We start from the raw sequence: 115,343 nt of genomic DNA, 5'->3' as shown, positions 1-115,343 counted from the left end.
TATGGACCAGACCAGAAAGATATTACAATTATTGGATTGGAGCCACACCCGGAAGATAAGAAAAATGGCGCATACGACCGAATTTCACTGTCGGATTTGTAGAATAAAACTGAATATGGAACTTAACACGAGCAGTTAGTCTATGAAAAATAGGTTAGCTGCTTTTTTCATGCAGAAAAGGAGGTGCGGTGTATGGGATATGCACGTAAAGATGTAGAGAAAACAAAGAAAATAGCAAAGAAATTCGTCCGTTATCAGGAAGGGGCAGAGCTTTACAGCATTGGGCTGACGAAATTCCAGGAGCTGGCGAAAGAAGCCAAAGCAGTGTATAAGATTGACAAGGTTGCCCTTGTAAACTGTGAGATATTTGAAAAGTATCTGGAGACATTCCGGATTGCGTAGGGAAGAAAAAATTGTGGAAGGACGAAAAACAGGGATTGACTTTTCGTCATACGAAAACTATAATGAAGATGTGGAGGAATAAGAACAGATATGGCGAAGACAGGAAGACCAAAGTCGGAAAATGTAAAAAAGAAAGTATTGAGTATCCGGGTGGAAGATTCTATGTATAAGCGTATCTGCGATTATGCCGGAAAGCACAAAATGACTGTGACAGAAGTTGTCCTGCAGGGACTGGAAAGAATTTTGAACAGACCTGAATAACATGAAGTCCTTCCTTTATTGAAGGAGGATTTTATATGGCACAGACAAGAAAAGATCTGCGAGGCAGAGTCTTGCGGAAAGGTGAATCACAGAGACGTTCCGATGAGAGGTATGTATATACTTATACAGATCCCCTTGGAAGACGTAAGTATGTTTATGCACAAGACCTTGTAACGCTTCGAGAAAAAGAAGCACAGCTCATGAAAGACCAGATGGACGGTCTGGATATTTATGTTGCCGGAAAGGCTACAGTAAATTTTGTATTTGACCGCTACATGAGTCTCAAAAACAATCTGAAACCAACGACCAAGAGTAATTATCTTTATATGTATGACCGATTTATCCGGGATACATTTGGAAAGCGGAATATAGCAGAGATTAAGTATTCTGATGTGGTGCAGTTCTATAATCATTTGACCAAGAAGCAGGAACTGAAGATTAACACATTGGAAACCATTCATACGTTATTGCATCCAACTTTTCAACTGGCTGTAAGGGATGACATTATCAGAAAAAATCCTACGGATGGAGTCATGGCAGAATTAAAGAAAAACTTAGGCATGAAGACCGGTGTGAGACATGCACTGACAATTCCACAGCAGAGAGCATTTATGGAATATATTGCTGCGCATCCGATTTATTTTCACTGGTGGCCGATTTTTACGATTTTTCTTGGAACCGGGTGCCGGATTGGAGAAGTTTTAGGGCTTCGATGGGAAGACATTGATTACGAGAAGCGGATTATCAGCATCAATCATAATCTGACGTATTATCCGGTAGGAGAAGACCGGGCATCGGAAAATCACATTTCGACGCCGAAAACAGAAGCCGGAATGCGTACGATTCCCATGTTGGATACAGTGAAAGATGCTTTTGAAATGATCTGGGAAGAGCAGAAAGAAAATGGCTGGACAGATGCAGAGATTGACGGAATGACAGGCTTTGTTTTCTGTAACCGTTATGGAAATATAATGAATGCCCAGTCAGTCAATCGAGCAATCAAGAGAATCTCATCTGCTTATAACGCAACAGAAGAAATAGAGGCAAAAAAAGAGCATCGGGAGCCGGTGCTGTTGCCGGATTTTTCAGCGCACAGCTTGAGACACACATTTTGCACAAGGCTTTGTGAAAGAGAAACAAACCTGAAAATAATCCAGTCGATCATGGGGCATAAGGATATTCAGACCACTATGGATATCTATGCAGAAGCGACAGAGGAGAAAAAACAGGAAACATTTGAACATTTGGCTGCAACAATGGATGTATTTTAAGAAGGGCTTATGAACCCTTTCATCTGACAACAGAAATAACCAAATGACATCAAATTGACAACAGATATGATTTGACAATGATTCATCATGAATGGTGATGAAGAGAAGACAATTTAATAGAAATAGCACAGCGAAGCATCACGAAGGGTAATGAAGAAAAATCAAAAAAATTCCCGACGATGAAGACTTTGGATAAATAAAGCCAGTAAAATCAAGGGTTTGCGGACTTTGAAGCCGTAAGGTACGACAAAAGTACGACAAATTAAACTCTCTTAACGGGTGAAAATAAGCGATAATAAAATAAACTCGTGTCAGTTCAACTGAATATTTTGTACGATAAGGACATTTTTCTAAGAGCGATTTTAGGGAAGTGTCCTTTTTGTTATGGTCATAAATTAAAAAATAATTTAGTTGGAGGAAACGAAGATGGCAGACACAGCGACAAGAGCAAACAAAAGAGATTCGCACACGATTATTTTCAAGAACAGGGAACACGAAAAATTTTATAAGGAGTATCTGCAGAAGTGCAGATACCAGGACGTATACCACAGGGCACTAGTGTATTGCCTTGGAATTGACAGGGATACAAGAGATCATGTGAAACAGATATACGATTTTAAGTCGGGAAATGTGAAGCCAGAGTGCTTACGGGATGGATGGCAGACCAGCGGCAGCGTGAAGATTGTGCGGATGGCATTTAATCTGTACTGCAACGGTACGCCGAGTGTCTATAGTTATGACGATTCGGATGCTGATGGGCAGTTACATGAAATGAGTTGCTACACTGTGGAAGAGTTATTCTGCTGCGGTTACGCAAGGTACTTTTGGGAGGCAATCAAAATCCGTTATCCAGAGTATTGCTTTTATGTGGATTGGGAGGATATGTATGCTGAAAATTAGGATGCAGGGGACAGTTCAGGATATCCAATGGTTTAAGGGACTTCTGGAACGGCATAAGGAAATAAAGGTAAAATCAGTTTCAGAACCATTTGCGAACAAGGGGACAAAAAGATATTTTCGCGTTTATGCAGAGATAGAGAACGAAGTAGAAAAAGAGAAACAGCAGAGGGAGGGTGTGGCAGATGCAGAAAATCCAGTTTGAATATTTCCGGGGCATGGAAGCGGAACAATACCATTTTTACCGCGTACCGAAGGTACTATTTACAGCAGAATGCTTCAAGTCACTCTCTTGCGAGGCAAAGGTTTTATACGGTCTGATGCTGGACCGTATGAGCCTGAGCGTCAAGAACCGCTGGTTTGACGAAGAGGATCGGGTATATATTATTTTCACTGTGGAGGAAATCATGGAACTGCTTGGCTGTGCAAGGCAGAAGGCAAGCCGGAACATTGCAGAGCTTGATACGGAAAAAGGGATCGGGCTAATTGAGAAGAAACGGCTGGGGCTTGGAAAACCGAACGTGATTTATGTAAAAAACTTTATGATTATGGACTGTCCGGAGCCGGAGAAAAAAGAAAAACAGCCGGAAAACGCCGAAAATACGCAGAAGTATGAAAATCAAACTTCAAGAAGTTCCAAAATCATACTCTAATAAGACTGATATTAACAAGACTGAATATAGTGAGACTGATTACAGTGATACAGAGTTTAACGAGACTGATCTGAGTGAGACTGAGAAAATCTTATCCAATCCAATCTTATCTGCAGAAGTGGAAGGACATTCGGATGGGATGGATGCGATAGGGAAAATGGATGCTTACCGGGAATTGATCCGGGAGCGTATTGAGTACCCATGCCACAAGAGCAAAGAGGTGGACGAACTTGTGGAGTTGGTCGTGGAAGTCCTGATGATGCCAGATGACAGCACCTTGCGGATTGCCGGGGTAGAAAAACCTGTGACGCTTGTTAAGAGCCACTTTATCAAGCTGGATTATTCGCACATCGAGTATGTGCTGTTCAGTCTGCAGAAAAATACGGCAAAGGTGGGGAATATCAAGGCTTATCTGCTGACAACGCTTTATAACGCCACAATGACGATGAACCATTACTATCAGGCGGAAGTGAACCATGACCTGTATGGAGGTGGCTGATATGATGGTGTATGAATTTACAAAAAGAGTGATTGTCCCGGTTGTGGCAGCAATATTTCTGGCGGCGTTATTTTATCCGTTGTGCGTGGAAAATAGCGTTTGCGATTATCTAAAATTGTGGGTACTTATGGGGATTCCGTTTGGCGTACACCGGATGTTTGTGTGGGTAATCCCGAAAGGGTTTGACCTCGGCGGTACAGTAGGTATACTGGTAATAAATCTGCTAATTGGCGGTGTGATCGGTGGTATGATTTTAGCATGGAGGTTGGTTATGGCAGCCGTTTATCTGGTGCGGTATGTGTGTATGGGTATCTTTCGGTTAGTCGGGAAGAGTAAGAAAATATTTTCAGAATGATTGTTTTAGTAATGGCAGAAAGAATAAAAAGTGAATAGATATTCCTAAAAAGCAGCGAAACTCTCCGGTTTGGCTGTTTTTTCGTTGCCAAGCATCCGGAGGAAGTTGCTGGTGGGTTCTGGAGGTGGAAAACAAAAGTTAAAAAAGGCTGGTTTTGCGGCATATGGCGAAAAGCTACGGAGAATATCGCAGGGAAGGAGACATTGCATTGGGTAGTCGAGTGGTTTCGCAAGGGTTAATGGAGACAGGGGAACGCATAAGGAAACGCAGGCAGGAACTTCGTTGGTCGCAGGAATATTTTGCGGAAAAAGCCGGGATCAGCGTTAATACGGTAATCCGCATTGAAGGTGGTCAGTCTGCAACATCTATTGAGGTGTTTGAAAAAATCGCGGAAGCATTAAAGACTGACGTAAACACACTGCTTGGGAAAACAGCGGCGGTACCGCCGGAAGAAAAACAGCTTTATCATATGGCTTGCCGTATACGTCGGCTGGATAAAAACGGACAGGAGATCGTGATGCGGACAATGGACGTTTTGATTGACGAGATCAGGAGAAACTCGAAATTCTAGTGAAAATTACATAGGCAGGAGGTATTGGAGTGGGAAATCGTGTCGTTTCAAAGCGTTTGATGGAAATAGGAGAACGGATAAGAGAACGTAGGCAGACGCTCCGCTGGTCGCAGGAAAAACTGGCAGAGATGGCGGATGTCAGCCTGAACACAGTGAGCCGAATAGAGGGCGGGCAGAGCGATATGTCCATTGAGGTATTCCGGCGGCTTGCACAGGCATTGGGAACGAGCGCCAGTGAACTGGTGGGGGATATGGAAGTCATGGAAGGGGATGGGCATATACAGAGAATGTCGGCAAGAGTGCGGAGATTGCAGCAGAAGGATAGGGAGGTTGTGTTCCGGACAGTGGACGCATTGGTAGATGCACTTTCAGATGATATATCGGAGAAAGCATAAAAAGTATCATTCATTATCAAACAGAAATGTATTATTGGCTGAAAGAAAATTGGGACAAAGGGAAATTTAAAGATAGCGGTTGAAAATTCGATTGTCATCATTTATAATCGCTTTAACACGTTAATTCATAAAAATAAAATTGGAGGGATAAAAATGGGACTGACATATTACCTCAAAGGAGATTACCTGTTTCCGAATCTGACAATAGAAAGCAGTGAAAATTCCATAGGGAAATACGGGATGCTACGCAGGACATTTCTAAAAGAAAACCGAAGCAACTGGTATCAGAGTATGATGCTGACTGGAAAACTGGACAGGCATCTTCTGGAGATTGAGAAAACGGCACAGGAAAGGATGGAGATTTTAATGGAGAAACTGCTGCAGAAGTATCCGGCACTGGATAAGGAAGCAGATCCGCTTGCGTGGACGGCGCATATGAATATGCTGACGGCGATGGCAGAAGAATGCGTGATGAATAATCTGGCGTACAGATAATGAAAAGCAGCTTTAAAATTTCATAAAATAATAAAAAAATATGGTGGTTGACGTCCGGAAAAATCTGATTTAGAATAAAATTAAAGAAAAGGCAGTAAAGCAAATATATGGTTTATTGTCTTTTCAGCATATACTATTATAAGCCATTTGGAGAAGGAGGTGCGATTATGGCTACATCGAGTATTTTTGCAAAAGTTCGTATTGACGATCCGAAGCAGGCGGAAGCCTTTATAGATGCGCTGGCAGCTTCAGAGAATAAGCCTAAGAGAAAGCCGTCTGCACCAGTAAAACCGCCGTTGACAGATTATGATGCGATCCGGCGGCTGATGGCAAAGGGAGAAGCAGGCAAATGAGACAGTTCGATACGATAAATATTTTAGATATGTTGGGAGCAATCGGAGAGACAGAACTAAAAAAGTGTCTTTCCGATTTTCCTGTCCGATCAATCCGGAAATTGAACAATTCGTAGTAAATAATGCAATCGAGTTTGCAAGGAAGAAATTGTCTGTTACATATTTTGTGGTAAATGAACATGGTAAGATAGCGGCAGTTTTTACACTGGCCCATAAAGCGGTTGAGATTGGCAGCGCAAATCTGTCCAATTCTAAGCGGAAGAAAATAAGCAGATATGCAATACTGGATTTGGAATCAGACAGCTATACGGTATCCGCCTTTCTGATCGCGCAGTTTGGAAAAAATTATGCTGTGGATGAAGGAAAGGGAATCAATGGAAATGAATTGATGGATCTGACATTTGAAATTCTGGAAAAGGTTCAGCACGATATTGGCGGGGGAATCGTATTTCTGGAATGTGAGGATAAGGTAAAGCTATTGAATTTCTACCAGAGTGAAAAGAATGGATTTATGCCATTTAACGAAAGATATTCTGTAAATGACCATACAAAGTATATCCAGCTATTTAATTTCTTTTAGCATTCAAGTGAAAAACCAGAAAGTCAGTAATGGGGCCTTCTGGTTTTTCTTTGTAAAGCGTCGGAAGATAATACTATATTTTGCGTATCTGTTGGAAATCCCCTGCCATTTTTAGAACTTCTTATTTCATCCTAAAAATATCAGAAAGTCCCTGCCCGATTGCTTTCCGCATTTCCAGTGAATGGATGCCGCCAGTATTAAAGTGGCGGGCAATCTGATTCAGGTTATTCCCAATCTTTCCAAATTCAAAAATCAGTTTCTTCAGTTCCGGCAGATCTGCCACAAGTTCATATTTTGCAATGACTTTTCCTTTCATTAATTGGCGGCGTATATATTCTGAGAGCGACAGTTCGACTCGTCGGGCATTCTCAGATATAATTTCATATTGAACATCTGTAAGCCGGAGATTGATGTGGTGCGTGTAAGTTATTTCTGGTTCTTTTTTCGGTCTTGCCATAAAATTTCATATTTCCTTTCCGTAAAATTGTATTCATATATGAGCCGATTGGAAGGACGATATGGATAACAGTGGAAAGCATTTTTAACAAAATCATGAGATTTTCGTGATAGGTAGAATCACGCTGCAACTGTTTTTGAACAGGAGCCAATTTTGCATATTTGAAAAATACGCGTTGCCCGAGGGTATGGGGCGCTGGACATCCGGTGGATGTCCGCTTAGCGCGGACCGAAGCGGAGCGTAGACCAAAATCCCCATCAAGATTGTCGGCATGCAGAAATCCCCGAATGGGGTTTCTGTAATACGCGGCGAATCTTGCTCTTTGAATTGTGACCATATAACATGTTTGATTTTATAATTATTTCCTTTTCAAAAATAAGCGCAAAGAAACTACAGCAGAGTTTCCTTGCGCGAAGTGTTATATAGATTTTGACAGGTATCAGGACTTTGGAAGTTGGCTTGTATATTGCTTTATTTTAATAATGACAAATACAGCCACTACCAGTTCTGTAATGGGCATAGCGAACCAGATCGCGTCTGCTCCTGCGACAGCGGGAAGCAGATAAATGAGACATCCGCTGATCACTGCGCCTCTTGCCACTGATACAAGGAAAGAAGTGCGTGGTTTCATCAGCGCCTGGAAATAGTAGGTCGAAAAAATGTTAAGCGGCAGCAGGAGAAAGCTGATGGCATAACTGCGGATGATTCCCGGAGCAATCGCAAGTATTTCGTCTGTCGGAGTCATAAAAATGCGGACGAAGAGGTTGGGAGCAAGTTCGGCAAGCGCTGTCCAGATCAAACCAAATACGGCAGCCGTTCCCAATGCGTATTTTAAAATCTGACTGATCCTTTCCCCTTTTCCCGCACCGAAGTTGGCCGAAATAATCGGCTGGGAAGCCTGCCCGATACTGTAAGCGCAGCACTGGACAAAGGTGCTGATGTTGATGATGATACCATAAACGGATAAAGCATTTGTGCCCAGATACTTCAAAATCTGCCGGTTAAAGAGCATAGTCAGAATCCCCATTGCCACGTCAATAAAAAATGTGGAAAAACCGGTCACACTGATCGTTTTCAGTTTGGAAAGCAGCTTTGTCGGCTTTACCAGTCGCAGGGTATTCTTTTTGCTTCGGAAATGGGTCAGCATCATCAACAGAGAAAATACGGAACCCATAGCGGTGGCAAGTCCGGCGCCCATGATTCCCATGTCCAGAATGAACACAAAGAAATAGTCGCCGAATACGTTGAAGATTCCGCCAAACAGCACTGCCTTTGTCGCAAGCCCGGGATTGCCATCGTTGCGCAAAAAGGCAGCCATTAACTGCGTGAACAGAAAACTTGGCACTACAAATTTTACCGGGAACAGATAGCTTCTGGATAATGGAAGCAAAGTTTCCTTTGCACCGAATAATTTTAATAAGTTCGTATCAAAGAACAGGATTCCAATCCAGGCGATAACCGCTAAAAATACAACGCCGATTACAGCGGCGGTAAAGTATTCGTTGGATTCTTTTTGGTTGTCCTTTGACCTGCCCCGCAGGGTGGAAAAAAGTACGGAACCGCCGATTCCCATCAGGAGCCCCAGACTGTATATGATATTCCAGATGGGAGCAACAACGGCAAGCGCCGCCGTACCGTTCGGTCCTTGGTACTGACCGACCATCGCCATATCGACGACGCCATAAATGGATGAGATCAGCGCGCTGCCGAAGGCTGCTGTCAGATACTTAAAATACATAGGCTTGATTTTACTTGTGAGAAAATCCATATTGCGTCCTCCTTAAAATAAAATTACTCAGAACAACTTAGAAAAGGTCCACCGGACCTTTTCACGTATGCTTGGCAACAAAAAAGCTGGATAAAGTCTTACAGGCATTGCAGCCTGTTGCCTTATCCAGCCTATCACTTCTGAAGAATGATATGCCCTCCGAGCAAGCGCCTTCATCATACAGTATGGAATCGGATTTGTCAATCTGAAAATTTCAAAAAATTTTTGAAAAACACATTGACTTTTATCCGTACTCGGATTATAATTTCATCCGACTTCGGATAAAGGAGGCGAAACATGGAAGTATCAACGGTTTTTGTGTTGGCAACATTTAACCGACTTCATAAAAAAATGAATGTGCTGTATCACGACTATGCTAAATCAGTAGGATTATCGGATGCGGCTTTCTGGCTTTTATACTCTTTGTATGAGCATGGTCAGTCCTGTACTCAGAAAGATTTGTGCAGTGCGTGGTTTTATGCGCCGCAGACAATCAACACAGCATTAAAAAATCTGGAAGAACAGGGATTTATTAAACTGGAACTTGCCCCTAAGAGCCGTAAGAACAAGCAGATATTTTTTACAGATAAGGGAAAAACCCTTATTGATGAAAAAATTGTTCCATTGGTTCATGCGGAAGAACGGTCATTTGACAGGCTGGAAGAGCAGGAACGAAGCCAGTTATTAGCGCTTACCCAAAAGCATATTGAAATTGTGGAGGAAGAAATAAGAAAAATAAATAGCACGTCATCGGAGGACGGATCATCGCAATGATTGGCAGTCGAGCGGAAGATGTCGGGTGCGCCCGGTTATTGAAAAATAACCGGGCATTTTTATGTTGTCATGCATCCGAAAGGAGCTGTCGGCGGCAGATCCTGTAGGTTTCGGGAAAGGAGGTTATCTATGAACCATGATATAGACGCCATGCTGAAAAATCTGAATTGCCGGGATAAAGAGATTGATGCGATGTATTATAAAATCGCAGTAAATCTAAATTTATCAGAAAGCGCGTTCTGGATTTTATATATGCTGACGTCTGCGGGACAGGAATGCTCACAGCAGGAAATCAGTCAAAAATTGTCTATTTCAAGACAGACTGTAAATTCTGCGATCTGCAGTCTGATCCAAAGGGGCTATATATTTTTAGAGCGTTCTTCCATTTCAACGCGCAGGAAAAATATACGGATGACAGACAAAGGGGAATTTTTTGTCAGACAATATATTATTCCCTTGCAGGACGCAGAGTATCGGGCATTTTTAAAAATGAAAGAATCCGATCAGGAGAGGTATGTTGCTTTGACGCAAATATTTACGATGAATTTGCAGATAGAAATGGAAAAGTATTTAGGGTTGTGTAAAGAACGAAAATCAGACGATTGATTTATTTAATGAAAGATCAGAAAGGCAGGTAGCATTATGAAAATTATTACAATAAGCAGAGAATTTGGCAGCGGCGGGCGTGAACTTGGAAAACGGCTTGCGGATAGGATGAATATTCCCTGTTATGACCATGAGATTATTGACATGGTTGCGGAAAAGCATGGTTTTGACAAAAATTATGTTGCACATATTTCGGAGAAGGACATTCGTAATTTTTATCAGTCTACGATAGGACACCGCTTTATGATCTATCAGCAGCCAATGGTTCATCAGCCGATCAAGGTAGCGCTTGCGGAGCATGAAATCATCCATCAACTGGCAAAGCAGGGAGACTGTGTGATTGTCGGACGGTGCGCAGATATTGTCTGTGCGGATATGAATCCATTTAATATCTTTGTATATGCAGATCAGATTTCAAAACTGAAGCGCTGCGAGGAACGCGCCGATGAAAAAGAGAATTTATCCGAGAAAGAGATGCTGCGTAAAATAAAGCGGATAGATAAAGAGCGCTCCTCATACCGAGAATTATTTACGGAAAAGGAATGGGGAAAAAAGGAATCTTATCATTTGTGTATCAATACATCCGGCAAAGAAATAAAAACGCTGGTTTCCGGCGTGATGGAATATGCTGAGCGTTGGTTTGAACAGAAATAATGGAGGCAGAAATGGAATCTTCAAGAGGAAAAATTATTTTCAGCAATGTAGCTCCTGCAATCTTATCTAACGCCTGTGTGTTTTTGTTTTCGGTTGTTGATGGGATTTTTGTAGGAAATGGAGCGGGAAGCCAGGCCCTTGGAGCGGTTAATCTGGCTCTCCCTTTTGTATTGCTTGCACAGGCTTTAAATGCAATGGCAAGTATCGGCGGTGTTACCATTACGGCGATCCGCTTCGGTCGAGGTGATAAAGAAGGCGCGCAGAATGCCTTTATGCACTCTCTGACTTTAAATTTGATCGTGGGTATTTTTATTACCCTGTGCGGTTCCGGTTTTACCGGACTGGTCAGCGGATTGCTGGGCGCTTCGGGAGAGTATGTGTCTCTTGTGAAAGAGTATATATTCTGGTATGCGTTGTTCGCCATTCCGAATGCACTTTCTCTGAATCTACAGTTTTTCTGCCGTAATGACGGCTCGCCCGGACTTGTGGCAGTTACCAATGTCATTAGCTCAGGGCTGAATATATTCCTTGACTGGCTGTTTGTATTTCCTATGCAGATGGGAGTTATGGGAGCGGCGGTTGCGACGGGAATTTCACAGACAGTGGGCTTGCTGGTTATTGTGACACATTATATTTTTAAGAAAGGGGATCTTCGAATCCAGCGGTATCAGCCGCAACTCAAACTTTTCAAGAAAATTATATTCCGGGGACTGCCGGAGGCAATCGCGCAGTTTTCCACTCCGGTAACAACGCTCTGTATGAACTATACGTTGATGGCTGCTTTTGGGGATATTGGAATCAATGCTTTTGCGATTATCTCCTATCTTTCGTCATTTACGATGTCCGTATTTTTCGGAGCGTCTGAAGGAATGCAGCCATTGTTCGGTCAGGCTTATGGTGCGAAAAAAGACGACGATTTAAAGTATTATTATCGCGTGGGGCAGATGATCAGCGTTATAGGAAGTGTGCTTTGCGTGGCAGTTTACGTTCTGTTTCCCCATGTACTCTGCCAGCTATTCGGTGCAACCGGAGAGACACTGGAATTTACATCGGCTCATATGTGGGAATACTGCTGGGGCTTTATTGTGGGAAGCGTAAATACGATGCTGTCCGCTTATTTTTACTCTACGAAGCGTTCTGGTCAGGCTATTGCACTTAATATTGTCCGCAGCCTTGTATTGAATTCACTGGTTATCACAGTGCTTCCGAAAATATTCGGAAATGCCGTTGTATGGCATACCTTCGGTATCTATGAAGTCCTTGTGCTGATCATAGCGCTTGTACTGAAAAGAGTATCGGAAAAAAGAGGAATTATTTACAGGTAATATATTTTGGTCATCGGAGGATATACTGTCGCAACAGTATTGTCGAAAAGATGTCGGGTGCGCCCGGTTATTGAAAAATAACCGGGTATTTTTTTATTTAAAATGGTCTACAGGAGGCAGTCTATGAAATTAATTTTGCAGAAGCGAATGAAGAGCAACGCTTAAATGAGAAATTTGAGGACTATGCCCAAACTGCGATCAAAGTAAATAAGCGCTTTGCGATCCTTGATAGTATTTCGGTTTTTGCCATTAATGTTTTTGTGATGCTCGTTTATACATTTAGTGGTTTCCGCATCACAGCCGGTCATTTTCAGATCGGGGATATTACCGCAATTATCGAATACGCAATGCTATCCTTATTCTTTTTGATGATGGCGCAAATGGTAATTCTGACATTGCCGCGTGCTTTGGAGTGCTGTAACCGTATCGGGGAAATCATGGATTTCTCGCCTACGATTGCAGACAAGAAGGACAGGCGTGTGGAAGAAAAGAAAAACCAAAAAGAGGTATTGAGATTTAAAAATGTGTCTTTCCGCTTTGCGGATGCCGATGAATACACACTGAAAAATTTGAACTTCGTATGTGAAAGAGGAAAAACAACAGCCATTATCGGAGGAACGGGCAGTGGAAAATCAACCGTAGCATCGCTGATGATGAGGTTTAATGAAGTGACAGACGGAGCGGTGCACTTAAATGGAGTGGATATCCGTAAGATGCCGCAGGAGCAGTTGAGAGAACATCTTTCCTTTGTTCAGCAGCGGGCGTGGCTGTTTTCCGGAACGATTGCGGAAAATCTGCGTTACGGAAATCCGGATGCGGATGATAAAGAACTCTGGCATGCGCTGGAAATCGCGCAGGCAAAAGACTTTGTAGAGGCGCTGCCTGACAAGCTGGACGCTTTTGTGGCACAGGGCGGTACAAACTTTTCGGGCGGACAAAAACAGCGTCTCTCAATCGCACGTGCCTTAGTGAAAAAACCGGAACTCTATATTTTTGACGACAGCTTTTCTGCCCTGGATTTCAAGACGGATGCCGCGCTTAGAAAAGCTCTGCAGCCGGAAACAAAAAACGCTGCTGTGGTGATTATTGCACAGAGAATCAGCACAATTCTTCATGCGGATCATATCATCGTTTTGCATGAAGGAGAACCGGTGGGGATGGGAAAACACGAGGAACTGCTTAAGAACTGTCCGATCTATAAGGAGATTTATGATTCACAGACAAAGGAGGCGGATGAACATGAGTGATAAGCGGGATATAAAATTCGACAAAGAAGTACCAAAGGATGCGCGAAAAACAGCAATTCGGTTATTTCAGCAGCTTAAAAACCAGAGAGTCAGGCTGACAATCGTTGCTGTCTGCATTGTCTTTTATACGGTGCTGAATGTATGCACTCCGTATTATAGCGCAGGAGTTATTGATAACCTGCTCTCGGCAATCAAAAACTGTGTTGAAGCAGGAACAAGTTTTTCTATTAGCTGGAATCCGCTTGGTCGTCAGATGGTCACATTATTTTTCCTGTATGTGCTTACAAGTGTGTTTTATCATTTTCAAGCATATTTAATGGCGAGTGTAGCGGAACGGTTAATTTTGACTTTGCGAAAGCAGATCAGCAGTAAGCTACATAAGCTTCCTCTTTACTTTTATGACGGAAATAAGCCCGGCGAGATTTTAAGCCGCGTTACCAGTGATTTGGATAAAGTGTCGGAGACTTTACAGACAGGACTTCTGAAGCTGCTGACGGCGATCGGAACGCTTGTCGGGGCAGTGGCGTTTATGATTTATTTCAGCCCGTTGCTTACCGCTGTATTTCTGATTTTTACGGTTATCAGTCTCTGGGTTACAAAAATGGTCGCAAAAAAGAATCTGGAATGTGCCGCTGACCGGCAGCGGGCGCTGGCTTATCTTACCGGCATAGCAGAGGAATACTATACAGGCAGAGATGTGATAAGGGCTTACAACCACGAAAAAGAAAGCATGGAAACAATGAATAGCGCAGTTGATGAATTGCGCAATGCCACAAAAAAGACAGACTTTCTGACAAACTGTGTCAATCCGTTGATCCGTTTGCTGTCGCGCTGTTCACAGGCGGCGATTATGCTTCTTGCGTGCAAATGGATGCTGGAGGGAAGGATGTCCCTGGGCATCGTGCAGGCATTTTTCCAGTATATCAATATGGCGGCGGAACCGCTTACCGAGACCTCTTATATGCTGAATTCCCTGCAGTCTGCATTGGCTTCTGCAGAGAGGACGTTTCACTTCCTGGACGCGGGGGAAGAAAAGCCTGATACCGTTGCTCCTGTGCTCCTGAAAAATGCAAAGGGAGAAATTGCCTTTGAAAATGTCAGCTTTGGGTATGTTCCGGATAAAATGCTGATGAAAAATATCAGCTTTACAGCGAAACCGGGACAAAAGATTGCGGTTGTCGGTTCAACCGGCGCCGGTAAAACAACATTGATCAATCTGCTTATGCGCTTTTATGAGGTAGATGGCGGGAAGATCACAATAGATGGAGTGCCAACTACGGATCTGACGCGGAAGGAGTTAAGGCACAATTTTGGAATGGTTTTACAGGACACATGGCTGTTTGGGGGAACGATAGCAGAAAATATCGCATATGGAAAACCAGACGCGACTATGGAGGAAATCAAGGCGGCGGCAAAAGCGGCGAAAGTGGATTATTTTATCCGCACAATGCCCCAGGGCTACCATACAGTGCTGGATAACGAAGCGGCGAACCTGTCCGTAGGACAAAGGCAGCTTATAACGATTGCACGCGTATTTCTCTGCAATCCGCCGATCATCATTCTGGATGAAGCTACATCCAGTGTGGATACCCGTACAGAAGCAGAGATCGGAAAGGCGATGAAGAAACTGATGAATGGAAGAACCAGCTTTGTGATCGCGCATCGTCTCTCTACGATACGAGACGCCGATAATATCCTGTTTATGGAAAACGGAAACATCATTGAACAGGGTAATCACAAAGAACTGCTTAAAAAACAAGGTGCATATGCTGCGCTGTATTACAGCCAGTTTGCATAACAAATGAAAGGAAAGTAAATTACATGACAACTATCGAAGCAAAAATCGCAGAACTGGAAACCCGGCTCCATCGTTTAACTGTAAATGGAAAGGATAATTATGGAGTACGCAGGAAAATTGAACGCCAGATCAGAACTCTTCGCGAATTACAGGATAAAGGAGGTGTGGTATGCAAAGCAGAGAAGAAATGAAAAACACAGCCATATATGAGAAGCTGATAAATGCTGTAAAGCAATATTTTGCGCATAAAGATATATATTCCATACTTTTACATGGAGGATGCTACTGGCTGACATCGGCTTTACATGAATATATACCGGATTCTGATATTGTATTCCATCGGCAAATGCAGCATTGTGCCTGTGCCTTTAATCGGGGCGTTTACGATGTCCGGGGAAGAATCTCCGCCAGAGGATTCAGGATTGCAACGATGCAGGATATGGAGTATATGAAGAAGCATTTTATACCATGTTTTGATATAGAAGCAATCAATGCTTATTTAAAGAATATCATGCAAAAAGAAAGGACAGTATGCTATGTGGAAAAATAAAAATGGAGAAACAGGAAGCGGTTTAGCTTTTGCTCTTCCCGACGATGAAGTCATTAGACAAATAAAGCCAGTAAAATCAAGGGTTTGCGGTACTTTCATTAGAGGTTTGACATCAATTTGACATCAAATTTATATCTTTTGGTGGACTTATTTGGACTAATAAGGTATGGGCTACAGTATTCAGCACACCTTCCGTTTGCATGATAAGGCTTTGAAAGAAGTCGGCAGGATTTATGAAGATGAGAGTTGATGTGATAGAATGAGAGTCCGCTCTTATGATATTATTATAATGCGAACAGAATAAGAATTGATCGGAGCCATCGTGGAGGAATCTGCGGTGGCTTTTATCATGTCCGGAGGTGGGAAGAGTTATGCCTTATAAAAGCAGAGTGCCGTGCAAATATCCAGGCTGTGGAAAGCTGATTCCGCCAGGTACTATGTATTGTGACGAACACGCGGCGCTAAGGAATAGTCAGTATGAAAAGTACGGAAGAGATAAAGATACCAAGCGGCGTTACGGCCGAGCATGGAAAAGGATCCGAGACAAGTATGCTGCAGAGCATCCGTTTTGTGAGCAGTGCTATGCGAAGGGAGTCCTGGTTCCAACAGAAGAGATTCATCATAAGCTTCCGCTGAGTGAAGGTGGCACGCATAATCGGAGCAATCTGATCGCGCTGTGCAAGTCGTGTCACTCACAGATCCGTGCGAAGCGTGGAGATCGCTGGCAAGAACGGAGGTCGCAGTGATGCGGAGAATGATCGTGGCCGTTCTGGCCGTGGTTTTATCGTGCAGCTTATTGTGCTGCGCTCATAATGATTCGAGTGGTCATGAATATCGTGATAAGTGCGAATGGTGGAGAGAAGACTGAGCCGGTAGGGGCTGCCAAAATCTCTACAGACTTATCTCCTATAGAACGGCGGGTGGGTGTTGCGCGTACAGTCGCGAAATGGAAGAATACTACCTGCAAAACAGACAATATCAAAAGACAGCAGCAACAGCGGGTTGCTTGTTTATAGAATGCACGCATACTATAATATTTACAAGGTGGTGATTTTTATGGATACGAAAGATGTTATACTTGAATTGCGAACGAAAAAAGGGTTGTCACAAGATGAACTTGCTGAAAAGCTCTATGTTACGAGGCAAGCGGTATCCCGTTGGGAAAACGGAGAAACAATTCCAAATACAGAAACCTTAAAACTGCTCTCTAAGTTTTTTGATGTTTCAATCAATACGCTTTTAGGAACACCAAGAAAACTTATCTGCCAGTGTTGTGGAATGCCGCTTGATGATGACGCAATCATAAGTCGTAATTACGATGGCACATTTAACGAGGACTATTGCAAGTGGTGCTATGCTGACGGAACTTATACCTATAATGATATGGATGACCTGATTGAAGTCTGTGTTAAAAATATGGTAAGTGAAAATTTCACTGAGGAGCAGGTTCGTTCTTATATGAGAGATTTGCTTCCCCAATTAGATTACTGGAAGCGTTACGATGAACTCAGTGACAATGGTCAATTTGAAGAATTTAAGCAGCAACTAATTAAGGAAATAAACGAACTTCATATAGAAGGGCTGCCAAAGGTTAAAAAATTAAATGCTCTTGTAGGAAAATATGTAAATCTTGAGTATATGTTGCCAAACGGCAATTTGGTAAAATTTTTGGATGACTCAAAGACATATCTTGGAAATCAACTTGAAAGCGAGTTCGGCGGTGAAAGATATTTTGGAGTTATCGCAAATATGGATTTTCTGCTTGTATGCACTTATGAGAAGGATGGATTGAACCCGGAATTTGTGCTATATAAAAAAAGATAAAATAAACTGCCCGATGTTCTGAAAGAGGACGGGTATCCCGATGTGCAGGCGTTCATGGCAACCTACCGCAAGGCGGGGACAGTCCTTGTGGCTGTTTATGGAAAATCACCCGCAGGCGTCAGAAGGACTCTGCGGGCGTTCTTTTTATCAATTTTAAGTTCAAATGCTTTTCTTACGTGGAAAACATTTTTAAAAATTTGGTTAATGCGGAATTAGTATGCCGCTTGTGGTAGAAAATACCGAATGAGAGTTCCGTATCTTCTGAAAGAGGTACAACAACGTATTCTGGAGACTTCAATGTTAATATTTGAGGAAGTACTGCAATCCCAAAACCTGACGAGGCCAGACAATGTGCAATTTCGAGACTATTGCAGTAAAAAATCTTATCCGCAGAGTGATGTCCTGCCAACTGTTTCTGAAAGGCAGAAGTCGAAAGCGGTGCATTGAGTGGATTACAGGCGATAATCGTCGTGTTCTCCAAATCACTCAAGGCAATAGAGTCTTTCTTGGCGAAAGGGTGTGTGGCAGACATCAGACATATTAACTTGTCTTTTTGCAATTCTATAAAATTGATACCGGATTTTTTCGGCATATTTTCTTTGTAATAAAAAAGAACATCTATTTTATTTTCCAGAAAAAGATTTAAAATAATTTTGTAGCCCGGGCATTCGATGTCCGGGCGTATGTCAGGATATGCAGAATGAAATTTTGTCAGGATTGGCGCTAAGTAAAAAAGTGCAGCAGGATTACTCATCCCGATCCGGATGGACGCAGAATTGGCATACTGCCTTTGCACACGGGAAATGGCAGCTTGTGATTTCATGACGATGTCTTTGGCATCCTTATAAAAAGATATGCCGGAAGGCGTAAGTTCCACGTGACGGGTAGAGCGGATAAAAAGAGTTACGCCAAGTTCGTGTTCCAGCGCATTGATTTGTTTTGTGACGGCCGGCTGAGAAATATACAGAGCTTCTGCGGCTCTTGCAAAACTTAAATTTTCGGCAACAAGAATAAAACACTTTAAATTATCTATAGTCATTTCATTTCCTCCTTTTAATAACGGCTTGTTATGAATGATAACATATATAACCTCTGGTTATCAATGATGAATTATTTTCAATTAACAGAACGAACTCAAACTGTTATATTTATAAATTGTAAATTAAGATGAAAAAGGGAGGAAGCACATGGAAAAAATATGGAATAAAAAATTTATATTGCTGTTCATTACGAACTTGTTGATGATGGCTACTTTTTATGCCTCTGTACCTATTTTGCCGATTTATTGTCAGCAAAATGGGATCACGGGTTCCCAAATTGGTATTGTCTTAACGGCAATGTCAGTAACTACTGTATTATTCAGACCATTTGCAGGTTATATACTGGATAATTTTAATCGGTATCATGTTTATATGCTGTTTTTGGCTCTGTTTTGTCTGCCATTTTTAGGATTTGCAGCATTTCCCATTTATGGAGTACTGGTATTGCTCCGCCTGTATATGGGTGTTGTTTATTCTGTTTGCGGATCTGCAACAACAACATTGGCTGGCGACGTACTTCCGCCAAGCATGGTAGGAAAAGGTGTAAACCGATTTGCTCTTACAATTTCACTGGGGATGGCGGCTGGCCCGTTTATCGGTATCCAGGTGCAGAACCATTTGAGTAGTAAAGCATCTTTTGTTGTTTTATTTGTTTTAACAGTAATTGCTCTGATTTGTGTATCGTTCTGTAAAATTGAATATCCAAAGGTAGAACGTAAGAAATTTGTTCTGGCAGACGCGTTTTATAAACCGGCATTACCGTTTATGTTCAACATGATGTTTATCATGATCCCATTTGGAGCGGTGATTGCATATTCATCAATTTTTGCACAGGAAAAAGGATTGTCTTCGGTAATTCCTTATTTCTATATATTCCTGGTAGCAGGAATGTTAATCTCCAAGTTTTCAACACAGAAGATGATTGATGCCGGTAAGCATAAAGTACTTGTTGTAGTAAGCTTAGTGATTTTATTTTTCACAATGACAAGTTATTTCTTTATGAATAATGGTGTTCATTTGCTTTTAGCCGGATTTTTATTAGGCCTTGGTTATGGTATTCTTCAGCCTTTATTTCAGTCATTTGTAACCGGAACAACACCGGCGCCAAAACGAGGTACAGCAAATGCTACTTATTTGCTTTCTTATGATATTGGTATTGGTATCGGTTCATTTGTAATGGGAATATTTCAGGAAAGTATCGGCTTATCCACCGGATTTGCGCTTACAGCAATAGCATATATTATTGGCGGTATTATTTATGCAGCATACGTTGATCGTTATTACACCAAATTAAATCAGCGGAAAATGATCTAATTGATACGGCGCGGGAGAAAAAATGGCAAACAAGACAGTATTACCAACTTTATACTGGTGCATTTGAATTGGAATAAGCAAAAGGAGGAAAGATAATGAACAATCAGGAAAAAATTCAGTTATTAAAGGACAGGCTTCATAACCTTGAAACGAATAACAAAGAAAATAACGGTGTGCAGAGAAGGATTCGCAGAGACATACGGAATTTGGAGAAAAAAGAGAAGATTTGATTAAGGAGTATATAAGCAATGACAAAGAACGTGTTAGTTTCATTTTTGGAAAAGTTTGATGAGTATCCCTTTGCTGTGAGGATAAATGGAAAAGAGTACCTCATTGGCTCTGGGGAACCAATGTTTACGGTAATCTTTCATAAGGATATTCCATTGTCAGCCCTGACTACAAGTACATCCCTTGCCCTGGGGGAAGCCTATATGGACGGAGATCTGGAAATAGAGGGTGATTTATATTTTGCATTGGATCACTTTTTGGGGCAGATGGGCAAGTTTTCTACCGATGAATCCTTACTGAAAAAGATTATGTACAGTTCAACCGCAAAGAAAAATCAGAAAAAGGAGGTGCGGAGTCATTATGATATAGGCAATGATTTTTACAAGTTGTGGCTGGATGAAACATTGAGCTACTCTTGTGGATATTTTCTGCATGATGACGATACACTCTATCAGGCGCAGGTAAATAAAATAGATTATATATTGAAGAAACTGTGTTTGAAAGAAGGAATGACGCTTCTGGATATTGGATGCGGATGGGGTTATCTTTTAATTGAAGCAGCAAAAAAATACGGAGTGCATGGAACAGGAATTACATTAAGCAAAGAACAGTATAAAGAATTTCAGAGAAGAATAGAAATGGAACATCTGGAAGGTCTTGTAAAAGCTGAAATATTGGATTATCGGGATCTGCCCAAAAGCAGATATCAGTTTGACCGGATTGTCAGCGTAGGTATGGTGGAACACGTTGGAAGAGAAAATTATCCGCTTTTTATGAAATGTGTGAAAAATGTTCTGAAACCAGGCGGAGTGTTTTTGCTGCACTTTATCAGCGGCTTAAAAGAACATGCGGGAGATCCATGGATTAAAAAATATATCTTTCCGGGTGGAACAGTACCGAGTTTACGGGAAATGATTTATCAGGCTGCAGAAAATGATTTCCATACGATTGATGTGGAAGATCTGCGTCTGCATTATAATCGGACATTGCTGTGCTGGGAAAAGAATTTCAAAGAACATATAGACGAAGTACGGGAAATGTTTGATGAACGGTTTGTGCGGATGTGGGATTTGTATTTGTGTGCCTGTGCAGCAACCTTCCATAATGGGATTATTGATCTGCATCAGATTATTTTTACAAATGGAATTAATAACGATTTGCCTATGCGGAGGTGGTATTAAAGGTAGAAATAAGGCGGCGCCGATTTGTCATATCAGAATATAACAAAATATAACGCAGAAGCAGTGGAGTCACAGTGAGTTTGTGGTTTCGCTGCTTTTTTGCTGCGAAAAAGTTAATTAAATCTTAATCGCATATTCACTGCCCTTTTCCCGTTTTAATTTCCTTCATGCTATTGTATCAGCGTAAGGAGGAATGTGTTATGGCAGCGATATGGGATTCTATTCATAATTTTGAAAATAAATTTGACCGCTATGCGGAGCGTTTCGCATTGCGCCACCCATACCTGGCGGTTTTTGTCATGTTTATCGGAGTGCCGCTTTTTATTTTAATTGCTGTTGTTGTTTCAACGATGCTTATTGCGGTGCCGATGGCGTGGGTTTTTGGATGGTTGTAAGCTTTTATAAAACTTTAATTTCGAACGCGGCTTGGTAATCCCGTTTTAATACAGAAGATAATAAAATGCAAAAAAAAAGATGAGGAGATTTTAAGTGATGAGCACAGTAATTCAGTACATATTGTATCTTGCCGTTCTTGTTGCCCTTGCAATTCCGCTGGGGGCATATATCAAAAAAGTAATGAACGGCGAAAAAACTTTTTTATCAAAAATCCTTACACCCTGCGAAAATGCAGTATATAAGGTGCTGAGAGTAAATAAAGAGGAACAGATGAATTGGAAAAAGTATACGGTTTCTGTTCTTGCTTTTTCGGGTGTCGGACTTTTGTTCTTGTTTTTACTTCAGCTTTTACAAGGTGTTCTACCCGGAAATCCACAAGGATTGCCGGGAGTTAAATGGGATTTGTCTTTTAATACCGCCGTCAGTTTTGTGACGAATACGAATTGGCAGGCATACAGCGGTGAATCCACATTGAGTTATTTGACACAGGCGCTTGGGCTGACGGTACAAAATTTTGTTTCAGCAGCAACGGGTATTGCTGTTCTATTTGCGCTGATTAGGGGACTTATCAAAGTAAAAAGTGACGGCCTGGGAAGTTTTTGGGTAGACATGACAAGGATCGTAATTCATATCCTTATTCCGCTTAATTTGGTAATTTCGTTGTTGTTAGTCGGCGGCGGTGTGATTCAAAATCTGAAGGGCGCTGAAACGGTATCTCTTGTAGAACCGATTGCAGTGAGCGCTGATGGCACAATCCTTGAAAATGCAGAAATCGACCCTGAAACAGAAACCGTTACCGTGGATGGACAGGTGATTGAGGATGCAGAAATCGTGACAGAACAATTTGTCCCGATGGGACCGGCCGCCAGTCAAGTTGCCATTAAGCAGACAGGTACAAACGGTGGCGGATTTAATGGTGTCAATTCAGCGCATCCGTTGGAAAATCCGAATGCGTTTACAAACATTATTGAGATGATTTCACTGCTTTTGATACCTGCCGCGCTCTGTTTTACCTTCGGAAGCGCGGTAAAAAACAAAAAACAAGGCAGAGCAATTTTTATGGCAATGTTTATTTGCCTTGTGGCGGCGCTTGCCGTGGTTGCTGTTAATGAGCAGCTTGCCACGCCGCAGCTTGCACAAGACGGCTCCGTAGATATTTCTATGGACGGTCAGGCGGGCGGAAATATGGAAGGAAAAGAAACACGTTTCGGTATTGCTGCATCTTCCACATGGGCGGTATTTACCACAGCAGCTTCCAACGGCTCTGTTAATTCTATGCATGACAGCTATACGCCGCTTGGCGGTATGATTACAATGCTTCTTATGCAATTGGGAGAGGTGATTTTCGGCGGCGTCGGCTGTGGACTGTATGGCATGCTTGCTTTTGCCATTTTAACGGTATTTATTGCCGGATTGATGGTGGGAAGAACGCCGGAGTTTTTAGGCAAGAAAATAGAACCGTATGAAATGAAATGGGCCGTTGCTGTATGCCTTGCGACACCCGTTGCCATTCTTGTGGGAAGCGGTATAGCAGCTATTGTTCCAAGCGTTGCGGACAGTCTTAATAATGGAGGAGCGCGCGGGTTTTCAGAATTACTTTATGCGTATTCTTCCTGCGGAGGCAACAACGGTTCAGCATTTGCCGGATTTAATGCAAACACGGTATTTTTGAATATTTCCCTTGGGCTTGTCATGCTATTTGCACGATTTCTTCCTATTATAGGGACATTGGCAGTAGCAGGAAGTCTTGCCGGAAAGAAAAAGATTGCAACAACAGCCGGTACGCTTTCTACTACCAATGCAATGTTTGTGTTTTTACTGATTTTTATTGTTCTGCTTGTTGGCGCGCTCAGCTTTTTCCCGGCGCTGGCACTGGGGCCGATTGCAGAATTTTTCCAAAGTATTGTGTAAGGAGGTAGTGACATGGCACAGTCAACAAAAAGCGCTTTTGCTGATAGAAAAATGATTGGCAGAGCAATAAAAGATTCATTTATTAAACTGAGCCCGAAAACGCAAGTGCAGAATCCTGTTATGTTCTTGGTGTATATATCCGCGATTTTGACAACCGGATTATGGATTCTTTCTCTGTTCGGCTTCAAGGATACTTCCAGCGGATATACGCTGGCAATTGCGGTAATTTTGTGGTTTACCTGCATATTTGCAAATTTTGCGGAAGCTATCGCGGAAGGCAGAGGCAAAGCGCAGGCGGATTCTTTAAGAGCTTCTAAAAAAGATGTAGAGGCGCATAAAATTCCTTCTGTTGACAGAAAAGAGCAGATTACAGATGTATCTTCTGCAGCGTTGAAAAAGGGTGACATTGTTATCGTGAAAGCGGGAGAACAGATCCCTGGTGACGGTGAAGTGATTGAAGGTGCTGCGTCAGTAGATGAAAGTGCGATTACCGGTGAATCTGCTCCCGTCATTCGTGAAGCAGGCGGCGACAGAAGCGCCGTAACAGGAGGAACTACCGTATTGTCTGATTGGATTGTGCTGCGGATTACCAGCGAAGCAGGAGAAAGCTTTCTTGATAAAATGATTGCGATGGTTGAGGGTGCGGCAAGAAAAAAGACGCCCAATGAAATTGCTTTGCAGATTTTTCTTGTTGCGCTTTCCATAATCTTTATCCTTGTTACAATGGCGCTCTATACCTATTCCGTATTTTCGGCAAAGCAGGCGGGAATAGAAAATCCCACTTCTATTACAACGCTGATAGCCTTACTGGTTTGTCTTGCCCCCACTACCATCGGCGCGCTGCTTTCGGCAATCGGTATTGCCGGTATGTCGAGGCTGAACCAGGCAAATGTGTTGGCTATGAGCGGAAGAGCGATTGAAGCTGCCGGAGATGTGGATATATTGATGCTCGATAAGACGGGAACAATCACCCTTGGCAACCGACAGGCTCACGCATTGATTCCGGTAGACGGTACAAGCGAAGAAGAGCTTGCCGATGCCGCGCAGCTTTCCAGCCTTGCAGACGAAACGCCGGAAGGCAGAAGTGTTGTGATTCTTGCAAAAGATAAATATGGTATAAGAGGAAGAAAACTGGCGGACAAGGATATGACATTTATCCCTTTTTCGGCAAAGACACGGATGAGCGGTGTTAATTTTGACGGCAATGAAATCCGGAAGGGCGCTGCTGAGGCAATGCAGGCGTATGTCACCCAGGCGGGCGGTATTTATTCTAAAGAATGCAGCCGCATCGTGCAGGATATAGCCAAGCAAGGAGGAACACCCCTGGTTGTTGCTAAAAATCATAAAATACTTGGAGTAATTCATTTAAAAGATATTATTAAACAGGGGGTTCAAGAGAAATTTGCTGATCTTCGTAAAATGGGTATCAAAACCATTATGATTACAGGTGATAATCCGATGACGGCCGCAGCGATTGCCGCTGAAGCAGGTGTAGATGACTTCCTTGCAGAAGCAACCCCGGAGGGGAAACTGCAAATGATCCGTGATTTTCAGGCGAAAGGGCATTTGGTAGCAATGACGGGCGACGGAACAAACGATGCCCCGGCTCTTGCACAGGCTGATGTGGCGGTGGCAATGAATACCGGGACGCAAGCGGCAAAGGAAGCGGGGAATATGGTGGATTTGGATTCGTCTCCTACAAAACTGATTGATATTGTCCGTATTGGGAAACAGCTTTTGATGACAAGAGGAAGTTTGACTACTTTTTCAATTGCAAACGATGTGGCAAAGTATTTTGCTATTATACCTGCGCTGTTTATGGGATTGTATCCGGGGCTTTCCGCGCTCAATATTATGAGACTGTATTCTCCGCAAAGCGCCGTGCTTTCCGCGATTATTTATAATGCGTTGATTATCATTGCATTGATTCCCCTGGCGCTGAAGGGCGTAAAATACAGAGAGGTCCCGGCAGGGAAACTGTTGTCACGTAATTTGCTGATTTATGGTTTGGGCGGACTTGCGGCTCCGTTTATCTTTGTGAAACTGATTGATATGTTATTAGTCGTTTTAGGATTGGTCTAAGGAGGTATGGGCGATGAAAACATTAAAAAATACATTACCGGAAGCGGCTGCTATTTTTCTGATTTTTACTGTGATTTGCGGTATTGTTTATACAGGCGTTGTAACGGGGATAGCCCGGCTTGTTTTCCCGGATAAGGCAAATGGCAGTATCATTGAGGTTGACGGGAAAAAATATGGCTGCGAGCTTTTAGGACAGCAATATACGGATGACGCGCATATGTGGGGACGAATTATGAATATTGACGTTTCAACCTATAAGGATGAAAAAGGAAAAACGCTCATGTATGCGTCGCCGTCAAATTTAAGTCCTGCAAGTGAAGAATACAAAGCGCTGGTTGCAGAGCGAGTAGAAAAACTGCGCAAAGCAAACCCGGAGATGGATGAAACCGCAATTCCCGTTGATCTTGTCACTTGTTCCGGCAGCGGACTTGATCCGCATATTTCTCCCGCTGCTGCCAAGTATCAGACGGCCAGAATTGCAAAAGCTAATCATATGACGGAGGATGAGGTGGAGAAAATAATTGATGAATGTACGGATGGCAGATTTTTGGGCATCTTTGGGGAAGAAACTGTAAATGTCCTAAAAGTTAATTTGATGCTGGATGGTATTTTATAGAATTTTAATTCGGCAGCAGGGTTATTTATACGAATTTAATATCAATAAAGATAGAATAAAGGAAGTATAAAAAGCAATTAAGATAACGGGGATATATAAGTTATGCAGAAAAGAAAAAAATCAAAGCATTATCATATTACATCCTTTCAGATTATTATTTTGGGGTTCTTATCTGTTATCTTGATCGGAAGTCTGATGCTCATGCTGCCGATTGCCGCCCGAAGCGGCAAGGGCGCTTCGTTTTCCGATGCGCTGTTCACTGCAACCTCTGCAGTCTGCGTAACCGGGTTGGTTATTCACGATACAGCAACCTATTGGTCTATGTTCGGGCAGGGTATCATCTTGCTGCTGATTCAGATCGGAGGAATGGGGATTGTTACAATTGCCGTTTCGATTGCGGCGGTTTCGGGACGCAAAATAGGCCTGATGCAGCGAAGTACAATGCAGGAGGCGATTGCAGCGCCTAATGTTGGCGGTATTGTGAGGAGAACGAAGTTTATCTTAAAAACAGCCATTTCTGTTGAGTTAATCGGGACGGCTGTTTTAGCGCCTGTTTTTTGCAGGGATTTTGGAATTTTTAAAGGGATCTGGTATGCACTGTTTCACTCGGTTTCTGCATTTTGTAATGCGGGGTTTGATTTAATAGGTGTAAAACAGCCGTTTTCCTCATTGACTTCTTACTCTGTGCAGCCGGTTGTAAATATTACGATTATGGCGCTGATTATTATCGGGGGCATAGGCTTTCTTACTTGGGAGGACATAAAGAACAATACGTGGCATTTTAAAAAGTACCGTATGCAAAGCAAAGTCATTCTTACAGTAACCGGCACTCTTATACTTTTGCCCGCAATTTATTTTTATTTTTTTGAGTTTTCGCAAATGCCGTTTGCTGAGAGAGTATGGACCGCACTGTTTCAATCGGTTACACCGAGAACCGCCGGCTTTAATACGGCGGATTTGACGAGGGTTAGTGAGGTTGGGCAGATGCTTATTATAATTCTTATGCTGACGGGCGGTTCCCCCGGTTCTACCGCAGGAGGCATGAAAACGACGACGCTTGCCGTCCTCGTTTCCTGCGCATTATCTGTGTTCCGAAAGAAAGAACATGCCCACTTTTTTAAGAGGAGGATTCCTGACAATACGATAAGAAATGCAGCTACGATTTTTTTAATGTATATTACTTTGTTTCTTGCCGGAGGTATGATTATTAGCGGGATAGAAAATATCCCGTTAATAACAGCTTTATTTGAAACAGCATCTGCAATCGGCACGGTTGGATTATCGCTTGGAATCACACCGGAACTTGGCATAGTCTCTCATATGATTTTAATTTGCCTGATGTTTTTTGGCAGGGTCGGCGGTTTGACATTGATATTCGCCGCAATCTCCGAGAAAGCATCAAACGGCTCTAAATATCCGCAGGAAAAAATAACAGTAGGGTAAAGGAGAAAAATGATGAAATCTATTTTACTGATAGGTCTTGGAAGGTTTGGAAGACATATTGCTATGAAGCTGGACGAACGGCATCATCAGGTGATGGCGGTAGATAAAGAAGAACGGCGTGTGGAGGCTGTTCTTCCGTTTGTGACAAATGCGCAGATCGGAGACGCAACAAACGAGGATTTTTTAAGTTCGCTTGGCGTTCGGAATTTTGATGTATGTATCGTAGCAATTGGAGATAATTTTCAAAATTCGTTAGAAACCACTTCGCTTCTAAAAGAACTTGGAGCCAAAATGGTGGTGTCCCGTGCCGCCAGAGATGTTCACGCTAAATTTCTTTTGCGAAACGGCGCTGACGAGGTTGTCTATCCGGAACGGCAGCTTGCAGACTGGACGGCAATTCGTTATAGCGCCGACCATATCCTTGATTACATAGAGTTAGACGAAGAACACGCTATTTTTGAAATGTCTGTGCCAATTGGGTGGACCGGAAAAACAATCGGTCAATTAGACATACGGAAGAAATATAATATTAATATTATGGCGCTGAAACATAACGGTGTGATGAATTTGAGAATCAGCCCGGAGACTCCTTTGCCGAAGGATGATACGATGCTTGTTCTCGGAGATATCAAGAGCATTCAAAAATGTTTTCATATTTAATTTGTGAAGGAAATCGGCGGTATGGAAGAATTTATTTTAATTTGCGCAGTTGTATTTATATTTATTTTGGGTTACTTTATTATGAGAAAGCTGGATTGTTTTCTTGTTCAAAATGATTTGCAGATGAAAGAACGTGAAGGACTGGGAGGTGAGTGTATGAGCGAATCCAGATTAAATCCGGATGAGCTGTTAAAAGTAATCCGGGTTGAAGAAGAAAATCAAACCAGGGGACATTTGAAAATCTTTTTTGGGTATGCGGCCGGCGTAGGGAAAACTTATGCCATGCTGAAAGCGGCTCATATAGCAAAAAATCAGGGGGCAGATGTGGTGGCCGGTTATATTGAGCCGCACGCACGCCCTAAAACAGCAGCGCTTTTGAATGGTTTGGAACTTCTTCCCGTAAAGGAAATCGAATATAATGGAATTACACTGCGCGAATTTGATATTGATGCGGCGCTGAAAAGAAAACCGCAGCTTATGCTTGTGGACGAGCTTGCCCATACAAATGCACAGGGGTGCCGCCACACAAAGCGGTACCAGGATATTAAGGAGCTTTTGAACGCCGGTATAGATGTTTATACAACCGTAAATGTACAGCACATTGAAAGCCTGTGCGATGTAGTTGCGTCCATTACAGAAGTTTTTGTGAGGGAACGAATCCCTGACTCTTTATTTGATAACGCCGATCAGGTTGAACTGGTAGATATTGAGCCGCAGGAGCTTATAGATCGCCTTAATGCAGGAAATGTCTATAGGGAAGCACAGGCAAAACAAGCAGTAGAGAACTTTTTTACCGTAGAAAACCTGACGGCTCTTCGGGAAATTGCACTGCGCCGGTGTGCAGATAGAGTGAATATTCTGACGGAGAACACGCGGGTGAAACGCCACGGAGATTATCATACGGATGAACATATATTGGTCTGTCTTTCGTCTTCTCCTTCTAATGCGAAAATTATCCGCACTGCCGCAAGAATGGCTGCTGCGTTCAAAGGAACTTTCACAGCGCTGTTTGTGGAAACGCCGGATTTTTCTGAAATGAATGAGGAAAATGTGAAACGCCTGCGCGCGAATATGCGCCTTGCTGAACAGCTTGGCGCTCAAATTGAGACGGTTTACGGTGAGGACGTCCCTTTTCAGATTGCGGAATTTGCAAGACTTTCCGGCGTCTCTAAAGTTGTAATCGGGAGAAGCTTCGGGGTAAAGCGGCATTTGTTCAGCAAACCGACTTTGACGGAGAGACTGATTGCGAATGCACCGAATCTGGATGTACACATTATTCCCGATACGGTTTCCAATGCGGCCGTTTACCGGCTAAAGAAAGGGAAGAAAAGGAATCCTATCATTTTTTCTGCTGCGGATATATTAAAGTGTATTGCGATTTTGCTTGTTTCCAGTTTGATTGGAACCGTTTTTCATAATCTTGGATTTGCCGAAGCGAACATAATTACCGTTTATGTTCTTGGCGTGCTTATTACCGCGGTTATTACGAAGCATCAAATTTACGGCCTTATTTCTTCCATTGTCAGTGTTTTGGTTTTTAACTTTCTGTTCACTGATCCCAAATTTACATTACAGGCGTATGATCAAGGCTATCCGGTAACCTTTCTTATTATGTTTTTGGCAGCTTTTTTGACAGGCTCCCTTGCTATACGGCTCAAAAATCAGGCGAAGCAGTCGGCAAGATCGGCATATCGCACAAAAGTACTATTTGACACCAATCAGCTATTGCAGCAATCAAAAGACAGAAAGGAAATTATATCTGTAACTTCCAATCAGTTGATAAAATTATTGGGGAAAGATATTGTTTTTTATTTGGCTGATATGGAAAAACTGGAAGAGCCGCATATTTTTCCGGCGGCCAATGAAAATTTAGAACTATATACTTCTGATAATGAAAAGGCGGTTGCCGACTGGGTGTTCAAAAATAATAAGCGCGCCGGGGCTACGACCGAAACGCTTTCCAGCGCAAAATGTCTGTATCTTGCCGTCCGCGTCAACAACGTGGTATATGGCGTTATTGGAATTGTTATGGGGGAAGAACCTCTCGATCCATTTGAGAACAGTATTTTGCTGTCCATTATCGGAGAGTGTGCGTTGGCTTTGGAAAATGAAAAAAATGCCCGTGAGAAAGAAGAAGCTGCAGTTCTGGCGAAAAACGAGCAGCTTCGAGCAAATCTGCTTCGGGCTATCTCTCACGATCTGAGGACCCCGTTGACGTCAATTTCCGGAAATGCAAGCAATCTGTTATCGAATGGTGATTCCTTTGATGAGGATACAAAAAAACGGCTTTATACCGATATTTATGATGATTCCATGTGGCTGATAGGCCTTGTGGAAAACTTGCTTGCCGTTACCCGGATTGAGGAAGGCAGGCTGAATCTTCATATATCCGAAGACTTGCTAGATGATGTGATTACAGAAGCGCTTCATCATATTAACCGCAAAAGCGTGGAGCATCATATTACCGTTGAAAATGAGGACGAGTTTCTTCTTGCAAAAATGGATGCGAAGCTTATCGTGCAGGTAATTATCAATTTGGTGGACAACGCCGTTAAATATACGCCTAAAAACTCTCATATTAAAATTAAGACAGAGAAACATGGCGGTAAGGCGGTAGTCTCTGTAGCAGATGACGGCGGCGGTATACCAGATGAAATGAAGCCGCGGGTATTTGACATGTTTTACAGCGGCGCGAATCAAATTGTGGACAGCCGACGCAGTCTGGGGCTTGGATTGTCACTGTGCAAATCTATCATTAATGCTCACGGCGGAGAAATTACAGTTTCAGATAATCTGCCGCATGGAACAGTATTTACATTTACATTACCTATAGGGGAGGTCAAGGTTTATGAATAAATTACTTATATTAGTTGTAGAAGACGATGCTTCTGTAAGAAATCTAATCACGACAACATTAAAGGCACATGACTATCGGTATCTCACAGCTCCTACCGGTCAGGCGGCGGTGTTAGAAGCGTCTTCCCACAATCCGGATATTGTTTTGCTGGATTTGGGGCTGCCGGATATAGATGGCGTTGAAGTAATAGAAAAAATCCGCACCTGGTCGAATATGCCGATCATTGTTATAAGTGCCCGCAGTGAGGACACTGATAAAATCGACGCTCTTGATGCCGGTGCAGACGATTATTTGACAAAGCCATTTTCGGTCGAGGAATTACTCGCAAGGCTTCGGGTTACGCAAAGACGTCTTTTGATGATGCAAAAGGAATTTCCTGCTGAGTCTGCCGTTTTTACCAATGGAAAACTCCGCGTGGATTATGCCGCCGGCTGTGCCTATTTAAATGAAGAAGAATTGCACTTGACGCCGATTGAATATAAATTGCTTTGCCTTCTCGCTAAAAATGTCGGCAAAGTCTTAACGCATACCTATATCACGCAGAATATTTGGGGAAGCAGCTGGGAGAATGATATTGCTTCACTTCGTGTTTATATGGCGGCGCTTCGCAAAAAAATTGAAAACCAGCCAAATTCACCGCAGTATATTCAGACGCATATTGGAGTGGGCTATCGAATGATGAGGGTAGAATAATTATGATGCCAGGGTCAAAAGGTCTGAACCCACGTGAGCTTGCTCATAGTGGGGCTTTTGAGTGGAGTGCCATTTCATGAGCAAAAATAGCTGCATAGCAGCGGAGAAGTATCGTATATGCGTCTTGCGAATGGCGCGGGCCGGACTGCTACAATTATTCTGTGAAAAATAAAAAAAGATGTTGACAAGCTTGCGAACATCATATATAATAACTCTTGTGTCGCGAGAACGGCATAAGTGAATAACGTCGGGGTGTGGCTCAGCTTGGCTAGAGCGCCTGGTTTGGGACCAGGAGGTCGCAGGTTCAAATCCTGTCACCCCGATATTTATGCGGGTGTAGTTCAATGGTAGAACACTAGCCTTCCAAGCTAGATACGTGGGTTCGATTCCCATCACCCGCTTTCTTAAAGCCTGAACAGGTTTTGAGAATTGTGAGTCTGTAGCTCAGCTGGATAGAGCAACGGCCTTCTAAGCCGTAGGTCGAGGGTTCGAATCCCCCCAGGCTCGTTGACACGTACACATAAGTGTGAAGGTCAGACTTGGTGAGCGGGTCAGTCCCATAGCCTAAGCGGCCGCAGAGGCCCGGCAGATGGACAAGATAGAATATGGTGGGTATGGTGCAGTTGGTTAGCGCGTCGGATTGTGGTTCCGGATATCGTGGGTTCGAGTCCCACTACCCACCCTTTGATTTCTAATGGGCTATCGCCAAGCGGTAAGGCACAGGACTTTGACTCCTGCATTCGTTGGTTCGAATCCAACTAGCCCAGTTTATAAGTATGGGCGTGTAGCTCAGGTGGTAGAGCACTTGACTTTTAATCAAGTTGTCCGGGGTTCGAATCCCCGCACGCTCAGTTGGTTTAGATAGCGTAAACTCAGCATTTGCAAGGGTTTGCGCTATTTTTTGCTTTTTTTCATGTAACCGGAAATAATCGAAAGTGTCAACTTGTAAATGTCTCATTCGCGTCTCAATGTCTCATTTTTATCTCATTTTCTCACTAAAAGTTAATCATAAGGTTTTTATTAAAATGGATTGACATTTAATAATAGGTCGTGTATTCTGGTAATAACCAAAAAGGTTAATAGTAAACTGAAAGAATGTCTGAGAGGTGGTTATGATGTTTCAAAAGGAAAAGCATTTGACGAATAGTGAGGAAGATTTGATGGAGATATTCTGGGAGAAGAAAGAGCCGTTGACGAGTGTTGAGATATTGGAACTTTCCGCTGAACGCTCCTGGAATGGGAATTATATTCATAAGATGCTGCGTTCGCTGCTGAAGAAGGACATGATTAAAATATGTGGTACTGTGCAGTGCGGAACGCAATATGCAAGACAGTTCATTCCGGCGGTTACCAAAGAAGAGTACGCGGCAAAGCTTGTTATGTCGAAGGGAATTGAGAAGAGCGCTATTGCGGCGGTTACAGTGGCTATGGTGCATGAGATGGATGGAGCAGATGGAGAAGATGTTGTGAAACAGTTGGAGGATATTATAGAAGAGCTAAAGGGAAAAGGGTCGGGGGAAAAATAATATGCAGATTACACTTTTTTCTTTGTTTATGTCCGTGATATGGAGCGGCGCACTGGTCGTTTTCAATCATTTCTGCCGGAAAAATCCCTTCCTTATCCGGCAATTGGGAATTACGAATTTACTGTGTTTGTATCTGTTTCCTGTTTTGCGGATGATTCTTCCCTGCGAATTTTCATTTACCAGAGTCATATACTCTCCGGAGGTTTTTGATGATATTTATGCAAATAAAACAGGAGCAGTGCAGATAACGGTCGTGACGGTTCTGCTTACGGTCTGGGCGGCAGTGGCGGTAGTTCTGCTTCTGCGCTTTGCCGTTCAATATCGAAGGATGCTGAAAATATTTTCGACATGCAGCGTATGTGAAAGCGAACAGTGCAGGCGAGTGTTCAACCGGGTGCTGAATACATGTAAACGACAGGTTAAGGTTGAAATTCGGCAAAGCCGGTATATTCAGATTCCGATGGGTGCGGGAATTTTCAGGCGATGTATCCTTTTGCCTGAGAAGGAATACAGCGATTCAGAGCTGTATTATATTCTGCGCCATGAATATACGCATTTTCAAAACAGAGATTTGACGGTGAAAATATTTATGTATATTTATTGGTGTATCTTTTGGTGGAATCCCGTGATTTATTTCTTAAAGAAAGATATGGAACAGCTTTTGGAGATAAAATGTGATTTAGATGTAACCGCTCATATGGGAAATCGGGACAAGGCAGAGTATTTGGCTACAATTGTTGCTATGTTGAAAAATGCAGAGGCGAAGAAAGAAGAAAGGCTTTTTTGCGGAGCGGCGACGCTGGTTTCCGGAAGTGGCGGGGCGAAAATTGTTGAGCGGTTTCAGATTGTATCATCCGGCTGTGGGAATGGAAGAAAAAATGGGCTGTTTGCAGGAGGATGGCTCCTTATATTTGTCTTACTGACGGCGGCATCCTATTCCTTTGCCGTTCGCCCGGATTATGAAATGCCCGAAGAAGCTGCGGCAGATGACCGGAACCCGGCGGCGTCAGGGTATCGTATGGAATGTATTGACGGTACCTATTATGTACATTTCAATGAGTTTTAAGGGATTGGAGGGGAAGTATGAGAAAATCTGTTGCATGGAAAATGTTTTTGCGGGCGCCTTTGAAAGCAGGACTGACTTTTTTGCTGATAGCTTTTGCTTCTTTTGCTTTCCTGTCACGTGTTACGGAGTATGCCGTTACCAGCCGGGAGACAGAGAAAGCAGAGAGCTTTTATAGTGGTGTTGCCGCATTAGATACCAGTGTTCCGCCTATTGCCGATTATTACGTGGAGCCCAAACCATGGCCTTCTGAGGAGCAGATAGAAGAGTTCTCATCGCTGCCCGGTGTTACTCTGGCAGATACGAGATATACGACGGAAGGTCTGGCAGAGGATTATAAGCGCATCATAGATATGGATAGCCCTTCCGAAGAAGGGGAGTTTGTGGCAGAGGGAACTTATGAAGGTCTGGAAGAATACGGGGATGAATCCTGTCTCAGAATCTATTTAAAATTTGAGGATGTTACCGTATATGCCGGTGAGATTGAGCCGGATACCCGTCAGCCGATGCGGATACTGATTGACGAAGATTTTGTGGACTATTATAAGTCTTATTCCCGTGCGTTTTTTGAAAATCTGGAGGCGGGAAGACGGTTTCTTGTGATTGGCAGATACAGTGAAAAGACCGGAACGGCCTTTGAGTTGAATCTGTATGAGTATTCCCCGGAAGAAAGTCTGTATGCAATAGATGAGCTGGAAGAAGCATATCTGGATACAGAGGGATTTTCCTGGTGTAAGGAGAAAATTGAAGTAATAAATCAAAGCAATCAGTCATATGATATCGTGTATACTTCGGACATGCGTGCAATTCCTTATGTAAATGAACACAGGCTGGTTATCGCAGAAGGGCGTCCGCTGACAGCAGCAGACAGGGAGACAAAGGTCTGCGTTGTAAGCGAACAATTTCTGGAAACATATGGTCTGGCAGTGGGAGATACGTTCCGTATAAAGCTGGGGGACCGATTGATGGAGCGGCTGGGAACAGGAGGCGCCCGAGAAATAAGCTATGAAAATTTATCTGCTTTTATTGCTTCTGAAGAACTGGAAATCATTGGCGCATACCGTTTTACTGATAGCGGGCAGGAACGGTATTATAACAATAATGCAGAATGGAGTTACGGACCGGCCACAATTTTTGTGCCATCCACTCTGTTGCCGGTCGATGTACCCGAAGACTATAAAATCACAATGGGAGATTTCAGCGTCTTTATCGAGAATCCCGGAGATGTAAAAGCTTTCCGGGAGGCCGCCGAACCATTGGCGGCAGAAATGGGCGTGGGACTGCGTTTCTCGGACGGAGGCTGGTCTGAAAGGAATGACAGCTTTGGGACAGGGCCGCTGGCATCATTTCTTGCAGTCATATTGTATGTGATTGGAGCGGCGCTTGCGCTGCTGCTCGCGGTGTACCTTTTTATCAATGGAAATAAGAATACCTATGCTGTTATGCGGATGTTAGGAACGCCTGCGGGAAAAGCAGGGAGTACGCTTGCATTTCCATTTTGTATCCTGGCGGTATTTGCAATGGCTGCCGGCGGTATAGCAGGCCTTTTTTATGCGTCTTATACGGTGGAAAAAACGCTTGCAAAAATGTCGGTTGACAGCGCTCCGGAAGGATTTGCCTATGTTCTGAATGCAGGACTTCCGAATGGTGTGGTAATCTTCTGCCTGATTGCAGAGATGGTATTTACGTTGTCTTTTCTGGGATTATCTTTGTGGAAAATGAAGAAAACATCTCCGCTGGAACTGCAGCAGGAGAGTAACGGGCGTGCAGGAAGAAATAGAAAATTTTTTAAAACCGCAGAACCGGAGACGGATATTAGATCCGGGGTTCTTGTCAGGCCTGCTATTGTAAAATTATCCGGCGTTGAGGATGGCCAGCCGCCTGTCCATGGGAAATACAATGCGCTGCGTCAGACGTGGGGTTACATTCTGCGCCGTATGCGGCGTGGGATGGGGACAACTGCAGTGTCGCTTGTACTTACGGTTGTGTTGACTGCCGGGATGGGAGCGTTAATCCTGACAGAACTTGCATACAGGGACGCATACCGGGGACTTGCCGTAAAGGGCGTGGCGGCAGGTTTTTCCTCATCATCTGTTACGGAATTATCAAAAGCGGATCTGGTTAAGGATTTTTATTACTATACTTCTAATTTTAATGTGCGTGTAAATCAATCCGGCATTTTAAGTCCTATTACATTTACCAATGATTTCGGGCGCTATCTGGAAGATGATTACACGGTTACCTGGGCGGACGGATATGATGCTTCTGTTTTTGAACGCACAGGAGCGGTTTGCCTGATGGGAGAGACGCTTGCTGAGATGCTGGGCGTCCACCCGGGAGATGAGATAACGCTGTTATCAGATGACCTGTATTCTTTTATGGAGCGTCTGCGGGAAGACGCGGATTTTCAGTTTTATAAAGAAGAGGAAGATTTCCTGTCTGCGGTGGAACAGGCCGGGAAAGCCTACAAGGTGGTGGGGATTTTGCATACGGAGAAGGAAGCGGTGGCAGCAGGTGTTTTTTCGGTGGTAAATGATGCGGCAGAGGAACTTTATGGCCAGCCCTTTCAGATTGGGTACTGTGAATTTACTGCGGCGGACAATGGGAAACTTAAAGAGTTAAATAGATTGTTGGAAGAAGAAAAAAGCCGGAATGTAAGATATGCGCCGTTGGCATCTTTTCACATTGATTCGGAGTCGGTGGAGGGTGCGCGGCGGATCTGTACACTGATAGATGAGCTGTTTCCAATTGCTATGGTTGTGGCGCTGGTTATCGGGCTGCTGGGATCAGGGCTGGTAATCATGCAGTCTGCGCGGGAAGCGGCATGTCTGCGGATTCTTGGCGTTACAAAGAAGCGTGCCCGCTGCATGTTGATTTTTGGACAAGTGTTGCTGTGTGCTGCGGCGATTGCGCTTGTCACGCTTGGTCTGGCCCTATTTGGAAAGACATTGTTTACAAGAAGCATTGAAACGCTGGCACGCTGTTTGGCGCTGTATTTCTCAGGATGCGTCTGCGGAGCAGTACTGGCGGCAATACAGGTGACCGGACGAAAGTGTCTGGAGCTGTTGCAGATAAAGGAATAAGAAGGTTGGAGGGAGAAGTATGGCGGTTTTGAGTCTGGAAAATGTAACGTATAGGTATAAGAATGCGCAGAGGGCGGCAGTGTCAGGAATCTCCTGCGAGTTTGAGGAGGGGAAAGTTTATGCAGTTGTGGGAGCTTCCGGTTCGGGAAAATCTACGTTCCTGTCTTTGCTTGCGGGATTGGATCTGCCGACAGAGGGAACCATCAGATTTCAGGGGGACAGCCTGGCAGAGTTGAATCTTGACCGGTACCGGCGGGAAAGTATTTCTATGATTTTTCAGGTATTTCATCTGTTTCCGCTTCTGACTGTTATGGAAAATGTCTGTTTTCCTATGGAGTTGTGTGGCATAACTCCCAAAGACGCCAGGCCGCGGGCGGCCAAATTGCTGGAAGCTGTGGGTATCCGGGAGGAACAGATGAAACGCTTCCCGTCAAAGCTGTCGGGAGGAGAACGTCAGCGGGTAGCTATTGCCAGGAGCCTTGCATCTAACGCGAAAATTATTCTGGGGGATGAGCCGACGGGGAATCTTGACGGGGAAAATACGCAGAATATTATGGATATACTCTGCGAGCTTGCTCATAAGAAAGGATACTGCGTTATTCTCGTGACGCATGATATGGAGGTGGCAGAGATGGCTGACGTGTCATTCCGAATGAAAGATGGTAACTTTGTTTCCTAAAAAGTAGTAGTAGGTTTTCCCTTTATTTCTGCTATAATCAAAGAAAATAAGCTTCACAGAAAATTCACAAAATTATTAGCGCTTTCGCTTGACGAGTGCTAAAATATGTGTTATAACACATGCAGAACAAAGGAGAAGGAAAGAAAGGAACCGGCAGAAAGGTTCCGTTTTCTTCCCAATCATCCCCAGTTCCAGTTAACAAGATGTTTTTAATTAGGAAAAGGAGCGATGACTTATGATGACACCTAGTATTTTTGGAGAGAACTTATTTGACGATTTCTTTGATGACTTTTTTGATTTTCCGTCCTTTGACAACAAAGAGATGCGGAAAGCAGAACGCAAATTATATGGACGCCATGCGGCGAATATGATGAAGACCGATGTGCAGGAGCATGATGACCACTATGAAGTGGATATTGACCTGCCGGGCTTTCAGAAAGATGAACTTTCCCTGGAGCTGAAAGCCGGTTATCTGGTAATCAGCGCAGCAAAGGGACTTGACAAGGACGAGAAGGAAAAGAAAACAGGAAAATTTGTCCGCCGGGAGCGTTACGCAGGCAGCATGAGCAGATCTTTCTATGTCGGCGAGGATGTAAAGCAGGAAGATATTCATGCGAAGTATGAGAGCGGAGTATTGAAACTGAGTATTCCGAAGGCAGAGACAAAGAAATCAGCGGTTGAAGATAAGAAATGCATTGCCATCGAGGGATAACGGCACCTCTTTATATAAATTGAAATAATATAGCCCGGAGTGCGGAGAGCTCTATAGAAAAGCTGTCTGGCTTCGGGCTTTTTTAAAAAAGTGCTTGCAATCTGCGGAAATCTATGATAAAGTATTAGGCGTGTCAGAGATGACGCGGGTGTAGTTCAATGGTAGAACACCAGCCTTCCAAGCTGGATACGTGGGTTCGATTCCCATCACCCGCTTTTTTTCTTTACCCAAAATTGACTGAAAATTTAGAATATTAAAATAAAATCAAAAAACTAATTGACAAAAAACGAGGTTTATGCTATTATATACTCAACAAAAGAAAACAGAGTTTTCACTTTTTATAAAAAAACCTAATCTAAAATCTAAAAAAGGAGGTACGGACCAACAAAAACTTAATCCACTACTCATAATCTAAGAAAGTCGAAGGTGTAGAAAATGAAATTACTGGAATTTGACGAATAGCTCGTTCGAGAAGAAAAAGAATCGAACGAGCTAAAATTTTGTTTACAAGAGGAAAAGAAATTGTTAAAATACTATCAAAATAGAAAGAGGAGTTGAGTGGGCTATGGTTTATATTAGTGAGAAAAGCAATACGGCACCGGAGAATCTGGAGAATCCGACGGCAAAAAGCGTTTATGGGCTGTTGGATAAGCTTAAAATCCCTTATGAGTGTGTGACGAATGATGTAGTTGAGACGATGGAAGAATGCATTGAGGTAGATAAAGCGCTGGGGACAGAGATCCGGAAGAGCATTTTTTTATGTAATAAGAAGAAAACAAGCTTTTTCCTGGTGGTAATGCCTGCGGGGAAATCTTTAAATACAACAGAACTGGGGAATAAAATAGGTGTGTCTCATCTTTCTTTTGCCCCTGCGGAATATATGGAGAAATATTTAAAGGCTCTTCCTGGTTCGGCGTCCGTGATGGGGCTGATAAATGACGAAGATGATTATGTGCAGTTGATTATGGATAAAGAAGTGGCAGATGAAGAGTGGTTTGGATGCAATCCGGGAATTAATACGTCTCATTTAAAAATGAAGACGGCGGATTTGCTGAATAAGTTCTTGCCTAAAATCAGGCATAAAGCGAAGATTGTTGCATTTTAGTGTGAAAAACAGGGGCATCGCCCCTGTTTTTTTACCAGGAAATATTTATTATTCGGGCAATTTGCTGAGAGCTGCTTCGTCGGCGACAATCGTTACGTCGTTGTGAAGCTGAAGAATCGAAGCCGGAATTGCCGGAGTGATTGGTCCGTAGAGGATTTCTTTTAAAATATCTGCTTTGCTCTCCCCGCTGATAATTACCAGGATTTTTCTTGCCTGCATGATACTTTTGATACCCATGGTGTAAGCCTGCTTTGGAACGTCCTCTTCGGAAGCGAAGAAGCGTTTGTTTGCTTCAATGGTGCTTTCTGTCAGGTCGATGCAGTGCGTTTCTTTTTCAAATGCGGCGCCCGGTTCGTTGAAGCCGATGTGGCCGTTGTGTCCAAGTCCCAGAAGCTGCAGGTCGATGCCGCCTTCTCTTGCAATGATTTGATTGTAATCGCTGCAGGCTTTCTCAGAATCCATTTCCAGCCCATTCGGCACAAAGGTCCGGTTTTTATCAATATTTACGTGATCGAACAGATTCGTATTCATAAAATAACGATAGCTCTGGCAGTTATCAGGTCCTAATCCTTTATATTCATCCAGATTGATACTTGTAACATGAGAGAAATCCAGATCTCCTTTTTTATACCATTCAATCAACTGCTGGTAGGTTCCCACCGGAGAGGAACCGGTTGCCAGACCGAGTACACAATCCGGTTTCATGATAATTTGTGCGGAAATAATATTTGCTGCTTTGCGGCTCATGTCTTGATAATTCTTTGCTCTGTAGATAATCATAATGTATGTTTCCTTTCTAAATTGAAAATAAATAGTAATAGTAGTGCTTCTGTTGTTTTTAAAATATACCATAATCCTATTTGTTTCAATAGAGTTTATATCGATGGAATCTACTTTCATACTTAGAAAGTAACGACATGGAGTTGTGCAAAACAACCAAAAAAGAATAAAAAAACTGTAAAAAACGCGTAAAAATTTTGAAAAGGTTGAAAGAATTTTCAGGATGAAGATATGGTATTGAAATTAAATTCACCAATGGCTATACTGGGTTCAGAATTAAGGAGCGAAAAGCAAAGGAGGTCAGAATATGACGAAGATGAATGAGAGAGTAGAGCAATTGAAAGGAAAGTTGATTGTATCTTGTCAGGCATTGCCACATGAACCGCTGCATTCCTCTTTTATTATGGGAAGGATGGCGCTGGCGGCAAAGATGGGTGGCGCATACGGAATACGTGCGAATACAAAGGAAGATATTCAGGAAATCCAATCCCAAGTGGATCTCCCGATTATTGGAATTGTAAAAAGAGATTATGACGACAGCTGCATTTATATTACTCCGACTATGAAGGAAATTGAGGAGTTAATGGAGGTAAAACCGGAAATTATTGCTATGGATGCAACCATTTCCAAAAGACCTGGCGGGAAAAGCCTGGATGAATTCTTCCGGGAAGTGAAGGAGCGGTACCCGGAACAGCTTTTTATGGCGGACTGTTCTACGGTGGAAGAAGCGCTGCATGCAGATGAGCTGGGATTTGATTTTATCGGAACTACAATGGTTGGATATACCGAACAGAGCAAAGGCGACAGGATTGAAGAGAATGATTTTGAAATCCTGCGCAAGATTGTTGCGCAAGTAAAGAACCGGGTGATTGCAGAGGGAAATATCAATACACCGGAGAAGGCAAAGCGTGTGATTGAACTGGGAGCATTCAGTGTGGTGGTTGGCTCCATTATTACAAGACCACAGTTGATTACGAAAGCATTTGCCGAGGCATTGGACTAAATATTTTAACATAAGTAACTGTAAATCAATCAAAGGATTCATGAAAGGGAAAAGGAGAAAGAGAACATGAGAAATTTAGACAAGTACAAAGGAGTCATTCCTGCGTTTTATGCTTGTTATGACGCAGAGGGAAATATCAGTCCAGAAGGCGTACAGGCTTTGACAAGATATTTTGTGGACAAAGGTGTGAAGGGCGTATATGTCAATGGCTCTTCAGGAGAATGCATTTACCAGAGTGTAGAGGATAGAAAGGTAGTGCTGGAAAATGTAATGAAGGCGGCTGAAGGAAAGCTTACGGTGATCGCTCACGTTGCATGTAACAATACAAAAGACAGTGTGGAGCTTGCAAGGCATGCAGAAAGTCTGGGTGTTGATGCGATTGCAGCAATCCCTCCGATTTATTTCCGGCTTCCGGAGTATGCGATTGCTCAGTATTGGAATGATATCAGTGCCGCGGCGCCGAATACAGACTTTGTAATCTATAATATCCCACAGCTTGCAGGTGTGGCGCTGACAATGGGATTATTTGAAGAAATGCGGAAGAATCCAAGGGTTATCGGAGTTAAGAATTCATCGATGCCGGTGCAGGATATTCAGATGTTCAAACAGGCTGCGGGAGAGGATTATATCATTTTCAACGGACCGGATGAACAGTTTATGAGCGGTCGTGTCATTGGCGCAGAAGGGGGAATCGGCGGAACGTATGGAGTTATGCCGGAATTATTCCTGAAACTGGATGCGTATGTAAAAGCAGGCGATATGGATGCGGCAAGGAATCTTCAGTATGCTATAGATGAGATTATTTACAAAATGTGTTCTGCGCATGGCAATATGTATGCAGTGATTAAGGCAATTCTTAAGATAAATGAAGGGCTGGATCTTGGCGGAGTAAGAAAGCCGCTGCCATCTCTGACAGAGAGTGATATGGCAATCGTAGAAGAAGCTGCCCGGATGATTCGTGATGCAAAAGCAAAAGAAGGCTTTTAGAGGGAGGAAACATGCAGGGGTTTACGATTATTGATTTGATTATTTTGATTGTTTATTTGGCGGCAGTGCTTTTTGCAGGACTTCATTTCGCTAAAAAAGAGATGAAAGGAAAAGAATATTTTAAAGGTGATGGAACGATTCCGTGGTGGGTGACCTCTGTGTCTATTTTTGCTACGCTGCTGAGTCCCATTTCCTTCCTGTCATTGGCAGGGAACTCCTATGCGGGGACATGGATTATGTGGTTTGCACAGCTTGGAATGCTGCTTGCGATTCCTCTTACCATTCGTTTCTTCCTGCCGATTTATAGTAAGCTGGATATTGATACTGCATATCATTATCTGGAGCTGCGGTTCGGAAGTAAGGGACTTCGTGTCCTTGGGGCGGTTATGTTCATTATTTACCAGATTGGGCGTATGTCCATCATCATGTATCTGCCTTGTATGGTTTTGGGAAGCCTGACAGGAATCAGCGTTAATTTGCTGATTATTATCATGGGTGTGATTGCGATTATTTATTCTTATACAGGCGGATTAAAGTCCGTGCTTTGGACCGATTTTATTCAGGGTTCTGTTTTACTGATTGGTGTTACCTTTGCTTTGTTTTTCTTGCTGGCGCATCTGGATGGCGGAATTGGGGCAATCTTCCATGCATTTACGGCAGAGCACAAGTTCCTTGCAGCAGATCAGCCGATTTTTAATCCGAATATCCTGAAAGACAGTGTATTTATTATGATTGTTGGCGCAGGCTTCAATACGATGGGATCTTATGTGTCAAGCCAAGATATTGTACAGCGTTTTACAACTACTACAGATACGAAAAAACTGAATAAAATGATGTTGACAAATGGTGCATTATCCATTTTCATTGCAACTGTTTTCTATTTAATCGGTACAGGATTATACGTGTTCTATCAGCAGAATGCGCTTCCGCCGGCAGCAGCGCAGGATCAGATTTTTGCTTCCTATATTGCATTTGAACTTCCGGTTGGTATAACAGGGCTTCTTCTGGCGGCTATTTATGCAGCGGCGCAGTCTACGCTTTCCACCGGTCTTAATTCTGTGGCTTCCAGCTGGACGCTGGATATCCAGGAGCGTCTTTCTAAGAAAGAATTAAGCTTTGAGAAACAGACGAAGATCGGACAGTATGTATCTCTGATTGTCGGTATCTTTGCAATTATCGTGGCAATGGTGCTGGCGAATGGAGGCGTGAAATCTGCGTATGAGTGGTTTAACGGATTTATGGGACTGGTGCTGGGTATTCTGATTGGTTCCTTTATTCTGGGAGCATTTACGAAGGTTGCCAATACATTTGGTACAACCCTTGCATTTATCGCAGCATCAGCAGTGATGGTATATATCAAATACTTTGTGCCTGCTGAGGATGTCTCAATTTGGTCTTACTCCATTATCTCTATTGTGGTATCTCTGGTAGTAGGAGTACCAGCAAGCTATATCTGGAGAAAGGTAAAGGGAGATACTTCTGTGCCTGCAGAATATACGACGATCTATAAAAATTAAGCAGCCTGTCAAAAAAGGAGATAGAAGAGATGATATTTGGAAATATCAATAATCTGGAAGAATTCCCGTTCCTGGAGGAACAGGTGAAAGAATGTTTTGAATATGCAAAAGAGCATAATCTGGCTTCCTTTGAAAAAGGGAGTCACGAGATTGATGGAGAAAGGCTCTTTGTAAATATTGTAGAATATACGACTACAGCGGCGAAAGAGCGGTTCTGGGAGGCGCACAGGAAGTATCTGGATGTCCATGTAATGCTTCACGGGACGGAACAGATTGACCTGAATTTTATACAGAATATGGACGTAAAAGAATTTGTGGAGAAGGATGATTTCCTGCCTATGGATGGAGAGAAGAATAGTTCAGTGGTTTTGCGGGACGGGGATTTCCTGATCTGTTATCCGAGCGACGGGCATCGTACTGCGGTAGCCGTGGAGGAACCGGAGAAAATTAAAAAGGCGATTTTTAAAGTACGTATTTGAGCGTATGCAAGGAGGCAGCCCGGAGTTCCGGATTGCCTTTTTGTTGCCCAGAGAGCCTTGTGCGCTGCAGCATTTTTGAATATAATAATTAAAGAGGTACGGTTATGAAAGAATATATCAGTATAGACATTGGGGGAACAGCAATCAAATACGGCGTTGTCAGAGAGGATGGAACAATTCTGTGCCGCAGCGAGATGGCAACGGAGGCATACAAGGGCGGTCCGGCAATTCTTGAGAAGGCATTGGGGATTGTGGAAAAGCTGGCGGGGACATATCGGATCGGCGGAATCTGTATTTCTACAGCCGGGATGGTAGATACCCGAAAGGGAGAAATCTTTTATTCGTCGCCGCTAATCCCTCATTATGCAGGGACGAAGTTCAAGGAGACGATGGAAGAGCGTTTTGGCCTTCCCTGCGAGGTGGAAAATGATGTGAACTGCGCGGGGCTTGCAGAGTATATGTCGGGAGCTTCTAAAGGGAGCTGTGCTGCAGTGATGCTGACTGTCGGTACGGGAATCGGCGGATGTATTGTAATAGACGGTAAGGTGTTCCATGGATACAGCGGCAGCGCCTGTGAGGTGGGCTATATGAAAATGGGGGACAGTGATTTCCAGACTCTGGGAGCGGCAAGCACCCTGACGAAAAAGGTGGCCCTGCGGAAGGAAGAGCCTGAAGAAGATTGGAATGGATTCCGGATATTTGAGGAGGCAAAAAAAGGAGACAGCGTGTGCTGTCAGGCAATTGACGAGATGACGGAGGTTCTTGGCAGAGGGATTGCGAATATTTGTTATGTGATTAATCCGGAAGTGGTTGTGCTGGGCGGCGGAATTATGGCGCAGGAAGAATTTTTGAGGGAGCGGATTACCCGGGCAGTGGGAAAATATCTGGTATCCGGCATTGCTGAGAAGACCCGGATCGCATTTGCAAAACATAAAAATGATGCGGGGATGCTGGGAGCGTTTTACCATTTTAAAGAACTCCATCCGGAATCGTAAGGAAAGAGGTAATTATGGAATATTATGTAAAATCTGTAGTGCCGATGATAGAATCTAATTATGATAAATTCACAACGGTAGAGAAAAATATCGCGGATTTCTTTATCCATAACCGAAAAAAAGTTGATTTTTCGGCAAAGGCGGTGGCAGAACGTCTGTATGTGTCAGAAGCGTCCCTTTCTCGCTTTGCAAAGAAATGCGGCTATCGTGGCTACCGGGAATTTGTATATCAATATGAAGAAACTTTCGTGGAAAAACAAGAATCCATTACAGGAAATACCAGAATGGTTCTGAATGCTTATCAGGAACTTCTGAATAAGACTTACAGTCTGGTGGATGAAGCTCAGATTGCCAGAATATGTCGGTTTCTCAGCCAGAGCGAACGGGTATTTGTGTGTGGAAAGGGAAGCTCCGGATTTGCGGCGAGTGAGATGGAGCTTCGGTTTATGCGCGTTGGTGTGGACATTGATTCTATCGTTGATTCGGATCTGATGCGTATGCAGGCGGTATTTCAGGATAAAAGGAGTCTGGTATTCGGCATTAGCATCAGCGGAGAGACAGAGGGCGTGCTTTTTCTTCTGAAGGAAGCATTTCACAGAGGGGCGAGAACAATCCTGCTTACTGCCAGTAACCGGGATGAATTTGCCAGATATTGTACGGAAGTTATTTTGCTGCCGTCGCTTCAGCATCTGAATCATGGAAATGTAATTTCACCACAATTTCCGGTTTTGGTGATGCTGGACATTATTTATTCTTATTATGTGGAGCAGGACAAGTACGAGAAAGAGACGCTGCATGACAGCACCCTCCGGGCGCTGGAAGAAGGCAGGAAGACGCACCGCAGCATGATAGAATAGCGGAGGCTCATAAATAGTGGGAGGAAACAGGATGATTATTAAGAATGTAAAAGTATATACAGAGGATAAGCGGTTTGAAGATGGAGAAATCTATATCCGGGACGGTATATTTACCAGTGCGCCGGAAGGAATGGAAGCGGAGGAAATGATAGACGGAGAAGGATGCTATGCTATTCCGGGATTGATTGATCTTCATTTCCACGGATGCAAGGGGGACGATTTCTGCGATGGTACGAAGGAGGCAATTGCCAGGATCGCTGAATACGAGGCGTCTGTCGGTGTTACGGCGATTGCTCCGGCGACCATGACGCTTCCGGTGGATGAATTGGAAGCGATTCTGAAAACTGCGGCAGAATATAAGAAAGAGCAAGTGTCGGAAAGGGCCGATCTGATTGGTATTAATATGGAAGGACCCTTTATCAGTTCCGAGAAGAAAGGAGCGCAGGACGCCAGAAATATTATTTCCTGTGATCAGGAAATCGCAGAGCGTTTCCTGGAGGCATCGGAGGGGCTGGTGAAGTTTATTGGAATTGCGCCGGAGCAAAATGACGGATTCCGGGAATTTATAGAAGCGATGAAGGGAAAGGTTCAGATCTCTCTTGCACATACCAATGCAGATTATGATACGGCGAAGGCGGCGTTTGATGCCGGCGCCTGCCATGCGGTGCATCTGTACAATGCCATGCCGGCATTTACCCACAGAGAACCGGGGGTAGTGGGCGCTGTGTCAGATAGCGGACATGTAATGGCAGAGATGATCTGTGATGGCGTGCACATCCATCCGGCAGTAGTAAGAGCCACCTTTAAGATGCTGGGAGAAGACCGGATGATTTTAATCAGCGACAGTATGCGCGCAACAGGAATGCCGGATGGGCAGTATACTCTGGGGGGTCTTGCGGTAAATGTTGTAGGGAACCGGGCGACGCTGGTGTCTGACGGGGCGCTAGCCGGCTCTGCCACAAACCTGACAGACTGCATGAGGACGGTGGTAAAAGAAATGGGGATTCCGCTGGAGACGGCAGTTGCCTGTGCTACGATGAATCCGGCCAGGAGCCTGGGAGTGTATGACCGCTATGGTTCTATCACGGAAGGGAAGCATGCCAATGTTGTGCTGCTTGATAAGGAGCTGGAGCTGAAGCTGGTGATAAAAGATGGGAAACGGATCGTGTAAACGATAGAAATTATCTATAGTGTTGCCTGAAATGCCCTCAGTCTGCAAAGACGCTTGCTTTTGAAAACTGAGGGCATTGGCTATGGTTTATTATAACATTCTTCCGGAGATTAATATAATTGATAATTCCGATATAAATACATGGTTTATTTAGAATTCCTATCGTTCAGATCCTGCTTCATTCTACGGAAATAAGAGCTCATCTCGTCTGCCATACCGGAGAGCCGGTTCAGCAATTTAGAGAAATCTTTCAACATTTCATCATCTTTATAATAAGGATAGACAATGTCGTGGTCAATCTCGCTCCATCCCTCTTCAAAGAGGGTTCTGCCCTGAATTTCCACATAGTATCCTTTATACTTTATAATATAATGAAGAGAACGGTAGATGCCTCCGGCAATGATATCGATTTCTTTTTCATCATAGATGCGGCTGTCACCGGAGCGCTTGTATACTTTCGGCCGTTCGGCAATATAGTAGTGAGCGGTATCGTTGTCAAAATCTGCCAGCCTGTCTTCTACATAGATGTCAGGATTGTTTTCAAATGTCCGTGTAATGTAGCGATGAAAGTGAATCCAGTCCTCCCGGTACAGAAAGAATACACGGATACCGATTAAATCTGTGATATATTTATAATAATTTGTATGATCCAGACCGGCGAACCTGTCTGGGTTTTCCGTACGTTTGCGGATAATTTTCTCCAGTAAATGACCGGGTTCTTTGGTACGGTAGCGGTAGGAATGAATCCCGGCTTTGTCAATATCGTATAGATAATCGTTGATGAAATCCTTTCCGATTCCCCGCAGGAGTTCTTCGGTTTTTTGATATTCTTTTAAAATGGCATCCAGTTCGTCCCATGTAATCCCGGCTGCCATCAGGTCGTTGTCTGTCAGGTTGTATGCTGATAAAAAATCAAATTTTTCCATTCTATCACCTCCGGTTTCAGTATAACAGTTAATTGGAGATTTGGATACCAATTGACGAAAAGGTCACAGAATAATCACATTTTATCGACGGAAAAAACACAAATTTTCATTATGATGTTTAAAAATGGAAATTTGGAGGATGCCGATGAAGAAGAATAAGGAAAAACAGGAGTTAGAGATTACCGTTGAGAATTTTATGCAGGATCTGAAACATTATAGGCGGGATAATGTACGTGCGATGCTGAACGGCGGTATTTTACAGCAAATTGAGGAAAAAGATAAAATGGATGTTTACAGAAGCATCCTGGCTTTGTGCGACAGGCGGATTGCAGAACAGCTTTTTAAGATAACAGGGAAGTTTACAGTGGGAATGCTGGAGCTTGACCTGGAGAACCGGAATCAGAGAGTTTTTGTATCCTTCCTGATGACAAAGTATCTGAAGAGAATTGATTGCAAAGAGGAAGCTGATTGCGAGCGTTTGTTTGAGATTGCCTGTACAGTGGAAAATAGAAACATGCTCCAGTATCTGATTCAGCAGGGGAAAGCGGTAAGCAAATATCCTAAGCTGGTAACCTGTTCCCTGGAGCTGTTTTCTTTGATTGATAAAATCCCGGATAAATATTTGCATGAGGATTGCAAGGTGGCGTTTTGGGTGGAAGCGGCGCTGTCGGATCGAAGTATAGAGGCTATGGACGCCCTTGCGGCAAAGGGGTTTGATCCCGGGGTGAAGGGAAGTGATGGAAAGTCGGCGGTCGACGCGCTGGAAAAGCGTATCGGCAGCATTCGCTATACCAATAACCGGACGGGTGAGTTAAAGCGTAAGAAGGATCGGGAAGCGGTTCGGTATCTGAGTCGGCTGGCATCGGGAAAGGGAAGGAAAGAGAAGAAACCTTCGCTGAAGAAATGGATTATTTCCGGGGCGGCAGTCCTTGTTGTTGCGTGTATTGCAGGGGGTGTTATATTCCAGAGTACAAAATCGGATGATGCTGCCGGGGATAGTGCATCTGCTAGCTACAATACAGATACAAGCCTTACGGTTGCCGATGGAGATACGGTAAATATTGATTATACGGGTTACGTGGATGACGTGGCATTTGACGGCGGAAGCACCGATGGGAATGGGGCGGATCTGACGATTGGCTCGGGAACCTATATTGATGATTTTGAAGAGCAGCTTGTTGGCCATAATGTGGGAGAGAATGTGCAGGTTACCGTTACGTTTCCGGAGGATTATGGCGTAGAAGAATTGAATGGAAAAGAAGCGGTATTCGACGTGACAATTAATGGCATCTATGAGTAAAATTTCAATTGAAAGTTTATAAAACTGTTTCTTACGGATTGAAAACGTCTTCGGCTGATTGGAACAAATGCGCCATTTGTCATCAGAAAACAATCTTGGGTAATTTTTACGACATGCGACATGTTTACAACAATTCCCCGGCTGCAGGTAATAAAACGGGAATCCGTAAGAAGCGGCGCAACTATATCGGAAAAGCTTTTCCTGGCAGTGGACAGATAGACATTATCCTTTAAATGGATTTCTGTTTTAACAGATGACTTTATATAGTAGATTTTTGAAAAAGAGATTTCGTAATCTTTTCGGTAAATTTGAACGGTTAAACGCCTTGTCTTTTGAGTGAAGTCTTCGATATATTCCGGCAGAAAATCATTGAGCTGAACCATAGATATAGGCTTCAGCAGATATCGCAGAGCCCTTACGCAGTAGCCGTCGGCCATATATTGATTCGTACAGGTCAGAAAAATAATTTTTAAGTTGCTGTCCTTTTTATAAATCTGCCGGGCAGCGTCCATGCCGTTCATCCCCGGCAGATGAATATCCATAAAGCACAGATCATATTTTCCCGGCTCAAACGCAGTAAGGAAGTTTTCGGCATCCCCGTAAGTATCTATTCCGGGTGTGAAATCATATTTTGCAAAGAATTGATCCAAAAGTGCAAGAAGAACAGCGCTATCGGCTTTAGAATCTTCAATAATAGCAATATTCATAAAAGATCACCTCGTTATCTATCATATCTCTTTCCCACTATTTTGTTGCAGTATAACAAAATTTTTTCTCTTTTTCAGCACTTCTGCAAAGCTGGGCAAAAAAGCGACAAAACTGGGCAATCCGAATTTCCGCGTATCCATTGACATCCGGCAAATCTGCTTGTTACACTAGAAACAGATGAACGAATGGGGGATTATTATGAAACAATTACCGAAATTGATTGCTGCAGTATTTCTCGCTGTCCTGCTTTGTATCCCCGCCACTTTTGCGGTCTTTTACTACACACAGCCGATGGCAGATGTGTCCTACGAACTGTTCCGGTTTGCTGATGATGGTGAAGAATACTGGAATGGCGGAGACGGATGGGTTGTTTATACCGAAGAAGCGGGCAAGAAGACGGAGCTGGTTTCAGATGGTACCGGAGGATATTCCGGACTTTCTTATTCCGGGCAGACTTTTTATTATTCAAAAGAACTAACAGAAGAATCCGACAGCCCTATGTTGAAAATAGGCGTCGTCAACCGGACGATCAGCGTTTTTCTTGACGGGGAAATGATCTACACTGACTGCCCTGAACTGGATAACCGGATCGGATACCTTACACTTCCCATGTTGGAGTATGACCGGGCGGAACCCGTTACTGTCTCCCTGCCTCCGGATTATCGGGGGGGGAAAAACACTGACCATCGCACAATCCACAGCCGCTTCAGAAAAGCAGGTAGATGATGGAACAGTTTACCCCTGTGAAGTAACCCTGTACTGTGGATACGCTTATGAAAGTGGTCTGATCGCATCAAGTGCCCGTACCATGATTCCTGCTGTGCTGCTGTTTTCTCTGCTCCTTTTCCTGCTTGCAGTGTTTATCTGGAATGCTTCACAGGGGATCTTTCTGCCAAAGCCTCTTATATTTGCCCTTGCTGTCCTGTTCCGGATGTGCATCGTTTTATCAAAAGCGGATTTCTTTTACCAGTATTTTGGTATGCTCCCCATTGATCCGACAGATATGTTCTTCCATTTTTCTGTCGGGGCATTCCTGCTGTTCCTTACTCTGTATGCCTCCCGGCTGCGCCTGCTGTTTGCTGGAATTACCCTCCTTGAGTGGATCAGCGTGCTGCTGTCCTTTTCTATACAGACAGGAAAGTTTCTGGAATATGGAGATTTATATGTGTTTTTTATGAATCTCCCACAGATTACAGGATTTCTTGCACTGGTGGCTGCGCTTACCGGAACATTTATCCTCTGGAAACTGAGAATGCCTTTTTTCCGGCATATGGCTCAAACTGCCCTGTTTCTCATAATTGGTTATCTGCTGTTTCTTGCTGTCAGCATCCCCATTTTGCCGGACTATGCCGCCAGTGTGTTTACACGTCTGGGACAGGAAGTGATTATGCTCCTTCCTAAATTTGCTTTAACCCTGCTGTGGAACCTGTGCCTGCTTTCCGGTCTTGCCGCAGTGCTTTTTGATTTTATCGAGCAATTATCCAGACGGCGCACCGAACTTGAAGTGCTGTCCTCTAAGAACCGTCTCGCACTGGAAAGCTATGAGAACCTGCGCCTGCAATCGGAAGAAGTCAGGATGCTGCGCCATGATACGGTGAAACACTATACGCTGCTGCGTTCCATGATAAAAGATAATCCCGAACAGGTTCCCGGTTATCTGGAGGAACTGATCGGGCAGGCAGAACAGATACGTCCTGTTATATCCTGTCGGAACCAGACGCTGAATATCCTGCTGAACGGGAAACTGGGCATGGCAAAGGCAAAAGGGATTGAAACAGAAATTGAACGCTGCGATGCACCGAAAAAGCTGCCGCTTTCTGATCCGGAACTCTGCTCCCTAATTCTGAATATTCTGGACAATGCTATAAACGCCGCTTCGATTTCCCGGAAACCATTGATCCGGCTGGATTTCCATTGTAAAGCACAACACTTTGTCTTTTCCTGTGAAAATTCTGTGCCGGATAAAACTTCTGATCATAAAAAAACACTTACACCGGAACATGGGTATGGGCTGAAAATCATCCGCCAGATTATGAAGCGTTTCGGAAATAATATGCTCTCCATGGAACAGACCGGAAGTCTCTACCGGATTACGGTAGTGATTCCTTTCTGATCCGTTTTAACCTTTGGATATGATTTTAGTTTTTCATATAATCAAAAAAAGCTTGCCGCACTTCTTTGACACGGTGCTTGCTGACCGGAACGCTCCGGCCATCCGTAAGTTCCATCGAAGAAGTGTGGAAACTTTTTACATGGCTGAAATTTACGAGGAAACTCTGATGGCACCGGATAAACCCCTGCCCCCAAAGTATTTCCTCCAGTTCCTTCATGGATAGACTGGTATCCCATTCCTGTGTTTCCTGCATGATTCTGCTTTTTCTTCCGATGATTTCAATATAATAAATATCTTTCGGCGCAATTTTTCGTATGTGTCCATCCGTCGGAAGAAGAATCTCTTTCCTGTTTCGCAGTTTCCCATAACAGAAACGTACTGCCTCTGTAAGTTTTTTCATTTCCAACGGTTTTGCCAGATACCTTGCGGCGGCCACTTCATATCCCTGCAGAGCCATCTCCCGGTTGCAGGAAATAAACACGATCTCTGTCTCAACCTTTTTGTCCCTCAGCACTCTTGCCAGTTCCATTCCATCCTGTGCCGGCATCAGCACATCTAACAGAAGCATAGCATACTCTTTCCCGTTCTGTATCTCTTCCAGAAGGTCTTTTGCCGTCCCATAGCAGACGATTTCCGCCCGGATTTTTTCTGCCCGGCACACTTCTTCTGTCATTTTCCTGATCTGCTCTCTGTCTGTCGCTTCGTCATCACAGACAGCTATATAAAACGGATACTTCATCATTCGTACTACCTCAAATTTATTTCTTATTTTATGATATTTCCGTTTTTCATTGTACCAAGTCGCTGGCGTGACGGCTAGTCCTAAGTACGTAAATTTACCGTTTGAGTATAATATTTACCGTTCGGGAGCAACAGCTTTTTTTCTAAAATTTGGTGTGCTATCATATTTTTGATAGCACACTTCTGCGTATATAACGGAAATGTACTATCAAAAAGAAGCTGAGCTGCTATTCCGATGGTAGCCGGATGGCGGCTGAGATTTTTGCTAAAATTTAATAAGGAGGTAATGTATGATCTACGAAAAAGGCAAACCAAAGATGAAGCGTAAAGTACGTCAGTTCTTGAGTGGATTCCTTGCACTGCTGATGGTCGTAAGCCTGCTTCCGCAGATGGCGTTGGTCAGCGAAGCGTCGACTTCTGACGCAGAATATTCTGTCCAGGTCGATGTCAACGGAGAACCGCAGAAAATAACGAGCGGATTTACCGTTACAGACGGAAGTTCGTCTCATAAGTTTCAGGTGACGATGCCGGATACGGTAACAGATGTGGATGGGAATACTGCATACTGGACCGGCTGGGGCGGAGCGGCTTCTGTTACAGCAATTGTCGAGGCAGGGGACTATGCAGGTATGGCTGTGGCGACAGTGAATGATGATACCGGCAAGACGTTGGAATTTACACTTGGCTACGGCTGGGAAACTAATTTTAATACCGATACCAGGATTACGATTGTTGGCGGCAATTACCGTACTTCGTACAGCGTAGTGATTGGCGGCGACACGCAGGCGGCCGATTACGGAGCTGAGATTGTTCTGCCGGAAACTACGACAAAGACAGAGCAGGATAAGGTATTCCTGGGATGGTCTGATGGAACGGATACCTATGCTCCGGGAGAGACGGTTGTAGTGAAGGGCAATATGACGTTCTCAGAAGTGTTTGGATACGATGGCAGCTATGTTGTTGTATTCCAGGACGGTACGGGAAGCGTGCTGGCAAGCGGTATTGCAGAAGCAGATCCTGCAACGGGCCAGGCGGATGCTTCCGATCTGAAGCCGACAGAACCGCAGCGAGACGGATATACCTTCGCAGGCTGGTCGGTGACAGATGACGTGTTGCAGGCGATTTCCGGTAATTTAGTGGTTACCGCACAGTGGGAAGCATCGGAATATAATGTTCAATTGAAAGACAGTGCGAATATTGATACGGCAAACTCAACGGTACCGGCGCAAGCTAAGACGGGGGATAATGTACAGGTAACCCTGGCTGCTGCTGACGGATATGAAGTGACAGGAGCTGCTGCTGTAACGGAAGACGGCGTTTATGTTCCGACAAGTCTGACGGAGACGTCCGGCAATAGCTGTGTATTTTCCTTCACTATGCCGGGCAAGAATGTGATAATTACAGCGAACGTACGTGAAAAGGGTAATGAAGTGAAATTTATGACGGACGATAACGGAGTCTGGGATACGCAGAGTGTACAGACAGGCGGGAGTCCGTCCGTGCCGGAGAATCCGGTAAAAGAAGGATGTACGTTTGAAGGCTGGAGCACGGAAAAGGGAAATGCAGATAAGATTGTTGATGTTGAAAAGACAGAAGTAACAAGCGCTACCACTTATTATGCAATCTTTTCTCCAAATGCATATATGGTTACTGAGGGAGCGTATGTGACGGTGGATAAAACCAGCGCACAGGCGGGCGATACGGTAACGGTTACTGTTTTAGGTCTTCCGGACGGACAGACTTTTGCAGGGATCCGGGTTGTATGTGCGGATGGAAGCGTTCTGCAGCCGGAGACAGGTTCACAGGATGGGGAGTATACCTTCACCATGCCGGCGCAGGATGTGACGGTTGAAGTGCAGACTGAGCAGAATCAGTATACCGTGAAGTATATGGTAGACGGCAGCTTGTATGATGTACAGACTTATGAGTATGGCGCTGTAGTAACTCCACCTGCGGTTCCTGAGAAGGAAGGCAGTGAAACTGGCAGATGGGTGGATACAGAGACAGGCTATGAGTATCGGAATAATGATACTGTTACGAAGGATCTGATCTATGCTGCGCAGTATACGGCAAAGACCTATCAGGTAACGCTAGAGACGGCAGGCGATACGGCGGACGGTACGAAGGTGGAGCTGGCAGATGTTGATGTCAGTTATGCTTATGGCGATAATGTTGCGTTGAATGTGACGGTGCCAGAGGGATATATTCTGAGAGGAATTACCGCTGTGAATGCCGATGATGCAAATCAGGGGATTCCGGTAGCGGTTGTCAAAGAAGGAGAAAATTATTCCTTTACCATGCCTGCGTTTAATGTGCATGTGACGGCGACATTTGAGAAGGTTCCGCAGGATCACTACGTTATTAAATATGTGGCGGATGGAAGTCTCTATGATGTGGCATATGTGGAAAAAGGCGCGGTTATCACGGCTCCGGCAGATCCGGCTAAAGAAGGCTGCACTTTTGAGGGCTGGTATAACGGGGATGACAAATTAAATTCTGACACAACTGCTTCTAAGGATATTACTTACGAAGCAAAATTTGAGGCAGAAGAATATGAAGTGACAACGGTTGTCAATCCGAATGTGGGCGGTGTGTCTGTCGATGCGAACCGTGGAAAATTCGGCGAAATTAAGGTCGCAAAACTGACGATTCCTGATGGCTATGCAGTAAAAGATGTAACGGTTGTCGGTGATACCACCGGAACTGTTATTTCCTGCCTGGCGAAGACAGCAGAAGAGTATCAGTTTACCATGCCTGCAGAAAATGTGACTGTAACGGTAAATTATGAAGAAATTCCGGCAGAAAAAGCAATTGTGAAGTTCATATCGGATGGAGCGCTGTATGATTTACAGATTGTGACAAAAGGTACGCAGGGAACGGCTCCGGCCGCAGAACCGGTACGTGCCGGATATGAATTCCAGGGATGGAGCGCTGACGGCGGAAATACGAAGTTAGCGGCGAACGCAGCATATGCGGTTGCGGATGACGCAGCAGACGAGATTGTATACGAAGCACAGTGGGTAGAGAATACGAAGGAATTTAAGATTCTTACGGATACTCCGGAAGGAGTGGCTCTTACCTGTGATGTGGATACGGCGCTTGTCGGTGAGCAGGTGAAGTTCACGGCGGATACGGATGAAAATTATGATCTGGCGTACGTGACGGTGACGACGACGGATGGTAAGGCTGTCGAAGCAGTAAGAACCGGCTTGAATGAATATACCTTCACGATGCCGGATGCAGATGTGAAGATTTCAGCAAAGGCATTGAAGAAGATTCCGGTTTATACTATCGACTTTAAACTTGCCGATGGCACAATGGTGGATCAGAAGACTGTGGCAGAAGGTGAGGTAATCCCGCTTCCGTCTCCGGAACCGACAACGGATGGATATACCTTCGCAGGATGGTTCGATGCGGCAGTGGGCGGCAATGCAATGGCAGCAGATGCGGTTGCAACAGGAGATGCTACTTACTACGCACAATTTACGGCGAATGATCTGACAGTTACCTATACGGATTCCGGAAATATTGTGGATGTGAAATACGGCGATTCCTATACGGTAGAAGAACCGGTTGATGCTGACAAATTCATTTGCTGGGCTTCCAGTGACGGGCAGATGATGCTTCCGGGCCAGGCATATACCATTACACAGAGCATTGAACTGACTCCGGTATATCAGGAGGTTGATCCGATTTATCTTGTGAACTTCAAGGGACTGGACGGCAAGATTTATTATTCTTATCTGGCAACGGTTGAGAATGGTTACGCGGTTACGACTCCGGCATTCCCGGAACTGACAGGATATGATACAGACAATGCATTGTGGAAAAACGGCGGAGTATCTTATGGCACAGGCGTAGTGATTTCGAATATTGATTCAGATCTTGAGTTTGTACTGGATGCAGATGCAAAGTCTTACAGTGTAAATGTAGACGTTACTCCGGCTGAGTGCGGAAGTGAAGTTTCTACAGCAGACAAGGCGGCATACAATTCTACGGTAACACTTACGGTTGATACGCCGGATGGCTATGTACTGAAGAACATAAGCGCCGACTTGGCAGACAATGGAATTGCAGAAGGTATTGTGCTTATTCCGACAAATGCAGAGGGCGTATATACATTTACTATGCCGGCAGGAGATGTGAATGTCCATGTCGAATATGAAGAGATTCCGGCAGAGAAGGTTCTTGTGAAGTTCATGAACAATGGTATGCTTTATGATTACCAGATCGTAGACAAAGGAAGCTTCAGCAATGAAGTTGTAACTCCGGATCCGGTAATGGACGGCAGGACATTTGAAGGATGGAGCCGGAACGGCGGCAAGAACAAGGTAAAAGCCGGAGATACTTATTCGATACCGGAGGATGCAGACGATGTGGTTGTATACGAGGCATACTGGAAAGCTGATGAATATACTGTAACTTATGCACTTGACGGCGGAACACCGGATTATCCGGCTGAGACAGTTGAGTACGGAGAACAGGCAGTACTTCCGGCAGCACCGGAAAAGGCAGGCTGCGAGTTCGCAGGCTGGCTGAGCAGCCAGACCAATATGGTCTACAATGCAGGCGCTAAATATACTGTAACAGATAATGTAACATTTACTGCACAGTGGGTAAGCAGCCAGTATGTGGTGAAGTTTGTTGATGCGGCGACTGGTGTGGTATATGGCTACGAAGCGGTATCCCATGGCGACAGCGTGACAGCTCCGGCACCGGAGAAGACGGGATATACACTGGTAAACTGGGTTGACAGTGCGGACGATTCCAATACGGTAAATGCAGGTCAGACTTTTGAAGTTACCAAATCCGCTGTTTATACAGCAAACTGGGAGAAACAGAGCTTCCAGGTGACTTCTGCAGGAAGCAATTGTACGGTAACTCCGGCAACACAGACCGCAGAGTACAATGCATCTGTAGAGTTTACAGTAGAAGCTGACGAAGATTACGAGGTAGATACGGTATATATTACCTATACGGAAAATGGAACGAAGGAAATAAAAGTCCTGATACCGGACGAAGATGGAAACTACAGCTTCACCATGCCGGGAGCCGACGTACAGATTGTTGCGTCTGCGAAGAAGACGGTATATCAGATTTCTACAAGCGCCGGTGAAAATACGGCCATCAGCTGTGATGTGACAGAAGCGAAGGTTGGAACAGACGTTACATTTACGGTAAAAGCAACCGATAAGAATTATAGTGTAGGTAATGTCTATGTTGAGGCAAAAGACGGAACGATGATTCCGGTAAGCATTGTCCTTGACGACAATGGCGATGCAGTATATCACTTCACCATGCCGGAACAGAATGTAACCATTAAGTCCCAGGCAGTACAGGGTGAGTACACCGTAACTTATCTTGACAGTGACAATACCTTGCTGAAGCAGGAAACCGTAAAAGCAGGTGAGACGACAGAAGCAATGGCAGCGCCGGAAGTACCGGAAGGTTATGTATTTGCAGGATGGAAGCTTCTGATGTCTGACGGTGATGTAAGCTATGCGGCAGGTGAGACGATTACGGTAGAAGAAGATCTGTATCTGCAGGCTGTCTATGAAGGTGTGGAGAATACGGTATCCGCTGGAGTGGCAGACAATCTCTATATCCTGAAGGCCGATCAGGGCAAGGATATGAGCAACAGTGTGGATTTTCTGAATAACAGAGCAAATACGCTGGCTGCGAAAAATGGAGAGACGGTATACTTCCAGGTTTCTGCAAAATATAATTGGAAGATTACGGATATTACCATTACTTCCGCAGGCGGCAACAGCGACCTTGTAGTCGTACCGACACTGATCGCGAAAGGAACGGTGGAAGATGCAGAGGATACAGACCAGATTGGAAACGATCTTTATACCTATGCATTTACGATGCCGGCAGAGTCTGTAGTGATTAATGTGTATACGGAAGCGAGAGCGTATAATGTTAAGGTTGAAGAAAATATTCCGCAGGCGGGAGATTTCACTATCAACGGTTATACTACGACGAATCGTGATGTTGCACAGGGAAGTACGGTAGAAATCGCTATTACACCTGTAAATGGCTACCGGGTGGCAAGTGTAGTTGGTTCTTACACCAACAAAGCAGGAGATTTAAGTTTTGTCCAGGGCAGCTATGATTACAATACCAATACCTATTCCTTCCCGATGGTACCGTTTGACGTAACCGTAAATATTACTTACGTGGCATATGATTACAATGTTAATGTAAGCGACAGCAATGCATCGACCTATGATCCACAGGTTACCGGAAAGCCGGGAACGGCTGCAGAACTGGAAAATGTTGATAACAAGGGTTACGTGGCACTTCTGGATGAAGATGGCAAGGAACTGTTTGAAGATCCGGATATGGATGGAACCTATTATCCGGCAAATGCGCAGTATCAGACCGGCGATCTTGTAAGCTTTGTTGTGAAGACTTACAGAGGATGGGTATTTGACAGCGTAAAAGTAACTTACGCAGACGGAACCCAGAGCTGCCAGCTTACTGAGAATAATGGTATCTATTATTTCAATATGCCGGCGGCAGAAGATGTAAAGGTGACAGCAAACTTTGTGAAGGATACGTACACTATTACGAAAGAAGTAGAAGGTGAAGATCATGGTTCGATCCTGATGAACGGCCTGACTGAGAATCAAATTACTTCTGCGTATAAGGATGATGTGAATGTAACCGTAATACCAGATGCGGGATACTATGTAAAGAGTATCTCCTATGCACTGGATGATACGGCTGCAAATGACTTCAGCAATGGGGTAAGCTATACGAGCGGTCTGCAGACAGATGTATTAGACACCAGCCATGAGATTACGTTCAGGACGCCGTCTTCTGATGTAAAAGTAACCGTAGAGTATGGCAAGATTGACTATACGCTTCAGACGGCAGTGAATGGAGCGGGAACAGTGGAGCTGTCTGCTCAGAAAGCGAATGTGGGCGAACGCATTGATGTTGCTACAACACCGGATTATGGCTATAAGCTGGTGAAGCTGGAGGTAATGACTGTTTCGGGAGCTAAGGTAGACTTTACGGAGAACAATACGGAATCCGAGAGCGGCACAGGTTCTTATTATTTCACCATGCCTGCAGAGGCGGTTACTGTGACGGCAACCTTTGAGAAGGTGGATTATGTAGTAACCTATGTAAATTATGATAGTACTGTAATCGCAATGGAAGGCGTTACTTATAAGGAAACTGCCGACGTTGCATATCATGTGGCGGATGTGGTGACAGGACCCGTAGGACAGCATTTTGTCGGATGGACATCTGCAGATGTGGAAACCCCGGTGACAGAGCCGAGCACAGACAATGCAGACTTTGTGATTGTGAAGGATACGGTCATCCGTGCAGAATTTGTATATGATCAGACGGATGTAGTATTCCTGGATACGGAAAATGGAACCGTGCAGTCCGGCGGAAACCAGACGTCTCCGGAATTTACACGGAACCAGTATTATGATGATAGGATTGAATTCACGGCAGTGCCGGAGGAAGGCTATGAGATTGATGCGGTGGAAGTGAAGACGATGGATAAAGATGGTAATCTGACATCTGTTGAGTACACAGGAAGTGTAGGAGATGACAAGACTGGTGAATACAGCTTCCAGATTCCGGCAACTTATAAAGCAAGCGTACATGAAGTACAGTCTTATCCTGTATATGTAAATGTGACCTTTAAAAAGAGTGCTTATACGTTGACACAGGATGAAAATTGCGGAACGGATGGAAGCATTGCTGTCAACGGAGCAGTTTCCACACAGACATCTTTCCGCTATGCATACAATGACGAAGTAACCATTACTGCTACTCCGAATGCAGGCTACTATGTAGAGTCTATTGTTGCAGAGTACTTTGCTGAGGACAGCCGCTTTACAGTGGCTAAGACAGATTCTGAGGCTCCGGCAATGAATACGGCTGCAGGAGAACCGGTTACTCTGAGCTTCCGGATGCCGGCACAGGATGTAACTTATAAGGTTACATATGCGAAGATCGACTATTCTATCACAAAGGTATTTGACGCCGTACAGGGCAAGGTTGAGACTTTTGATAAGGATGGTAAGGCTATCAGCCAGGCGCAGATTGACGATCAGGTTGATGTGACGGTAACACCGAATAAAGGATACGCCCTGAAAGAACTTACCGTAACTTATGATGATGGTACACAGAGCGTAATCTTTACAGGTGTGGGCGAAAATGCATTTACCTTTACCATGCCGGCGAAGGCGGTGACGGTAACAGCTATATTTACGGAAGTTACTTATACTGCAAAACTGACGAAGACAGGTGAAGGAAACGCGACGCTGAATACTTACTTTACAGAGACCATGAACGCAGATTATCTGGATACGGTTACCATTGGAGCGGTACCGGCTGATGGATGGCATCTGGCAGCGATTCGGGTAACAGGTGATGCACAGACAGGCGATGTGGCAGTAAGTCCGGCGATCAGTGCAGAAGGCGGAAATTACACCTTTACGATGCCGAATTGTGACGTAAAAGTGGAAGTAGTATTTGAGAAAAATGATTATAGCATTACTGTTGTCAGCGACGAAACACAGGGAACTGTAACGACAACCCCGGCAGAGTCAGCACAGGTAGAAGATGTTGTTAAGGTAAATGTTAAGCCGAATCAGGGATATGCACTGGATGATTTGACCGTAACCTATGCGGACGGGCAGAAATCGGCAGCGCTCACCGGAATCAGTGATAACAATTACACATTTACTATGCCGGCAGCGGATGTAACCGTTACGGCAACCTACAAGACAGTTACTTACGAGGCGGTTCTTGAGAAAACCGGAGAAGGAACGGTCAGACTGAACGGACACAATGCGAAAACAGCTGATGTCAACTACAAAGATAGTGTAACTCTTGAAATTACACCGGACGATGGATGGTATCTGAAGTCTCTCCTGGTAGACGGCGGCGAGATTGAAGTTACTCCGGCTGTTCAGGAAAATGGCGGTGAATATACATTTACCATGCCGAACTATGATGTAGAAATCTCTGTGGTAATGGAGAAAATTACAAACACTGTGACTGTTTATGCCGTTAATGCATATGAGGAAGGCCATGGAACGGTTACTATGAATGCTGACAGCGCGCAGGTGGGCGACAGAATGACTATTACGGCTGATCCGGATGACGGTTACCGCGTAAAAAGAGTTTCTGTTGTAGACGCAGAGGGCAACTCCGTTCCGGTATCCTTTGTAAGTGAAGGAGTGGATTATCTGGAGAAGTGGAGTTTCACCATGCCGGCAAGCGCTGTGGATGTTAGAGTCGTATTTGAGGCTTATGCAGCTTCTTATTATACGGACTGCCGTACAGATGACTGGTACTATGAGGCAGTTACTTATCTGACAGATCTGGGACTTATGACCGGTATGACAGATGATCTGTTCGGACCGCAAATCCTGATGACACGTGAAATGTTCGTTACCGTTCTTGCGAGAATGGAAGGCATTGATGTAACAGAGTGGGAAGGCGTTGATTCCGGGTTTACAGATGCAAGCGCCGACGGATGGTATGCACCATATCTGGCGTGGGCGAAAGAGAACGGCGTTACTACCGGTTATACGGATGGAAGCGGCAGATTCGGTGTCGCAGAGCCGATTACCCGTGAGCAGATGTTTACCATGATGTACCGTTATGCAAAGAGCAAGGGAGTCGATATGACTGTAACTTATCCGCAGTTTATGGACCGTTATGTTGACAAGGATCAGATTTCTGAATATGCTTATGACGCACTTGTATGGTGTGTAAGCGAAGGCATTGCTAAAGGTATGAGCGATACGACCATCAATCCGCAGGAATACGCGCCACGTGCGCATGCGGCGCAGATGTTCAAGAACTATATCGATTATACATGGTACAGATAGGAAGTTCATAATTGGCGGAAAAGGGGCTGTCCTGAAATAGACAGTTCTAAATAGGGGAAGGCATGACTCGTATGAGTCATGTCTTCCCCTGAAATTTATCCATTAAAGTGAGAAAGTGCTTCAAAAACCCTAATTATTCGTAAAGGTCGATTGCAAAAAGTCCTTCTCCTGCCTGAATATGGCCTTCCTTAAGCAACCGGATTTTCTGGTTATCTTCCAGTTCTGTACACAGAATCGGAGAAGTGATGGAAGGCGTGTGTGCTTTTAAATATGCAAGGTCAAGTTCCATAAGCGGTTCGCCTTTCTTCACCTTCTGACCGTTTTCTACAAATACTTTAAAGCCTTCTCCGTTCAATTTTACCGTATCAATACCCATGTGAAGCAGCAGGCTTATGCCGGAGTCGGTCAAAAAGCCAATGGCGTGTTTGGTCTCGAAGACGAAGCATACTTCGCCGTCTTCCGGAGCTTTTACTACCGCATCTTCCGGTGTGACAACCGCACCATCTCCCATCATTTTTGCAGCAAATGCTTCATCCGGGGCAGTGGAAAGGTCGGCAGCGGTTCCGGTGACAGGACTGGAGATGACGATGGTCTGCGTCACTTTTTTGGCGGTTCTTTCTTCTGCCTTCTCCAGATAATCTTCCAAGTTCGATTTGATGACCGTTACTCTGGGACCGTAAATAATCTGTACGCCATTTCCTTTGTGGACTACGCCGGATGCGCCGGTTGATTTCAGGAGCTTGTCATCTACAAGCTCCGGTTTGAATACGGTACAGCGGAGTCTTGTTGCACAGCAGTCCACGTCAGAGATATTCTTCTTGCCGCCGAGGCCCTGGCAGATTGTGCGGGAAAGTTCATCCTCAGCAGACTTGACAACAGAGCCGGATGCGCCGCCGGTATTTTTGCGCGCCTCTACGTCGCTTCGGCGGTATAATTTTACTTCTTCGCTGTCGTCTCTTCCCGGTGTTTTCAAATCCAGCTTTTTAATAAGGAAGCTAAACAGGAAGTAGTATACGATGAAATATCCGATTCCTACGATTACAATCCAGATCCAATTGGTCTTTGCATTGCCTTGCAGGATACCGAAGAGGAACAGGTCGATAACTCCGCCTGAAAATGTCATGCCGACGCCTACGTTGCAGATATGCATCAGCATATAAGCGAAACCTGCAAATACGCAGTGGATGCCATAGAGTACGGGCGCTACGAAAAGGAAGGTGAATTCCAGTGGTTCGGTGATACCCGTCAGCATGGAAGTCAGGGCGGCAGAGAGCAGAAGACCTGACACGGCTTTCTTTTTCTCGGGTTTGGCAGTCTTGTACATGGCAAGAGCAGCTCCCGGAAGGCCGAAAATCATCAGTGGGAATTTTCCTGACATGAACCGGGTGGCAGATACCGCGAAGTGCTCTACGGTAGGGTCTGCAAGCTGAGCGAAGAAAATATTCTGCGCGCCCTCAATTAACTGGCCGCCCACTTCCATGGTTCCGCCAAGACCCGTCTGCCAGAAAGGAAGATAGAAAACATGGTGAAGGCCAAAGGGAATCAGCAGACGTTCCATCAGTCCGTATACCCATGTTCCTGCATAACCAGATTCCAGGACTACATTTCCCACGGCGTAGATTCCGGTCTGGATGACCGGCCAGATAAAGAACATCAGGATTCCTACGCCCGTATAGACCAGGGCAGAAATAATCGGGACAAACCGTGTACCGCCGAAAAAAGAAAGAACCTGGGGCAGTTCAATTTTGTAGAAGCGGTTGTGCAAAGCGGCAACGCCGAGACCTACAATGATACCGCCGAATACGCCCATCTGCAGAGAAGTAATACCGCAGACAGAAGCGGTAGCGCCGCTTAAAAGTTCTTCGGTTCCTCCGTTGATGGTAATCAGGGCGCTGATGGAGGCATGCATAATGAAAAATGCAATAACCGCTGAGAGAGCTGCGACTTCCTTTTCCTTCTTTGCCATGCCGATTGCAACGCCCATGGCGAAGATAATAGGCAGGTTGGCGAAGATGATGTTGCCGGCTTCGCTCATAACTTCAAAGATAGCATAAACAATAGTTCCCGGACCGATTACGTTGATTAGCCCATAAGCCTCAAGCATGGTTTCGTTGGTAAACGAGCTGCCGAATCCCAGCAGGAGACCGGCTACCGGGAGGATGGCAATTGGAAGCATAAAGGATCTTCCTACGCGCTGGAGCACGCCAAAAATTTTGTCTTTCATTTGTTCTTCTCCTTTTCTATTTCCGGGATATTTACGGGGATATCATCCGCTGTATAAGGTAAAAAAAGAGACACTAACCCACATAAATATCCTTCATATTTATGTACAGTTAATGCCTCGTTTATTCCAACAAGTAACATACTATATTACATAGCAACTGTATCACTGCCGGCGTTGATTTGTCAAGTGGGAAATTACCTGTGGGGGAAAACTTAAGTTTTTTTTAAAAATATGCCAAGATTACATAGAAATTTGACGGGAGGTTGAAAAAATGTGAATAAAGTGTTAAAATACATTGAATTTAAGTAATATATGAAGGGGTATGAATAAAAATGGCAAAACATCATTATCATAGAGGAAGACGGCATCGGAAGAAAAAGAAGCAGAATCTTGTCAGTCGCAGGGTAGGAATTAGCCTGGCGGTAGTTGAAGGAATTGCAAGTATTATATTTATGGCAGGGCTTTTGCGGCTGAATATGCTGCCGTTTTCTTATACCGCAGTTATCGGAGTCATCCTGCTGCTCTGCTTTGGAGTCCTTTTTGCCGGGCAGTTTTTCTCGAAGAAAAAGGCTGTTGCAGGTAAGGTTCTGAGTGCGGTTCTTGCACTGCTTCTTTTGTTCGGAGCGTACTATCTGTTCCGGGCGGGCGGAGCTCTGAATGAGATTACAGGCGGAGAATATAAACTGGATAATATAGTAGTTGCTGTGATGGCAGACAATAAGGCAGAGGATATCCAGGATGCGAAGGATTATACCTTTGGTGTACAATATCAGATGAAGGGCGAGCAGATTTCGCAGACGGTAGAGGCAATCAATGATGAACTTGGCTCGGAGATTGAGACTGTCGAGTATCAGAGTCTTGCAGAACAGGCACAGGCGCTCCACGATGGGACAGTGGATGCGATTATTTACAATGAAGGGTATACGGGAATCCTTGCGGAAGCGTTTGAAGGATACGAAGAGAATACAAAGGTGATTTATACCCACAGTATTAAGAATGAACTGGAGAATAAGGCAGCGGATGTTAAGGTGGAGGATGAGACTTTCAGTGTCTACATCAGCGGGATTGATGTTTACGGAGCAATTGAGACAAACAGCCGCAGTGATGTTAATATTATTGCGCAGGTGAATCCTGCTACCCATCAGATCCTTCTGGTTACGACCCCGCGTGATTATTATGTAGAGATTCCGGGGATTACACAGGGACAGAAGGATAAGCTGACCCATGCCGGGATTTACGGGGTGGATGCTTCCATGGCGACATTAGAGAATCTGTATGATATGGAGATTGATTTTTATGCACGGGTGAATTTTACGTCTCTGATTGACATAGTAGACGCGCTGGGAGGCGTGGAAGTGGAATCTGAATATGCCTTTACCACAAGTGAAGATTCCGGACTTGTGATGGATGTGGTACAGGGGATGAATTCCTTTAACGGGAAACAAGCCCTGGCGTTCTCCAGAGAACGCCAGAATGTGCCGGGCGGAGATAATCAGCGTGGGAAGGATCAGCAGGCGGTTATCACTGCCATGATTAAGAAGATGGTGTCCCCGGCAATTCTGACAGGAGCGAATGGAATTATTAACAGTGTCAGCGGAAATGTGGAGACCAATATGTCTGAGACGCAGATTCAGGATTTGATTAAGCAGCAGCTTGCTGACGGGGCGTCCTGGAGTATCAAATCCCTGGCAGCAGAGGGCACGGCTGATTCGCAGTACTGTTACTCTTATGCGGGGCAGCCGCTCTATGTGACGCAGCCGGATGCAGGATCTGTTGAGACGATTAAGGAGGCGCTGAAAGCAGTAGAAAACGGAGAGATGTTAGAAGGTTCCGAGGCAACGCAGTAGGATGTGCTGATTCATTATTTTAATAATCAGGGAAGGGAATAGAGTTATGAATATTACATTTTCACCACCGGACATTACAGAAGACGAGATACAAGAGGTGTGTGAAGCCTTAAGAAGCGGCTGGATTACGACAGGACCGCGTACAAAAGAGTTTGAACGGCTAATTGCCGAAAGGTGCCATACACAGAAGGCGGCATGCTTAAGTTCAGCTACAGCAGGAATGGAACTTACGCTGCGTGTCATGGGCATTGGTCCGGGCGATGAGGTTATCACGACGGCATATACGTATACAGCGACGTGCAGTGTCATCTGCCATGTTGGAGCGACTCCGGTTCTGGTAGATACGGTTCCGGGAAGCTTTGAGATGGATGTGGAGAAGGTAGAAGCAGCGATTACAGAAAAGACGAAGGCGGTTATCACTGTGGATTTGGCAGGAATTGTCTGGCCGTTTTACGACAGGCTTTTTCAGATTGTAGAAGAGAAGAAGCATCTGTTCCATCCGGCAAATGAACGGCAGGAAGCATTGGGAAGAGTCCTTGTAATGGCGGATGCAGCCCATGCTTTCGGAGCGGCGCGAGATGGAAAGATGGCGGGAGAGATTGCGGATTTCAGCGTGGTTTCCTTCCACGCAGTGAAGAACCTGACGACAGCGGAAGGCGGAGCGGTTATGTGGTCCCGACGGGTGACGGATGCAGGAATAGATAGTGAAAGGCTGTATGAGGAGTACATGCTGCTGTCTCTGCATGGACAGACCAAGGATGCATTGGAGAAGAATCAAGTGGGAGGCTGGGAATACGATGTAGTGGCGCCTCTTTATAAGTTTAATATGACGGATATACAGGCGGCCATGGGAATTGCCCAGATGCGGCGCTATGACCGGATTCTTGCCCGGAGAAGGCAGTTGATTGAGCGGTATAATGAGGCATGGAAAGACAGAGGCGTGCAGGTCCTGAATCATTATGGCGATGGTTCGGCGTCCAGTGGTCATCTCTATCTGACCCGTCTGCCCGGAAAGAATCGTGAAGCGTGCGATCAAGTGATTGTGGCAATGATGGAGAAGGGAATTGCAACAAATGTGCATTATAAGCCGTTGCCGATGCTTACGGCGTATAAGAATCTGGGATTTTGCATGGAAGCTTTTCCACATGCGTATGCGCAGTTTGAAAATGAGATTACCCTGCCTCTTCATACTTGCCTTACGGATGAAGAGCAGGAATATGTAATAGAAAATTATCTGAAATATTGTTAGAAATATAAGGAGGAACACAGATGCCAGTACAATGGGAGAATTTGCCGGAGAATATGAAAAAGGATGCGGTGCGGCCATACTATAATCTTCTGGTAAAAAGGAAAAATGCCATTGTCAGGAAACGTATCATGGATGTGTTCCTCTCTTTTGTATTAACGGTCCTTTTGTCCCCTGTTATGCTGGCGATTGCGCTGGCAATCAAAGCAGAAGATGGAGAGCCGGTTTTTTATCGTCAGGAAAGAATTACGACATATGGAAGGAAATTCCGCATCTTTAAGTTTCGCACGATGGTGGCGGATGCGGATAAAAGGGGACCGCTTATTACGGGAAAATCAGATGACCGCATTACAAAGATGGGGCATAAGCTGCGGAAGTGCAGACTGGATGAATTGCCGCAGCTTCTGAATATTCTTGCGGGGGAGATGTCTTTTGTGGGAACTCGCCCGGAGGTGGAGCGGTATGTGGACTGCTATACGGATGAGATGATGGCTACCCTGCTCCTTCCGGCGGGAGTGACATCCATGGCAAGTATGGCATATAAGGATGAAGATACAGTGATGGCGCATTATCTTGAGAAAGGCGAGACGGTGGATGACGTGTATGTGAGAAGGATTCTGCCGAAGAAGATGCGCTATAACCTGGAGTATCTGAAGTCTGTGGGAATAATGGAAGATTTGAAAATAATGGTGAAAACCGTTTTGGAGGTACTGAGATGAAGAAGATCGCAATCCTTACAATGGGTGTGAAATTAAAGGGAGAGAAAGGATATACAAGATTCGGCTATCTTGCGGATTTTCTGGTGAAAGCCGGATATCAGGTAGATCTGATTACGACAACCTTCCAGCATTGGGAAAAAGCACAGCGTAATCTGGAGGCAATTGCAGAAGATATAAAGAAAGGGACCTATTCTTTCGGCCTTCGTTTTATAGAAGAACCGGGCTATAAGAAGAATGTGGATCCTGCCCGTATCATCAGCCACAGAAAGGCGGCGAAGAATCTGAGAAAAATGTTGGAAGAAAAGCCGGCGGACGGGAAGGATTATGACCTGATTTATGCCGAGATTCCACCCAATGATGTAGCACTGGCGGCAGCCGAATATGCCAGAAATCAGGGGATTCCTTTTGTGGCGGACGTCAACGATCTGTGGCCGGAGGCAATGCGGATGGTGCTGGATGTTCCCGTAATCAGTGATATCCTGTTCCGTCCTCTGCAGAGAGATGCGGAGAAGGTGTATTCTCTTGTGTCCGGTGTGGTAGGAACATCGGATGAATACCGGGATCGGCCGTTTCAGAACCAGCAGCGTCAGGTGCCTAAGGTGACGGTATATGTAGGAAATGAACTTAAGAAGTTTGATAAGGGTGCCAGCGAAAATGCGGAGAGCATATCCAAACTTGATCGGGAATTCTGGGTATCTTATGCCGGAACGCTCGGAACCAGTTACGATATCCGTACGTTGATTCTTGCAGGCGAAGAGCTGGCGAACCGGGGATATGGGGATATCCGCATTAAGATATTAGGCGGTGGCCCTACGAAAGCGGAGCTGGAAGAGCTGGTAAGAACAAGACAGATTTACAATATAGAATTTGTGGGGTATGTGCCGTACGACAAGATGGCGGCGTATTTGAAAAAATCAGACATACTGGTGAATTCTTTTGTGAAGAAGGCGCCACAGAGTATTGTTACGAAAATCGGAGATTATCTGGCAGCAGGAAAGCCTATGATTAATACTTGCATGAGCCCGGAGTTCCGCGCTAAGGTAGAGACAGAGGGATTTGGAGTAAATATTATGCCGGAGGATGCAGAAATTCTTGCGGATGCGATTGAAGACTTGTATGAAAATGAGGAGAAGCGTCAGGAAATGGGACTTAAGGCAAGAAAAGTTGCCCGGGAGCAGTTTGACCGTCCGCAGTCATATAAGAAGATTGAACGGCTGATTGCAGAACTTACAGAGAAAGACAAGGATATGGAAGGAAAGTAAAATGTCATTTTTTAGTATTGTGATGCCGGTGTATAATGGAGAAAAATATATCACGGAGATGTTAGAAGGGATCCGGAGACAGACCTTTACTGACTGGGAGCTGGTTGTGGTAGATGACTGCTCTGAGGATGGAACCAGGGAGATTGTATCGGCGGCAGAAGAGAAGGATTCCCGAATCCGGCTCGTCTGTATGGAACGAAATGACGGTGTCAGCGCGGCACGCAACAGAGGAATTTCAGAGGCTTCCGGAAAGTATCTGTGGTTTGTGGATGCAGACGACCGGGTAGACCCGCAGCTTCTTCAGAAAGTGTGGGAATCCCTGCAGAAGAACCCGGCGAAGCTTACGGTCTTTGGGCTGGCGGAAGAATATTATAATGCGGGGGGACAGTTACAGTACAGCCGCAGGGTGTTTCATGAGGAACGATATTTTTCATCAAAGGAAGAGCTGAGACCGGAGATGATTTATCTGGAAAGGGAGACTCTTTATGGTTATCCGTGGAATAAGGTTTATGATTTGGAGTATTTGAAAAACGGAAGTTTTCGCTTTGAAGACTATGAAAAAGCCAAATTTATCGAAGACATCCAATTTAATGTGGAATACTGTATGGATATCGATTCGCTCAATATTTTATCGTTCTGTCCCTATCACTATGCGAAGCGGATGGAAGGAAGCCTGACTTGTGAGTTTGTGCCGGAATATTTTAAATTTCATAAGAAGAGAATCGAATTATTATACAACCAGTACCGTTACTGGAATTTGTGCAGTGAAGAGGTGAAAGGAATCCTGGGAAGCCTGTACGCCCGGTATATCCTGTCTGCGCTTCAGAGAAACTGCGACAGAAAATCCGGTATGAACCATGCCGCACGGCGCAGATGGTGCCGGAGATTGTTTGAGCAGAAACTGTTCCTGGAGCTGATTCCCGCGGCGAAGGCAAAAGACAGCAGGGCGCTTTCTATTCTGCTGTTTTTGCTGCGGCAGAAAAATACGGCAGTCTGCCTGATGATGGGGAGAATGGTGTATATGATCCGGAATAAACTGCCGATGGTTTATTCAAAAGTGAAAGCAGGGAGATGATAGATATGTTAGGAACGAATCAATTAAAAAAAGCTATATTTGGATTTAAAATCCTTTATCTGATATACCTTTTGCTGGCATTCAATTCTTTTGTCAATGCAAAAGGGTGGATGAACCTTGCCTCCTACGTGATTACAGCGCTGGGGGCTGTATTGATTCTCTGGATGGGCGTTTTTTATAAGCGTTATCGGAGGGTTCATAACCGTTTTCTTTTGCTGGCGTTCGTCGTGAGCTACTGTGTAAGCGCTGCCGCCCACATTTCCTACGGGCTGGTGGAGAATGTGAAAGGACTTATCTGGCTGTTGATTCCTCTGATTATCGTATATGCCAGTGCATTTGACATGTCCCGGGAAGAAATCCGGAGGGAAATGAGATGTCTGGCGGGAATCTATATCTTATATTGTACAGTGGCAAATCTTGTCAGCCTGAGTATGGTATACTGGGGCAGAATGTATGAATTTCAGGATAAGGCCGGGAACTTTCATGTAATCGGCTACCGGTGGAACCGCCTGTGGGGAATTTACGATGATCCGAACCACGGGGCGACGATTACCATGATTGCTTTATTTATGCTGCTTTATTTTCTGGCAGATATTAAAAAAATATGGAAAAAAGTATTGCTTTTTTTGGTATTTATTATAAATTATATTTATATAGTTCTTTCTGACTCCAGAACCGGAATTGTAGGGCTGGCGGCAGGGCTTTTGTGCGGCGGTCTGTTCTGGGTATTTGTAAACAGAGGGGCTGCGGGAAGAAAAGCCCTTGTCAGAGTAGCAGGCGTTGTGGGATTTACCCTTGTGCTGGCAGCAGGAACCTTTGGGGTGAAGACGCTTTATCAGCCCATAGACGAAAAGATTGTGGTGCAGCTGAATGAAAAGACAAAGAGAGAAGCTGCGGAGAAAAACGCACAAAAAAATACAGCGAATAGCACCTCGAAAAATACAGTCGGAAATACGATAAAAAAAGAGCCGAACCTGCGGGAGCAGGATATTACGGAGGACTATAGCAACGGACGGCTTTCTATCTGGAAGGACGGACTTGAGATTGTGGCTTCATCACCGATTATCGGTGTGGGATTCCGCAACATCGTACCCTATACCTTGGAGCATTTCCCGGACAATTATCTGGTGAACAATGAACAGGAAGGGCAGTACGATTCTTTGCATAATCTGGAACTGGATATTCTGGTGAGTCAGGGAATTGTTGGTATCCTGATTTTTCTGGCGCTTTTTGTGAATATCTGTGTTATGATAGTGCGCAGAGCCGGAAGGATCAGAGTGGAAGACAGGAAGGAAGGGACACTTGCTTTTGCAGCGGTGGCTTCCCTGGGAGCGGCGGTTACATTCCTGTCCTTTATTTTCTATGTAAATGCACCCCAGAATTTCTGCTTCTGGCTGTTTTTGGGGTATCTTATGAGAATCTGTCAGTTGACGGAGGATGAGCAGACGGTATGAAACGAGTATTAGTAGGATTTATCATGGACGGAAAAGGCGGAGGAATTGACCGCTATCTTCTGAATTTTCTGGAAGCCGTACAGGATCAGGATGTGGAAATAGATTTTCTTACAGATAAAGTAGACAAAGGATTAGAGACATACCTGAGAGCTTACCGGTCGGAGATTTATGCGGTGGCAGGGCTTAAGCATCCGGTGAAGCAGTTCCGGCAGGTGTGCGCTATTTTAAGAAGAAAGCAGTATGACATGGTGTACTTGAATGTGTCCACAGCGATTGACTGTGTGGCGGCATTTGCGGCAAAACACATGAAAGTGAGGGAGCGTGCCATACATAGTCATTCCAGTGGTAACGACTGTGAGAGCAGTGTGCAGCGCCTGGTTTACAATGTAGCCCACCGGATTTGCAAGGCGTTCTGCTGGCGTGCCGGGACCAGGTTCTATGGCTGTTCGGTGAAGGCGGGAAGGTGGCTTTTCCCCGGAAAGATTGTAGAATCCGATCGTTTTGAGGTGATATATAATGCGGTGGACCGAAGAAAATATCAGTACCATCCCGACTGGCGGAAAGAAATGAGAGCCGGTCTTGGCGTGGAAGGGAAGTTCGTGGTGGGAAGCATCGGGAACTTTTGCTACCAGAAAAATTACCCTTTTCTAATAGATGTATTTGAACAGTTATATAAGCTGGAGAATGATGCAGTGCTGCTTCTTGCCGGGAAAGGTGTCCAACTGGATGCTATACGGAGAAGAGTGAAGGAAAAAGAGCTGGAGGATGCTGTTAAGTTCCTTGGGTTCCGGGAAGATGCGGACAGGTTGTATCAGGCGATGGATGTATTCCTTCTGCCGTCCCGGTTTGAAGGGCTGCCGGTGGTAGGGGTAGAGGCACAGAGCACGAAGCTTCCATGCGTCTTAAGCAGCAGCATTACGCCGGAGACGAAGATTCAGGATCACTGCTATTTTCTTGACCTGAAAGCAGGACCGAAGCGGTGGGCGCAGTTTATTGCAGAACACCGGGAGTATGACAGAGAACAGGTGAAGCTGCTAAAAGAAGCAAAGAACTATGATCTTGAGATACAGACAGAGCAGCTAAGGAGGATTGTATGCCATTAGTCAGCGTCATCGCAGCAATTTATAATGTGGAGAGATATGTAGAAGACTGCATAAAAAGTATTGCCGGGCAGACCTTCGGGGATATGGAAATTCTTCTGATTGACGATGGTTCCCAGGATGCCGGTGGAGCAATCTGTGACCGGTATGCACGGGAGGACGGGCGTATCCGGGTGATTCATAAGGAGAACGGCGGCATTGCCGATGTGAGGAACCTGGGGCTTAAAGAAGCAAAAGGCACGTATCTGATGTATGTGGACGGCGATGATTTCCTGGCACCGGACTGTGTGGAACACGCAGTGGCGGGAGCCAAAAAGTATGAAGCTGACCTGGTAGTGTTTGATTTTACAGAGATTGAGGAATCTACCGGAAGACAGGACAGATGGAGTATGCAGGTCCCCAGAGACCGGGTAATAAATGTGAATACGAATCCGGAGTTACTGGTTGCCTCTCCCAGCCCATGTAATAAATTGTACCGGAAAGCTTTCTGGGAGAAGACAGGGCTTCGTTACCCGTCTGGACGCAATTATGAAGATCTGACTCTTACGCCCCAGCTTATGCTGAAAGCGGAGAAAGTGGTGTACTTAGACAGCGATCCGCTGTACTATTATGTTTTACATGATGGTTCTATTATGCGGAGTAAGAACTTTGCGAAAAGCTATCGGGAACGGACTGCCGCCATGGAGGATATCCTGCGGTATTTTCAAAAACAGGGGGCGTATGCCGGATTCAGGAGAGAGCTGGAGTACCTGGCATTTGAGCAGGTATTTTTCGTACCAACCAAGGAAGTGCTGTATTACGAGCCGGGGAATCCTTATTTGGAGCGTTTCGGCGAGTACGTGTTCCGGCATTTCCCGGAGGCAGACAAGAACCATTATGTGAGGGAATGGCTTTCTAAGAAAGATAAGCTGATTCTCTGGCTGATAAGAAGAAAATTATACGGAGCGGTAAGGATGCTGTCCTGGCTCAGGAAGCGCGCAGACCTGCTGCGTGGGAAATAGATAAAAGTGGAGGAAGCTATGGAAAAGATACTGACGGTGGTGATACCATCTTATAATGTAGAGCGTTTTCTCAGGCAGACGCTGGAATCATTTGTGGAAGAGAGTGTGCTGGAGGATATTGAGGTTCTGGTTGTGGATGATGGTTCAAAAGACCGGACTGCGCTAATCGGGAAAGAATTTGAGAAGCAGTATCCGGGCACATTCCGGGTCATCTCAAAGGAAAATGGCGGCCATGGCTCTACCATCAACCGGGGCATTGAAGAGTGTGCCGGGAAATATTTCAAGGTGGTGGATGGAGATGACTGGGTGAATACGCCGGATTTTAAGGCGTTGGTGGAAAAGCTGAAAGATTGTGATGCAGATTATGTTGTGACGAATTATTATGAAGTAAATGACAAGACGGGAGAAAAGACGGCCAGGGATTTCCGGGAGCTTTTGAATCAGGAAGACGGGAAATCAGGACGCTGGACATTTGAAGAGATGGCGTCTAAGACCCAGCTCCCGATGCATGCCCTTGTGATTCGCAGCAGTATTTTAAAGGAGAATCGAATCCGCCTGGATGAACATTGTTTCTATGTGGATGTGGAGTATATCCTGTATCCGCTTCCTTATGTGGAGAAGGTGGCTTATTTTGACTTGTATGTGTATATGTACCGTCTGGCACTTGCAACTCAGAGCGTCAGTATGGAAGGGTACCGCAGGCACATACAGAATCATATGGATGTCATCATGCACCTGACAGAGTATGCTTCTGCGTACCGGAACCATGCCGGAGATGAGGGACAGGCAAAGGCTGCTTATATGGGAAAGCGGATTGCACAGATGGTGGGAGATCAGATCAGTATCTTTATGAGCTATCCGGCGGAGGATGAGAAGAATAAGCAGAGATTCCTTGATTTCGACAGGGAGCTTAAGGAAAAGAGCGGCTGGATCTATGAGTTGTCCGGCCATGAGAGCGGGACGCTTCGGCTGCTTCGGAAAACCGGGTTCCGGGGATACCGCTTCCTGATGCGTCAGGGACAAAAGAGGAACGGAATGGAAAGTAACAAAGAGTAAAGAGGGGATTGTTATGTACCAAAGAGAGAAGAGTATCTGGCAGAAGCATTTGGATTTTATTATTTTAGATGTGCTCTGTTTTCAAATCGCATTTATCGCGGCATTTATGCTGCGGCATGGGTTGCAATTACCCTATGTGGATTCCCGTTACCGCAATCTGGGGATTATTATAGCGCTGGTGCAGATCTGCGCCGGATTCTTTCTGGAAAATTATAAAAATATTCTGCGCAGGGGATATTTTGAAGAATTTAAGAAGACTTTTCTCATGGTTACAGCCGTTATCATGGTAGTTTTCACTTATTTCTTCGTTACGAAGACTTCAGATGTTTTCTCACGTGCGGTGTTCCTGCAGTTGTGGGTGATAGGAGGAATTTTCATATGGTTTATGCGTCTTGTCTGGAAGAGAGTCATCCGGAAAAGGATGCAGGACGAGCAGTACCTGCAGTCGCTGATTCTTATCTCTACCAGGAATAAGGTGAAAGAGACGGTGGAACGTCTGACCAGGAAGAAGTATACCGGGTTTTATATCCATGGGATTATCCTGACCGACTCCAGGGCGGTAGGCGGACGGATCGGGGGGATTCCCGTGGTTTCCGACGCGGCAAATGCCCCGGAGTATTTAAGGAGCCATGTGGTGGACGAGGTGTTTATCGATGCAATCGGAGATGACCGCCTGGCAAAAAGATTTCAGGATGCCTGTGATGAGATGGGAATTACCACTCATTTAAACATCGGGGTGGCAAAAGGTGAGAACACCCATGCTATTGTAGAAACTTTTGTAGATTATCAGGTAATCACCAACAGCATTTGCTTTGCAGAACCCAGGCAATTGTTTGTAAAGCGGGTAATGGACATTGCCGGGGGCATCGTCGGGCTTGTACTCACTGCCCTGCTTACGCTGATATTTGGACCGATTATCTATTTCCAGAGCCCGGGACCGATCTTCTTCTCCCAGGAGAGAGTGGGAAGAAGCGGGCGTAAGTTTAAGATCTACAAATTCCGTTCTATGTATCCGGATGCGGAAGAACGGAAGAAGGAACTGATGGAACAGAATAAAATGCAGGGACTGATGTTCAAGATGGACAACGATCCCAGAATCATCCCCATCGGCCGTTTTATGCGCAGGACTTCCCTGGATGAATTCCCGCAATTTTTAAATGTGCTGAAGGGGGATATGAGCCTTGTGGGAACAAGACCGCCTACAGTGGATGAGTATGAGCAGTACGAGCAGCACCACCGGGCGCGTCTTGCGGCGAAACCGGGACTTACCGGGATGTGGCAGGTAAGCGGCCGGAGTGACATTGTTGATTTTGAAGAAGTTGTGAAGCTGGATATGAAGTATATCCATGGATGGAACATTGGTTTGGATCTGAGAATTATTTTTCTGACAGTGAAAAATATGTTTACGGGGGAAGGCTCTGTCTAGCAGACGAGAGAGAAAGAGAAGTATTTTTGCATATGAAAGTAAAAACAAAATCCATAAAACTGAATTTTATCATGAATGTTGTGCTTACCATGTCTTCCTTTATTTTTCCATTGGTGACGTTCCCGTATGTTTCACGGGTTCTTTTGCCGGAAGGGACAGGGAAGGTGTCCTTTGCAATCTCAGTTATTACATATTTTACCATGTTTGCGCAGCTTGGTATTCCTACATACGGAATTCGTGCCTGTGCGCAGGTCAGGGATGACAAGGAAAAACTTTCCAGGACAGTGCAGGAGCTTTTGATTATCAATCTTGCTATGTGTGTGCTGGTATATCTTGTGTTTTTCGCGGCGCTTTTTACTGTTCCGCGTATGCGGAATGATAAAGAGCTGTTTCTGATTGTCAGTACGATGATACTATTTAACAGTATTGGAATGGAATGGCTGTATAAAGGGCTGGAGCAATATACTTATATTACTGTCCGCTCGATTTTGTTTAAGTTTATAGCTTTGCTGGCAATGTTTGCGCTGGTTCATCAAAAGAGTGACTATGTGATCTATGGCGCTATTTCTATTTTTGCGTCATCGGCATCCAACATTTTGAACTTTTTTTATGCACATCATTTTATTGAGATAAAGCCGGTGGGAGATTATCATTTTTCCAGGCATTTCCGTGCGATTATGATTTTCTTTGCGATGGCATGTTCGACAACCATTTATACGAATCTGGATACGGTGATGCTGGGATTTATGAAGACGGATACGGATGTTGGATATTATAATGCGGCAGTGAAGATTAAGACAATCCTGGTATCGATTGTTACTTCTTTGGGTACGGTACTTCTTCCGAGAGCTTCTTATTATATTGAGCAGGGAATGAAGGAAAAGTTTAAAGAAGTGGCGAAAAAGGCCATGGATTTTGTAATCCTTGCTGCGGTTCCGCTCATGCTGTATTTTATGATATATGCCAGAGAAGGCGTAATCTTTCTCTCGGGAGATGCCTTTGAAGGTTCTGTCTTACCAATGCAGATTATTATGCCGACTTTATTATTTATTGGAATTACGAATATCCTTGGGATTCAGGTACTGGTTCCCCTTGGGAAGGAGAAATACGTACTTTATTCAGAAATCGCAGGAGCCGTTACAGATTTACTTCTTAATGCGCTGCTGATTCCCCGGTATGCGGCGGCAGGAGCTGCCATGGGGACACTGGCGGCAGAGTTTGTGGTGCTGCTTGTACAGGTAAGCGTCCTGCGGGAATTTGTGAAAGAAATTTTTAAGAAAATAAGGGTGGGAAAGATTGCGGTAACTGCCGGAGTGGCAGGCGCGGCAGCAGGAACGGTCAAGCTGCTGGGGCTGTCGGAATTCTGGGCGCTTGCTCTTTCTGCATGTGTCTTTTTTGGCGTGTATCTGGTAATTCTTACCTGCCTGAAGGAGCCGCTTCTTCTGGAGATGGAAAAGCAGATTCTGGGGAAATTGCGGAAGTAGACTTTTTAATATAAGCATGTTATACTGAAATTGTGTATTATGTAGCTTTTAAGAGAAAATGGATAGAAAGGGCTGTTTACATACAGAACAGAGAGCACTATGAGGGAAAAAAATGGGCGTTTATTGAGAAGCCTGAATGTTGAAAATATATTGGAAATGCTTTATTTGCTTGCTTTTGTTTTGTTTGTAGCATATATGTTTCTTGAGACAACCATGTGGGAAATCCATTGGCCCGGTAAGTATATGGACGGGTTATTATGCATACTGGCGTCCCTGATTTTGGGGAGAGTCTGTTTTAGCAAGAATTATTCGGTGAAGGAAACGGTATTCGCTGTTATTTTGACGGTTGTGCTTTTGTATGCATGGAAGCAAAATGGATATGTAGAGCTTTATTATCTTTTATTAATGATTTTAGGGGCAAAGGACATTTCTGAAAAAAAACTCATGAAGGTTTATTTTGGAATTACAATAGTCCTCTTTGCTATTGTAATTGTTCTTGCGTTGACGGGGAAAATTGAGAACCTGGTATACTATCAGGAAGGGCATCGGACGAGAATGGCGCTTGGCATTTATTATCCAACTGATTTTTCTGCTCATGTTTTTTTCTGTAGTCTGGTATATGTATTTATACGTGAAGAAAAGCTAAGATGGTTTGAGGTAATGGGAATCCTTTTGGTAGGAACCGGAGCTTTTTGGATTACGGACGCAAGAATGAATTTTTTATGTACTCTACTTTTTTGCGCAGGACTCTTTCTTTATTTGTTTTATCGAAAGTATTGCAGGAAAAAAGGGAAGCCTGTCAGCATTCCGGCATGGATGTCTTATATAGCTGCGCTGATGCCTGTATTATGTGCCGGCAGTATGATTCTATTGACAGTACTGTATACCAGAAGTTCGCATTGGCTCGGTGTATTTAACCGTTTGATAAACGCACGGCTTTCATTTGGAAAAGCCGGAATCGATCAATATGGCTTTTCTAACTGGGGACAATATGTCGAAATGATTGGGGGAGGAAAGAGTGTTGAAACGAAGACCAATTATTTCTTTATAGATTGTTCCTATGTCAGCGGACTGCTGCGCTGGGGGAATATTGCTTTTGCAGTTATTCTTTTTGTCATGCTGATTATATGTTATAAGGCGCGTAAAGAGAACCGATGGGTTTTTTTATGGGTTATGGTTTTGATTTCAATTCAGTGTTCTATTGAGCATCATTTAATTGAAATTGCGTACAATCCTTTTTTATGGCTTCTGTTTGCCAAAGAAGCAGAAAAAGATGATACAAAAGTTTTTAAACGTGCAGGCGGTGCGAGATGAAGAGAATAAGACAATTATTAGCAAAAAATTCGCTGATTACCGGAACGATTCTTCTGTGTCTGATTATGCTGGGCGTAGTTTTGTATATGTGGCGGCAGGATAAAAATCAGAAGGTTGATATTACTGTGCAGACGGAAGCGATGGAGCGAGAGAGTACGATAGATTCTATTACGGATCCCATTGAGGCTGCCAGATACATTCTGAGCGCATATGCGGATTCTGACATGGATAAAATGCTGAGAGGATGTGCGATAACTGAGCGGGCGGCCAAGGTTTCAACGGAAAAGATTGTAGAGGAGGAAGGTTGTTTTTCTGTAGATACAACGCTTCCGCCATCCGGACAGTATTGGGAATATGTTCCGGCAGCGCAGACGATCCTGCTTCAGGAATATGAGGATCTTTATGAAGCTTTTTTGGAAGAAGCGGGAAGAAACGCCGAAATAAATGTTCTGCGTGTAGATTATTATGAAGCGGCAGAGCAAAAGAAAGCGGATGCTGTGCGGGCGGCAAAGCAAAGGAGTGAATTCTGGGGCGCAGAGTATTTGACAGATGTGATAGCGCTTCTTGAAATTGACGGGGAGACTTACGCGACAGACTTATGCATGGTAAAATACTGGGGAACATGGAAGCTTTTCGCCCAGGGAACAGAACTTTTCACAGGAGCGGCAGATTCAGAAAATGGTACAGATGCTCTGCTGTATCAAATGGATGCGACGGATTACAGAAAACTTGTCAGTTCTCAGAGTCAGACAGAAGCATACCGGGAACAGCTCCAGGTAGATACTGCTGATGAAGAATCCGGGAAGGAAGACAAAGAAACAGAGGATTCTGTGGAAGAGGAGCTTCTTCCGTTGAATTACACATTATACGACAGAATTTATGGAACGACAGCGGAAGAAACGATTGAGAAGTTCTATCTGGCGATTAAAAAAAGACAGGTGAACAGAGCTATTTGTTACAGCAGTAACACGACATTAGATTCTGAAAATATAGGAACCTTTGTAGAACGGCAGAAAGATTTTTGTATGCAGATGGTAAAGATGTATTACCATATCGTGTTCAGAGAAATTCCGGATGTACTCTATCTGGAAGAAGCCGGAATGACAGGAAACGAGGTGGTTTCATGGCTGTCGACGGAGGAGATACGGTATATAAAATATGAAGGTTGTGAATGGATAAATGAAAATGGCAATACTGCGGAATATCTGGTGTTTCTTCAATATAATGGAGAACATCTCATTATGGGATGTACGTTAGAGGAGACAGAAAATGGCTGGAGTATTCTTTCCTTGTCATCAGAAACGGCCGGATATGGTATTGGAGAGATCCGCTAAATCTTAAGACAGAAAATACAGGGAGTGAGATATTATGAAACGAGTGATTACTTATGGAACTTTTGATCTTCTGCATTATGGTCATATCAATCTTCTGAGGAGGGCAAAAGCACTGGGAGATTATTTGATCGTAGCGCTTTCTACGGATGAGTTTAACTGGGACGAAAAGCAAAAAAAGTGCTATTTCAGTTATGAACAGAGAAAAGCGCTTCTGGAATCTATCCGATATGTGGATTTAGTAATTCCGGAAACCTGTTGGGAACAAAAGCGGACTGACGTACACGAGTATCATGTTGACACTTTTGTTATAGGAGACGACTGGCAGGGCAAGTTTGATTTCCTGAGGGAAGAAGGGGCGGAAGTAGTTTATCTGCCGCGGACGCCGGAAATCAGTACAACACAGATTAAAGAGGATTTAAATAAGTAAGAGGGCGGATGCAAGAAAAAATGAAGAAAAAAATAGGTTTTATAGCGTCATCAGGAGGACACTGGGAAGAGCTGCTTTGCTTAAGAGAGATAGCCGAAGATTGTTCTGCTTTTTTTGTGACGGAAAAAGGAGGCCAGTCGGATGACTGCCAATTAGAACATCTTTATGCCCTTCCGCAGATTAACAGAAAGGAAAAACATTTTGTTTGGCACTTTTTCCGGCTTATGAAAGATGCGTACCATATTCTCAGGAACGAAGAGCCGGATGTTATCATTACAACGGGGGCGCTGCTTGCTTTTCCGTTTTGTCTGTTTGCAAAATGTATGCATAAAAAGGTCATTTATATTGAATCTTTTGCTCGTGTACATGAAAAATCGCTGACGGGGAAATTGGTGTATCCATTTGCAGATTTATTTATTGTCCAGTGGGAATCCATGCTTGAAACCTATCCGAAAGCGATTTACGGAGGAAGTGTATTTTAAGCAGGATAGTGTAAGGTGAAAATTGCGGAAGGGGAAGTTATGATTTTTGTTGTTTTGGGAACACAGAAGTTCCCGCTGAACAGGCTTTTGAAAGAGATTGATGATTTAGTTGGCTCCGGAAAAATAACGGAACCGGTATTTGCGCAAATTGGATGGTCCGACTATATTCCCCAAAACTTTGCATTTGAACGGTTTTTAGAAAAAAGCAGTTTTGAAGAGAAAATCGCAGAATGCAGTATGCTTATTACACACAGCGGAGTAGGAACAATCGTCACCGGAATGAGATATGGCAAGCCGGTTGTTGTCTTTCCCAGATTAAAAAAATACGGGGAGCATGTTGATGATCATCAATTGGAAATTGCAGAATCCTTTTCTGAACTAAATTATGTTTTGCTTTGTAAAGAAGAGGATGATTTAGAAGATATTTTAAAAAAATGCAGTACGCATAAATTTGATAAATTTATATCGAAGAGAGAAAAAATGATTACTACAATAACAGATTATTTGAAAACAGTTTGAAAGAGGTAAAAACAATGGCGTCTTCTCCTATAAAAGTTGCAATGCTTGTAAATGATTTAGGTATCAATGGGATTAGTACTGTAATTATGAATTATTGCAGAAATCTGGATATGAAACAATTTCAGGTTACCATAGTAGCAGGCGCTCCCATTGCGCCTTTATATCGTTCGGAATGTGAAGCTTTGGGAATTAAATGGTGTCTGCTGCCCGAAAGGAAAACATCTCCCGGTGCGTACTATAAAGCGCTCTTTTCTGTGCTTTCCCGAAAAAGGTTTGATATTGTTCATGTCCATGGGAATAGCGCAACGATTACGCCAGAATTGTTTTTTGCATGGATAAAAGGAATTAAGATCCGTATTGCCCATAGTCATAGCAGTAATTGTACGCATTTGAAAGCACACAGACTGTTACTGCCCTTGTTTAACAGGCTTTATACTCATGCGTTTGCCTGCAGTAATTGCGCGGGAGAATGGCTTTTTGGAAAAAAAGCTTTTATTTTGGTTCCGAATGGTTTCACTGTGAGTCGGTTTCGGTTTTCAGAAGAAAAAAGACAGCAGGTTCGGGCGGAGCTTGGATTGGAAGATAAATTTGTTCTCGGGCATGTAGGACTGTTTAACGCGCCGAAGAATCAGCCTTTTTTGCTAAAGCTGTTTGAAGCAATTGCGCCTCAGGCGTCAGATACTTTTCTTCTTTTGATTGGAACAGGACCTGATTTTGATAAAGTAAGCGAATTAGTTTCACGCCATCCGTACAGAGATCGGATTCTTCTCTATGGAGAGTCAAAAGATCCTTCTGTTTTATATAATGCGATGGATGTTTTTGTTTTTCCATCGATATATGAGGGATTGGGAATTGTTCTTCTGGAAGCGCAGATGAATGGGTTAAAATGTGTTGTTTCTGACAGTGTTCCGGAAGAAGTCAGGTTGGGAAGCAATGTTTCTTTCTTGTCGTTGGAAGAGAATATACAAAAGTGGGTGGAAGAGATATTAGCTCCGTCCCAAATTGACCGTGACAGTTTCTATCAGAAAAACATAGAGGCGATTTCACAGTATGATATCCGGGAAAACGCCCTTGCGCTCATGCGCTTATATAAAAAGATGTATAGGAAGACTTAGCAGGATACGGGAGACTTTTATGAAAAGAGATTGGATAAAAAAGGTTAAGAATAATACAGTTGTTAATGGGATTGTCAGATTGGGAATCGGTACCGTTTTGGCGATTGCGAAAGTATGTATACCGGTAAATGAAAAAAAAATATTATTTGTCTCCTTTAATGGGCTTCGCTATGATGACAGCCCGCGTGTGCTGTATGAGACGATAGTGAAAGATGATTTTTTTAAGGATTATGAGTTGGTTTGGGCATTTACAGAGAAAGAAAAGTATCATATCGCACGTGGAAAAAAGATAGATTTTAATTCTTTCCGCTATCTTCTGGAAGCGCTGAGTGCGGGAATCTGGATAACGAATGTGACTGTTGAACGGGGCTTTCATTTGAAAAGAAAGAAAACATTATATGTTGACACCTGGCATGGAACTCCCTTAAAAAAAATTGGAAGTGATGCGGTCGGTAATGAAAATGAAGATTGCACGCTTGGAAGTATTGACTTGTTTTGTGCACAGAGTGAATATGATAAGAAGATTTTTTCAAGAGTATATCATGTCCCGGCGGAAAATATTCTGATTTCAGATTTGCCGAGAAATGACTCGTTAGTTACATATACGCCAGAAGAAATTCAGAAAATCAAGCGGTCTTTGGGAATTGCGCAGGATAAAAAAGTTCTTTTATATATGCCTACATATAGAGAATATGATGTTACAGAAGAGAATTATCTTTCGCTGACGCCTCCGATTGACCTGAAAAAATGGGAGGCTTTATTAAAGGATAAATATGTACTGTTGATTCGGGCGCATTACCTTGTGGAAAAGCAAATGGATATTCCGGATAATAGTTTTGCGCAATCTGTTACAAACTATGAAAAACTAAATGATCTGTATGCAATTTCTGATATATTGATTTCGGATTATTCCAGCGCTTATTTTGATTTTGGAATTTTGAAAAAACCGGTAGTATGTTTTGCATATGACAGAGATACATATCTGAAATTGCGGGGACTTTATCTGGATTTATCAGAATTGCCGGGGCCTGTCTGCCGGAACGAAGATGAAGTGATTGATTTTCTTTTGCATCCCCGGATAGATGAGCGGGCGATTAATGAATTTAAAAATAAATTTACGCCTGTATCGGGAAATGCGGCAAAAAAGGTTCTGGACAGGCTTAAACAATTAATAGAAAGGTAAAAGAATTATGAACAAACTGGCAATCCTTGTAGTTACTTATAATAGAAAAGAATTATTGAAAGAAAATATGGCTGCAATTTTTAATCAAACCTGTCAGGAATTTGATTATTATATATGTGATAATGCGAGTACAGATGGTACGGAAAGCATTGTAAAAGAACAGATGCGGCAGCATGCCAACTTGTATTATTATAATACCGGAAAAAATTTGGGAGGCGCAGGAGGTTTTTCTTATGGGTTAAAAATGATTGCCCAGAAAGATTATGATTTCTGCTGGTTGATGGATGACGATTCCATTCCTCAAAGTGATGCGTTAGAAGCGCTTGCACGGGCAGCGGATACTCTGGGAAAAGAGTCTTTTTCTTATTTGGGTTCAACGGTTCTGTGGATGGACGGTACTCCGTGTGTAATGAATCAATTTGTTCCGGGAACGAATGTGTATGATAATCTGAGAGCCACACAAAATGGGCTGATTCCGATAGAATACGGCTCTTTTGTCGGCTGTTTTGTTAATTTACTATATACACGAAAAGTTGGACTTCCGATTAAAGAATTCTTTATATATGGGGATGATACAGAATATACCTTACGTTTGCATAAGGAAAAGCCTGCGTATATGTGCTCTCAGAGTGTGATTATACATAAAATGGACAGCAACACCCGGATTGGCGTATCGGAAGTTCCGGTTGAAAGAATTTCCAGATATCAATATTCTTACCGGAACAGAATCTATGTTTTTAGAAACCGCAGAGGCTATTCCTGGTTTAAAATTCTTTATCTTTATGCAAAAGAATGTGCAAAAGTGATAATACGTGCAAAGGATCATAAATGGAAAAGATTGGAAACCATAGGGAAAGGTTTTTTTGCAGGACTGCGTTTTCATCCTGACATTGAAATGGTAGAAACATGGAAGAGGGAGTAAAGTCAACAAAAAGAATCGGTTACCTGGATATCGCAAAAGGCTTTTCCATGATCTGTATTGTTATGGGACATCTGGGGATCGGCAGTTTAAATGCATTTGTCTATACGTTTCATGTTCCGATTTTCTTTTTGATAAGCGGGTATTTTCTTTCGGACAAGCTTTCGGTTTCCGAATTTGCGAAGAAGAAGGCAAGGCAGCTGCTTGTCCCATATGTGGTTACTTCCTGCTGTATCATAGTTGGCGCTACACTCAGAGATGTGCTAGAAACCGGGAGTTTGGAAAATGTCGTTTATGACATAAAGACATGGACGGTTGCTGCATTGTACGGAAGCGGAACCATCGAATACCAGGAGCCTTTTTATATGAAGCAGATTGGGGCAATCTGGTTTTTGCTGGCGTTGTTTTTTGCTTTGCTTATCGTACGGTTTGCAATGCAATATCAATATGGTTTTGCCGGGGTTATAATCCTGGCATATGTCGGTTATAAGACGACAACGATGGTTTGGCTTCCATGGAGTATTCAGGCGGGAATGACGGCGGCGGTCTTTGTCTATATCGGGCTGCTGGCGCGGAAAGGTCGGGTATTGGAGAAAAAGCCGCACCCGGCTATTATCAGTGTGGCAGCAGGTATCTGGCTGGTTTGTATTCTTTTCGGCGGCCATCTGTACATAGTAAGAAATCATTTTGAAAATGGATTCCTTGATGTAATTGGCGCATTAGCGGGAAGCTATATTGTGATACTGCTCTGTGAAAAGTTAGAGAAATACACAAATTGTATTGCCCGGTTTTTAAAATTTCTGGGAAAAAATTCTCTGTTCTTTTTGTGTTGTCACGCATTAGAGCTTCAGGCGATTCCATGGCAGTTCGTATGGACAGTATTCGGAGAGAAGTTAAAGCTGCAGACAGCGACGGTTGTGACGATATGGGTGTGTTTACGGGTAGTTCTGTGTTCTCTTGGCGTGTTGGTATGCCTGCAGATAAAGAAATTCATTCCGTGTCTGAAAGAGAAGTGGATGATGCGGGAACGAAAGGTCGGGAAATGGAACCAGAATACGGGAAAAGACAGAATAAAATACTGGAATATTGCCAAGGGTATTGCGATATTATTGATGATATTAGGACATGCAGAAGGGATTCCGGCATATCTGCGGACGATTATCTTTTCCTTCCATATGCCATTGCTTATTATTGCAAATGGCTATTTTATTAAGTCCTATGATATAAAAAGGACTTTCAAAAAATCCGTAAAGTCCCTGCTGGTTCCGTATATGGAAGTTTGCCTGATTTCAGCGGTTATTTATACCGTAGTGGCAGAGAATGGGTCTGCAGCGGAGCGGTTTCTGTATAAGATAAAAGCGATGCTGGGAGGTATGAGTAAAATATCAACCAGATTCGAGAGTTTTGATTCGGTGTGGCTGGTCTGGTTTGTCTGCTGTCTGTTTGTAACGCGGAATTTATATGTGATTCTTATGAAGCTTTTAGAAAATTATTCTTCCGGCATTCGGTTGGGCGTTTTGGTATTGCTGGCCTTTGCAGGATATGTGGTGGGCAAATATTATGCATTTCTGCCGTGGAGCCTGGATGTGGCTTTGGTATCTCTGCTATTTATGGCAGTGGGGGACTGGCTGAGACGGAATAAATTTTTTGAAACAAATGGTGCATATAAGTTGGCGATACCTGCTGCTGTGTGGATATATTTCCTGACAAAGGGTATCTGTATAGAATTAGCAACCCGATCTTACCCGCTGGGAATCTGGTGCATCGTTGAGGCGGTGGCAGGGAGTCTGACGGTGATATCTTTATCTCAGCTTTTAAGCAGATACCGAGGCATAACGAATATTCTCTCCTGGATTGGACAGAATACCATGCTGATTTTGGCGCTCCATTGTCTGGAAATGATGTATTTTAATTGGAATGACCTGGTATTTAGCCGTCTTCCTTTTGAAATGAATTGGTTTCGGATTTTCGTAATAAAGACAGCGGTTATTCTGGCGGTTACTGCAGGGATTGATATGATAAAGCGGAGATTTGTAAAAAGTATAAGATAAAAATTTTACGAAGAGAGGGGCTGAAATGCCCCTTTCTTATGTTAGCTGTTTTGCATCTGCTTTTACAACTCCCTTACGGCTGTCAGAGCTGCTTCAATAACTTTATCCATATCATAGTATTTATAATTGCCGAGGCGCCCGCCGAAGATGACATTCTCTTCTTTGTCCGCAAGTTCTTTATATCGGGCGAAGAGGGCATTGTTCTTTTCATCGTTTACCGGGTAGTAAGGCTCCATGCCGACGCTCCACTCGGAGGAATATTCCCTGGAGATGACGGTCTTTGGCTGCTTTCCGAATTCAAAGTGCTTGTGTTCGATGATTCTTGTGTAAGGCACTTCACGTTCGGTATAATTTATCACGGCATTGCCCTGGTAGTTGTCGCAGTCTAAGACTTCTGTCTCGAAGCGGACGGAGCGGTATTCCAGTGCGCCCAGCTTATAGTCAAAATACTCGTCAATCATTCCGGTAAAGATGATTTTACCGGCAATGTCCGGCTGTTCCTTTCGGAGTGAGAAGAAGTCGACTCCGGTCTCTACGTCGCAGCCCTCCAGCATTTTCTCTACAATGGCTGTATATCCGCCGATGGGGATACCCTGATAGCGGTCGTTAAAATAATTGTTATCGTAGGTGAAACGGAAGGGGAGACGCTTGATGATGAAGGCAGGGAGGTCTTTGCAGTCCCGGCCCCACTGCTTTTCTGTATAGCCCTTAATCAGCTTCTCATATACGTCTCGTCCGCCCAGGGACAGCGCCTGCTCTTCTAAGTTCGCAGGTTCCGTGATGCCGCTTTCTGCAACCTGCTTTTCAATCATGGCCTTTGCTTCCTGAGGCGTACGGATATTCCACATTTTGCTGAAGGTGTTCATGTTGAAGGGCAGGTTATAAAGCTCGTCTTTGTAGACGGCAATGGGTGAATTGATATAATTGTTGAATTCGGCAAACTGGTTGATATAGTCCCATACTTCTTTGTTGGAGGTGTGGAAAATATGCGCGCCGTATTTGTGTACATTGATACCTTCTATATTTTCACAGTAGATATTTCCGGCAATATGATCTCGTCTGTCGATAACAAGACAGGATTTTCCCTGTTTCGTCAGTTCGTGTGCCATTACAGCGCCGTACAGCCCGGCGCCTACAATCAGATAATCATAAGTTTTCATGAAAAATTCCTCGCTTTCATTTCTTTTATTGAAATACCGCCTGATTTGGGTAATTCATTGCAATATAAGTCTTGCCACGGTTGATGGAAATCTCGTTCCCGCTTTCGTCGAAGAATTTCAGACGGGACCACTCGTTGTTTGCTTCCTTCATCCAGTGGATTTTCTGGATACCGCCGTTAGAAATGTAGTATCCCACGGAATTGTCACCGCCGTCCCAATCCACTTCTTTGTGCCCGATGGAATCCCGGACAGAAATGGAAGTTTCCAGCACGAATACATTGGTAAATGAAAGCTGGTTTCCGGTTTTAGCATCAATCTGCGGCTGGCCGGAGTTTTCCTTCTTGTAGGTTTTGCTTGCAGCGTCATAAGTTAAAGCGGCAGACTGCTGGCCGAAATTGATATCAATCCGTGTACAGTCGCTTCCTTCCGGCTTCAACTGTTCGTTAAGTCCGTTGAAGGAGAATGCGGGATCCCTTTTGTCTTCGGTAAGATCCAGGCGCCGTCCTTCTGCCTGCACAACAGAGGCAAATTTTGTGCCGTCGAAATATCCGGTGTGTTCCAGCGCGTATCCGGCATTCAGCCGTTCCTGGTCGCGACCGAAAAAGCCGCCCTGACCGCTGATGCCGTCGTACTGATCTAACTGCAGCAGTTCCAGATAGTCTGCGATACTGTCATCAATTCCCCAATTGACATAGAAAGCGTCAAACCCCTGTGAGAGCGCCGGGAAATAATAGCGGCAGCTTCGGATGGGACAGATTTGGGGTATGGTTGTGTAGTCCGCGTAGAGTGCCATGAATCTGGTCTGATCTCCCTCGACGGGAATTTCAAAAATAATGTCTGCCTTTTCAATCCCATATTGAGGCATTGCTTTGGGTATATTATTTACCATGACCGCAACAGGACGTTTGCCGATGGCGGCGTCCGTCAGGTCAGGGATTCCTGTCAGCAGATTTTGGTTTGCCGGGATTGGCTCTTCCGGTTCCGGCTCCGGCTCTTTTTCTTCTTCCTCTACAACAGCTTCCCTCTCTTCTTTTACCGGTTCTTTTTCCTCTTCCTTCTTTTTGGAACATGCCGGAAGCATGGACACGGCAAGAAGCAGAGTAAGCAGAAGATATAATTTCTTTTTCAAAATAGTATCCCTCCCCATTCATTTTTCTTTTATTATACCGTGGATTCAGGGTACGCGCAATCTTTTCCGAAAGCCTGTTTTGCCTCCCAGCGGCCGGAAGCGCCGCAGGGCAGTACCAGCCCGGTGGTTGTGACAGGCAGCCCGATTTCCTGAGATTCTACGGTACCATTCCAGGATTTCAGTTCCGTACCCAGCATATAAGTTAAAACTGCGGGCGCCAGCCCGGTGGTATAGGAATTTACCAGGAAGAACAAAGGATTGTCGGATAAAATATTGGTACACAGCTTGATGAAAGGGTGAATGGAATCTTCAATCTTCCAGATCTCGCCCTTTGGTCCGCGTCCGTAAGAAGGCGGATCCATGATAATAGCATCATAATGGTTGCCCCTGCGGATCTCACGTTCTACGAATTTTACACAATCGTCTACCAGCCAGCGGATGGGAGCGTCTTTCAGACCGGAGGAGACGGCATTTTCTTTCGCCCATGCAACCATCCCTTTTGAAGCGTCTACATGGGTAACGCTGGCTCCGGCTGCCGCAGCGGCAAGGGTAGCGCCTCCGGTGTAGGCGAACAGATTTAATACCTTAACCGGTCTTCCCGCGCTGCGGATTTTTTCAGAGAACCAGTCCCAGTTGGCAGCTTGTTCCGGGAAAAGCCCGGTATGTTTGAAGCTGAAAGGCTTCAGATTAAAAGTCAGGTCATGATATTGAATCTGCCATTGCTCAGGAAGATGGAAGAATTCCCATTCACCGCCGCCCTTTTTACTGCGGTGATAGTGTCCGTTTTTGTGCTTCCATCCCGGATCCTTGCGGGGAGTGTCCCAGATGACCTGTGGGTCCGGGCGGACAAGAAGATAGTCCCCCCAGCGCTCTAACTTTTCGCCTTTGCTGCAATCTATTACTTCATAATCTTTCCAGTTATCAGCAATCCACATGATTTTAGAATACCTCTCTTTCGCATTAGTGCCTGTTGCTCCCTATTATAAAAGAAAACCTGTCTGCCTGTAAAGCAGGAAGAAATAAAACTTGGATAAAACTTCTGGTTTACCTTTAGGGGAAAGAGTGATAGAATGTATCTATAAGTGAAGAAGTGGGGACTTCGTAAGATAATTTTAAAAGGAGAAATGAAAGATGATTACAGTAAATGCAATGGGCGATAATTGCCCGATCCCGGTTATTAAAACAAAGAAAGCAATGCAGGCGCTTACCGGTTCTGAGACGATTGAAGTTCTGGTCGATAATGAGATTGCCGTACAGAATGTAACGAAGATGGCTGCTTCAAGCGGCGGCAAGGTTACATCTGAGAAGCTTGGAGAGAAGGAATATAAAGTAACGATTGCGATGGAAGGCGCGCCTGCGGCAGCGGCTTCTGAAGAAGGAGGAGAAACCTGTATGCCGGATAAAAGAAATAATACGGTAGTAGTGGTGTCCTCAGACCGTATGGGAGAGGGAAACGACGCGTTAGGTAAAGTTCTGATTAAGGGATTTATTTTTGCAGTAACCCAGTTGGACGAGCTGCCGAAGACGATGCTTTTCTATAATGGCGGAGCTACTCTTACCTGTGAAGGCTCTGATTCATTAGAAGATCTGAAATCACTGGAGGCACAGGGCGTGCAGATTATGACCTGCGGAACATGCCTGGATTATTACGGACTGAAAGAGAAGCTTGCAGTAGGAAGTGTTACGAACATGTATAGCATTGTAGAGACGATGGCAGGCGCGTCTAACATTATAAAGCCTTAAAGGAGAGAAAAAGAAGCAATTGAGGAGGAAGTTTATTCTATGAAATCAGATGTCAAATTAACCCAGCTTAGTAAAACAGCAGGATGAGCCGCTAAAATTGGTCCGGAGACCCTTGCTCAGGTTCTGAGCAAGCTGCCTCAGTTTCATGATGACAATCTTATTGTCGGTATTGAAACTTCCGATGATGCAGCCATCTATAAGGTTACAGATGAAATCGCTATGATCCAGACAGTCGACTTCTTCACTCCAATTGTCGATGATCCCTACATGTTTGGACAGATAGCGGCGGCAAACTCCCTGAGTGACGTTTGGGCAATGGGAGGCGAACCGGCTGTGGCGCTGAATATTGTAGGATTCCCCAATTGTCTTGATCCGGCAATTTTGGGCGATATCCTTGCAGGAGGCGCTGATAAAGTGAAAGAAGCGGGAGCAGTCCTGGTGGGAGGCCATTCCGTCCAGGACGATGAGCCAAAATACGGACTTTGTGTGTCCGGCTTTGTGCATCCCGATAAGATATTTAAAAATTATGGCTGCAGACCAGGAGACATTCTGGTGCTGACGAAACAGATTGGGAGCGGTGTCATAAATACTGCCATCAAAGCGGATATGGCTTCGCCATCCGCTATCAGAGAAGCGCAGACGGTTATGGCATCATTGAATAAAAAAGGAAAACAGGCTGTCGAAAAATTTGACGTGTCCGCATGTACGGACATTACCGGCTTCGGTCTTTTGGGACATTGTGTGGAGATGGCTTCGGCCAGTGAGGTAACCTTTGAGTTGAATGTAAAGGATATCGCCTACATGGAAGAGGCAATCGCTTATGCAAAAATGGGACTGATTCCGGCGGGAGCATACAAGAACCGGGGATATTCTATCGGGAAGGTAGATACAGGGGCGGTAGAAGAGCATTATCTTGACCTTCTTTACGATCCCCAGACCTCCGGCGGGCTTTTGATTAGTGTAAGTCCGGACGATCTCCCGGAGATGCTTAGAAGTTTCGACAGGGCAGGAATGGACACAAGAGTGTCCGTTATTGGAAGAGTCGCAGAAAAGAGTGACAAATTAATCCGGTTATTCTAAGAAAATTATGCAGGTTTTGAGAGGATACGAGAAGGAAATATAAGGATGGATAAGAATAATTTATACCGGAGTATTCCGAAAGTAGATGTGCTCCTGGAAGATGCCGATGTGCAGGCAATGATAGAACGCTACAGCAGGGATACGGTAATGGAAGCGATTCATATAGAGATGGATAAGCTTCGCGCATTTATCGGAAAAAGCGGGGACGAAGAGGAAGCGATGGCGCAGATTGCTATGCTGAAAAGCCATATTGAGATGACGGTTGCCGCTATGCACACCCCCAATATGCGGATGGTAGTAAACGGAACCGGTACGGTGCTGCACACGAATCTTGGCCGTGCCCCCATTGCTCGGGAGCACATGGAACGAATTGCGGCGCTGGCAACCGGGTATTCAAATCTGGAGTATAATCTGGAAGAAGGCAGGAGGGGAGAGAGATATTCTCATTTTGAAAAGCTTCTGTGTAAGCTTACCGGCGCTGAAGCTGCTATGGCCGTCAATAATAATGCGGCGGCGGTTATGCTTATCTTAAGTTCTCTGGCAAAAGGCGGAGAAGTGGTAGTATCCCGCGGAGAACTGGTAGAGATTGGCGGTAAATTCCGGATTCCGGATGTGATGGAGCAAAGCGGCGCTGCGTTAGTAGAGGTGGGCACGACGAATAAGACCCATTACAGCGATTATGAGGAAGCAATTACAGAAGAGACGAAGGCACTTTTGAAAGTGCATACAAGCAATTACCGGATTGTGGGATTTACGGATACGGTGGGGATTGATGAATTGGTTCCGCTGGCGAAGGAACATGGTCTTCCGGTTATCGAAGATCTGGGAAGCGGCGTGCTGATTGATTTGAGTAAATATGGGATTACCTATGAGCCTACGGTGCAGGATTCCATACGGAAAGGAGCAGACGTGGTCTGCTTTAGCGGCGACAAATTGCTGGGAGGCCCGCAGGCAGGCATTATCATTGGCAGGAAGAAATATATTGATAAGATGAAGAAAAATCAGCTTACCAGGGCGCTCAGAATAGACAAGTTTACAGCGGCATCCTTAGAGCTGGTTCTGCAGGAATATCTGTCAGAGGAAAAGGCGATTCGGAATATTCCGGTGCTTCGGATGATTACGAAGCCGCAGGAAGAGATCGCCAGGGAAGCCAGGCGGCTGCAGCGGATTTTAAGGAATGCCGGACTCCCGGCGAAGATTGGTACGGCGGCGTGCGAGTCCCAGATTGGCGGAGGTTCCCTGCCGCTGGAGAGGCTTCCCAGCACGGCAGTTACCATTAAGCCGGAGAAAATCAGTGTGCCGGAGCTTGAAGAGCGTATGCGGCATCTTCCGGTTCCAGTCATTCCAAGAACAGTGAATGATACGATTCTTTTGGATGTAAGGACGCTGCAGAGCAAAGAGTTTCATTTGATCGCAGATCAGTTAAAAGAGCTTGAAGTATTGGAAAAGACAAGCTTGATTGCGGCGCGTTAAGGAGCAGATATGAAGAACATAATTATAGGAACCGCGGGACATATTGACCACGGGAAAACGACGCTGATTAAGGCGCTTACCGGGAGGAATACAGATCGGTGGGAAGAAGAGCAGAAGAGGGGAATTACGATCGACCTTGGCTTTACGTGGTTTGATTTGCCCGGCGGAGACCGTGCGGGTATTATTGATGTGCCGGGACATGAGAAATTTATCAACAATATGGTTGCCGGAGTTGTAGGAATGGATTTGGTTATGCTGGTAATTGCGGCAGACGAAGGTGTGATGCCTCAGACCAGAGAACACATGGACATTCTTAAGCTTCTGGGAATTGAGAAGAGTATTATTGTGCTGAACAAATGTGATCTGGTGGATGAAGAGTGGCTGGAGCTTGTGGAGGAAGAGATCCGAGAAGAACTTGCCGGTACTTTTCTGGAGCAGGCTCCGGTGGTTAAAGTGTCTGCTGCTACCGGGCAGGGACTTCCGGCGCTTATAGAGACCATTGAACATATGACCAGGGATGAAGTTGTGCAGAAGGATGTCACGACGATTCCAAGGCTTCCCATCGACCGTGCATTTTCCCTGCCGGGTTTTGGGACAATCATTACCGGAACCCTGCTTACGGGAAGCATTTCCAGGGATGATACTCTTGAGATGTATCCCATCGGGAAGAACAGCAAAATCCGGAATATTCAGGTGCATGGAGAAGATCGGGAACGATGCTATGCCGGACAGCGTGTGGCAATTAATCTGTCTAATATTAAGAAAAGAGAGATTGGAAGAGGCTGTGTGCTGGCTCCGCCTGATAGTATGAAAAATACCGATCTTCTGGATGTAAAGCTGGATGTGCTGGAGTCTTCTATGCGGGTGCTTACCAATCATACAAGACTTCACTTTTTCACAGGTACCAGTGAGATTCTCTGCCGTGCCGTGCTTCTTGACAAAGAAGAAATCGGACCGGGGGAGAGCGGATATGTGCAGCTTCGGCTGGAGGAGGAAATTGCTCTTCGCAGAGGTGATAAGTTTGTGGTACGTTTCTACTCTCCGATGGAAACCATCGGCGGCGGCGTAGTGCTGGAACCAAATCCCTGTATCCATAAGCGTTTTCAGGAAAATGTAATCCGTGAGCTGGAGCAGAAGGAATCCGGTTCTTCGGCAGATGTGATTGAACTGCATGTCAAATCCCACGGCGACACCATGATTACGCAGACGGAGCTTGCGAAGCTTACAGCGCTTGCTATGGACGAGGTGGTAAGGGATGTGAAGGAACTGGAAGAGCAGAAGCTTGTGAAGACATTTGCCATGAAAAAGGACACCTATGTGTGGCACCGGGATTCTGAACGGCAGGCACGGGAGAGGCTTCTGCATGCTCTAGAGGAGTATGAGAAGAAATACCCTTACCGGTACGGTATGAAGAAGGCGGAAGTGCAGATGACATTTTTCAAGAAATGGAAGCCGAATGTATTTGACCGGTATGTAACCGTCCTGGAGGAAGAAGGAGTTCTCCGCAGGGTGGAAGAATTTCTCTGTACGCCGGACTTCCAGGTGCGCAAGGATAACGTCTACGATAAGGTTTCTTCGGTAATCCTGAAGACGGTGAGAGAGGCGGGATTCGATTTTGTACGTTACTCAGATATGGAATTTGGAAGTGTTCCCCGGGAAGTGGCGGATGACATTCTGAATATTCTTCTGGAAGAGAAACAGATTGTCAGAGTGACCGATGATATGTGTACCCTGACGGAGTATATGGAACAGGCGAAAGAAAAAATCAGCGAGAAACTTAACGTCAACCCGGTGATAACTATCGCGGAGGTAAGAGATATGTTTGGAACCAGCCGCAAAAGCGCCAAACCGATTCTGGAATATATGGACAGCATAAAAGTGACGAAGAAGACCGGAGCAGAAAGTGAAAGGGTAAAATATTAATGAATTTAAAACAGTTAGAGGCATTTGTGGAAGTTGCCGAAGGAGGGAGTTTTTCCAAGGCCGCAAAGACTTTGTTTTTGACGCAGCCTACAATCAGCGCGCATATTTCCGCGTTAGAAAAGGAGCTGGAGGTACGGCTCTTTGTGCGGAATACGAAGGAAGTGAATATGTCGGATGACGGACAGAAGCTTTACCGGTATGCCAGACAGATTGTGGATCTGGAGAAGAGAATCGAGGAAGAATTCGGCGCGGCAAAAGAAGAAGGCAGGAAATGCATTACGATTGCTGCGTCGACGATTCCTTCCCAGTATTTGCTTCCGAAGATCCTGATAAGGTTTCGTGAAAGATATCCTGATGAACAGCTTAGGGTTATGGAGATGGATAGTTCCCAGGTGGTAGATCAGGTTGTTTCTCATGTGGTGGATATTGGGTTTACGGGGACGGTGCTGGAGAAAAAGCATTGTAAATATATTCCGTTTTATAAGGATGATCTTGTAATTATTATGCCGAATACGGAAAAATACCGAATCTTCAAATCCAATCCGAAAGATATTTCCTGGGTGCGGCAGGAGGCGGTTATTCTCCGGGAGGAAGGTTCCGGCACAAGGAAAGAGGCGGAGAAGCAGTTGAAATCCCTGGGAATCCGCATGGCGGATTTGAATATTGTTGCCAGTATTGAGAATCAGGAGACCATTAAGAAATCCGTAGCAAATGGAATGGGAATTTCTATTCTGTCAAGACTTGCCACAGAGGATGAGGTAAAAGAAGAGCGGATTCTTGCGATTCCGATTCCCTATGCGGATGATGGCAGAGACATTAATGTGGTATATAATAAAAATTATCAGCTGCCTGCTTCAGCGGAGCGGTTTTTGAAGATAGTAAAAGAAGTATATTTGAATGAAAGATAACGGACAAGCGCTGCTTATAGAAAGATGCTATAGACAGCGCTTACCTATTGCGTTTTTTTATTAGACTGAAAGAGATAAAAATCATATACTTAACGTATAGCGATGATATTTTGGGAAAATCAGAGAGGGAATAACAATGATATATATGGATAATGCAGCGACGACGATGCATAAGCCTCAGGAAGTGATTGACGCAGTAGCTGCAGCTATGGCTTCTATGGGAAATGCCGGCAGGGGAGCCCATGGAGCGGCGCTCAGCGCTTCTAGGATAATTTACGATACGAGAGACATGCTGTGCCGGTTTTTTGGGGGGACGAGTCCGAAGCAGATTGTATTTACGGCAAATTCTACAGAAAGCCTGAATATTGCGATCAAAGGGGTGTTGAATCCGGGAGATCATGTAATTACTACGATGCTGGAGCACAATTCTGTTCTGCGTCCGCTTTATGAGATGCAGGAGAAGGGGGTGGCGCTTACTATTGTAAAGAGCAATCCCCGGGGGACTCTCCGGTATGAGGATATCGAAGAGGCAATCCGCCCGGAAACGAAGGCAATTGTCTGTACCAATGGCTCCAATCTGACGGGGAATCTGGTGGATATCCGCCGGGTTGGGGAGATTGCAAAGAGACATGGCGTGCTGTTTATTGTGGATGCATCCCAGACAGCGGGTGTATTTCCGATTGATGTACAGGAGATGCAGATTGACATTCTCTGTTTTACAGGTCACAAAGGGCTGCTGGGTCCCCAGGGGACAGGGGGCATGTATGTGCGGGAAGGGCTTTTTGTCCGGCCGTTAAAGAGCGGTGGCAGCGGAGTACAGACTTACAGCAGGACGCATCCGTCCGAGATGCCGACGGCACTGGAGGCGGGAACCCTGAACGGACATGGCATTGCGGGGCTGCATGCGGCGCTTCATTACCTGGAACGGACAGGGATTGACACGATCCGCCGCCGGGAACAGGAATTGATGTGGAGGTTTTATGAAGGGGTGAAGGACATTCCGAATGTAAAGGTGTACGGAGATTTTTGTACAAAAGACAGGTGTGCAATTGTGACGTTGAACATCGGTGATTATGATTCTTCAGAAGTGAGTGATGAGCTTCTTATGGAATATGATATTTCTACCAGACCGGGAGCGCACTGCGCGCCGCTTATGCATGAGGCTCTGGGGACGGTGGAGCAGGGAGCTGTGAGATTCAGTTTTTCGCATTACAATACGGATGAAGAAGTGGATACTGCCATTCGGGCAATCCGCGAATTGGCCGTAGAAGAGGCCTGACAATTTCCTGATAAAGGAAGGAGAGAAAAGGAGGAAACACACATGAATTTATCAGATTCAAAGAAAAAATTGGCGATAGCCGGTGTGGTATGCGGACTTATAGCGGCGTGTCTTGCATATTTCGGGAATCCGGCTAACATGGCATTCTGTATTGCCTGCTTTGTGCGCGATACTGCAGGCGCGCTTGGCATGCATCAGGCAGAGGTGGTACAGTATGCAAGACCGGAAATTATCGGTCTGGTATTAGGTTCTTTTATTATTGCAGTAGCAACGAAGGAGTACCGTTCAACGGCGGGATCTTCTCCGATGATCCGGTTTATCCTGGGTATCGTGATTATGATTGGTTCCCTGATTTTCCTGGGCTGCCCGCTGCGTATGGTAATTCGTATGTCAGCAGGAGATTTAAATGCCTGGGTAGCGTTGATTGGATTCATTCTTGGCGTTGCGACAGGAGCCTTTGCACTTAAGAAGGGCTTCAGCCTTGGGCGTGCACATGAGACACAGAAGACAAATGGCGTGGTGATGCCGTCAATTATGGTTGCAATTTTGCTGCTTGCCCTGTTCACTTCACTGCTTAAGGCAAGTGAGACAGGCCCGGGAAGTATGCATGCACCGATTATTTTATCTTTGATCGGCGGATTACTCTTTGGTGCACTTGCACAGAAATCCAGAATGTGTTTCGCAGGAAGTATCCGTGACGTGATACTTATGAAGAACTTTGATTTATTGACCGTAATTATTGGTCTGTTCGCAGTTATGCTGGTGTACAATATTGCAATGGGCAAGTTCGTCCTTGGCTTTGATACACCGGGAATCATTGCACACTCCGATCATCTGTGGAACATCCTCGGCATGTATGCAGTCGGATTTGCCGCAGTATTGGCAGGCGGATGCCCGCTGCGCCAGTTGATTCTTGCAGGACAGGGTTCTTCTGATTCAGCGGTAACTGTTCTTGGCCTGTTCTTTGGAGCTGCTCTGTGCCACAACTTTGGATTAGCGTCCAGCGGAACAGCATTGAATGCAGAAACAGGCGAGGTAGTTGCAGGCGCTGTGACACCGGCAGGTAAAGTGGCATGTATTCTCTGTATTATTGTGTGCTTTGTTATCGCATTTACCAATAAGAGAGAAAAGGTAAAATAAACAGGTGCGTATCGTGCTTGCTTCGTGAGAGATAGTATGGTATTCTAAGAAAGAAGGTAAAATATATGAAAGAAGTAGATGCAAGAGGTCTTTCTTGCCCGGAGCCGCTTATGCTGACGGCTGAGGCGCTTAAGGATGCGAAGGGACCGGTGAAGATTCTGGTCAGCGAGCCGCATCAGAAAATGAATGTGGAGAAATATGCCAAAGATCATGGCAAAAAGGCGACCTCTACGGAGAAGGACGGATGTTTCGAAGTAGTGATTGAGTAACATGAGAAAGAAAGAATTAAAGTTAGTAGTAACCTTTCATACCACCGCTGATGCGATGGCTATGGAAAAGGCATGCAAAGAGCATCATGCGCCGGGGAGACTGATTCCCGTGCCGAGAACCATTTCCGCCGGATGCGGGTTGTCCTGGTGTGCGGAACTTGGCGACAGGGATGTCATCAAGGCAGTTATGCAGGAAGTTGGAATTGAAGAAGAAGAGATGCACGAATGTATGGTGTAGGGTTTGCAGGAAGAACCGGGAGTTTTTGGCTCCCGGTTCTTCCTTTTCTATATAACAGGAAATTAGATGAAAAGTTTAATTCATAGAAAAAACAAATATAAAAACAAATTTATAAAAATAAACAATAAATGCTTCCATAGAAGCAAGATAGAGCATGGTATATAATGGGGTTAAAGAGGAAAAAGATGCCAAAATGGCACGAGAAAAAGGAGGTATAGTATGAAAAAAAGAAAAGAGAGGAAAATCCTGTCTCTGTTTCTGGCGATTGTGCTCAGCCTGTCCATGACCGTAACGTCATTTGCCGCAGGAAGCACAGATGGAACAGAAAGCACGGATACAGAAGTCCTGGAACTGCTGGGGGATCAGGCTTCTGAGACAGAGTGGACGGCTGAAGATTTCGTCTATACAGAGATGTCGCAGACCATGAACGGATGTGATTATCAGAGGACGATTGTTATCAGCGGACAGGCAGTGGCCGGATTCTCAGAGTCCGGTGTGGAGAAAATTCAGACGAACAAGAACCTTGTAATTCCGTCGAAAACACCGGATGGTGAGACCATTATCGGAGTTGCGGACGGAGCATTTAAAGAACAGGGAATCGAATCGCTGACACTGCCGGAAGGAATGATGGTGGATTATGATGACACACTTACTCACACAGTAACACGGCGAGGGAATTTTCTGATTGGGGCAAGTGCATTTTATAAGAATAAGCTAACGTCCCTGGTATTACCGGAAGGGGTTATTATGATTGGCTCTTCTGCATTTGCAAGAAATGAGCTGGAGTCTGTGTCGATTCCGCATACATTCTGGTGGTTAGAGAACTCCGCATTTGCTTATAATAATTTAACTACAGTGGGATTCCCGCGGACCTGTGATTTCCAGGCGCAGATTCACGCTTTTGCATTTGCGCACAATAATATTAAGTCCGTAAGGCTTCCGGACTATATGGAAGTGGTAGAGAAGAAGGTGTTTTACTGGAACCCGGGAATGGAAGACTGCCCGGCAGATGCACCGGAAGAGCAGAAAGAATGGGGCGGCGTTGTCTATATGTATACGAACAATGAAGCGCTCTTTGATATGGAGCGCATCCATCATATAGAAAGGACAGCGGAATCCCAGAAATCTTGGCATCAGAAATTGGTTCTGGGAGAAGACCCGGGTGCAGGCACATCCTGGAATGCGGATGATTTTACCTTTGAGGGGACGAAGGTTACAGGACTTTCTGAGTCAGGGATCGAAAAGAGGAAGGAGAACCGGGAACTGGTAATTCCTTCTGCAACACCATCGGGGGAGGAAGTGACAGAGCTTGGGGACACGACCAATACCTATGGCTTATTTGGTGCAGAGGGGGAAGTGTTCGACAGCGTGGAGCTTCCGGATACTCTGGTAAGAATCGGCGACCGCGCCTTTATGGGGAATAACCTGACAAGCATTGCCTTCCCGAATGGTTTGAAGGAGATCGGACTTGCGGCTTTTCAGACGAATCAACTGGCGGCGATTATCTTGCCGGATACACTGACTACGTTGGGAGGAGGAGCATTTGCTACCAATCCGACTCTTTCCAATATCCATATTTCCAGAAGCATGACGGAAATTCCGGCGGGGGCTTTTGGGTGCAGTGATGGGAAGAACTGGATGGAGAATCTGACGGAAATTACCATACCTGAGGGAATTACCAAAATAGGCAACAATGCCTTTGCGGGTAATAATTTTACATCCATAACGATACCTTCCACCGTGAAGGAAATTGGAAGCTATGCATTCTCAACAAAGAATTATTTGATGAAAGATACGGCGACGACGCTGACGCTGCCGGAAGGACTTGAAAAGATTGGAAACAGAGCTTTCCGTAATAAAGCGATTGAGGAAGTAGTTCTTCCGTCAACTGTGACAAAATTATATGCACAGACTTTTGAAAAGGAATTTTCGGACGATGCGGAGACGGTGGTGACGAAGGTCATTCTCCGGTCGAAAGAGCAATATGAGGATGCGAAGAACTTCCCGGCGTCAACTTACCATAAGCTGGTACTTCGCGTGGAAGGAGAGTGGAATCCGGAAGACTTCACTTATGGAGAGATCAGCGCAGAGCTTTATCCCGCGACGGATTCTTCGGCGAAAGTGCTGATTTCGGGTATTGGAGTGACGGGATTTTCCGAAAGCGGGACACAGAAGCTGGAGAATAACAAAGATCTGGTAATCCCGGCGAAGGATACCGATGGCAATCCGGTTATCGGCGTTGGCGCCAGTGCATTTAAGAACCAGGGAATTGAAAGCCTGACATTGCCGGAAGGCGTGATGGCAGATTATGAAGGAGCGTATATAGCCGAGGGGCTTACCCAGAGAGGAAACTTCATTATCCAGCGGCAGGCATTTTATGGAAATAAACTGACCAGCCTGACGCTGCCGGAAGGTGTGATACTGGTAGATATGCAGGCATTTGCCTCAAACCAGCTTCAGGAAGTGACGCTGCCACACACTATCTGGTGGATTTCTACGGGAGGCTTTTATAAAAACCAGATTACAGAATTGGTATTCCCGCAGACCTGTGATTTTAAATTGAATATGGATCCGCAGGCATTTGGAAGCAATCTGATTAAGTCAGTCCGGCTTCCGGATAGGACGGAGAAGCTGCCCAATTCCGTATTCCTGCAGTGTACCGGTATGGAGCCGGTGACGGACGAAGGGGCGACCGCTGCCCAGAAGAAGGGCGGCATTGTCTATATGTATACGGACAATGAGGAGCTTTTCAATGAAAACCTGGTTACACATCTGGACAGAGAAGGAGACGGGACAAAGCCTACAGGTACCAAGTCTTATGTGCAGAAGCTGATCTTAGGTGCTATGCCGGAAGAGCTTCAGCCCTGGAATGCGGTTCATTTTACCTTCGACGGAACGACGATTACCGGATTTTCTGATAGCGGAAAGTTAAAGCTGCAGGAGAATAAGCATGTGGTTCTGCCGGAGACTACGCCGGAAGGCGAGGCAGTGACTGCAATCGGTGCTTCAGCATTTGCCGGAACCGGTGCGGCGGTTACAGATATGGAGACGGTTTCCATTCCGAAAACAGTAGAAACCATCGGCAATATGGCGTTTAATTGGACGAATCTTATAGAAGTGGAACTTCCTGACAGCGTTACAACATTAGGAGTGTCTGCTTTTGGAAATAGCGCACAGCTTGCGAAGGTGAAACTGTCAGGAAACCTGAAGACAATTCCGCAGGCATGTTTTACCAGCAGCAGCGTAAAAGAGGTGGTTATCCCTGAGGGTGTGGAAACCATCGGGCGCGGAGCATTCCAGGGAGCACAGATAACCTCACTGAGTCTGCCGTCTACCCTTGTGACAATTGACAGGGATGCCTTCGGTAACCATCAGTTGACGGAACTGGTAATTCCGGACAGTGTAGAAACCATTGGACGAAGTGCATTTGCGATTGTGCAGGAAGGTTTGGAATCTACCCTTGCGAAAGTTACATTTGGTGCAAATTTAAAAACGATTGACAATACCGCTTTCCGCAATTGTGCCATTTCCGAGGCAGAGATTCCGGCAGGTCTTACCACACTCCATAAGGATGCATTTAAAGAGTGTACGAATGGCAAAGTGAAGTTATATACATCCAATAAAGAACATTTGAATTCTACAACAGGGATTGTGTCAGAAGGAACGAACCATACGGTAATTTACAACCAGATTGTGGGAACCGGCTGGAGCATGACCGACTTTACCTATGATGGGACAACGGTGACTGGCTGGAGCGAAAAAGGCAATCAGACAAGACTTGCCAACCATAATCTTGTGATTCCGACCATCAATCCGGCGGGAGAGGAGATTACGGCAATCGGCGATGCGGCATTTAAGATTCCTGACGGCGAGTGGATACAGGGGAAAGACAGCGTGGAGTCGCCAAATGGAATGGAGACGGTTGTATTTCCGGATACACTGGAGACAATCGGGGCAGAGGCGTTCCGTTATAATAGCCTGCAGACGGTGGAATTCCCGGAATCTGTGACGACAATCGGAGGAAGTGCGTTTAATTCCAATCAATTGACAAAGCTGGTGCTTCCGGACACCATTACTACGGTCGGAGCCGGGGCATTTGCAACAAATGCTATTACCGAATTAACCTTGTCTAAGGGAATGACGAAGCTGGAGCAGGGGATTTTCTCCATGAATATCAATCTGACTTCCGTAGAAATACCGGATACTATTACAGAAATCGGGGACATGGCATTTGCAGGAGCAAGACTTGAAACATTAACGATTCCGGAATCGGTGACAAAAATCGGAAGAAAAGCGTTCCATCTGCATCATCTGACGGAGCTTACCATTCCGGGAAATGTAAAGGAAATCGGAGATTCTGCTTTTGAGGGGACGTTCAAGGCAATTACCCTGCGCAAGCTTGTGCTGGAGGAAGGCGTTGAGACCATCGGAGCTTACGCATTCAAGGAAGGGTATCTGGAAAGTGTGCAGCTTCCGGCTTCACTGAAGACCCTTGGTACAGATCCATTTATCAATAATGCAGGAACAGATAATGATTATGTGGTGGTTCTTCACACCAGTAATCCGGAGCACCTGAAGCTGGCGGCATCAGATTATCATAAGATTGTGATTGATTCTGACAAGAGCGGCCTGAAGGCAGCCATTGAGGGAGCGAAAGCATACGAAGCTTCCAAATACACAGAAGAAAGTTACGGAAAACTGCAGGCGGCAATCGAGAAGGCAGAAATAGTTCTGAACAATGAGACGGCGCTTCAAAGCGAAGTGGATACAGAGAAAGAGGCGCTGGAAAAAGCAGTAAAAGAGCTGGAGTTAAGACCGGAGCTTGCATCGATCCGGATTACGCCTCCGGCTAAGGTTGTCTACCAGGTTGGAGATGAGATAGACCTTATCGGACTGCAGGTAATTGCTGTCTATAGTGATGGGACAGAGGTTCCTGTGACAGACTATGAAGTAAGCGGTTACGATGGTGCGAAGGAAGGGAAGCAGACGGTAACCGTGTCTTATGGAGGTAAGACGGCAGCTTTTGAGGTGACGGTTAATAAGAAAGCAGACCCTGACCCGGTAGATCCTGACCCGGTAGACCCTGACCCGGTAGACCCGGATCCTGTAGATCCGACGCCGACAGAGCCTGTCCACAAATTTATCGATGTCAATGAGGGCGACTGGTATTATGATACGGTAAACTCTGTATATGAGAGAGGACTGATGACCGGGCTTACAGATACCGTATTTGGCCCTGCTGATAACCTGGTACGCGCGCAGTTCGCGACGATTGTATACAGATTGGAAGGATGCCCGGAAGTGGATTATAAGGATGCGTTCCCGGATGTGCCGGAAAATGCATGGTTTATGAAAGCGGTTATCTGGGCAAATGAAGCTGGTGTAGTAACCGGTTACACCGATTCAGGACTGTTTGGTCCTGCAGATAATATTACCCGTGAGCAGATGGCGGTGATGATGTACCGCTATGTGAATAAGAAGGGGTATGATTTGGGAGAAAAGGCTGATTTCTCCTCTTATCCTGACGCGGGGAGTGTAAGTGAATTTGCATACGAAGCGATGCGCTGGTGCGTGGGAAATAGGATTATCACCGGAGATAATGGTATGCTGAATCCACAGGGATATGCAAATCGTGCGGAATGTGCAACGATTGTCAGTAGATTCCTGAAATTATATGACAAATAAGAAGTAGAAAACAGTAGTCTTGGACGTCTTTAAAATCTATATAGATGTAAAGACGTCCAATGCTTTTTGACAAATTTAGACGGCAAGAATTAATTGTTGAAATTTAAATATTGCTTTAAAAAACAGAATAAAATATGTCTCTATATAGATAAAAATGTTGAACTATAAAAATAATTATGTTATAATAACAGAAAATAATTGTTTTGCTTTTTGCTGTTTATCACCCCTGTGAATAGCGCTTTTTCCTTTTGTTATTTATTAACCGCTAAAATATAAGGAGTGATTGTATGAAAAAAATATTTATGCCTACTTTAACATTTTTGTTTTTCTTTGCTTTTTCGATAACCTCTTACGCCAATGATATTAACGAGAACCAATATCCTACTGATGAACAGGCTAGTTCATATGCACTACATTTTATGCAAACTTCTCAAGAAGACTCTTCCATAGAAATAGATGATTTTGTTCGTTTATATGGTACAGATGGGATGATTACTGGATATTATATTACTTTTCAAAAAGATGGGCAGCCTGCAGGATATACTCTTTTGAGTTTGGTTTCCGGAGAAGATCCTTTAGTGGAGTTTTCATTTGAAAGTAATGGAGTTCTTGGAGAACAGTTAGAACAAGAGATGCAAGCAAATTCAATGGATGAAACAATTGAAAGTTCTGAACAGCGTATAATTTATAATGGTGCGGGGTTGCTTTATAAACCGCTTTCAAATGGAGAATACTATTCGGTATATGAAGGAAAGAATGTTTCTATTTCAGATACAGAAGCATCAGCAGTTAATGCAACTATTGGAGGCGGTATTATTGATTGGTCTGATGCCAATCTTAATACGAATTCGATTTATAAAATCCCTCTTTTTGGATATGGGACTGACTATTGGATTATGACAGATTTCTCTAGTGGCGGTGTATGTTATCCCACTGCTGCTACGAATATTCTATGGTACTGGGGGAATAATTGCGGTCGAACATCCGTAATGAACAATTCAAGAATCTCTGGTGCAACTACTCTTTGGGCAAAAGCACAGGCCATTTTTGGATTGGTGCATCAAGGAATGCTTACTGTTGATTCTTCGGGGACTTTTGATTTTATGATTACTAACGGATATGCTAACTTTTTTGGAGTGTCCGCAAGCTCAACTGGAGTTTGGAATTATAAAAAAATCTCTAAAAATTCGGCATATTCTGAATACAAGGCAGCATTAAACGGACAATGCCCTATTCATTTGGTTTTGCATACGAAAGCAGGGACAATTTTAAGAGGAGAGGGGCATGGTGTTTATTGCTTCGGATATGCTTCTAGTAATACAGGAGTTAATTATTTGTTTGTTATGGATGGTTGGAACAGAGGAGGGCGTTTTGTGAAATTTAATTATTATCCGCAGGTATTTGGATATAAAATATATGTGAGGTAATGTGTTTGATATGAAATCTTTTTATATTTATGAAAAGGGGAGGTGCAGTTATGAAGAAAGGATTCAAAATAGTAGGAATCATTGTTCTGGTTTTCATTATCGGGGTTCTGGTCTGGTGCCTTGTTCCTACCCGCTTTTGCAATATTGATGCGCAGCAGGTAGAGAAAATCGAGGTCTTTGACGGCAGCAGAGGTGTGGAACTGGAGATTTCGGATTCTGAGGAAATCGCTTATCTGGTTGATAATTGGAATCAGGCGTCAGCAAGTAAACGGATCATACCGCTGCCAGCCGGAGGTTTCAAGTTTCACGTAACTGTGTACCTCGAATCCGGAAAGACGGAAGAATTCACGATTAATACGGAAGACGATGCCAAGAGAGAAATCATTTATTACAAGCGGGCAAAAGGAAATCTGTGTTATGAATATCTGGATGAATTGGCAGAGAAAGCTGGATAATATCAGGCAGAAATAAAAGGGCTGCTGCAAAAGTAGATGGATTATCTATTTTTGCAGTGGCTCTGTTTTTATATAACAGGAAATTACTGTGTTATAGTCCGCTCGCGCGCAGCGATTGCGCACAAGGCACAATCTTTTTTATGTGTGAAAAACAAAAAAAGCAGGAATTGTGATTGACTAGTTTAAAAATTTCCACTTTTTTAAATTTTTTAGAATTTTGAAATCGGCGAGAATTCTGTATGATATATATGAGAATGCGTGTGCAGTAGTAATAAAAATGCACAGTGTATTTGACAAGTAAGAAAGGGGGAAGATATTACATACTTGTCAATTACCGCAGAAAAAGAAAAAAGGAGGATATAGAATGACAAAGAAATTTTTGCGAAAAGGCTTATCCATTTTGCTTGCAGCAGCATTTGTGATAACATCTATTCCGGCAACAGCATTGGTTTCTAAGGCTGCGGATACCGATGCAGACCTGATGTTGTATTACGATTTCGTTCTGCAGAACAGCTATGCGACAGAGATTCCTGATGCTTCTCAGAACCAGAACGTAGGTAAACTGGAAAGAGTAGGAGGCGCAGTAGAAGGAAGTTATAAGATCAGTGATGTAAATCTCTACGGAAAGACAGTAAAAGCGTTAGAGCTTCCTGGAGGAGAGAATGGTTCCTACCTGAGACTTCCGGAGAATATCTTAAAAGATAAGACAGCGGCAACGATCAGTATGTGGGTAAATCTTTCTACCGATACTGGTTATCAGAGAATCTGGGATATTGGTACAGATACAAATAAATATATGTATCTGTTATCTGATGGCGGGAATGATGGATTTAAGGGTTATTCCGCAGCGATTACCAATTCCGGATGGCAGAATGAGAAGGGTGTATCTAAGGGTACAAACTTTGACAAGAACCGCTGGGTTCTGACTACCGTGGTTTTGGACGGCAGAAATATGTCCCTGTATGAGAACGGTGCACAGGTTGGTGAAACCGTTGATACAGGCATTAATATCAGCGAATTGGCAGAGACAGACAACAACTTTATTGGCTATGGACAGTTTGGCGATGCTCCGACAAAGGGACAGTTTGCAGAAGTTAAGATGTTTGACCGTGCACTGACAGCAGAGGAAATCGCTTCTATGTATGATGTAACCGATGAGGGTATCGTATCTGCAGACAAAGATGCATTGACTCTGGGTGATACCAGTGCGGTAACAGAAGATTTTACATTGCCGACAACCGGTGTAAATGGCTCTACAATTACATGGACAAGTAACAACTCTGCAATTGAAATTGAGAATGGTACGGCAAGCGTGACGAGACCGAATGCAGAGACCGGAAATGTTACTGTAACATTGACCGCAACGATTGCATACAATGGTGTAACAGATACGAAAGAATTTGATGTAACAGTTGCAGCTCGATATACCGATCAGCAGATCGTTGAACATGATGCAGAAGCAGCAAAAGCTGCGGTTGGAGATCTTTCCGCGCTTATGGAAAGCTTTAATGTTCCGACAGCAGGTGAGTGGGGTTCTGCCATTACATGGACAAGTGAAAACTCTGCAATTGTAATTCAAGATGGCGTAGCAACAGTAACCAGACCGGAACTTGGTCAGGAAAATGCAACAGGTAAGATTAAAGCTACGGTTTCCTACGGAACAGAGAGCAAAACTGTAGAACTTGATGCAACTGTATTGGCATTCCGTGAGGCAGTTACCATTAAAGGATATGATGCAATTGAAGTTACCACCCGTGTAGGAGTTGCTCCGACAATGCCGAACTGGGTAACTGTAACATATTCTGATGATACAAAGAATAAGCTGAAAGCGTCATGGCCAAGCTATATCGATGATTCTGAATTTGCATCAGCAAGAAGTTTCAAAGTAGAAGGTGCTATTGTAGGAGAAACGTATCCAATCAAAGCAACGGTAACAGTTGTTGATGAGGCGGAAGCTGTGAAGGTAGCTGTTTCTGAAGGCTTTGATTTGAATGATATTTCTCTGGACGCAATTGGTGAAGATGGATCTATCCTGACTCAGAACAGAGAAAGGGACATTGTTTATCTGAAACTCCTGGACAATGACCGTATGCTGTATAACTTCCGTAAGACCTTTGGACAGGATACGAAGGGTGCACAGCCTCTGGGGGGATGGGATGAGCCGACAGGACTTCTCCGCGGACATTCGATCGGACATTATATGTCAGCATTGTCACTTGCTTACGCTTCCACCGGTGATGCAGAATTGAAAGTAAAACTGAATGAAATGGTACATGAACTGCGTACACTGCAGAAGATGTCCAAGGGCGAAGCAAAAGATTTCGTAACCAAGGGTGTATTGACAGCTAACTGGAGTAAAGACCCGAATGAGTGGGGCGAGGGCTTTGTCAGCGCATATTCTCCTGACCAGTTTGCACTTCTGGAGCAGTATGTTCCTTATGGAAGTCCTGACAGTGGTATCTGGGCGCCATACTATACGCTGCATAAATTAATTGCAGGATTTTTGGATGCTTATACCTATGCCGGAAGTGAAGAGGGTCTGGAAGCGGCAACAGCACTTGGTAAATGGGCAATCAACCGTCTGAGCGTATTGCCGCAGGAACAGTTGACCAAAATGTGGGATATGTATATTGCCGGTGAGTTTGGTGGATTTAATGAATCTCTGGCAAAACTGTATCTTTACACAGATGACGAAGAATTTATTAAAGGTGCAAAACTGTTTGATAATACGACCTTCTTTGATAACCTGGCAAATAACTATGATGATATTGCAGGACGTCATGCAAACCAGCATATCCCGCAGATTATCGGTGCGCTGGAACTGTATAAAGCAACTGCAAAAGCCGGAAAACCGGAAAGCTATTATTATGATGTAGCCTCCAACTTCTGGCAGATGGCAGTTTCCCGTTATGCTTATTCCATCGGCGGTGTAGGTACTGGTGAGAAATTTACAGAACCATATAAGCAGGCAAATAATATCGTTGGCGACAGCAACTGTGAGACCTGTGCGGCTTACAATATGTTGAAGCTGACGAAGGAGCTGAATAACTTTGATCCGGATAATGCAGAGTATATGGATTATTATGAGAGGACACTGTATAATCAGATTCTGGCTTCCCAGACCCCGAATGTAACAAACAACAGACATAACGGAACCACATATATGCTTCCAATTGGACCTGGACAGAGAAGAAGCTATGGCGGAGACTATGATTCCTTCTCCTGTTGCCATGGTACCGGTATGGAAAACCATGTAAAATATCAGGAAGCAGCTTATGTAAAGACAAATGACACTCTGTATGTAGGATTGTATCTGCCATCTACGGTAACATGGGCAGAAAAAGATCTTACCGTAAAGCAGGAGACTGTATTCCCATCCGATACTTCTAAGTTCACTGTATCCGGAAAAGGAACAGGAAGCTTTACCATGAAATTGCGTGTGCCGTACTGGGCAACTGAAGGCATGAACGTAAAAGTAAATGGAAAAGACGTAGAAGTAAATGCAGCAGTAAGCAGCTATGTAGCATTGGAAGGAATTAAATCCGGTGATGTGATCGACGTAACAATTCCTTGGTCACTGCATCTGGATAATACTCCGGACAAGCTTGGTGCTTCAACTGTATCGAGCGTTATGTATGGACCGTTAGTAATGGCCGCAGAGGATACAAACAGAGATTGGTCAACATTGATTTTATCCAACACCATTTCTGATTCCATTAAGATTTCTAAGGATGAGAAGAATGGATTCCCGGTTCTGACAGCGAAGGGTTATACCTTCAGACCAATGTTTGCACCGGAATTTGCATCATCTGCTTATACAACATACTTTAAGACACTTCTCATCGCCGATGATGGAAAAGAATGGTTTGATGTAACTGTTAATAACCGTACACCACTTACAGGTACAATTGCCACAACTGCACAGGCAGACATGGTAAAGGATGGCGATGATCTTGTCATTACCATGACGCCGAATGAAGGCTATATTGTGAAGAAATTGGTTGTAAATGGTGAAGAAGTACAGGATCAGGTTGTAGATAATACATATACAGTCAAAGCTGTTACCGGACCTGTAGAGATTACAGTATCCTTCCGTCCGCCGGTGGTAGACGAGAACGATCTGGAATATGCAGCATCTCTGACCTGCAATACATGGTATGATTACTATGGTTCACCGTATGATATCATGAAAGACTGGGAGCCGAAGAGCTCTACGGATAATTATAATGGCGGTAGAGCATACAGAAACTGGTATAGCAAAGGACAGTGGAGCTGGCTGCAGTATGACTGGGATGATCCGATGACGATCAGCCGATTTGAAGTATTCTGGGGAACTAACGATAGAAATAAACCGAGCTGGTGTGATGTTCCTGGAGAGATTCGAGTTGAATACCTGGATGATGCAGGCAAGTGGCAAGTAGCTGAACTTACAACATCATATGAAGATATGGTAAAACTGAATCAGTACAATACCATTAAGTTTGCTGAAAAGATTAACACAACAGCAGTAAGATTATACATTCGTACAAAGAATGACAGCGAGAACTCAGAAGCAGGATGCGTTGGTATTCTTCGTTGGAAAGCAGTCGGTGATGTACCGGAACCTGTAGTTGACACAACAACTGAAATTGCATACTTTGACTTTGAGGATAAGAATGAAGACGGCACTTTCAACGGCGGCGACTATGCAATAGGTACTGTAACCGGAACTCTGGAACCGCAGGAATTTGAAGGACACAAGGGACATGGCCTGAGCTTTGACGGAACTTCATCCATCAAAGTTACGGATAAGGATGGCGGAAGCCTTCTGACCGGTTATGATGAGATTGCATTCTCCTTCGATATGAAGCCAAACACAGGATGGTCCGGATGGCCGTATTTTGCAAACATTGATGACAAAGCACCGTTAGACGGCGGACGTAAAGAACACTACCTGGGTGGGCTTGTAAATGATGCCGGACTTGTGGTAGAGCGATATCTGGACGGCCGTGGTGTGGCAGGATCCAGCCAGACAGTTGCAGTAGGCAGAGATGATTGGACACATGTAGATGTGATTTTTGGTCAGGACGGAACCAGGATTTATCTGAATTACGAACTGGCAGGCGAGACCGAATGTGCATCCAGTCTGACGGAGATCCTTGGCAATGACAGTACACTGTATATTGGCCGGGCTCTCTGGGCAAGTGAGCATTACAATGGACTTCTTGATAATTTCGGAATCTATGCAAAGGGTACTGCAAAGAGCCTTAAGATTTCCGGAAAGACCGAACTTGAGAAGATGGAATCAGCAAAACTTACAGTAGAGGCATCTCCATTGCATGTAACCAATATGGATGCTCTTACATGGAGCTCCAGCGATGAGACGATTGCTACCGTAGAGGATGGCGTGGTAACAGCTGTTGGTACAGGAAAAGTAACAATTACAGCAGCAATCGGTGAAATCAGCGATTCTGTTGAAATCACAGTAAATGACCTTGCGGAAGACAGTGATATCGCTCCTTATGCAACACCGGAAGCATCTTATACATCTTCCTGGGAGAAATTAGACGGAATCAATGACCCTGCTTTTGAGCCGGAAAGCTCTGCTTTTGGAACCGGAAAAGGCTGGGGCAACTGGTCCCAGGAGTCAGGAACTGTTCTCTGGGTAAGCTATACATGGAATGAGACGGTTAAGGTAGCGGGCAACGAAGTTTACTGGTACGATGATGGTGGCGATACAGGTGTTCCGTCAAAAGTGACAATGGAATATCTGGATGAGAATGGTAACTGGCAGCCGATGACCATTATCTCTGACAACTACCTGAATACAGATCAGTACAATATCATTAATGTAGAACCGGTAACCACTACCAGCATCCGTATGAATGTAACCGTTGCAGAAGGAAAGCGGGCAAATGGTATTGGACGCTGGAAAGTATACGGCAAGGCGGTTGAAGAAGTAACACCTGTTCCGACAGATAAGACAGCGCTTGCAGTAGCGATTGCTAAGGCAGAAGCAATCCCGGCAGAGGATGAGTCAAAATATACGAAAGACAGCTGGGAAGCAATGGAAAAAGCGCTTGCAGACGCAAAGACGTTAAATGCAGATGCAAATGCAGACCAGACAAGTGTTGACAACGCAGCTAAGGCGCTTGAGGATGCGATTGCAGGTCTGAAAGAGGTAGAGCCGACACCAGTTCCGACAGATAAGACAGCGCTTGCAGCAGCGATTGCTAAGGCAGAAGCAATCCCGGCAGAGGATGAGTCAAAATATACGAAAGACAGCTGGGAAGCAATGGAAAAAGCGCTTGCAGACGCAAAGACGTTAAATGCAGATGCAAATGCAGACCAGACAAGTGTTGACAACGCAGCTAAGGCGCTTGAGGATGCGATTGCAGGTCTGAAAGAGGTTGAACCGACACCTGTTCCGGCAGATAAGAC

95 protein-coding genes, 7 tRNA genes and 1 pseudogene (1 of these 103 running past the window's edge) are annotated in these 115,343 nt (G+C 44.5%); 92 read left to right on the top strand and 11 right to left on the bottom strand.

What is annotated here, in order from left to right; genetic code table 11:
- The 14 genes from OCV99_RS05500 to OCV99_RS05440 all read left to right on the top strand — a co-directional run.
- Positions 1-102 carry the end of a hypothetical protein gene (locus tag OCV99_RS05500; protein ID WP_015526702.1) on the top strand. It extends 267 nt beyond the left edge of the window, so the window shows 102 of its 369 coding nt (coding positions 268-369); its start codon lies off the left edge, out of view; its stop codon occupies positions 100-102.
- A 90-nt stretch (positions 103-192) separates the two neighbouring features.
- The gene (locus OCV99_RS05495) at positions 193-402 is read left to right on the top strand and encodes a DUF6462 family protein (RefSeq protein ID WP_005609464.1); all 210 of its coding nucleotides are present in this window, start codon (positions 193-195) and stop codon (positions 400-402) included.
- Between the two features lie 90 nt (positions 403-492).
- Entirely contained in the window at positions 493-663 is a 171-nt protein-coding gene (locus OCV99_RS05490; RefSeq protein ID WP_172677201.1) for a hypothetical protein, read from the top strand.
- 35 nt (positions 664-698) lie between these two features.
- Positions 699-1,934, top strand: coding sequence for a tyrosine-type recombinase/integrase (locus OCV99_RS05485; protein WP_055282084.1), 1,236 nt, complete (start codon positions 699-701; stop codon positions 1,932-1,934).
- Positions 1,935-2,360: 426 nt separating this feature from the next.
- A complete protein-coding gene (locus OCV99_RS05480) occupies positions 2,361-2,834 on the top strand; it encodes a DUF6075 family protein (RefSeq protein ID WP_158368976.1) in 474 nt (157 codons plus the stop codon).
- Positions 2,821-3,036, top strand: coding sequence for a hypothetical protein (locus tag OCV99_RS05475; protein WP_158368975.1), 216 nt, complete (start codon positions 2,821-2,823; stop codon positions 3,034-3,036). The genes OCV99_RS05480 and OCV99_RS05475 overlap by 14 nt, the downstream gene beginning before the upstream one ends.
- Entirely contained in the window at positions 3,017-3,484 is a 468-nt protein-coding gene (locus OCV99_RS18350) for a replication initiator protein A (RefSeq protein ID WP_331490673.1), read from the top strand. The genes OCV99_RS05475 and OCV99_RS18350 overlap by 20 nt, the downstream gene beginning before the upstream one ends.
- Positions 3,444-3,983, top strand: a complete 540-nt coding sequence (locus tag OCV99_RS18345; RefSeq protein ID WP_331490672.1) for a DUF6017 domain-containing protein — start codon at positions 3,444-3,446, stop codon at positions 3,981-3,983. Before OCV99_RS18350 ends, OCV99_RS18345 begins: the two co-directional genes overlap by 41 nt.
- Before the next feature lies 1 nt (position 3,984).
- On the top strand, positions 3,985-4,338 hold the full coding sequence (locus OCV99_RS05465; RefSeq protein WP_158368973.1) for a DUF6050 family protein: 354 nt from the start codon (positions 3,985-3,987) through the stop codon (positions 4,336-4,338).
- A 208-nt stretch (positions 4,339-4,546) separates the two neighbouring features.
- On the top strand, positions 4,547-4,909 hold the full coding sequence (locus OCV99_RS05460) for a helix-turn-helix domain-containing protein (protein ID WP_262574974.1): 363 nt from the start codon (positions 4,547-4,549) through the stop codon (positions 4,907-4,909).
- A gap of 29 nt (positions 4,910-4,938) precedes the next feature.
- Complete coding sequence (locus OCV99_RS05455; RefSeq protein WP_158368971.1) at positions 4,939-5,304, top strand: helix-turn-helix domain-containing protein; 366 nt, start codon at positions 4,939-4,941, stop codon at positions 5,302-5,304.
- A gap of 153 nt (positions 5,305-5,457) precedes the next feature.
- Positions 5,458-5,799 (top strand): TnpV protein, encoded by a 342-nt coding sequence (locus OCV99_RS05450; protein ID WP_262574972.1) that lies wholly within the window; start codon positions 5,458-5,460, stop codon positions 5,797-5,799.
- Positions 5,800-5,966: 167 nt separating this feature from the next.
- On the top strand, positions 5,967-6,152 hold the full coding sequence (locus tag OCV99_RS05445) for a hypothetical protein (RefSeq protein ID WP_158368967.1): 186 nt from the start codon (positions 5,967-5,969) through the stop codon (positions 6,150-6,152).
- Between the two features lie 64 nt (positions 6,153-6,216).
- Positions 6,217-6,732: a GNAT family acetyltransferase gene (locus tag OCV99_RS05440; RefSeq protein WP_262574970.1), complete on the top strand. Its 516-nt coding sequence runs from the start codon at positions 6,217-6,219 to the stop codon at positions 6,730-6,732.
- Between the two features lie 121 nt (positions 6,733-6,853).
- On the opposite strand, the gene OCV99_RS05435 is transcribed toward OCV99_RS05440, so the two are convergent.
- Positions 6,854-7,189, bottom strand: coding sequence for a plasmid mobilization protein (locus tag OCV99_RS05435; protein ID WP_158368965.1), 336 nt, complete (start codon positions 7,187-7,189; stop codon positions 6,854-6,856).
- A gap of 439 nt (positions 7,190-7,628) precedes the next feature.
- Positions 7,629-8,957 carry an MATE family efflux transporter gene (locus OCV99_RS05430; RefSeq protein WP_158368963.1) on the bottom strand — a complete coding sequence of 443 codons (1,329 nt, stop codon included), beginning with the start codon at positions 8,955-8,957 and terminating at the stop codon, positions 7,629-7,631.
- Positions 8,958-9,254: 297 nt separating this feature from the next.
- Here OCV99_RS05430 and OCV99_RS05425 point away from each other — a divergent pair, with 297 nt between their 5' ends.
- From OCV99_RS05425 to OCV99_RS05380, 10 genes are all read left to right on the top strand, one after another.
- Positions 9,255-9,731 carry a MarR family winged helix-turn-helix transcriptional regulator gene (locus OCV99_RS05425; RefSeq protein WP_158368961.1) on the top strand — a complete coding sequence of 159 codons (477 nt, stop codon included), beginning with the start codon at positions 9,255-9,257 and terminating at the stop codon, positions 9,729-9,731.
- Positions 9,732-9,860: 129 nt separating this feature from the next.
- Positions 9,861-10,337, top strand: a complete 477-nt coding sequence (locus tag OCV99_RS05420; RefSeq protein ID WP_227192091.1) for a MarR family winged helix-turn-helix transcriptional regulator — start codon at positions 9,861-9,863, stop codon at positions 10,335-10,337.
- A gap of 36 nt (positions 10,338-10,373) precedes the next feature.
- The gene (locus OCV99_RS05415; RefSeq protein ID WP_158368957.1) at positions 10,374-10,991 is read left to right on the top strand and encodes a cytidylate kinase-like family protein; all 618 of its coding nucleotides are present in this window, start codon (positions 10,374-10,376) and stop codon (positions 10,989-10,991) included.
- 11 nt (positions 10,992-11,002) lie between these two features.
- Positions 11,003-12,316, top strand: coding sequence for an MATE family efflux transporter (locus tag OCV99_RS05410; protein WP_158368955.1), 1,314 nt, complete (start codon positions 11,003-11,005; stop codon positions 12,314-12,316).
- Between the two features lie 380 nt (positions 12,317-12,696).
- On the top strand, positions 12,697-13,563 hold the full coding sequence (locus tag OCV99_RS05405) for an ABC transporter ATP-binding protein (RefSeq protein WP_262574965.1): 867 nt from the start codon (positions 12,697-12,699) through the stop codon (positions 13,561-13,563).
- Positions 13,556-15,361 (top strand): ABC transporter ATP-binding protein, encoded by a 1,806-nt coding sequence (locus OCV99_RS05400; protein WP_262574963.1) that lies wholly within the window; start codon positions 13,556-13,558, stop codon positions 15,359-15,361. The genes OCV99_RS05405 and OCV99_RS05400 overlap by 8 nt, the downstream gene beginning before the upstream one ends.
- A 23-nt stretch (positions 15,362-15,384) precedes the next feature.
- Positions 15,385-15,552, top strand: coding sequence for a hypothetical protein (locus tag OCV99_RS05395; protein ID WP_262574961.1), 168 nt, complete (start codon positions 15,385-15,387; stop codon positions 15,550-15,552).
- Positions 15,531-15,911, top strand: coding sequence for a hypothetical protein (locus OCV99_RS05390; protein WP_158368951.1), 381 nt, complete (start codon positions 15,531-15,533; stop codon positions 15,909-15,911). The genes OCV99_RS05395 and OCV99_RS05390 overlap by 22 nt, the downstream gene beginning before the upstream one ends.
- A 371-nt stretch (positions 15,912-16,282) precedes the next feature.
- Positions 16,283-16,657 carry an HNH endonuclease gene (locus OCV99_RS05385; protein WP_158368949.1) on the top strand — a complete coding sequence of 125 codons (375 nt, stop codon included), beginning with the start codon at positions 16,283-16,285 and terminating at the stop codon, positions 16,655-16,657.
- A 310-nt stretch (positions 16,658-16,967) separates the two neighbouring features.
- Complete coding sequence (locus tag OCV99_RS05380) at positions 16,968-17,735, top strand: zinc ribbon domain-containing protein (RefSeq protein ID WP_158368947.1); 768 nt, start codon at positions 16,968-16,970, stop codon at positions 17,733-17,735.
- Positions 17,736-17,907: 172 nt separating this feature from the next.
- On the opposite strand, the gene OCV99_RS05375 is transcribed toward OCV99_RS05380, so the two are convergent.
- Positions 17,908-18,774, bottom strand: a complete 867-nt coding sequence (locus tag OCV99_RS05375; protein ID WP_158368945.1) for a LysR family transcriptional regulator — start codon at positions 18,772-18,774, stop codon at positions 17,908-17,910.
- 148 nt (positions 18,775-18,922) lie between these two features.
- On the opposite strand from OCV99_RS05375, the gene OCV99_RS05370 reads away from it, so the two are divergent.
- The 24 genes from OCV99_RS05370 to OCV99_RS05255 all read left to right on the top strand — a co-directional run bounded on the left by OCV99_RS05370 (position 18,923) and on the right by OCV99_RS05255 (position 40,324).
- A complete protein-coding gene (locus OCV99_RS05370; protein ID WP_158368943.1) occupies positions 18,923-20,089 on the top strand; it encodes an MFS transporter in 1,167 nt (388 codons plus the stop codon).
- Positions 20,090-20,184: 95 nt separating this feature from the next.
- Complete coding sequence (locus tag OCV99_RS05365) at positions 20,185-20,319, top strand: hypothetical protein (RefSeq protein ID WP_262574957.1); 135 nt, start codon at positions 20,185-20,187, stop codon at positions 20,317-20,319.
- 18 nt (positions 20,320-20,337) lie between these two features.
- Complete coding sequence (locus OCV99_RS05360) at positions 20,338-21,498, top strand: class I SAM-dependent methyltransferase (RefSeq protein WP_158368941.1); 1,161 nt, start codon at positions 20,338-20,340, stop codon at positions 21,496-21,498.
- A 200-nt stretch (positions 21,499-21,698) separates the two neighbouring features.
- The gene (locus OCV99_RS05355; protein ID WP_158368939.1) at positions 21,699-21,893 is read left to right on the top strand and encodes a hypothetical protein; all 195 of its coding nucleotides are present in this window, start codon (positions 21,699-21,701) and stop codon (positions 21,891-21,893) included.
- 97 nt (positions 21,894-21,990) lie between these two features.
- Positions 21,991-23,805 carry a potassium-transporting ATPase subunit KdpA gene (gene kdpA / locus OCV99_RS05350; RefSeq protein WP_158368937.1) on the top strand — a complete coding sequence of 605 codons (1,815 nt, stop codon included), beginning with the start codon at positions 21,991-21,993 and terminating at the stop codon, positions 23,803-23,805.
- Positions 23,806-23,817: 12 nt separating this feature from the next.
- The gene (gene kdpB / locus OCV99_RS05345; protein ID WP_158368935.1) at positions 23,818-25,887 is read left to right on the top strand and encodes a potassium-transporting ATPase subunit KdpB; all 2,070 of its coding nucleotides are present in this window, start codon (positions 23,818-23,820) and stop codon (positions 25,885-25,887) included.
- Between the two features lie 13 nt (positions 25,888-25,900).
- Complete coding sequence (gene kdpC, locus OCV99_RS05340) at positions 25,901-26,503, top strand: potassium-transporting ATPase subunit KdpC (RefSeq protein WP_158368933.1); 603 nt, start codon at positions 25,901-25,903, stop codon at positions 26,501-26,503.
- A gap of 102 nt (positions 26,504-26,605) precedes the next feature.
- Positions 26,606-27,946: a TrkH family potassium uptake protein gene (locus tag OCV99_RS05335; RefSeq protein WP_158368931.1), complete on the top strand. Its 1,341-nt coding sequence runs from the start codon at positions 26,606-26,608 to the stop codon at positions 27,944-27,946.
- 12 nt (positions 27,947-27,958) lie between these two features.
- On the top strand, positions 27,959-28,606 hold the full coding sequence (locus tag OCV99_RS05330; protein WP_158368929.1) for a potassium channel family protein: 648 nt from the start codon (positions 27,959-27,961) through the stop codon (positions 28,604-28,606).
- 156 nt (positions 28,607-28,762) lie between these two features.
- Positions 28,763-31,462 carry an ATP-binding protein gene (locus OCV99_RS05325; RefSeq protein ID WP_158369002.1) on the top strand — a complete coding sequence of 900 codons (2,700 nt, stop codon included), beginning with the start codon at positions 28,763-28,765 and terminating at the stop codon, positions 31,460-31,462.
- Complete coding sequence (locus OCV99_RS05320) at positions 31,455-32,156, top strand: response regulator (protein ID WP_158368927.1); 702 nt, start codon at positions 31,455-31,457, stop codon at positions 32,154-32,156. Before OCV99_RS05325 ends, OCV99_RS05320 begins: the two co-directional genes overlap by 8 nt.
- Positions 32,157-32,404: 248 nt before the next feature.
- Positions 32,405-32,479: transfer RNA gene (locus OCV99_RS05315), tRNA-Pro, on the top strand.
- A gap of 7 nt (positions 32,480-32,486) precedes the next feature.
- Positions 32,487-32,557, top strand: a tRNA-Gly gene (locus tag OCV99_RS05310).
- Between the two features lie 32 nt (positions 32,558-32,589).
- Positions 32,590-32,663: transfer RNA gene (locus OCV99_RS05305), tRNA-Arg, on the top strand.
- A gap of 101 nt (positions 32,664-32,764) precedes the next feature.
- Positions 32,765-32,838, top strand: a tRNA-His gene (locus OCV99_RS05300).
- 13 nt (positions 32,839-32,851) lie between these two features.
- Positions 32,852-32,923: transfer RNA gene (locus OCV99_RS05295), tRNA-Gln, on the top strand.
- 11 nt (positions 32,924-32,934) lie between these two features.
- A tRNA-Lys gene (locus tag OCV99_RS05290) sits at positions 32,935-33,007 on the top strand.
- Positions 33,008-33,268: 261 nt separating this feature from the next.
- Positions 33,269-33,682 (top strand): BlaI/MecI/CopY family transcriptional regulator, encoded by a 414-nt coding sequence (locus OCV99_RS05285; protein WP_158368925.1) that lies wholly within the window; start codon positions 33,269-33,271, stop codon positions 33,680-33,682.
- Position 33,683: 1 nt separating this feature from the next.
- Entirely contained in the window at positions 33,684-34,748 is a 1,065-nt protein-coding gene (locus OCV99_RS05280; protein WP_158368923.1) for a M56 family metallopeptidase, read from the top strand.
- A gap of 17 nt (positions 34,749-34,765) precedes the next feature.
- Entirely contained in the window at positions 34,766-37,828 is a 3,063-nt protein-coding gene (locus tag OCV99_RS05275; RefSeq protein WP_158368921.1) for an ABC transporter permease family protein, read from the top strand.
- 19 nt (positions 37,829-37,847) lie between these two features.
- Positions 37,848-38,507, top strand: a complete 660-nt coding sequence (locus tag OCV99_RS05270; RefSeq protein WP_158368919.1) for an ABC transporter ATP-binding protein — start codon at positions 37,848-37,850, stop codon at positions 38,505-38,507.
- Positions 38,508-38,742: 235 nt separating this feature from the next.
- Positions 38,743-39,219: an Hsp20/alpha crystallin family protein gene (locus tag OCV99_RS05265; RefSeq protein ID WP_158368917.1), complete on the top strand. Its 477-nt coding sequence runs from the start codon at positions 38,743-38,745 to the stop codon at positions 39,217-39,219.
- A gap of 144 nt (positions 39,220-39,363) precedes the next feature.
- Positions 39,364-39,434 (top strand) — tRNA-Gly (locus OCV99_RS05260).
- A gap of 350 nt (positions 39,435-39,784) precedes the next feature.
- Entirely contained in the window at positions 39,785-40,324 is a 540-nt protein-coding gene (locus OCV99_RS05255; RefSeq protein WP_158368915.1) for a prolyl-tRNA synthetase associated domain-containing protein, read from the top strand.
- Between the two features lie 48 nt (positions 40,325-40,372).
- On the opposite strand, the gene nagB is transcribed toward OCV99_RS05255, so the two are convergent.
- Entirely contained in the window at positions 40,373-41,104 is a 732-nt protein-coding gene (nagB, locus tag OCV99_RS05250; protein ID WP_158368900.1) for a glucosamine-6-phosphate deaminase, read from the bottom strand.
- Positions 41,105-41,420: 316 nt separating this feature from the next.
- Between nagB and OCV99_RS05245 the strand changes: the two genes are divergently transcribed.
- From OCV99_RS05245 to nagA, 7 genes are all read left to right on the top strand, one after another.
- Entirely contained in the window at positions 41,421-42,107 is a 687-nt protein-coding gene (locus OCV99_RS05245; protein WP_158369000.1) for an N-acetylmannosamine-6-phosphate 2-epimerase, read from the top strand.
- Positions 42,108-42,173: 66 nt separating this feature from the next.
- Complete coding sequence (locus OCV99_RS05240; RefSeq protein ID WP_158368898.1) at positions 42,174-43,094, top strand: dihydrodipicolinate synthase family protein; 921 nt, start codon at positions 42,174-42,176, stop codon at positions 43,092-43,094.
- Positions 43,095-43,105: 11 nt separating this feature from the next.
- On the top strand, positions 43,106-44,611 hold the full coding sequence (locus tag OCV99_RS05235; protein WP_158368896.1) for a sodium:solute symporter family protein: 1,506 nt from the start codon (positions 43,106-43,108) through the stop codon (positions 44,609-44,611).
- Positions 44,612-44,640: 29 nt separating this feature from the next.
- Entirely contained in the window at positions 44,641-45,090 is a 450-nt protein-coding gene (locus OCV99_RS05230) for a NanQ anomerase/TabA/YiaL family protein (RefSeq protein ID WP_158368894.1), read from the top strand.
- A 104-nt stretch (positions 45,091-45,194) separates the two neighbouring features.
- Entirely contained in the window at positions 45,195-46,085 is an 891-nt protein-coding gene (locus OCV99_RS05225; protein ID WP_158368892.1) for an ROK family protein, read from the top strand.
- A gap of 14 nt (positions 46,086-46,099) precedes the next feature.
- The gene (locus tag OCV99_RS05220; protein ID WP_158368890.1) at positions 46,100-46,942 is read left to right on the top strand and encodes a MurR/RpiR family transcriptional regulator; all 843 of its coding nucleotides are present in this window, start codon (positions 46,100-46,102) and stop codon (positions 46,940-46,942) included.
- 31 nt (positions 46,943-46,973) lie between these two features.
- Positions 46,974-48,113: an N-acetylglucosamine-6-phosphate deacetylase gene (gene nagA, locus OCV99_RS05215; RefSeq protein ID WP_158368888.1), complete on the top strand. Its 1,140-nt coding sequence runs from the start codon at positions 46,974-46,976 to the stop codon at positions 48,111-48,113.
- A 146-nt stretch (positions 48,114-48,259) separates the two neighbouring features.
- Here nagA and OCV99_RS05210 read toward each other — a convergent pair whose 3' ends face one another.
- Positions 48,260-49,039 carry a GTP pyrophosphokinase gene (locus OCV99_RS05210; RefSeq protein ID WP_158368886.1) on the bottom strand — a complete coding sequence of 260 codons (780 nt, stop codon included), beginning with the start codon at positions 49,037-49,039 and terminating at the stop codon, positions 48,260-48,262.
- A gap of 145 nt (positions 49,040-49,184) precedes the next feature.
- On the opposite strand from OCV99_RS05210, the gene OCV99_RS05205 reads away from it, so the two are divergent.
- Positions 49,185-50,339 carry an FKBP-type peptidyl-prolyl cis-trans isomerase gene (locus OCV99_RS05205; protein WP_262574947.1) on the top strand — a complete coding sequence of 385 codons (1,155 nt, stop codon included), beginning with the start codon at positions 49,185-49,187 and terminating at the stop codon, positions 50,337-50,339.
- Here OCV99_RS05205 and OCV99_RS05200 read toward each other — a convergent pair.
- Positions 50,330-51,046, bottom strand: a complete 717-nt coding sequence (locus OCV99_RS05200; RefSeq protein WP_158368882.1) for a LytR/AlgR family response regulator transcription factor — start codon at positions 51,044-51,046, stop codon at positions 50,330-50,332. The genes OCV99_RS05205 and OCV99_RS05200 overlap by 10 nt on opposite strands.
- 199 nt (positions 51,047-51,245) lie before the next feature.
- Here OCV99_RS05200 and OCV99_RS05195 point away from each other — a divergent pair, with 199 nt between their 5' ends.
- The gene (locus OCV99_RS05195) at positions 51,246-51,773 is read left to right on the top strand and encodes a hypothetical protein (RefSeq protein WP_158368880.1); all 528 of its coding nucleotides are present in this window, start codon (positions 51,246-51,248) and stop codon (positions 51,771-51,773) included.
- Complete coding sequence (locus OCV99_RS05190) at positions 51,667-53,160, top strand: sensor histidine kinase (RefSeq protein WP_158368878.1); 1,494 nt, start codon at positions 51,667-51,669, stop codon at positions 53,158-53,160. Before OCV99_RS05195 ends, OCV99_RS05190 begins: the two co-directional genes overlap by 107 nt.
- Before the next feature lie 25 nt (positions 53,161-53,185).
- Here the strand turns inward: OCV99_RS05190 and OCV99_RS05185 are convergent, their stop codons facing one another.
- Positions 53,186-53,902 carry a LytR/AlgR family response regulator transcription factor gene (locus tag OCV99_RS05185; RefSeq protein ID WP_158368876.1) on the bottom strand — a complete coding sequence of 239 codons (717 nt, stop codon included), beginning with the start codon at positions 53,900-53,902 and terminating at the stop codon, positions 53,186-53,188.
- A 289-nt stretch (positions 53,903-54,191) separates the two neighbouring features.
- Between OCV99_RS05185 and OCV99_RS05180 the strand changes: the two genes are divergently transcribed.
- Positions 54,192-63,776 (top strand): InlB B-repeat-containing protein, encoded by a 9,585-nt coding sequence (locus OCV99_RS05180; RefSeq protein WP_158368874.1) that lies wholly within the window; start codon positions 54,192-54,194, stop codon positions 63,774-63,776.
- Between the two features lie 133 nt (positions 63,777-63,909).
- On the opposite strand, the gene OCV99_RS05175 is transcribed toward OCV99_RS05180, so the two are convergent.
- Positions 63,910-66,000: a PTS sugar transporter subunit IIABC gene (locus OCV99_RS05175; protein ID WP_158368872.1), complete on the bottom strand. Its 2,091-nt coding sequence runs from the start codon at positions 65,998-66,000 to the stop codon at positions 63,910-63,912.
- Between the two features lie 332 nt (positions 66,001-66,332).
- Here OCV99_RS05175 and OCV99_RS05170 point away from each other — a divergent pair, with 332 nt between their 5' ends.
- The 20 genes from OCV99_RS05170 to OCV99_RS05075 all read left to right on the top strand — a co-directional run bounded on the left by OCV99_RS05170 (position 66,333) and on the right by OCV99_RS05075 (position 89,014).
- Positions 66,333-67,847, top strand: a complete 1,515-nt coding sequence (locus tag OCV99_RS05170; RefSeq protein WP_158368870.1) for an LCP family protein — start codon at positions 66,333-66,335, stop codon at positions 67,845-67,847.
- A gap of 46 nt (positions 67,848-67,893) precedes the next feature.
- Positions 67,894-69,096, top strand: coding sequence for a DegT/DnrJ/EryC1/StrS family aminotransferase (locus tag OCV99_RS05165; RefSeq protein ID WP_158368868.1), 1,203 nt, complete (start codon positions 67,894-67,896; stop codon positions 69,094-69,096).
- 20 nt (positions 69,097-69,116) lie between these two features.
- On the top strand, positions 69,117-69,812 hold the full coding sequence (locus OCV99_RS05160; RefSeq protein WP_158368866.1) for a sugar transferase: 696 nt from the start codon (positions 69,117-69,119) through the stop codon (positions 69,810-69,812).
- On the top strand, positions 69,809-71,074 hold the full coding sequence (locus OCV99_RS05155; protein WP_158368864.1) for a glycosyltransferase family 4 protein: 1,266 nt from the start codon (positions 69,809-69,811) through the stop codon (positions 71,072-71,074). Before OCV99_RS05160 ends, OCV99_RS05155 begins: the two co-directional genes overlap by 4 nt.
- Position 71,075: 1 nt before the next feature.
- Positions 71,076-72,149 carry a glycosyltransferase family 2 protein gene (locus tag OCV99_RS05150; protein WP_158368863.1) on the top strand — a complete coding sequence of 358 codons (1,074 nt, stop codon included), beginning with the start codon at positions 71,076-71,078 and terminating at the stop codon, positions 72,147-72,149.
- Between the two features lie 5 nt (positions 72,150-72,154).
- Positions 72,155-73,603 (top strand): O-antigen ligase family protein, encoded by a 1,449-nt coding sequence (locus OCV99_RS05145; protein WP_262574939.1) that lies wholly within the window; start codon positions 72,155-72,157, stop codon positions 73,601-73,603.
- Positions 73,600-74,706, top strand: a complete 1,107-nt coding sequence (locus tag OCV99_RS05140; RefSeq protein WP_158368858.1) for a glycosyltransferase — start codon at positions 73,600-73,602, stop codon at positions 74,704-74,706. Before OCV99_RS05145 ends, OCV99_RS05140 begins: the two co-directional genes overlap by 4 nt.
- A complete protein-coding gene (locus OCV99_RS05135; RefSeq protein ID WP_158368856.1) occupies positions 74,697-75,704 on the top strand; it encodes a glycosyltransferase family 2 protein in 1,008 nt (335 codons plus the stop codon). The genes OCV99_RS05140 and OCV99_RS05135 overlap by 10 nt, the downstream gene beginning before the upstream one ends.
- A gap of 18 nt (positions 75,705-75,722) precedes the next feature.
- A complete protein-coding gene (locus OCV99_RS05130; protein WP_158368854.1) occupies positions 75,723-76,760 on the top strand; it encodes a glycosyltransferase family 2 protein in 1,038 nt (345 codons plus the stop codon).
- Between the two features lie 13 nt (positions 76,761-76,773).
- Entirely contained in the window at positions 76,774-78,186 is a 1,413-nt protein-coding gene (locus OCV99_RS05125; RefSeq protein WP_158368852.1) for a sugar transferase, read from the top strand.
- 32 nt (positions 78,187-78,218) lie between these two features.
- Positions 78,219-79,670: an oligosaccharide flippase family protein gene (locus OCV99_RS05120; protein WP_262574936.1), complete on the top strand. Its 1,452-nt coding sequence runs from the start codon at positions 78,219-78,221 to the stop codon at positions 79,668-79,670.
- Positions 79,671-79,769: 99 nt separating this feature from the next.
- Positions 79,770-80,984 carry a hypothetical protein gene (locus OCV99_RS05115; protein ID WP_158368850.1) on the top strand — a complete coding sequence of 405 codons (1,215 nt, stop codon included), beginning with the start codon at positions 79,770-79,772 and terminating at the stop codon, positions 80,982-80,984.
- Positions 80,981-82,318, top strand: coding sequence for a hypothetical protein (locus OCV99_RS05110; RefSeq protein WP_158368848.1), 1,338 nt, complete (start codon positions 80,981-80,983; stop codon positions 82,316-82,318). The genes OCV99_RS05115 and OCV99_RS05110 overlap by 4 nt, the downstream gene beginning before the upstream one ends.
- A 34-nt stretch (positions 82,319-82,352) precedes the next feature.
- Positions 82,353-82,745, top strand: a complete 393-nt coding sequence (tagD, locus tag OCV99_RS05105; protein WP_158368846.1) for a glycerol-3-phosphate cytidylyltransferase — start codon at positions 82,353-82,355, stop codon at positions 82,743-82,745.
- Between the two features lie 20 nt (positions 82,746-82,765).
- A complete protein-coding gene (gene pssD, locus OCV99_RS05100) occupies positions 82,766-83,227 on the top strand; it encodes a PssD/Cps14F family polysaccharide biosynthesis glycosyltransferase (protein ID WP_262574933.1) in 462 nt (153 codons plus the stop codon).
- A gap of 15 nt (positions 83,228-83,242) precedes the next feature.
- Positions 83,243-83,746 (top strand): PssE/Cps14G family polysaccharide biosynthesis glycosyltransferase, encoded by a 504-nt coding sequence (pssE, locus tag OCV99_RS05095; protein ID WP_262574931.1) that lies wholly within the window; start codon positions 83,243-83,245, stop codon positions 83,744-83,746.
- Positions 83,747-83,760: 14 nt separating this feature from the next.
- Entirely contained in the window at positions 83,761-84,861 is a 1,101-nt protein-coding gene (locus OCV99_RS05090) for a glycosyltransferase family 1 protein (protein ID WP_158368842.1), read from the top strand.
- Positions 84,862-84,880: 19 nt separating this feature from the next.
- Positions 84,881-86,044: a CDP-glycerol glycerophosphotransferase family protein gene (locus tag OCV99_RS05085; protein WP_262574929.1), complete on the top strand. Its 1,164-nt coding sequence runs from the start codon at positions 84,881-84,883 to the stop codon at positions 86,042-86,044.
- 7 nt (positions 86,045-86,051) lie between these two features.
- Positions 86,052-86,966, top strand: coding sequence for a glycosyltransferase family 2 protein (locus OCV99_RS05080; protein WP_158368838.1), 915 nt, complete (start codon positions 86,052-86,054; stop codon positions 86,964-86,966).
- Complete coding sequence (locus tag OCV99_RS05075; RefSeq protein ID WP_158368836.1) at positions 86,951-89,014, top strand: acyltransferase family protein; 2,064 nt, start codon at positions 86,951-86,953, stop codon at positions 89,012-89,014. The genes OCV99_RS05080 and OCV99_RS05075 overlap by 16 nt, the downstream gene beginning before the upstream one ends.
- Before the next feature lie 62 nt (positions 89,015-89,076).
- On the opposite strand, the gene glf is transcribed toward OCV99_RS05075, so the two are convergent.
- Genes glf through OCV99_RS05060 form a run of 3 tightly spaced genes read right to left on the bottom strand, consistent with a single transcriptional unit; the run spans position 89,077 to position 92,238 of the window.
- Positions 89,077-90,174: a UDP-galactopyranose mutase gene (gene glf / locus OCV99_RS05070; protein ID WP_158368834.1), complete on the bottom strand. Its 1,098-nt coding sequence runs from the start codon at positions 90,172-90,174 to the stop codon at positions 89,077-89,079.
- Positions 90,175-90,199: 25 nt separating this feature from the next.
- A complete protein-coding gene (locus OCV99_RS05065) occupies positions 90,200-91,306 on the bottom strand; it encodes a DUF3048 domain-containing protein (RefSeq protein ID WP_416810588.1) in 1,107 nt (368 codons plus the stop codon).
- Positions 91,307-91,335: 29 nt separating this feature from the next.
- Entirely contained in the window at positions 91,336-92,238 is a 903-nt protein-coding gene (locus tag OCV99_RS05060) for a class I SAM-dependent methyltransferase (RefSeq protein WP_158368830.1), read from the bottom strand.
- 196 nt (positions 92,239-92,434) lie between these two features.
- On the opposite strand from OCV99_RS05060, the gene yedF reads away from it, so the two are divergent.
- From yedF to OCV99_RS04995, 13 genes and pseudogenes are all read left to right on the top strand, one after another.
- A complete protein-coding gene (gene yedF, locus OCV99_RS05055; protein WP_158368827.1) occupies positions 92,435-93,046 on the top strand; it encodes a sulfurtransferase-like selenium metabolism protein YedF in 612 nt (203 codons plus the stop codon).
- 39 nt (positions 93,047-93,085) lie between these two features.
- Positions 93,086-94,126 (top strand): selenide, water dikinase SelD, encoded by a 1,041-nt coding sequence (gene selD, locus OCV99_RS05050; RefSeq protein ID WP_158368825.1) that lies wholly within the window; start codon positions 93,086-93,088, stop codon positions 94,124-94,126.
- A gap of 45 nt (positions 94,127-94,171) precedes the next feature.
- Positions 94,172-95,599, top strand: coding sequence for an L-seryl-tRNA(Sec) selenium transferase (selA, locus tag OCV99_RS05045; protein ID WP_158368823.1), 1,428 nt, complete (start codon positions 94,172-94,174; stop codon positions 95,597-95,599).
- Positions 95,600-95,608: 9 nt separating this feature from the next.
- Positions 95,609-97,522, top strand: a complete 1,914-nt coding sequence (gene selB / locus OCV99_RS05040) for a selenocysteine-specific translation elongation factor (protein ID WP_158368821.1) — start codon at positions 95,609-95,611, stop codon at positions 97,520-97,522.
- Positions 97,522-98,430 (top strand): selenium metabolism-associated LysR family transcriptional regulator, encoded by a 909-nt coding sequence (locus OCV99_RS05035; protein ID WP_158368819.1) that lies wholly within the window; start codon positions 97,522-97,524, stop codon positions 98,428-98,430. Before selB ends, OCV99_RS05035 begins: the two co-directional genes overlap by 1 nt.
- A 136-nt stretch (positions 98,431-98,566) precedes the next feature.
- On the top strand, positions 98,567-99,709 hold the full coding sequence (locus OCV99_RS05030) for an aminotransferase class V-fold PLP-dependent enzyme (RefSeq protein ID WP_158368817.1): 1,143 nt from the start codon (positions 98,567-98,569) through the stop codon (positions 99,707-99,709).
- Between the two features lie 36 nt (positions 99,710-99,745).
- Positions 99,746-100,849, top strand: a pseudogene (gene yedE, locus OCV99_RS05025) (YedE family putative selenium transporter); the annotation flags it as partial.
- A gap of 65 nt (positions 100,850-100,914) precedes the next feature.
- Positions 100,915-101,118 carry a sulfurtransferase TusA family protein gene (locus OCV99_RS05020; protein ID WP_158368813.1) on the top strand — a complete coding sequence of 68 codons (204 nt, stop codon included), beginning with the start codon at positions 100,915-100,917 and terminating at the stop codon, positions 101,116-101,118.
- 1 nt (position 101,119) lies between these two features.
- Positions 101,120-101,356: a putative Se/S carrier protein gene (locus tag OCV99_RS05015; protein ID WP_158368811.1), complete on the top strand. Its 237-nt coding sequence runs from the start codon at positions 101,120-101,122 to the stop codon at positions 101,354-101,356.
- 219 nt (positions 101,357-101,575) lie between these two features.
- Positions 101,576-107,041 (top strand): leucine-rich repeat protein, encoded by a 5,466-nt coding sequence (locus OCV99_RS05010; protein ID WP_158368809.1) that lies wholly within the window; start codon positions 101,576-101,578, stop codon positions 107,039-107,041.
- A gap of 287 nt (positions 107,042-107,328) precedes the next feature.
- Entirely contained in the window at positions 107,329-108,468 is a 1,140-nt protein-coding gene (locus OCV99_RS05005; protein ID WP_158368807.1) for a hypothetical protein, read from the top strand.
- Positions 108,469-108,518: 50 nt separating this feature from the next.
- A complete protein-coding gene (locus OCV99_RS05000) occupies positions 108,519-108,923 on the top strand; it encodes a hypothetical protein (RefSeq protein ID WP_158368805.1) in 405 nt (134 codons plus the stop codon).
- 364 nt (positions 108,924-109,287) lie between these two features.
- Positions 109,288-115,343 (top strand): beta-L-arabinofuranosidase domain-containing protein (locus tag OCV99_RS04995; RefSeq protein WP_158368803.1); only part of this gene is annotated, 6,056 nt, incomplete at its 3' end.

Source organism: Dorea acetigenes (assembly GCF_025567385.1).
GTDB classification, from domain to species: domain Bacteria; phylum Bacillota; class Clostridia; order Lachnospirales; family Lachnospiraceae; genus Claveliimonas; species Claveliimonas acetigenes.
Note: the sequence above shows the minus strand (reverse complement) of the source record. Positions and strands in the feature narration are given on the sequence as shown.

What these genes read in the sequence shown, in the direction of transcription:
- OCV99_RS05495 (WP_005609464.1), top strand. Translation starts at nt 193, where the DNA reads ATGGGATATGCACGTAAAGATGTAGAGAAAACAAAGAAAATAGCAAAG.
- OCV99_RS05490 (WP_172677201.1), top strand. Translation starts at nt 493, where the DNA reads ATGGCGAAGACAGGAAGACCAAAGTCGGAAAATGTAAAAAAGAAAGTA.
- OCV99_RS05485 (WP_055282084.1), top strand. Translation starts at nt 699, where the DNA reads ATGGCACAGACAAGAAAAGATCTGCGAGGCAGAGTCTTGCGGAAAGGT.
- OCV99_RS05480 (WP_158368976.1), top strand. Translation starts at nt 2,361, where the DNA reads ATGGCAGACACAGCGACAAGAGCAAACAAAAGAGATTCGCACACGATT.
- OCV99_RS05475 (WP_158368975.1), top strand. Translation starts at nt 2,821, where the DNA reads ATGCTGAAAATTAGGATGCAGGGGACAGTTCAGGATATCCAATGGTTT.
- OCV99_RS18350 (WP_331490673.1), top strand. Translation starts at nt 3,017, where the DNA reads ATGCAGAAAATCCAGTTTGAATATTTCCGGGGCATGGAAGCGGAACAA.
- OCV99_RS18345 (WP_331490672.1), top strand. Translation starts at nt 3,444, where the DNA reads ATGAAAATCAAACTTCAAGAAGTTCCAAAATCATACTCTAATAAGACT.
- OCV99_RS05465 (WP_158368973.1), top strand. Translation starts at nt 3,985, where the DNA reads ATGATGGTGTATGAATTTACAAAAAGAGTGATTGTCCCGGTTGTGGCA.
- OCV99_RS05450 (WP_262574972.1), top strand. Translation starts at nt 5,458, where the DNA reads ATGGGACTGACATATTACCTCAAAGGAGATTACCTGTTTCCGAATCTG.
- OCV99_RS05445 (WP_158368967.1), top strand. Translation starts at nt 5,967, where the DNA reads ATGGCTACATCGAGTATTTTTGCAAAAGTTCGTATTGACGATCCGAAG.
- OCV99_RS05435 (WP_158368965.1), bottom strand. Translation starts at nt 7,189, where the DNA reads ATGGCAAGACCGAAAAAAGAACCAGAAATAACTTACACGCACCACATC.
- OCV99_RS05430 (WP_158368963.1), bottom strand. Translation starts at nt 8,957, where the DNA reads ATGGATTTTCTCACAAGTAAAATCAAGCCTATGTATTTTAAGTATCTG.
- OCV99_RS05425 (WP_158368961.1), top strand. Translation starts at nt 9,255, where the DNA reads ATGGAAGTATCAACGGTTTTTGTGTTGGCAACATTTAACCGACTTCAT.
- OCV99_RS05420 (WP_227192091.1), top strand. Translation starts at nt 9,861, where the DNA reads ATGAACCATGATATAGACGCCATGCTGAAAAATCTGAATTGCCGGGAT.
- OCV99_RS05415 (WP_158368957.1), top strand. Translation starts at nt 10,374, where the DNA reads ATGAAAATTATTACAATAAGCAGAGAATTTGGCAGCGGCGGGCGTGAA.
- OCV99_RS05410 (WP_158368955.1), top strand. Translation starts at nt 11,003, where the DNA reads ATGGAATCTTCAAGAGGAAAAATTATTTTCAGCAATGTAGCTCCTGCA.
- OCV99_RS05405 (WP_262574965.1), top strand. Translation starts at nt 12,697, where the DNA reads ATGGTAATTCTGACATTGCCGCGTGCTTTGGAGTGCTGTAACCGTATC.
- OCV99_RS05400 (WP_262574963.1), top strand. Translation starts at nt 13,556, where the DNA reads ATGAGTGATAAGCGGGATATAAAATTCGACAAAGAAGTACCAAAGGAT.
- OCV99_RS05395 (WP_262574961.1), top strand. Translation starts at nt 15,385, where the DNA reads ATGACAACTATCGAAGCAAAAATCGCAGAACTGGAAACCCGGCTCCAT.
- OCV99_RS05390 (WP_158368951.1), top strand. Translation starts at nt 15,531, where the DNA reads ATGCAAAGCAGAGAAGAAATGAAAAACACAGCCATATATGAGAAGCTG.
- OCV99_RS05385 (WP_158368949.1), top strand. Translation starts at nt 16,283, where the DNA reads ATGCCTTATAAAAGCAGAGTGCCGTGCAAATATCCAGGCTGTGGAAAG.
- OCV99_RS05380 (WP_158368947.1), top strand. Translation starts at nt 16,968, where the DNA reads ATGGATACGAAAGATGTTATACTTGAATTGCGAACGAAAAAAGGGTTG.
- OCV99_RS05375 (WP_158368945.1), bottom strand. Translation starts at nt 18,774, where the DNA reads ATGACTATAGATAATTTAAAGTGTTTTATTCTTGTTGCCGAAAATTTA.
- OCV99_RS05370 (WP_158368943.1), top strand. Translation starts at nt 18,923, where the DNA reads ATGGAAAAAATATGGAATAAAAAATTTATATTGCTGTTCATTACGAAC.
- OCV99_RS05365 (WP_262574957.1), top strand. Translation starts at nt 20,185, where the DNA reads ATGAACAATCAGGAAAAAATTCAGTTATTAAAGGACAGGCTTCATAAC.
- OCV99_RS05360 (WP_158368941.1), top strand. Translation starts at nt 20,338, where the DNA reads ATGACAAAGAACGTGTTAGTTTCATTTTTGGAAAAGTTTGATGAGTAT.
- OCV99_RS05355 (WP_158368939.1), top strand. Translation starts at nt 21,699, where the DNA reads ATGGCAGCGATATGGGATTCTATTCATAATTTTGAAAATAAATTTGAC.
- kdpA (WP_158368937.1), top strand. Translation starts at nt 21,991, where the DNA reads ATGAGCACAGTAATTCAGTACATATTGTATCTTGCCGTTCTTGTTGCC.
- kdpB (WP_158368935.1), top strand. Translation starts at nt 23,818, where the DNA reads ATGGCACAGTCAACAAAAAGCGCTTTTGCTGATAGAAAAATGATTGGC.
- kdpC (WP_158368933.1), top strand. Translation starts at nt 25,901, where the DNA reads ATGAAAACATTAAAAAATACATTACCGGAAGCGGCTGCTATTTTTCTG.
- OCV99_RS05335 (WP_158368931.1), top strand. Translation starts at nt 26,606, where the DNA reads ATGCAGAAAAGAAAAAAATCAAAGCATTATCATATTACATCCTTTCAG.
- OCV99_RS05330 (WP_158368929.1), top strand. Translation starts at nt 27,959, where the DNA reads ATGAAATCTATTTTACTGATAGGTCTTGGAAGGTTTGGAAGACATATT.
- OCV99_RS05325 (WP_158369002.1), top strand. Translation starts at nt 28,763, where the DNA reads ATGAGCGAATCCAGATTAAATCCGGATGAGCTGTTAAAAGTAATCCGG.
- OCV99_RS05320 (WP_158368927.1), top strand. Translation starts at nt 31,455, where the DNA reads ATGAATAAATTACTTATATTAGTTGTAGAAGACGATGCTTCTGTAAGA.
- OCV99_RS05285 (WP_158368925.1), top strand. Translation starts at nt 33,269, where the DNA reads ATGATGTTTCAAAAGGAAAAGCATTTGACGAATAGTGAGGAAGATTTG.
- OCV99_RS05280 (WP_158368923.1), top strand. Translation starts at nt 33,684, where the DNA reads ATGCAGATTACACTTTTTTCTTTGTTTATGTCCGTGATATGGAGCGGC.
- OCV99_RS05275 (WP_158368921.1), top strand. Translation starts at nt 34,766, where the DNA reads ATGAGAAAATCTGTTGCATGGAAAATGTTTTTGCGGGCGCCTTTGAAA.
- OCV99_RS05270 (WP_158368919.1), top strand. Translation starts at nt 37,848, where the DNA reads ATGGCGGTTTTGAGTCTGGAAAATGTAACGTATAGGTATAAGAATGCG.
- OCV99_RS05265 (WP_158368917.1), top strand. Translation starts at nt 38,743, where the DNA reads ATGATGACACCTAGTATTTTTGGAGAGAACTTATTTGACGATTTCTTT.
- OCV99_RS05255 (WP_158368915.1), top strand. Translation starts at nt 39,785, where the DNA reads ATGGTTTATATTAGTGAGAAAAGCAATACGGCACCGGAGAATCTGGAG.
- nagB (WP_158368900.1), bottom strand. Translation starts at nt 41,104, where the DNA reads ATGATTATCTACAGAGCAAAGAATTATCAAGACATGAGCCGCAAAGCA.
- OCV99_RS05245 (WP_158369000.1), top strand. Translation starts at nt 41,421, where the DNA reads ATGAATGAGAGAGTAGAGCAATTGAAAGGAAAGTTGATTGTATCTTGT.
- OCV99_RS05240 (WP_158368898.1), top strand. Translation starts at nt 42,174, where the DNA reads ATGAGAAATTTAGACAAGTACAAAGGAGTCATTCCTGCGTTTTATGCT.
- OCV99_RS05235 (WP_158368896.1), top strand. Translation starts at nt 43,106, where the DNA reads ATGCAGGGGTTTACGATTATTGATTTGATTATTTTGATTGTTTATTTG.
- OCV99_RS05230 (WP_158368894.1), top strand. Translation starts at nt 44,641, where the DNA reads ATGATATTTGGAAATATCAATAATCTGGAAGAATTCCCGTTCCTGGAG.
- OCV99_RS05225 (WP_158368892.1), top strand. Translation starts at nt 45,195, where the DNA reads ATGAAAGAATATATCAGTATAGACATTGGGGGAACAGCAATCAAATAC.
- OCV99_RS05220 (WP_158368890.1), top strand. Translation starts at nt 46,100, where the DNA reads ATGGAATATTATGTAAAATCTGTAGTGCCGATGATAGAATCTAATTAT.
- nagA (WP_158368888.1), top strand. Translation starts at nt 46,974, where the DNA reads ATGATTATTAAGAATGTAAAAGTATATACAGAGGATAAGCGGTTTGAA.
- OCV99_RS05210 (WP_158368886.1), bottom strand. Translation starts at nt 49,039, where the DNA reads ATGGAAAAATTTGATTTTTTATCAGCATACAACCTGACAGACAACGAC.
- OCV99_RS05205 (WP_262574947.1), top strand. Translation starts at nt 49,185, where the DNA reads ATGAAGAAGAATAAGGAAAAACAGGAGTTAGAGATTACCGTTGAGAAT.
- OCV99_RS05200 (WP_158368882.1), bottom strand. Translation starts at nt 51,046, where the DNA reads ATGAATATTGCTATTATTGAAGATTCTAAAGCCGATAGCGCTGTTCTT.
- OCV99_RS05195 (WP_158368880.1), top strand. Translation starts at nt 51,246, where the DNA reads ATGAAACAATTACCGAAATTGATTGCTGCAGTATTTCTCGCTGTCCTG.
- OCV99_RS05190 (WP_158368878.1), top strand. Translation starts at nt 51,667, where the DNA reads ATGACCGGGCGGAACCCGTTACTGTCTCCCTGCCTCCGGATTATCGGG.
- OCV99_RS05185 (WP_158368876.1), bottom strand. Translation starts at nt 53,902, where the DNA reads ATGATGAAGTATCCGTTTTATATAGCTGTCTGTGATGACGAAGCGACA.
- OCV99_RS05180 (WP_158368874.1), top strand. Translation starts at nt 54,192, where the DNA reads ATGATCTACGAAAAAGGCAAACCAAAGATGAAGCGTAAAGTACGTCAG.
- OCV99_RS05175 (WP_158368872.1), bottom strand. Translation starts at nt 66,000, where the DNA reads ATGAAAGACAAAATTTTTGGCGTGCTCCAGCGCGTAGGAAGATCCTTT.
- OCV99_RS05170 (WP_158368870.1), top strand. Translation starts at nt 66,333, where the DNA reads ATGGCAAAACATCATTATCATAGAGGAAGACGGCATCGGAAGAAAAAG.
- OCV99_RS05165 (WP_158368868.1), top strand. Translation starts at nt 67,894, where the DNA reads ATGAATATTACATTTTCACCACCGGACATTACAGAAGACGAGATACAA.
- OCV99_RS05160 (WP_158368866.1), top strand. Translation starts at nt 69,117, where the DNA reads ATGCCAGTACAATGGGAGAATTTGCCGGAGAATATGAAAAAGGATGCG.
- OCV99_RS05155 (WP_158368864.1), top strand. Translation starts at nt 69,809, where the DNA reads ATGAAGAAGATCGCAATCCTTACAATGGGTGTGAAATTAAAGGGAGAG.
- OCV99_RS05150 (WP_158368863.1), top strand. Translation starts at nt 71,076, where the DNA reads ATGTCATTTTTTAGTATTGTGATGCCGGTGTATAATGGAGAAAAATAT.
- OCV99_RS05145 (WP_262574939.1), top strand. Translation starts at nt 72,155, where the DNA reads ATGTTAGGAACGAATCAATTAAAAAAAGCTATATTTGGATTTAAAATC.
- OCV99_RS05140 (WP_158368858.1), top strand. Translation starts at nt 73,600, where the DNA reads ATGAAACGAGTATTAGTAGGATTTATCATGGACGGAAAAGGCGGAGGA.
- OCV99_RS05135 (WP_158368856.1), top strand. Translation starts at nt 74,697, where the DNA reads ATGCCATTAGTCAGCGTCATCGCAGCAATTTATAATGTGGAGAGATAT.
- OCV99_RS05130 (WP_158368854.1), top strand. Translation starts at nt 75,723, where the DNA reads ATGGAAAAGATACTGACGGTGGTGATACCATCTTATAATGTAGAGCGT.
- OCV99_RS05125 (WP_158368852.1), top strand. Translation starts at nt 76,774, where the DNA reads ATGTACCAAAGAGAGAAGAGTATCTGGCAGAAGCATTTGGATTTTATT.
- OCV99_RS05120 (WP_262574936.1), top strand. Translation starts at nt 78,219, where the DNA reads ATGAAAGTAAAAACAAAATCCATAAAACTGAATTTTATCATGAATGTT.
- OCV99_RS05115 (WP_158368850.1), top strand. Translation starts at nt 79,770, where the DNA reads ATGAGGGAAAAAAATGGGCGTTTATTGAGAAGCCTGAATGTTGAAAAT.
- OCV99_RS05110 (WP_158368848.1), top strand. Translation starts at nt 80,981, where the DNA reads ATGAAGAGAATAAGACAATTATTAGCAAAAAATTCGCTGATTACCGGA.
- tagD (WP_158368846.1), top strand. Translation starts at nt 82,353, where the DNA reads ATGAAACGAGTGATTACTTATGGAACTTTTGATCTTCTGCATTATGGT.
- pssD (WP_262574933.1), top strand. Translation starts at nt 82,766, where the DNA reads ATGAAGAAAAAAATAGGTTTTATAGCGTCATCAGGAGGACACTGGGAA.
- OCV99_RS05090 (WP_158368842.1), top strand. Translation starts at nt 83,761, where the DNA reads ATGGCGTCTTCTCCTATAAAAGTTGCAATGCTTGTAAATGATTTAGGT.
- OCV99_RS05085 (WP_262574929.1), top strand. Translation starts at nt 84,881, where the DNA reads ATGAAAAGAGATTGGATAAAAAAGGTTAAGAATAATACAGTTGTTAAT.
- OCV99_RS05080 (WP_158368838.1), top strand. Translation starts at nt 86,052, where the DNA reads ATGAACAAACTGGCAATCCTTGTAGTTACTTATAATAGAAAAGAATTA.
- OCV99_RS05075 (WP_158368836.1), top strand. Translation starts at nt 86,951, where the DNA reads ATGGAAGAGGGAGTAAAGTCAACAAAAAGAATCGGTTACCTGGATATC.
- glf (WP_158368834.1), bottom strand. Translation starts at nt 90,174, where the DNA reads ATGAAAACTTATGATTATCTGATTGTAGGCGCCGGGCTGTACGGCGCT.
- OCV99_RS05060 (WP_158368830.1), bottom strand. Translation starts at nt 92,238, where the DNA reads ATGTGGATTGCTGATAACTGGAAAGATTATGAAGTAATAGATTGCAGC.
- yedF (WP_158368827.1), top strand. Translation starts at nt 92,435, where the DNA reads ATGATTACAGTAAATGCAATGGGCGATAATTGCCCGATCCCGGTTATT.
- selA (WP_158368823.1), top strand. Translation starts at nt 94,172, where the DNA reads ATGGATAAGAATAATTTATACCGGAGTATTCCGAAAGTAGATGTGCTC.
- selB (WP_158368821.1), top strand. Translation starts at nt 95,609, where the DNA reads ATGAAGAACATAATTATAGGAACCGCGGGACATATTGACCACGGGAAA.
- OCV99_RS05035 (WP_158368819.1), top strand. Translation starts at nt 97,522, where the DNA reads ATGAATTTAAAACAGTTAGAGGCATTTGTGGAAGTTGCCGAAGGAGGG.
- OCV99_RS05030 (WP_158368817.1), top strand. Translation starts at nt 98,567, where the DNA reads ATGATATATATGGATAATGCAGCGACGACGATGCATAAGCCTCAGGAA.
- OCV99_RS05020 (WP_158368813.1), top strand. Translation starts at nt 100,915, where the DNA reads ATGAAAGAAGTAGATGCAAGAGGTCTTTCTTGCCCGGAGCCGCTTATG.
- OCV99_RS05015 (WP_158368811.1), top strand. Translation starts at nt 101,120, where the DNA reads ATGAGAAAGAAAGAATTAAAGTTAGTAGTAACCTTTCATACCACCGCT.
- OCV99_RS05010 (WP_158368809.1), top strand. Translation starts at nt 101,576, where the DNA reads ATGAAAAAAAGAAAAGAGAGGAAAATCCTGTCTCTGTTTCTGGCGATT.
- OCV99_RS05005 (WP_158368807.1), top strand. Translation starts at nt 107,329, where the DNA reads ATGAAAAAAATATTTATGCCTACTTTAACATTTTTGTTTTTCTTTGCT.
- OCV99_RS05000 (WP_158368805.1), top strand. Translation starts at nt 108,519, where the DNA reads ATGAAGAAAGGATTCAAAATAGTAGGAATCATTGTTCTGGTTTTCATT.